Annotated in this window: 115 protein-coding genes, 1 tRNA gene and 1 other RNA gene (2 of these 117 cut by a window edge); 45 read left to right on the top strand and 72 right to left on the bottom strand. The window is 57.0% G+C overall.

Features of this window, described 5'->3' with window-relative positions; all coding sequences use genetic code 11:
• Positions 1 to 429, bottom strand: partial view of a GNAT family N-acetyltransferase gene (locus APT89_RS10065; RefSeq protein ID WP_041908378.1) — the 5' portion only. The gene continues 57 nt to the left of window position 1, outside the view; 429 of the gene's 486 nt are visible here — the first part of the coding sequence; the start codon lies at positions 427 to 429; its stop codon lies off the left edge, out of view.
• Positions 430 to 649: 220 nt separating this feature from the next.
• Between APT89_RS10065 and APT89_RS10060 the strand changes: the two genes are divergently transcribed.
• The gene (locus tag APT89_RS10060) at positions 650 to 1,687 is read left to right on the top strand and encodes a LacI family DNA-binding transcriptional regulator (protein WP_028014292.1); all 1,038 of its coding nucleotides are present in this window, start codon (positions 650 to 652) and stop codon (positions 1,685 to 1,687) included.
• Here APT89_RS10060 and lysA read toward each other — a convergent pair.
• Positions 1,657 to 2,919 (bottom strand): diaminopimelate decarboxylase, encoded by a 1,263-nt coding sequence (gene lysA, locus APT89_RS10055; protein ID WP_047364472.1) that lies wholly within the window; start codon positions 2,917 to 2,919, stop codon positions 1,657 to 1,659. The two genes, APT89_RS10060 and lysA, sit on opposite strands and share 31 nt — an antisense overlap.
• Before the next feature lie 122 nt (positions 2,920 to 3,041).
• Between lysA and APT89_RS10050 the strand changes: the two genes are divergently transcribed.
• On the top strand, positions 3,042 to 3,968 hold the full coding sequence (locus tag APT89_RS10050) for a LysR family transcriptional regulator (RefSeq protein WP_045260912.1): 927 nt from the start codon (positions 3,042 to 3,044) through the stop codon (positions 3,966 to 3,968).
• Here APT89_RS10050 and APT89_RS10045 read toward each other — a convergent pair.
• On the bottom strand, positions 3,963 to 4,655 hold the full coding sequence (locus tag APT89_RS10045) for an aspartate/glutamate racemase (protein WP_060572236.1): 693 nt from the start codon (positions 4,653 to 4,655) through the stop codon (positions 3,963 to 3,965). The two genes, APT89_RS10050 and APT89_RS10045, sit on opposite strands and share 6 nt — an antisense overlap.
• A gap of 133 nt (positions 4,656 to 4,788) precedes the next feature.
• Between APT89_RS10045 and APT89_RS10040 the strand changes: the two genes are divergently transcribed.
• Positions 4,789 to 5,112: a cupin domain-containing protein gene (locus APT89_RS10040; RefSeq protein ID WP_060572234.1), complete on the top strand. Its 324-nt coding sequence runs from the start codon at positions 4,789 to 4,791 to the stop codon at positions 5,110 to 5,112.
• Between the two features lie 37 nt (positions 5,113 to 5,149).
• On the opposite strand, the gene wzz(fepE) is transcribed toward APT89_RS10040, so the two are convergent.
• The 6 genes from wzz(fepE) to APT89_RS10010 form a co-directional block, all read right to left on the bottom strand.
• Complete coding sequence (gene wzz(fepE) / locus APT89_RS10035) at positions 5,150 to 6,274, bottom strand: LPS O-antigen length regulator Wzz(fepE) (RefSeq protein WP_041908373.1); 1,125 nt, start codon at positions 6,272 to 6,274, stop codon at positions 5,150 to 5,152.
• Positions 6,275 to 6,461: 187 nt separating this feature from the next.
• Positions 6,462 to 7,877 (bottom strand): arabinose-proton symporter AraE, encoded by a 1,416-nt coding sequence (gene araE, locus APT89_RS10030; RefSeq protein ID WP_028014298.1) that lies wholly within the window; start codon positions 7,875 to 7,877, stop codon positions 6,462 to 6,464.
• 313 nt (positions 7,878 to 8,190) lie between these two features.
• Positions 8,191 to 8,952, bottom strand: a complete 762-nt coding sequence (gene kduD / locus APT89_RS10025; RefSeq protein ID WP_003862835.1) for a 2-dehydro-3-deoxy-D-gluconate 5-dehydrogenase KduD — start codon at positions 8,950 to 8,952, stop codon at positions 8,191 to 8,193.
• 63 nt (positions 8,953 to 9,015) lie between these two features.
• On the bottom strand, positions 9,016 to 9,852 hold the full coding sequence (kduI, locus tag APT89_RS10020) for a 5-dehydro-4-deoxy-D-glucuronate isomerase (RefSeq protein WP_060572232.1): 837 nt from the start codon (positions 9,850 to 9,852) through the stop codon (positions 9,016 to 9,018).
• 235 nt (positions 9,853 to 10,087) lie between these two features.
• The gene (locus APT89_RS10015) at positions 10,088 to 11,266 is read right to left on the bottom strand and encodes an acetyl-CoA C-acetyltransferase (RefSeq protein ID WP_028014300.1); all 1,179 of its coding nucleotides are present in this window, start codon (positions 11,264 to 11,266) and stop codon (positions 10,088 to 10,090) included.
• A gap of 93 nt (positions 11,267 to 11,359) precedes the next feature.
• Positions 11,360 to 12,226, bottom strand: a complete 867-nt coding sequence (locus tag APT89_RS10010) for a LysR family transcriptional regulator (protein ID WP_045629969.1) — start codon at positions 12,224 to 12,226, stop codon at positions 11,360 to 11,362.
• A 104-nt stretch (positions 12,227 to 12,330) separates the two neighbouring features.
• On the opposite strand from APT89_RS10010, the gene APT89_RS10005 reads away from it, so the two are divergent.
• Positions 12,331 to 12,792 (top strand): multidrug/biocide efflux PACE transporter, encoded by a 462-nt coding sequence (locus tag APT89_RS10005; RefSeq protein ID WP_041908370.1) that lies wholly within the window; start codon positions 12,331 to 12,333, stop codon positions 12,790 to 12,792.
• 119 nt (positions 12,793 to 12,911) lie between these two features.
• Positions 12,912 to 14,141: an amino acid permease gene (locus APT89_RS10000; RefSeq protein WP_048957333.1), complete on the top strand. Its 1,230-nt coding sequence runs from the start codon at positions 12,912 to 12,914 to the stop codon at positions 14,139 to 14,141.
• A 36-nt stretch (positions 14,142 to 14,177) separates the two neighbouring features.
• Here the strand turns inward: APT89_RS10000 and APT89_RS09995 are convergent, their stop codons facing one another.
• Positions 14,178 to 14,450, bottom strand: a complete 273-nt coding sequence (locus APT89_RS09995; protein ID WP_048957332.1) for a GNAT family N-acetyltransferase — start codon at positions 14,448 to 14,450, stop codon at positions 14,178 to 14,180.
• 10 nt (positions 14,451 to 14,460) lie between these two features.
• Positions 14,461 to 14,691: a 4Fe-4S mono-cluster protein YjdI gene (gene yjdI / locus APT89_RS09990; protein WP_041908367.1), complete on the bottom strand. Its 231-nt coding sequence runs from the start codon at positions 14,689 to 14,691 to the stop codon at positions 14,461 to 14,463.
• 178 nt (positions 14,692 to 14,869) lie between these two features.
• Between yjdI and APT89_RS09985 the strand changes: the two genes are divergently transcribed.
• The 6 genes from APT89_RS09985 (at position 14,870) to APT89_RS09960 (ending at position 21,928) form a co-directional block, all read left to right on the top strand.
• Entirely contained in the window at positions 14,870 to 16,510 is a 1,641-nt protein-coding gene (locus APT89_RS09985) for an ATP-binding protein (protein WP_060572230.1), read from the top strand.
• Positions 16,494 to 17,189: a response regulator gene (locus tag APT89_RS09980; RefSeq protein WP_075206212.1), complete on the top strand. Its 696-nt coding sequence runs from the start codon at positions 16,494 to 16,496 to the stop codon at positions 17,187 to 17,189. Before APT89_RS09985 ends, APT89_RS09980 begins: the two co-directional genes overlap by 17 nt.
• Positions 17,190 to 17,357: 168 nt before the next feature.
• Positions 17,358 to 18,446: an ABC transporter substrate-binding protein gene (locus APT89_RS09975; RefSeq protein WP_047364484.1), complete on the top strand. Its 1,089-nt coding sequence runs from the start codon at positions 17,358 to 17,360 to the stop codon at positions 18,444 to 18,446.
• A 79-nt stretch (positions 18,447 to 18,525) separates the two neighbouring features.
• A complete protein-coding gene (locus tag APT89_RS09970; protein ID WP_045260923.1) occupies positions 18,526 to 20,295 on the top strand; it encodes an ABC transporter permease in 1,770 nt (589 codons plus the stop codon).
• Positions 20,288 to 21,358, top strand: a complete 1,071-nt coding sequence (locus APT89_RS09965; protein ID WP_060572227.1) for an ABC transporter ATP-binding protein — start codon at positions 20,288 to 20,290, stop codon at positions 21,356 to 21,358. Before APT89_RS09970 ends, APT89_RS09965 begins: the two co-directional genes overlap by 8 nt.
• 174 nt (positions 21,359 to 21,532) lie before the next feature.
• Positions 21,533 to 21,928, top strand: a complete 396-nt coding sequence (locus APT89_RS09960; RefSeq protein ID WP_047364489.1) for a hypothetical protein — start codon at positions 21,533 to 21,535, stop codon at positions 21,926 to 21,928.
• 59 nt (positions 21,929 to 21,987) lie between these two features.
• On the opposite strand, the gene APT89_RS09955 is transcribed toward APT89_RS09960, so the two are convergent.
• Both APT89_RS09955 and APT89_RS09950 read right to left on the bottom strand, forming a co-directional pair.
• Positions 21,988 to 22,602 carry an outer membrane beta-barrel protein gene (locus APT89_RS09955; protein WP_047364491.1) on the bottom strand — a complete coding sequence of 205 codons (615 nt, stop codon included), beginning with the start codon at positions 22,600 to 22,602 and terminating at the stop codon, positions 21,988 to 21,990.
• A gap of 94 nt (positions 22,603 to 22,696) precedes the next feature.
• Complete coding sequence (locus APT89_RS09950; RefSeq protein ID WP_060572226.1) at positions 22,697 to 23,326, bottom strand: helix-turn-helix domain-containing protein; 630 nt, start codon at positions 23,324 to 23,326, stop codon at positions 22,697 to 22,699.
• Between the two features lie 847 nt (positions 23,327 to 24,173).
• Here APT89_RS09950 and APT89_RS09945 point away from each other — a divergent pair.
• Positions 24,174 to 24,983, top strand: coding sequence for a DUF4225 domain-containing protein (locus APT89_RS09945; RefSeq protein WP_060572224.1), 810 nt, complete (start codon positions 24,174 to 24,176; stop codon positions 24,981 to 24,983).
• Here APT89_RS09945 and APT89_RS09940 read toward each other — a convergent pair.
• From APT89_RS09940 to actS, 3 genes are all read right to left on the bottom strand, one after another.
• The gene (locus tag APT89_RS09940; protein ID WP_003862882.1) at positions 24,980 to 25,294 is read right to left on the bottom strand and encodes a hypothetical protein; all 315 of its coding nucleotides are present in this window, start codon (positions 25,292 to 25,294) and stop codon (positions 24,980 to 24,982) included. The two genes, APT89_RS09945 and APT89_RS09940, sit on opposite strands and share 4 nt — an antisense overlap.
• A gap of 386 nt (positions 25,295 to 25,680) precedes the next feature.
• Positions 25,681 to 25,754, bottom strand: a tRNA-Gly gene (locus APT89_RS09935).
• 80 nt (positions 25,755 to 25,834) lie between these two features.
• Entirely contained in the window at positions 25,835 to 26,578 is a 744-nt protein-coding gene (gene actS / locus APT89_RS09930; RefSeq protein WP_041908359.1) for an amidase activator ActS, read from the bottom strand.
• Between the two features lie 163 nt (positions 26,579 to 26,741).
• Between actS and idi the strand changes: the two genes are divergently transcribed.
• Entirely contained in the window at positions 26,742 to 27,284 is a 543-nt protein-coding gene (gene idi, locus APT89_RS09925; protein ID WP_041908358.1) for an isopentenyl-diphosphate Delta-isomerase, read from the top strand.
• 38 nt (positions 27,285 to 27,322) lie between these two features.
• On the opposite strand, the gene lysS is transcribed toward idi, so the two are convergent.
• The 5 genes from lysS to xerD all read right to left on the bottom strand — a co-directional run bounded on the left by lysS (position 27,323) and on the right by xerD (position 33,416).
• Positions 27,323 to 28,840: a lysine--tRNA ligase gene (gene lysS / locus APT89_RS09920; protein ID WP_060572222.1), complete on the bottom strand. Its 1,518-nt coding sequence runs from the start codon at positions 28,838 to 28,840 to the stop codon at positions 27,323 to 27,325.
• A gap of 9 nt (positions 28,841 to 28,849) precedes the next feature.
• A protein-coding gene (gene prfB / locus APT89_RS09915; protein ID WP_100170824.1) for a peptide chain release factor 2 occupies positions 28,850 to 29,948 on the bottom strand; the annotation gives its coding sequence in 2 pieces (ribosomal slippage) (positions 28,850 to 29,872 and positions 29,874 to 29,948; 1,098 coding nt in all).
• A 90-nt stretch (positions 29,949 to 30,038) separates the two neighbouring features.
• Positions 30,039 to 31,772 (bottom strand): single-stranded-DNA-specific exonuclease RecJ, encoded by a 1,734-nt coding sequence (gene recJ / locus APT89_RS09910; RefSeq protein WP_060572220.1) that lies wholly within the window; start codon positions 31,770 to 31,772, stop codon positions 30,039 to 30,041.
• Positions 31,773 to 31,777: 5 nt separating this feature from the next.
• Positions 31,778 to 32,491, bottom strand: coding sequence for a bifunctional protein-disulfide isomerase/oxidoreductase DsbC (gene dsbC, locus APT89_RS09905; protein ID WP_028014319.1), 714 nt, complete (start codon positions 32,489 to 32,491; stop codon positions 31,778 to 31,780).
• Positions 32,492 to 32,519: 28 nt separating this feature from the next.
• On the bottom strand, positions 32,520 to 33,416 hold the full coding sequence (gene xerD, locus APT89_RS09900) for a site-specific tyrosine recombinase XerD (RefSeq protein WP_028014320.1): 897 nt from the start codon (positions 33,414 to 33,416) through the stop codon (positions 32,520 to 32,522).
• 101 nt (positions 33,417 to 33,517) lie between these two features.
• On the opposite strand from xerD, the gene fldB reads away from it, so the two are divergent.
• The gene (gene fldB, locus APT89_RS09895; protein WP_028014321.1) at positions 33,518 to 34,039 is read left to right on the top strand and encodes a flavodoxin FldB; all 522 of its coding nucleotides are present in this window, start codon (positions 33,518 to 33,520) and stop codon (positions 34,037 to 34,039) included.
• A gap of 6 nt (positions 34,040 to 34,045) precedes the next feature.
• On the opposite strand, the gene APT89_RS09890 is transcribed toward fldB, so the two are convergent.
• Both APT89_RS09890 and sdhE read right to left on the bottom strand, forming a co-directional pair.
• Positions 34,046 to 34,456 (bottom strand): protein YgfX, encoded by a 411-nt coding sequence (locus tag APT89_RS09890; protein ID WP_060572218.1) that lies wholly within the window; start codon positions 34,454 to 34,456, stop codon positions 34,046 to 34,048.
• Complete coding sequence (gene sdhE, locus APT89_RS09885) at positions 34,437 to 34,703, bottom strand: FAD assembly factor SdhE (protein WP_010435322.1); 267 nt, start codon at positions 34,701 to 34,703, stop codon at positions 34,437 to 34,439. Before sdhE ends, APT89_RS09890 begins: the two co-directional genes overlap by 20 nt.
• A 294-nt stretch (positions 34,704 to 34,997) precedes the next feature.
• Between sdhE and ygfZ the strand changes: the two genes are divergently transcribed.
• Positions 34,998 to 35,978 (top strand): tRNA-modifying protein YgfZ, encoded by a 981-nt coding sequence (gene ygfZ, locus APT89_RS09880; protein ID WP_028014323.1) that lies wholly within the window; start codon positions 34,998 to 35,000, stop codon positions 35,976 to 35,978.
• Between the two features lie 87 nt (positions 35,979 to 36,065).
• Here ygfZ and trhA read toward each other — a convergent pair whose 3' ends face one another.
• Positions 36,066 to 36,725, bottom strand: a complete 660-nt coding sequence (trhA, locus tag APT89_RS09875) for a PAQR family membrane homeostasis protein TrhA (RefSeq protein ID WP_060572216.1) — start codon at positions 36,723 to 36,725, stop codon at positions 36,066 to 36,068.
• Between the two features lie 265 nt (positions 36,726 to 36,990).
• On the opposite strand from trhA, the gene APT89_RS09870 reads away from it, so the two are divergent.
• Together APT89_RS09870 and bglA are read left to right on the top strand one after the other, a co-directional pair.
• Entirely contained in the window at positions 36,991 to 37,722 is a 732-nt protein-coding gene (locus APT89_RS09870) for a MurR/RpiR family transcriptional regulator (RefSeq protein ID WP_060572214.1), read from the top strand.
• Positions 37,723 to 37,838: 116 nt separating this feature from the next.
• Complete coding sequence (bglA, locus tag APT89_RS09865; RefSeq protein WP_028014326.1) at positions 37,839 to 39,272, top strand: 6-phospho-beta-glucosidase BglA; 1,434 nt, start codon at positions 37,839 to 37,841, stop codon at positions 39,270 to 39,272.
• Positions 39,273 to 39,322: 50 nt separating this feature from the next.
• On the opposite strand, the gene APT89_RS09860 is transcribed toward bglA, so the two are convergent.
• The 8 genes from APT89_RS09860 to APT89_RS09825 all read right to left on the bottom strand — a co-directional run bounded on the left by APT89_RS09860 (position 39,323) and on the right by APT89_RS09825 (position 49,353).
• A complete protein-coding gene (locus APT89_RS09860; protein WP_028014327.1) occupies positions 39,323 to 40,066 on the bottom strand; it encodes an SDR family oxidoreductase in 744 nt (247 codons plus the stop codon).
• 68 nt (positions 40,067 to 40,134) lie between these two features.
• Positions 40,135 to 43,008, bottom strand: coding sequence for an aminomethyl-transferring glycine dehydrogenase (gcvP, locus tag APT89_RS09855; RefSeq protein ID WP_060572212.1), 2,874 nt, complete (start codon positions 43,006 to 43,008; stop codon positions 40,135 to 40,137).
• 126 nt (positions 43,009 to 43,134) lie between these two features.
• On the bottom strand, positions 43,135 to 43,524 hold the full coding sequence (gene gcvH, locus APT89_RS09850) for a glycine cleavage system protein GcvH (protein WP_008499718.1): 390 nt from the start codon (positions 43,522 to 43,524) through the stop codon (positions 43,135 to 43,137).
• 23 nt (positions 43,525 to 43,547) lie between these two features.
• Positions 43,548 to 44,642 carry a glycine cleavage system aminomethyltransferase GcvT gene (gene gcvT, locus APT89_RS09845; RefSeq protein WP_049001427.1) on the bottom strand — a complete coding sequence of 365 codons (1,095 nt, stop codon included), beginning with the start codon at positions 44,640 to 44,642 and terminating at the stop codon, positions 43,548 to 43,550.
• A 397-nt stretch (positions 44,643 to 45,039) separates the two neighbouring features.
• Positions 45,040 to 46,242 (bottom strand): FAD-dependent 2-octaprenylphenol hydroxylase, encoded by a 1,203-nt coding sequence (gene ubiI, locus APT89_RS09840; protein WP_060572210.1) that lies wholly within the window; start codon positions 46,240 to 46,242, stop codon positions 45,040 to 45,042.
• 12 nt (positions 46,243 to 46,254) lie between these two features.
• Positions 46,255 to 47,433, bottom strand: a complete 1,179-nt coding sequence (ubiH, locus tag APT89_RS09835) for a 2-octaprenyl-6-methoxyphenyl hydroxylase (protein ID WP_045260937.1) — start codon at positions 47,431 to 47,433, stop codon at positions 46,255 to 46,257.
• Entirely contained in the window at positions 47,430 to 48,743 is a 1,314-nt protein-coding gene (gene pepP / locus APT89_RS09830) for a Xaa-Pro aminopeptidase (RefSeq protein ID WP_028014332.1), read from the bottom strand. The genes ubiH and pepP overlap by 4 nt, the downstream gene beginning before the upstream one ends.
• A gap of 31 nt (positions 48,744 to 48,774) precedes the next feature.
• Complete coding sequence (locus APT89_RS09825; protein ID WP_028014333.1) at positions 48,775 to 49,353, bottom strand: YecA/YgfB family protein; 579 nt, start codon at positions 49,351 to 49,353, stop codon at positions 48,775 to 48,777.
• A 167-nt stretch (positions 49,354 to 49,520) separates the two neighbouring features.
• Between APT89_RS09825 and zapA the strand changes: the two genes are divergently transcribed.
• The 3 genes from zapA (at position 49,521) to APT89_RS09810 (ending at position 50,696) form a co-directional block, all read left to right on the top strand.
• Positions 49,521 to 49,850 carry a cell division protein ZapA gene (gene zapA / locus APT89_RS09820; RefSeq protein ID WP_006811891.1) on the top strand — a complete coding sequence of 110 codons (330 nt, stop codon included), beginning with the start codon at positions 49,521 to 49,523 and terminating at the stop codon, positions 49,848 to 49,850.
• 41 nt (positions 49,851 to 49,891) lie between these two features.
• Positions 49,892 to 50,075: non-coding RNA, 6S RNA (gene ssrS, locus APT89_RS09815), on the top strand.
• Between the two features lie 24 nt (positions 50,076 to 50,099).
• Complete coding sequence (locus APT89_RS09810; protein ID WP_060572208.1) at positions 50,100 to 50,696, top strand: 5-formyltetrahydrofolate cyclo-ligase; 597 nt, start codon at positions 50,100 to 50,102, stop codon at positions 50,694 to 50,696.
• Between the two features lie 96 nt (positions 50,697 to 50,792).
• Here the strand turns inward: APT89_RS09810 and serA are convergent, their stop codons facing one another.
• Both serA and rpiA read right to left on the bottom strand, forming a co-directional pair.
• A complete protein-coding gene (gene serA, locus APT89_RS09805; protein WP_041908347.1) occupies positions 50,793 to 52,025 on the bottom strand; it encodes a phosphoglycerate dehydrogenase in 1,233 nt (410 codons plus the stop codon).
• Between the two features lie 266 nt (positions 52,026 to 52,291).
• Complete coding sequence (rpiA, locus tag APT89_RS09800; protein WP_003860091.1) at positions 52,292 to 52,951, bottom strand: ribose-5-phosphate isomerase RpiA; 660 nt, start codon at positions 52,949 to 52,951, stop codon at positions 52,292 to 52,294.
• Between the two features lie 127 nt (positions 52,952 to 53,078).
• Here rpiA and argP point away from each other — a divergent pair, with 127 nt between their 5' ends.
• The gene (argP, locus tag APT89_RS09795; RefSeq protein WP_003860089.1) at positions 53,079 to 53,972 is read left to right on the top strand and encodes a DNA-binding transcriptional regulator ArgP; all 894 of its coding nucleotides are present in this window, start codon (positions 53,079 to 53,081) and stop codon (positions 53,970 to 53,972) included.
• A gap of 43 nt (positions 53,973 to 54,015) precedes the next feature.
• On the opposite strand, the gene APT89_RS09790 is transcribed toward argP, so the two are convergent.
• The 7 genes from APT89_RS09790 to tkt all read right to left on the bottom strand — a co-directional run bounded on the left by APT89_RS09790 (position 54,016) and on the right by tkt (position 62,383).
• Positions 54,016 to 54,747 (bottom strand): oxidative stress defense protein, encoded by a 732-nt coding sequence (locus APT89_RS09790; RefSeq protein ID WP_028014336.1) that lies wholly within the window; start codon positions 54,745 to 54,747, stop codon positions 54,016 to 54,018.
• Positions 54,748 to 54,839: 92 nt separating this feature from the next.
• Complete coding sequence (argO, locus tag APT89_RS09785; protein ID WP_021242063.1) at positions 54,840 to 55,475, bottom strand: arginine exporter ArgO; 636 nt, start codon at positions 55,473 to 55,475, stop codon at positions 54,840 to 54,842.
• Between the two features lie 145 nt (positions 55,476 to 55,620).
• Positions 55,621 to 56,475 carry a small-conductance mechanosensitive channel MscS gene (gene mscS, locus APT89_RS09780; protein ID WP_003860082.1) on the bottom strand — a complete coding sequence of 285 codons (855 nt, stop codon included), beginning with the start codon at positions 56,473 to 56,475 and terminating at the stop codon, positions 55,621 to 55,623.
• Between the two features lie 186 nt (positions 56,476 to 56,661).
• Entirely contained in the window at positions 56,662 to 57,741 is a 1,080-nt protein-coding gene (gene fbaA, locus APT89_RS09775) for a class II fructose-bisphosphate aldolase (protein WP_008499731.1), read from the bottom strand.
• Positions 57,742 to 57,833: 92 nt separating this feature from the next.
• Positions 57,834 to 58,997: a phosphoglycerate kinase gene (pgk, locus tag APT89_RS09770; protein ID WP_028014337.1), complete on the bottom strand. Its 1,164-nt coding sequence runs from the start codon at positions 58,995 to 58,997 to the stop codon at positions 57,834 to 57,836.
• Positions 58,998 to 59,046: 49 nt separating this feature from the next.
• Positions 59,047 to 60,066, bottom strand: a complete 1,020-nt coding sequence (gene epd / locus APT89_RS09765) for an erythrose-4-phosphate dehydrogenase (protein ID WP_047367434.1) — start codon at positions 60,064 to 60,066, stop codon at positions 59,047 to 59,049.
• A gap of 325 nt (positions 60,067 to 60,391) precedes the next feature.
• Positions 60,392 to 62,383 carry a transketolase gene (gene tkt / locus APT89_RS09760; RefSeq protein WP_041908344.1) on the bottom strand — a complete coding sequence of 664 codons (1,992 nt, stop codon included), beginning with the start codon at positions 62,381 to 62,383 and terminating at the stop codon, positions 60,392 to 60,394.
• A 271-nt stretch (positions 62,384 to 62,654) separates the two neighbouring features.
• Here tkt and loiP point away from each other — a divergent pair, with 271 nt between their 5' ends.
• Both loiP and APT89_RS09750 read left to right on the top strand, forming a co-directional pair.
• On the top strand, positions 62,655 to 63,413 hold the full coding sequence (gene loiP / locus APT89_RS09755; protein ID WP_028014340.1) for a metalloprotease LoiP: 759 nt from the start codon (positions 62,655 to 62,657) through the stop codon (positions 63,411 to 63,413).
• A 210-nt stretch (positions 63,414 to 63,623) separates the two neighbouring features.
• Entirely contained in the window at positions 63,624 to 64,892 is a 1,269-nt protein-coding gene (locus APT89_RS09750; protein ID WP_045260753.1) for an OprD family outer membrane porin, read from the top strand.
• Between the two features lie 76 nt (positions 64,893 to 64,968).
• Here the strand turns inward: APT89_RS09750 and APT89_RS09745 are convergent, their stop codons facing one another.
• The 14 genes from APT89_RS09745 to APT89_RS09680 all read right to left on the bottom strand — a co-directional run bounded on the left by APT89_RS09745 (position 64,969) and on the right by APT89_RS09680 (position 77,663).
• Positions 64,969 to 66,609 (bottom strand): thiamine pyrophosphate-binding protein, encoded by a 1,641-nt coding sequence (locus tag APT89_RS09745; RefSeq protein WP_060572206.1) that lies wholly within the window; start codon positions 66,607 to 66,609, stop codon positions 64,969 to 64,971.
• Positions 66,610 to 66,622: 13 nt separating this feature from the next.
• Positions 66,623 to 68,092: an aldehyde dehydrogenase gene (locus tag APT89_RS09740; protein ID WP_045629989.1), complete on the bottom strand. Its 1,470-nt coding sequence runs from the start codon at positions 68,090 to 68,092 to the stop codon at positions 66,623 to 66,625.
• A gap of 9 nt (positions 68,093 to 68,101) precedes the next feature.
• Complete coding sequence (locus APT89_RS09735) at positions 68,102 to 68,872, bottom strand: aspartate dehydrogenase (protein WP_041908340.1); 771 nt, start codon at positions 68,870 to 68,872, stop codon at positions 68,102 to 68,104.
• A 9-nt stretch (positions 68,873 to 68,881) separates the two neighbouring features.
• The gene (locus APT89_RS09730; RefSeq protein WP_060572204.1) at positions 68,882 to 69,676 is read right to left on the bottom strand and encodes an SDR family oxidoreductase; all 795 of its coding nucleotides are present in this window, start codon (positions 69,674 to 69,676) and stop codon (positions 68,882 to 68,884) included.
• The gene (locus APT89_RS09725) at positions 69,660 to 70,430 is read right to left on the bottom strand and encodes an alpha/beta fold hydrolase (protein WP_041908338.1); all 771 of its coding nucleotides are present in this window, start codon (positions 70,428 to 70,430) and stop codon (positions 69,660 to 69,662) included. Before APT89_RS09725 ends, APT89_RS09730 begins: the two co-directional genes overlap by 17 nt.
• Before the next feature lie 9 nt (positions 70,431 to 70,439).
• Positions 70,440 to 70,970, bottom strand: coding sequence for a cupin domain-containing protein (locus APT89_RS09720; protein WP_017382915.1), 531 nt, complete (start codon positions 70,968 to 70,970; stop codon positions 70,440 to 70,442).
• Positions 70,971 to 70,980: 10 nt separating this feature from the next.
• Entirely contained in the window at positions 70,981 to 72,237 is a 1,257-nt protein-coding gene (locus APT89_RS09715; protein WP_059355445.1) for an MFS transporter, read from the bottom strand.
• Positions 72,238 to 72,262: 25 nt separating this feature from the next.
• Positions 72,263 to 73,450: an NAD(P)/FAD-dependent oxidoreductase gene (locus APT89_RS09710; RefSeq protein ID WP_045629993.1), complete on the bottom strand. Its 1,188-nt coding sequence runs from the start codon at positions 73,448 to 73,450 to the stop codon at positions 72,263 to 72,265.
• Positions 73,447 to 74,373 carry a VOC family protein gene (locus APT89_RS09705; RefSeq protein WP_060572201.1) on the bottom strand — a complete coding sequence of 309 codons (927 nt, stop codon included), beginning with the start codon at positions 74,371 to 74,373 and terminating at the stop codon, positions 73,447 to 73,449. The genes APT89_RS09710 and APT89_RS09705 overlap by 4 nt, the downstream gene beginning before the upstream one ends.
• 78 nt (positions 74,374 to 74,451) lie before the next feature.
• Positions 74,452 to 75,240: an IclR family transcriptional regulator gene (locus APT89_RS09700; protein WP_028014350.1), complete on the bottom strand. Its 789-nt coding sequence runs from the start codon at positions 75,238 to 75,240 to the stop codon at positions 74,452 to 74,454.
• Between the two features lie 12 nt (positions 75,241 to 75,252).
• Positions 75,253 to 76,002, bottom strand: a complete 750-nt coding sequence (locus APT89_RS09695; protein ID WP_047364534.1) for an SDR family oxidoreductase — start codon at positions 76,000 to 76,002, stop codon at positions 75,253 to 75,255.
• Positions 76,002 to 77,024, bottom strand: coding sequence for an aromatic ring-hydroxylating oxygenase subunit alpha (locus APT89_RS09690; protein WP_060572199.1), 1,023 nt, complete (start codon positions 77,022 to 77,024; stop codon positions 76,002 to 76,004). Before APT89_RS09690 ends, APT89_RS09695 begins: the two co-directional genes overlap by 1 nt.
• Positions 77,025 to 77,034: 10 nt before the next feature.
• Positions 77,035 to 77,343 (bottom strand): recombinase-like helix-turn-helix domain-containing protein, encoded by a 309-nt coding sequence (locus APT89_RS09685; RefSeq protein WP_028014353.1) that lies wholly within the window; start codon positions 77,341 to 77,343, stop codon positions 77,035 to 77,037.
• Positions 77,340 to 77,663: a Rieske (2Fe-2S) protein gene (locus APT89_RS09680; protein WP_041908332.1), complete on the bottom strand. Its 324-nt coding sequence runs from the start codon at positions 77,661 to 77,663 to the stop codon at positions 77,340 to 77,342. The genes APT89_RS09685 and APT89_RS09680 overlap by 4 nt, the downstream gene beginning before the upstream one ends.
• Positions 77,664 to 78,077: 414 nt before the next feature.
• Here APT89_RS09680 and APT89_RS09675 point away from each other — a divergent pair, with 414 nt between their 5' ends.
• Positions 78,078 to 79,289 (top strand): MFS transporter, encoded by a 1,212-nt coding sequence (locus APT89_RS09675; RefSeq protein WP_060572197.1) that lies wholly within the window; start codon positions 78,078 to 78,080, stop codon positions 79,287 to 79,289.
• A 3-nt stretch (positions 79,290 to 79,292) separates the two neighbouring features.
• Here the strand turns inward: APT89_RS09675 and speB are convergent, their stop codons facing one another.
• The 4 genes from speB to APT89_RS24790 all read right to left on the bottom strand — a co-directional run bounded on the left by speB (position 79,293) and on the right by APT89_RS24790 (position 82,778).
• Entirely contained in the window at positions 79,293 to 80,213 is a 921-nt protein-coding gene (gene speB / locus APT89_RS09670; protein ID WP_017382921.1) for an agmatinase, read from the bottom strand.
• Between the two features lie 210 nt (positions 80,214 to 80,423).
• Complete coding sequence (speA, locus tag APT89_RS09665) at positions 80,424 to 82,400, bottom strand: biosynthetic arginine decarboxylase (RefSeq protein ID WP_045629995.1); 1,977 nt, start codon at positions 82,398 to 82,400, stop codon at positions 80,424 to 80,426.
• Positions 82,401 to 82,408: 8 nt separating this feature from the next.
• A complete protein-coding gene (yqgB, locus tag APT89_RS23320) occupies positions 82,409 to 82,540 on the bottom strand; it encodes an acid stress response protein YqgB (RefSeq protein WP_127312443.1) in 132 nt (43 codons plus the stop codon).
• A gap of 94 nt (positions 82,541 to 82,634) precedes the next feature.
• On the bottom strand, positions 82,635 to 82,778 hold the full coding sequence (locus tag APT89_RS24790) for a hypothetical protein (RefSeq protein ID WP_418721940.1): 144 nt from the start codon (positions 82,776 to 82,778) through the stop codon (positions 82,635 to 82,637).
• Here APT89_RS24790 and APT89_RS24580 point away from each other — a divergent pair.
• From APT89_RS24580 to ruvX, 9 genes are all read left to right on the top strand, one after another.
• Positions 82,730 to 83,017: a hypothetical protein gene (locus APT89_RS24580; protein WP_041908330.1), complete on the top strand. Its 288-nt coding sequence runs from the start codon at positions 82,730 to 82,732 to the stop codon at positions 83,015 to 83,017. The two genes, APT89_RS24790 and APT89_RS24580, sit on opposite strands and share 49 nt — an antisense overlap.
• A gap of 186 nt (positions 83,018 to 83,203) precedes the next feature.
• On the top strand, positions 83,204 to 84,358 hold the full coding sequence (gene metK, locus APT89_RS09655) for a methionine adenosyltransferase (RefSeq protein WP_041908329.1): 1,155 nt from the start codon (positions 83,204 to 83,206) through the stop codon (positions 84,356 to 84,358).
• 359 nt (positions 84,359 to 84,717) lie between these two features.
• A complete protein-coding gene (galP, locus tag APT89_RS09650; RefSeq protein ID WP_045629996.1) occupies positions 84,718 to 86,115 on the top strand; it encodes a galactose/proton symporter in 1,398 nt (465 codons plus the stop codon).
• Positions 86,116 to 86,173: 58 nt separating this feature from the next.
• Entirely contained in the window at positions 86,174 to 86,671 is a 498-nt protein-coding gene (locus tag APT89_RS09645) for a SprT family zinc-dependent metalloprotease (RefSeq protein WP_028014364.1), read from the top strand.
• Positions 86,672 to 86,765: 94 nt separating this feature from the next.
• Positions 86,766 to 87,473 carry a deoxyribonuclease I gene (gene endA / locus APT89_RS09640; protein WP_028014365.1) on the top strand — a complete coding sequence of 236 codons (708 nt, stop codon included), beginning with the start codon at positions 86,766 to 86,768 and terminating at the stop codon, positions 87,471 to 87,473.
• A gap of 51 nt (positions 87,474 to 87,524) precedes the next feature.
• The gene (rsmE, locus tag APT89_RS09635) at positions 87,525 to 88,256 is read left to right on the top strand and encodes a 16S rRNA (uracil(1498)-N(3))-methyltransferase (protein ID WP_041908327.1); all 732 of its coding nucleotides are present in this window, start codon (positions 87,525 to 87,527) and stop codon (positions 88,254 to 88,256) included.
• Positions 88,257 to 88,275: 19 nt separating this feature from the next.
• The gene (gene gshB, locus APT89_RS09630) at positions 88,276 to 89,223 is read left to right on the top strand and encodes a glutathione synthase (RefSeq protein ID WP_033146605.1); all 948 of its coding nucleotides are present in this window, start codon (positions 88,276 to 88,278) and stop codon (positions 89,221 to 89,223) included.
• A gap of 82 nt (positions 89,224 to 89,305) precedes the next feature.
• Positions 89,306 to 89,866, top strand: a complete 561-nt coding sequence (locus tag APT89_RS09625; protein ID WP_028014368.1) for a YqgE/AlgH family protein — start codon at positions 89,306 to 89,308, stop codon at positions 89,864 to 89,866.
• Positions 89,866 to 90,282 carry a Holliday junction resolvase RuvX gene (gene ruvX, locus APT89_RS09620; protein ID WP_021242076.1) on the top strand — a complete coding sequence of 139 codons (417 nt, stop codon included), beginning with the start codon at positions 89,866 to 89,868 and terminating at the stop codon, positions 90,280 to 90,282. Before APT89_RS09625 ends, ruvX begins: the two co-directional genes overlap by 1 nt.
• Positions 90,283 to 90,291: 9 nt before the next feature.
• On the opposite strand, the gene APT89_RS09615 is transcribed toward ruvX, so the two are convergent.
• The gene (locus APT89_RS09615; protein ID WP_060572195.1) at positions 90,292 to 91,272 is read right to left on the bottom strand and encodes a type IV pilus twitching motility protein PilT; all 981 of its coding nucleotides are present in this window, start codon (positions 91,270 to 91,272) and stop codon (positions 90,292 to 90,294) included.
• 17 nt (positions 91,273 to 91,289) lie between these two features.
• Between APT89_RS09615 and APT89_RS09610 the strand changes: the two genes are divergently transcribed.
• The 6 genes from APT89_RS09610 (at position 91,290) to APT89_RS09585 (ending at position 95,006) form a co-directional block, all read left to right on the top strand.
• Positions 91,290 to 91,991, top strand: coding sequence for a YggS family pyridoxal phosphate-dependent enzyme (locus APT89_RS09610; RefSeq protein ID WP_047364543.1), 702 nt, complete (start codon positions 91,290 to 91,292; stop codon positions 91,989 to 91,991).
• 21 nt (positions 91,992 to 92,012) lie between these two features.
• Complete coding sequence (locus APT89_RS09605; RefSeq protein ID WP_045260768.1) at positions 92,013 to 92,579, top strand: YggT family protein; 567 nt, start codon at positions 92,013 to 92,015, stop codon at positions 92,577 to 92,579.
• Complete coding sequence (yggU, locus tag APT89_RS09600; RefSeq protein WP_014885193.1) at positions 92,576 to 92,872, top strand: DUF167 family protein YggU; 297 nt, start codon at positions 92,576 to 92,578, stop codon at positions 92,870 to 92,872. Before APT89_RS09605 ends, yggU begins: the two co-directional genes overlap by 4 nt.
• Positions 92,873 to 92,875: 3 nt before the next feature.
• Positions 92,876 to 93,469 (top strand): XTP/dITP diphosphatase, encoded by a 594-nt coding sequence (locus APT89_RS09595; protein WP_010435473.1) that lies wholly within the window; start codon positions 92,876 to 92,878, stop codon positions 93,467 to 93,469.
• Entirely contained in the window at positions 93,462 to 94,604 is a 1,143-nt protein-coding gene (gene hemW, locus APT89_RS09590; protein WP_047364547.1) for a radical SAM family heme chaperone HemW, read from the top strand. The genes APT89_RS09595 and hemW overlap by 8 nt, the downstream gene beginning before the upstream one ends.
• 63 nt (positions 94,605 to 94,667) lie before the next feature.
• Entirely contained in the window at positions 94,668 to 95,006 is a 339-nt protein-coding gene (locus APT89_RS09585; RefSeq protein WP_028014373.1) for an endonuclease domain-containing protein, read from the top strand.
• 70 nt (positions 95,007 to 95,076) lie between these two features.
• Here APT89_RS09585 and APT89_RS09580 read toward each other — a convergent pair whose 3' ends face one another.
• The 3 genes from APT89_RS09580 to trmB are packed head-to-tail and all read right to left on the bottom strand — an operon-like array spanning position 95,077 to position 96,896.
• A complete protein-coding gene (locus APT89_RS09580; protein WP_041908321.1) occupies positions 95,077 to 95,793 on the bottom strand; it encodes a DUF2884 domain-containing protein in 717 nt (238 codons plus the stop codon).
• A gap of 57 nt (positions 95,794 to 95,850) precedes the next feature.
• A complete protein-coding gene (locus tag APT89_RS09575; protein ID WP_028014375.1) occupies positions 95,851 to 96,177 on the bottom strand; it encodes a YggL family protein in 327 nt (108 codons plus the stop codon).
• Positions 96,177 to 96,896, bottom strand: coding sequence for a tRNA (guanosine(46)-N7)-methyltransferase TrmB (gene trmB, locus APT89_RS09570; RefSeq protein ID WP_028014376.1), 720 nt, complete (start codon positions 96,894 to 96,896; stop codon positions 96,177 to 96,179). The genes APT89_RS09575 and trmB overlap by 1 nt, the downstream gene beginning before the upstream one ends.
• Positions 96,897 to 97,040: 144 nt before the next feature.
• On the opposite strand from trmB, the gene mutY reads away from it, so the two are divergent.
• From mutY to APT89_RS09550, 4 genes are all read left to right on the top strand, one after another.
• The gene (gene mutY / locus APT89_RS09565; protein ID WP_188245988.1) at positions 97,041 to 98,093 is read left to right on the top strand and encodes an A/G-specific adenine glycosylase; all 1,053 of its coding nucleotides are present in this window, start codon (positions 97,041 to 97,043) and stop codon (positions 98,091 to 98,093) included.
• 26 nt (positions 98,094 to 98,119) lie between these two features.
• A complete protein-coding gene (locus tag APT89_RS09560; RefSeq protein ID WP_003862425.1) occupies positions 98,120 to 98,392 on the top strand; it encodes an oxidative damage protection protein in 273 nt (90 codons plus the stop codon).
• A gap of 56 nt (positions 98,393 to 98,448) precedes the next feature.
• Positions 98,449 to 99,525, top strand: a complete 1,077-nt coding sequence (gene mltC, locus APT89_RS09555; RefSeq protein WP_041908319.1) for a membrane-bound lytic murein transglycosylase MltC — start codon at positions 98,449 to 98,451, stop codon at positions 99,523 to 99,525.
• 268 nt (positions 99,526 to 99,793) lie between these two features.
• The gene (locus APT89_RS09550; protein WP_060572191.1) at positions 99,794 to 101,050 is read left to right on the top strand and encodes a nucleoside permease; all 1,257 of its coding nucleotides are present in this window, start codon (positions 99,794 to 99,796) and stop codon (positions 101,048 to 101,050) included.
• A 79-nt stretch (positions 101,051 to 101,129) separates the two neighbouring features.
• On the opposite strand, the gene citG is transcribed toward APT89_RS09550, so the two are convergent.
• Genes citG through APT89_RS09510 form a run of 8 tightly spaced genes read right to left on the bottom strand, consistent with a single transcriptional unit; the run spans position 101,130 to position 108,438 of the window.
• Positions 101,130 to 101,933 (bottom strand): triphosphoribosyl-dephospho-CoA synthase CitG, encoded by an 804-nt coding sequence (gene citG / locus APT89_RS09545; RefSeq protein WP_060572189.1) that lies wholly within the window; start codon positions 101,931 to 101,933, stop codon positions 101,130 to 101,132.
• Complete coding sequence (gene citX, locus APT89_RS09540) at positions 101,911 to 102,450, bottom strand: citrate lyase holo-[acyl-carrier protein] synthase (protein ID WP_060572186.1); 540 nt, start codon at positions 102,448 to 102,450, stop codon at positions 101,911 to 101,913. The genes citG and citX overlap by 23 nt, the downstream gene beginning before the upstream one ends.
• Entirely contained in the window at positions 102,447 to 103,970 is a 1,524-nt protein-coding gene (gene citF / locus APT89_RS09535; protein ID WP_060572183.1) for a citrate lyase subunit alpha, read from the bottom strand. The genes citX and citF overlap by 4 nt, the downstream gene beginning before the upstream one ends.
• 10 nt (positions 103,971 to 103,980) lie before the next feature.
• Positions 103,981 to 104,856, bottom strand: a complete 876-nt coding sequence (citE, locus tag APT89_RS09530; RefSeq protein ID WP_060572181.1) for a citrate (pro-3S)-lyase subunit beta — start codon at positions 104,854 to 104,856, stop codon at positions 103,981 to 103,983.
• On the bottom strand, positions 104,853 to 105,146 hold the full coding sequence (gene citD / locus APT89_RS09525) for a citrate lyase acyl carrier protein (RefSeq protein ID WP_028014384.1): 294 nt from the start codon (positions 105,144 to 105,146) through the stop codon (positions 104,853 to 104,855). Before citD ends, citE begins: the two co-directional genes overlap by 4 nt.
• A gap of 16 nt (positions 105,147 to 105,162) precedes the next feature.
• Entirely contained in the window at positions 105,163 to 106,185 is a 1,023-nt protein-coding gene (citC, locus tag APT89_RS09520; protein WP_060572179.1) for a [citrate (pro-3S)-lyase] ligase, read from the bottom strand.
• A 10-nt stretch (positions 106,186 to 106,195) separates the two neighbouring features.
• Complete coding sequence (locus APT89_RS09515; protein ID WP_045630636.1) at positions 106,196 to 107,059, bottom strand: fumarylacetoacetate hydrolase family protein; 864 nt, start codon at positions 107,057 to 107,059, stop codon at positions 106,196 to 106,198.
• 17 nt (positions 107,060 to 107,076) lie between these two features.
• Positions 107,077 to 108,438, bottom strand: a complete 1,362-nt coding sequence (locus APT89_RS09510) for a 2-hydroxycarboxylate transporter family protein (protein WP_060572177.1) — start codon at positions 108,436 to 108,438, stop codon at positions 107,077 to 107,079.
• Positions 108,439 to 108,783: 345 nt separating this feature from the next.
• Between APT89_RS09510 and APT89_RS09505 the strand changes: the two genes are divergently transcribed.
• Both APT89_RS09505 and APT89_RS09500 read left to right on the top strand, forming a co-directional pair.
• Positions 108,784 to 110,409 (top strand): ATP-binding protein, encoded by a 1,626-nt coding sequence (locus APT89_RS09505; RefSeq protein ID WP_060572174.1) that lies wholly within the window; start codon positions 108,784 to 108,786, stop codon positions 110,407 to 110,409.
• Complete coding sequence (locus APT89_RS09500) at positions 110,399 to 111,091, top strand: response regulator (protein WP_047364560.1); 693 nt, start codon at positions 110,399 to 110,401, stop codon at positions 111,089 to 111,091. The genes APT89_RS09505 and APT89_RS09500 overlap by 11 nt, the downstream gene beginning before the upstream one ends.
• A 44-nt stretch (positions 111,092 to 111,135) precedes the next feature.
• Here the strand turns inward: APT89_RS09500 and APT89_RS09495 are convergent, their stop codons facing one another.
• A protein-coding gene (locus APT89_RS09495) for an ornithine decarboxylase (RefSeq protein ID WP_060572366.1) crosses the window boundary here: on the bottom strand, positions 111,136 to 111,825 show its 3' end. 1,449 nt of this gene lie beyond the right edge of the window; 690 of the gene's 2,139 nt are visible here — the last part of the coding sequence; its start codon lies off the right edge, out of view; it ends in the stop codon at positions 111,136 to 111,138.

Here is a 111,825-nt window from a genome sequence, read left to right as displayed (position 1 = left end):
TTTATCCGGATACTCCAGCCCATCGCCAATATACTGCCAGCCGTAACGTTCATAGAAGTCGCGGCAGGCAGACCAGAGATGAAGTTCCTCGTACCCGGCCCGTGCGGCGAAGCGAATAACATGCTGCTGTAACTTTCCTGCCAGCCCCTTGCCTCGCGCCGCGTCATCAACGTAGAGCGCCGCCAGCCACGGACAGAGATCCTGACGGGTAATCAAATCACAGCGCCAGAGTCCCACCGTCCCGAGAAGCCGTTCATCCTCTACGGCGATAAAGGTCAGCGGCAGGGCACCCGGCGTCTGGCTGTGCTCGACGATGCTATGGAAAAAATCCCGCGCAAGCCCCTCGCCAAAGGCCTGCCAGAGCCAGTCGGTGACCTGCTCCGCATAGCGCGGTGCCTCGTAAAGCGGGAGAATGACGGTCTTTTTCACGTTTCACCTGCGTTTTTAATGAATATGCTGGCCTGACGCCTCCAGCCCGGTTTGGCGATTATTTTACCAGAGTCAGACTATTTAGTTTTACTTCCGGCAGGCCAGGCGAATCGTGACCAAAAAGCGTGATCGTGGCAGAAGTTTTGCGCTTCCCGCATCGCTTATACGCTGTCAGGTCTGTGTTAAACTGCAAACCATTACGTGGAAGCAGGAATGTAGAATGGCAACAATGCTGGATGTCTCACTGCGCGCGGGCGTGTCGAAGGCTACCGTCTCGCGCGTGCTGAACGGCACAGGTCAGGTTAAAGAGAGCACGCGTCAGCAGGTCTTTGCTGCGATGGAAGAGCTGGGCTACCGCCCAAACTTTCTCGCGCGTTCGCTGGCTAACCAGACCAGCAACAGCATTGGTCTGGTCGTCTCTACCTTCGACGGCTTTTACTTTGGTCGTCTTTTGCAGCAGGCGTCGCGGCAGACCGAAACCCACGGGAAACAGCTGATCGTCACCGACGGTCACGACGCGCCAGAGCAGGAAGAGCAGGCGGTGCAAATGCTGGCCGACCGCCAGTGCGATGCCATCGTGCTTTACACGCGCTATATGAGCGAAAAAGCGATCATCAAGCTGATTAATACCGTGCAAACGCCGCTGGTGGTCATCAACCGTGAAGTCAGCCAGGCACCGGAGCGCTGCGTGTTCTTCGAACAACAGGATGCCGCGTTTAAGGCGGTGGATTACCTGATCAATCAGGGCCACCGGGAGATCGCCTGCATTACCGTTCCGATCCACACCCCCACGGGTAAAGCACGGCTGATGGGCTACCGTAAGGCGCTGGAAAAGCACGGCATTCGTCTGGACGAGCGTCGAATAAAGTACGGTGATGCGGGAATGACGCGGGGCTATGAGCTGTGTAAGGAGCTGATTGCTGAAGGGGTGTCGTTCAGCGCGCTGTTTGCCTGTAACGATGATATGGCGCTGGGCGCGTCCAAAGCGCTGCATCAGGCAGGGCTTAAGATCCCGCAGGATATCTCCCTGTTCGGCTTTGACGATGCCCCAAGCGCAAAGTGGCTGGAGCCTGCGCTGTCGTCGGTTTATCTGCCGATAGATAACATGATCGTCACGGCTATCGATCAGGCGATCCGGCTGGCGAAGAACCAGCCGGTCGATGCGATCCCGCCGTTTACCGGCACGCTGGTATTACGCGATTCGGTCACAACGGGGCCGTACTTTAATCAAACGAGTTCCAGCGCCAGCAGTTCCTGAATGGTCTGGCGACGACGGATCAGCCGCGCCTTGCCGTTATCAAACAGCACTTCCGGCAGCAGCGGACGGCTGTTGTAGTTCGAGGACATAGACGCCCCGTACGCCCCGGTGTCGTGCAGCACCAGGTAATCGCCCGGCTTCACCTCGGGCAGCGCGCGGGTTTCAACTTTGCCACCTTCCTGCTGGGTAAACACATCACCGGATTCACACAGCGGGCCTGCGACCACCGTCTCGCGGCGCTGCGCGTGCGTTAAATCGCGGCCATCGGCAGCCAGGGCGGTAATGTGATGGTAGCTGCCGTACATGGACGGACGCATCAGGTCGTTAAAGCCCGCATCAATCAGCACGAAGTGGCGGGAGCCCATCTCTTTGACGCTGCGTACCTGAGCCACCAGCACGCCGGCTTCGGCTACCAGGAAACGACCCGGCTCAATTTCCAGCTTCACGGCATGGCCCAGATGTGCGGCAATTTGATCGCGCGCGGCGCTCCACAGGCCGTAATAGTGATCGGTGTCGATCGCCTCTTCCCCTTCACGATAAGGAATGGAAAGACCTCCACCGGCGGAGATCGCCTCCAGATCCTGACCGAAGTCAACAACCTGGCGCACCATCGCCCCGCACACCTGCTCCAGGTGCCCGTAATCGACGCCGGAGCCAATGTGCATATGAATACCGACCAGCTTCAGGCTGTAGCGCTGCAGTACCTCAAGCGCGGCAGGCATATCGGCATACCAGATCCCGTGCTTGCTGTTTTCGCCCCCGGTGTTGGTTTTTTGGCTATGGCCATGTCCAAAGCCCGGGTTGACGCGCAGCCAGACGCGATGGCCGGGTGAAACCTGCCCAAGCTGCTCCAGCATATCCACAGAACCGGCGTTCACCGGCACCTGCAGTTCATGCACGCGCGCAAGCGTGGCGTCGTCGATCACATCCGCGGTAAAGACGATCGCGTCAGGATCGGTTTTCGGATCAAAGCCTGCCGCCAGCGCACGCTCGATTTCACCCAGCGACACGGAGTCAACCTTCACGCCCTGCTCGCGCATCAGGCGCAGAATATGAATATTGGAGCAGGCCTTCTGGGCAAAACGCACCACGTCAAACTGATGCAGGGCGGCGATCTTCTCGCGAACGATCTGCGCGTCGTAGACCCATACCGGGCAGCCAAACTCGGCGGGCAGGCGCAGCAGGTTTTCAGCGTTCAAATCGGTATCCGTCTGGTTGAGCGGGCGTGGCATGGTCTTCTCCGGTTCAATTCATTTTTTATGATTACGCCACAGCGGAAGCAGAATAAAAAATATCGTTTTATCGCGAGTCTATGCAAAAATGATATGGACAGTTCCTTGCTTTCAGGTGCCCTATGCCCGCCGTCAATTTACGCCACATCGAGATTTTTCACGCCGTGATGACCGCCGGCAATCTCACCGAAGCCGCGCAGATGCTGCACACCTCGCAGCCGACGGTCAGCCGCGAGCTGGCGCGCTTCGAGAAAGTGCTGGGGCTGAAGCTGTTCGAACGCGCCCGGGGCAGGCTTCACCCGACGGTGCAGGGGTTGCGCCTGTTTGAGGAAGTGCAGCGCTCATGGTACGGGCTGGACAGAATCGTCAGCGCGGCGGAAAGCCTGCGCGAGTTTCGTCAGGGCGAGCTGTCGATTGTCTGCCTGCCCGTCTTCTCTCAGTCCTTTTTACCGACGCTGCTCCAGCCTTTTCTGGCCCGCTATCCTGAGGTCAATCTCACCATCGTCCCGCAGGAGTCGCCTCTGCTTGAAGAGTGGCTGTCGGCACAGCGGCACGATCTCGGGTTAACCGAAACCCTCTCGACACCCGCAGGAACGGCGCGCACGGAACTGCTCGCGCTGGATGAAGTGTGCGTTCTGCCCGCCGGGCATCGGCTTGCCCACAAAGCAGTGCTGACGCCCGCGGATTTTCATGGTGAAAACTACATTAGCCTGTCGCAAACGGACAGCTACCGGCAGCTGCTGGATACGCTTTTTTCTGAGCATCAGGTGAAGCGGCGGATGGTCGTTGAAACCCACAGCGCGGCGTCAATATGCGCGATGGTGCGCGCGGGCGTCGGCGTTGCGGTCGTCAATCCGCTTACGGCGCTGGACTATGCAGGAAGCGGGATCGTCATCCGCCGTTTTAGCGTTTCCGTCCCGTTCACCGTAAGCCTTATCCGCCCGCTGCACCGTCCGGCTTCCGCGCTGGTGGACGCATTCACCGAACACTTAGTTGAGCATGCGCGTCAGGTGGCGCTTCGCTTACCTGACCTGCAAAACCCGTTATGACAGCATAAATTCCACGGCATCTGCCGCGTGAATGGCCGCGGTATCAAACACCGGGATGGGGCTTCGTTCGGCCGGCACCAGCAAACCGATCTCCGTGCAGCCGAAAATCACCCCTTCAGCCCCCTGCTGCGCCAGTTTATCTATTACGCTGACGTAATATGCGCGGGAGGTTTCGCTGAAGGTTCCGAGGCAGAGCTCGTCGAAGATAATCTGATTGATGCGCGCCCGGTCCCCCTCATCCGGGATCAGGCTTTCAATCCCAAACTCGCTGTGCAAGCGCCCGCGATAGAAATCCTGCTCCATGGTGTAACGTGTGCCCAGCAAGGCCATGCGCGACATTCCCGAAGCGCGAATGGCGCGTCCGGTGGCGTCCGCGATGTGCAGGAACGGCAGCGAACAGCGCGCTTCAATGTGCGAGGCCACTTTGTGCATCGTGTTGGTACACAGCAGAATGCCCTGCGCCCCCGCACGCTCCAGCCCCAGCGCGGCATCAGCCAGGATTTCTCCGGCTTTATCCCATTCGCCGCTCGACTGGCAGGCTTCGATTTCATGAAAATCAACGCTGTGCAGCAGCAGGCTCGCGGAGTGCAGGCCGCCCAGACGCTGCTTTACGCCTTCGTTAATCAGGCGGTAATAAGGGATTGTCGATTCCCAGCTCATCCCACCTATCAGGCCAATCGTTTTCATCATCGCTCCTTATCTGTTTAAGCCAGTGAAGCAAACTTGTGATCCTGTTTCCAGTTCTTTATTACGTCGTTTTCTTTTTAAGCTGGCCAATGTAAATTAAATAAAACACTGTTTTATTATGAAGGGCAAAGCCATGTTTATGTTCCACAAAGAGACCGCGTCTGAAGATCTGGGGAACGGCGTTACGCGTCGCGTGCTGGCCCACGGCGGCAGGATGATGGCGGTTGAAGTACATTTTGAGCAGGGCGCGATTGGCCCACTGCATAACCACCCGCACGAACAGTTAACCTATGTTCTCTCTGGAGAATTTGAGTTTACCATTGGTGAAGAGAAGCATGTCGTGACGGCGGGAGATACCCTCTACAAACAACCACATGTGATGCACGGCTGCGTCTGCCTCAGGGCCGGCACGCTGCTGGACACCTTTACGCCTGTTCGCAAGGATTTCCTGAAATAAAAAAGGCGCTGTTGCAGCGCCTTCATGTGTGCAGAATTTATTCCGTTACCGGCTCTGGCAATGGGTTTCGGCTGAGCATGGCCTCACGGAGTAATACGCTGCCGCAGGCAAACAGAGCGCCAAGGATCGCCGCCAGAATGACAATCATGCCTTTGCCCGGGCCGTCTTTTTTCACCGGCATCGATGGCGAAAGCTGATACCTGAATGGCTCAAGCTTAACGTCTGCGAAGGAGAGTTTTTTCAGCTGCGCCAGGTAATATTCCCGGTTCTGGAAGTCCGCGTTCAGCTCCGTCACATCCTTAAGATTTTTTTCAATCCTTAGCTTTTCCGCGATACCGTCAGCCCCGAGCGCGACGGAGTAATCCGGATCGTCTTTTATCCCTTGTCCGTTGCTATAAACAGGCTTCTTAATGCCCGCCGCATTCGCCACTTCCAGCGAATAGTTCAGCCGCTGCAGGTTGGTGTTATGCACATTGGTCAGACGAACGCGGTCGAGCGCCAGCTGCTGTTCTACCTCGTTCGTTTTGAGGGCGATCTGGTTGCGGATATTCTGCACCGTTTCTTTCTCAACAATTGCCGAGATATAGTTGATATACCCCTCCAGAACGGATTGGGCATCGGCTGCGGTCGGCGCGGTGAAGCTCAATGTCCAGGAGACGAAAGGCGCTTTATCCGCATCTTTTCCCTGAACATCATTCACCGCTTTCATTTTGTCTGCAATATTGACAACCGCACGGTGCAGTTCAAGCGGGTCCACTTGCGCATTCTTGAGCTGCGCCATCACGTAAGGGGAAGAGGTCATATACTCTTCAAGCAATGACTGCGACTGGAATTTTTTAATAAACAGGTCAAAGACTTCCTGACGGGTAACCGGCACCTTCACATCAAGAACCTGCAGCGCAACCATCATCTGGCTCAGCGGATTCCACTGTGTCTGTTCCGCCGGAGTGATCACCGCTTTACTGGTCCATTTTTGCGGCAGTAGAAGCGCAATTGCCAGACCTGCCAGCGCGAAAACAAAGATAATGGTGGCAATACGTTTTTTCGCGGTAATCAGAATATCTAACAGGCCCAGAAGATCGATCTCTTTTGAACTGACTGCTGGAGGAGCATATGAGGGAAAATCGAGGTCCGTATTTTTTTTGAAATCCATTGCTGACATAGCCGTTCTTATGTTTCGGGTGCAGTAAATTCCTGCCGGGTGAGTTCAGTTGCCCAATAATACAAGAAACTAAGAATAATCTGAACACGAGAATGGACTATCTGAGGAACGGCTATCAAAGTTGGTAGTTATTCAGCATCACGGTTACAAAACGCCGGGTGGCGCTGCGCTTACCCGGCATTACCCCTTACACGCCGATATTTCGCAGTTTCTCCCCGCTCATCAGCTTGCGTTCAATATGTTCCAGCGTCACGCCTTTGGTTTCTGGAATTAGCCAGAATGTCACGCCAATAAACGCCACGTTCAGCACCGTATAGAGCCAGAAGGTTCCCGCCGCGCCAATCGCATCCAGCAGCGTCAGGAAGGTCGCGCCGATGATCATGTTCGACACCCAGTTGGTGGTGGTGGAACAGGTGATACCAAAATCGCGACATTTCAGCGGCTGAATTTCAGAGCACAGGATCCACACCACCGGCGCGGCGCTCATCGCGTAGCCAGCAATACACATCATGGTCATGCCCACGGAGAGCCAGGAGAGGCCGCTGGACGCCGTGCCGTTATCAAACTGCATCAGGCAGTAGCCGAGGATCAGGGTGCCAAGCGCCATCACGCTAAAGCCAATTTTCAGCGCAGGCTTACGACCGGCCTTATCGACGGTGAACACCGCGATAAAGGTGGCGAACATAAAGGTAAGCCCCACCACCAGCGTGGCGATCATCTGCTGTTCGGTGGTGGTAAAACCGGCCATTTTGAAGATGCGCGGGGCGTAATACATGATGATGTTCATCCCCGTGAACTGCTGCATCGCCTGCAGCAACATGCCGAGGAACACCGCGCGGCGCACGTTGCGGTTAGCCTTAAACAGCGACCAGCCGCCCTGCTTCAGCTTCAGGCTTTCGCGGATCTCGTTCAGCTCTTCACGCGCTTTCTCAGACGTGTCGCGCAGCATGCGCAGCACCTCTTCCGCTTCCACGTGACGCCCTTTTTGCGCCAGCCAGCGCGGGCTGTTGGGCAGGAAGATCACTAAAACAATCAGCACTACCGCAGGCAGCGCCAGCACGCCGAGCATCGCCCGCCAGTTACCGCTGTAGCTGAAGTACGTATCGGACAGGAACGCCAGCACGATGCCCAGCGTCACCATCAGCTGGTACATGCTAATCATCTTGCCGCGCACGTTCTCGCTCGCCATTTCGGAGAGATACAGCGGCGCGGTGTAGGAGGCAATCCCCACCGCCACGCCCAGCAGCACGCGGGAGAGCAGCAGCACTTCAACGTTAGTGGCAAACGCCGAACCTATGGACCCGGCAACAAACAGGACCGCCCCGACCATCAGGCTGTATTTACGCCCAAGGCGGAACGAAAGCCAGCCGTTAAACAGTGCGCCGATGGCCGCGCCGAGCATCATGCTGCTCACCACCCACTCCTGCAGGCGGTTACTCAGCGTAAAGTGATCGGTAATAAACGGCAGCGCCCCGGCGATAACGCCGATATCCAGGCCGAACAACAAACCGGCCACGGCTGCCGCAATGGAGACAAACTGGTTCATGCGGCGGGTATCGCGCAGCGCGGCAGGCATCAGGGTAGAGTCATTTATAGATGTCATATTTTTCCTGCCTCAACAGCAAAATTCGTTAAATGAAATTACGAGATAGCGGGGAAAAGTGTCAGGCCGGAATTCGTGAAGATATGGATTATTTCGCTATGGCATAGCGATCTGTGATGGACATTACAATTTCAACTAATGCTGGATAATCACCTGATTTTACTAACCACTTAATTTTTCAATAATAAAAGTGTGATGGCAGTCATCTATGATTTTTAAGTATGGATTTTTCGTGTTTATCAATATGGACTTTGACAAATTTTAAGCAAAAAAAACCTCCGCCGAAGAGCAGAGGTATTTGTCATAAATAGGGTTATCGCGCCAGCCAGCCGCCATCAACCGCGACGGTATAACCATTGATATAGTCCGATGCCGGGGAAGCCAGGAACACTACCGGCCCCATCAGATCGCTCGGTAGCCCCCAGCGGCCCGCCGGAATACGCTCCAGGATCGCCGCACTGCGTTCTTCGTCAGCACGAAGCTGCTGGGTGTTGTTGGTGGCCATGTAGCCCGGCGCAATCGCGTTGACGTTGATGTTGTGCTGCGCCCATTCGTTCGCCAGCAGGCGGGTCACGCCCATCACCGCGCTTTTCGACGCGGTGTAAGACGGCACGCGGATGCCGCCCTGGAAGGAGAGCATCGAGGCGATGTTAATGATCTTGCCGCCCTTGCCCTGCGCGATGAAGTGCTTCGCCGCCGCCTGGGACATAAAGAACACGCTCTTGATGTTCAGGTTCATGACATCGTCCCAGTCGGTCTCGCTGAAGTTAATCGCGTCTTCACGGCGGATCAGCCCCGCGTTGTTGACCAGAATGTCGATATGGCCAAATTCCGCCACCGCGCGATCCAGCAGCTCCGGAATAGCGTCGATTTTACGCAGGTCGGCGGTCAGGCTGAGAAAACGGCGGCCCAGCGCGGTTACGCGTTCGATGGTTTCCGTGGGCTCAACGATGTTAATCCCGACGATATCACAGCCCGCTTCCGCCAGGCCTAACGCCATCCCCTGGCCCAGTCCGGTGTCACACCCGGAAACAACGGCCACTTTACCCTGCAGAGAAAATGCATCCAGAATCATGTTTGTTCCTTACTCTTTCAGCGCCTGTCATCAACAGGCAGATGTATGCTTAACTGCCCGCGACTAGCGCAGATCCTTAACCGCGACGTGGTCCATGTCATCGAAGACCTGGTTTTCTCCAACCATCCCCCAGATGAAGGTATATGCTTTCGTCCCCACGCCGGAGTGAATAGACCAGCTGGGTGAAATCACCGCCTGCTCGTTATGCATGACGATATGGCGGGTTTCCTGAGGCTGTCCCATCATGTGGAACACGCAGGCGTCTTCATCCATGTTGAAGTAGAAGTAGACTTCCATGCGGCGTTCGTGGGTATGGCACGGCATGGTGTTCCACAGGTTACCCGGGGCCAGTTCGGTCAGACCCATGCTGAGCTGGCAGGTTTCCAGCACATCCGGCACGAAGTATTTATTGATGGTGCGGCGGTTGCTGGTGAGGTTGTCGCCCAGCATCACGGGCGCAACGTCAGCGGGCGTTACTTTTTTGGTTGGATAAGCGGTGTGCGCCGGGGCGCAGTTGTAGTAAAACTTCGCGGGTTTACCGCCGTCGATGCTGGCAAAGACCACCTCTTTCGCCCCTTTGCCGACGTACAGCCCGTCGCGGTGGCCAATCTCGTAGCACTGGCCGTCCACGGTAATCGTGCCCGGCCCGCCAATATTAATCACGCCCAGTTCACGACGCTCCAGGAAGTAGCTTACGCCCAGCTGCTTGCCTACTTCCCCGCCCACGGAGACGGTTTTCGCCACCGGCATAATGCCGCCCACGATAATGCGGTCGATGTGGCTATAGACCATGGTGTACTTATCGGCTTCGAACACCTGCTCAATTAAAAACTCGCTGCGCAGTCCCTGAGTATCCAGCGCTTTGGCGTGCGCGCTGTGGATGCTTTGTCTGACGTCCACGGTAACCTCCAGATGTGGTCATGCCCGAAGGCAGAAATTAAACGAAACGACGTTTCGTTTTATGATGAGCACATACTAGCGGCATAAAATAGGGTTTTCAATTGCAATTAAAACAACGTTTCATTTTTTATTTTTGTTTATAACAGAAATGACGCGCGGATCACGATTACTTCCCATGAAGAGAAGAGCACGATAAAAAAAACCTCCCGAAGGAGGTTTTTTAAGGGAGGAGAAATTAGCGTTCGATGGCGAGCGCCACGCCCTGTCCGCCGCCTATACAGAGGGTAGCGATCCCTTTGCGCGCGTTTCGCTTTTTCATTTCGTGGACCAGCGAAACCAGGATTCGGCAGCCGGACGCGCCGATGGGATGACCCAGCGCAATTGCACCGCCGTTCACGTTGACCCGCAGCGGATCCCATTCCAGCATTTTGCCGACCGAGATCGCCTGCGCGGCAAAAGCTTCGTTCACTTCGATCAGATCGACATCCGAAAGTTGCCACCCTGCGCGCTCCAGGCAGCGACGGGTAGCGTAGACCGGCGCAATCCCCATCAACGCAGGATCCACGCCCACGCTGGCAAACGCCTTAATGCGGGCCAGCACGGGGAGATCGAGCTCAAGGGCTTTGCTTTCGCTCATCATCATCACGGCGGCGGCACCGTCGTTAATGGACGAGGCATTGCCCGCGGTGACCGAGCCCTGTGTTTCAAACGCGGGATTCAGTCTCGCCAGGCCTTCCGCGCTGGCATCCGTGCGCGGCTGTTCATCGGTATCGACGACGATCGCCTCGCCGTTCTGACGCTGCGTGCTGACCGGGACAATCTCGTCGCGAAAGCGACCGGAATCAATCGCGGCACGCGCTTTTTGCTGCGAACTGAGCGCATAGGCGTCCTGCAATTCGCGACTAATGCCGTACTCGCGCGCCAGGTTTTCTGCCGTCACGCCCATATGATAGTCGTTGAACGCATCCCACAGCCCGTCATGCACGAGGCTGTCGAGCAGCTGGCTGTTACCCAGCTGCGCGCCGGTTCGGCTATCGGTGAGAACGTGCGGCGCGCGGCTCATGTTCTCTTGCCCGCCAGCTATAACCACATCCGCTTCACCGCACTGAATGGCCTGAGTGGCGAGATGCAGCGCTTTTAACCCTGAACCACAGACGTCGTTGATGGTAATGGCGGAGACGGTGTTGGGCAGCCCCCCCTTCAGCGCCGCCTGTCGCGCAGGGTTTTGCCCGGCACCGGCCGTGAGAACCTGCCCCAGGATCACCTCATCAACTTCATGGGCTGCGATCCCGCTACGTTCCACCAGCGCTTTAACGACCACGCTGCCCAGGTCAACCGCCGAGTGACGCGCAAGCGCTCCCTGAAAACAGCCGATAGCCGTACGCAACGCACCCACTATTACGACATCTTTCATCACGACCTCTGTGTTAAATGACATGACGATAGTAGAGGATTGTTACTGGCAATTATCTTAATTGTTTAAAAATAGTGAGTTTAATCACAAGGATTAGCGTGCATCCTGCAGATACTGCCGCAGCCAGCTTCCGGCCACGCCGGGAGGGGATCGTTTATTCCACAGCAGATCGATGCCGATCGCCCGTGGCCAGCCGGGAACATTGAGCTGTACCAGCGACTTCGCAGCGGCGAATTCATCTACCAGCGCGCACGGCAGCACGCACCAGCCGAACCCCTGGACGGCCATACTCAGCAGTAACAGGTAGTTCGGCGCTGACCAGACGGGCCCGCGCGCGATCTCAGCCTCGCGCTCAAGGTAGGTGCTGAGCCTCAGCTCCCGCCAGCCGTGCAGCTCGTCGCTCTGCACCTCGTGTTGTCCGGCGAGCGGATGCGTGGTCGCGGCATATATCGCCATTCGGGTCTGCACCGGCAGCCGGGTAGCGCCAATATCCGTAGGATAACCGTCTCGCGCTTCCGTCAGCCCCACCTGCGCGCGCTCCTTTTGCAGCAGATCGATCACGTCCTCTTCCTCGCCAATCAGGCATTCGAACTCCGTGTGGGGAAAGCGAGCGTCAAACTGCTTCATCAGATCTTCAAGCACGTCGGGGTTGAGGGTATCGGAGAGGACAAACGTCAGACGCGCCTCCGTTTGTGCCGTTAACGACACCGCCAGCTCATCCAGCCGCGTGCTGGCGGCGAGAATGGCCTGCACATAGCCCAGCACCTGTTCTCCCTGGACCGTTAACACCGGCTGGCGCGCCGAGCGGTCAAACAGTTCGAAACCCAGATCGGCTTCAAGGTTGGCAATGGAGGTGCTGATCGTCGACTGGCTTTTACGCAGCCTGCGCGCGGCAGCAGAGAAAGAGCCTGCCGCAACGGTCTCAACAAACGCGGTAAGAGCTTCAGGTGAATAGCGCATAAACTATCTACTTTATCGATGGATACTATCTTTAATATATCAGCTTTAGCGATAAAAATAGGCTGCATCAACGCCCATACCGGTGAATAAATGAGGTCTACACTATGCAACATCAGGATGCACTCCAACGTAAGCTGCCGGAGCGGATCTTTCATGCTGTCTGTTTCGAAGGGATTGCCACGGCAATTCTCGCCCCCACGGCGGCATGGCTGATGCAGCGCTCGGTGGTGGAGATGGGTGGGTTAACCATTATCCTGGCTACCACCGCCATGCTCTGGAACATTATCTATAACTTCGGCTTCGACCGTTTCTGGCCTGTCCAGCGCGTAAAACGTACGGCAAAAGTGCGCGCGCTGCACGCCCTGGGGTTCGAATGCGGGTTTATTGTAATCGGCGTGTCGATTGTCGCCGCCGTGCTGGGCGTGACCCTGCTTGAGGCATTCACGTTAGAAATTGGTTTCTTCCTGTTCTTCCTGCCATACACCATGTTCTATAACTGGGCATACGATAACCTGCGTGAGAAATTCCTTAAGCGTCGCCAGCAACGACGCGCTCTGGCAGGCTAAACCCTCGCTGGCCGGACGCCTGTTCCGGCCAAACTCCGTCGAAGCAACTGCGCTCTTCAGGCATAACTATGGTAAATTGCACGCCATTCTGATGGTTTGTTAGTTGAAACGTTGCTCTAATGTCGAAAATTTGGTCAAAAGATGAGACTCTCTGGAGTTTCGCTCTCTATGGCACGGCCGTGGGCGCAGGAACGCTGTTCTTGCCCATTCAGCTGGGCTCCGCAGGCGCTATTGTCCTGTTTATCACCGCCCTCGTGGCCTATCCGTTAACCTACTGGCCGCACCGGGCGCTGGCGCAATTTATTCTCTCGTCAAACACAAAAGGTAATGAAGGGATCACCGGCGCCGTCTCCCACTACTATGGTAAGAAGATTGGCAATCTGATCACCACGCTCTATTTCATCGCCTTTTTTGTGGTGGTGCAGATTTATGCGGTGGCCATTACCAACTCGTTAACCGAGCAGTTGGCAAAACACCTGACGGTGGACACCACCGTTCGCGTGCTGGTCAGCCTGGGGGTGGTGCTGGTATTGAATCTGATTTTCCTGATGGGACGGCATATCACGATAAAAGTGATGGGCTTCCTGGTGTTTCCGCTGATTGCCTATTTCCTGTTTGTCTCGATCTATCTCACCGGAAGCTGGCAGCCCTCGTTGCTTACCAGCCAGATGGCTTTCGATCGCCAAACGCTGCATCAGGTATGGATTTCAATTCCGGTGATGGTGTTTGCCTTTAGCCATACCCCGATTATCTCAACGTTTGCCGTTGACCGTCGCGAGAAGTTTGCCGACGGTGCCATGGATAAATGCAAGAAGATCATGAAGGTGGCGTACCTGATTATCTGCCTGAGCGTGCTGTTCTTTGTCTTCAGCTGCCTGCTTTCTATTCCACCGTCGTACATTGTGACGGCCAAAGAGGAAGGGGTGACGATCCTGTCTGCGCTGTCGATGATGCCCTCTTCCCCAGCCTGGCTCGGCATTTCCGGGATTATCGTGGCGATCGTAGCGATGTCGAAATCGTTCCTCGGCACCTATTTTGGGGTGATTGAAGGGGCGACGGAGATCGTGAAGTCGTCGCTAAATCAGGTGGGGATTAAAAAGAGCCGCGCCTTTAACCGCGCGATTTCCATTATGGGAGTGTCGTTAATCACCTTTGCGGTCTGCTGCATTAACCCGAACGCCATCTCGATGATTTACGCCATCAGCGGCCCGCTTATCGCCATGATCCTGTTTATCATGCCGACGCTGTCGACGTATCTGATCCCTTCCCTGAAACCGTACCGCTCAATTGGCAGCCTGCTGACGCTGATCGTCGGCGTGCTGTGCGTGTCGGTGATGTTTGTTGGCTAGACGTACTCGTGCCCGGCGTGCTGCCGGGCGCGTTATTTACGCCCGAATATCGTCATATTCCCGCGTCTTATCAAACTCATGCTTCGCAAACGGGCACAGCGGAATAATTTTGCGGTTCTCACCGCGCATCTTCTCCACCACTTTCGCCACCAGCTGTTTACCGACGCCCTGCCCTTTCAGGCTCTCATCCACATCAGTGTGCTCGATAATGCTCAGGTGCTCGCCGGTCGGCACGAAGACAATCTCTGCGACCTGATTGCCGTTCTCATCATTCACGTAAAACTTGTTATGGCCTTCCAGAATTTCCATGGTTCCTCGCTTATTTTTGGCGATACTTCAGCGCACCGCTCGGGCAGGTATCAATCACGCGTACAACCGTTTCAACGTCCACTTCATCGGGAATGATCCACGGCTTACGTTTCAGATTAAACAGCTTTGCGCTCCCACGCACGCAGTTACCTGAGTGTTTGCAGATCCCGGTATTAAAGTAAACGTCAATTTTCTCGCCGGTATAGGCCCGGTACCCCTCATCCAGTAGTTCTTTATCCATGACATTGCCTCTGTAATTATTATCGTGCTGAATGAAGCATAGCCTTACGGGATCCTGATGGCTATAACGCCGAAAACGAAAAGCCAGGTCACAACTCTTTTCTCGCCAGATTGCGTCCGCTATTGGCACATGTCAGGCTCCGCAAATCTCTCACTTTCATAGGGCTAGCACAGGTTGAATGAAACGCAGACTCTCTTTTCAGGTAAAGCTGTTTTTAGCGCTGGTGTGCTTCTCCTGCCTGCTGTTAGTTCTGCTGGGAACGATCCTGTTTCATTTTATTGACCGACAGCTACACCACGATTTGGGCCAGCGCGCCCGGGTACAGGCCAGTGAAATCGCCCTGATACCGGGTCTGGCGGAAGTGGTGGCAGCCAGAGATATCCCCGGTATCGCCCGCTTAATACAGCCGCTGCGTGCCGAAAGCGATGCCAGCTATATTGTGATTGGCGATACCCGGGAACAGCACCTTTATCATTCGGAATCACCGGAGCGCATTAATTTACCGATGATTGGAGGGGATAATGCGGAGGTGTTAAAAGGCAAAACCATTATTTCCGTGCGTCAGGGCGGGATTGGGGTGTCGCTGCGCAGCAAAGCGCCAATCTTTAATGCGCAGCATCAGGTCATTGGCATCGTCTCGGTCGGCTATCTGACCTCGTATATCGCCAATATTAACGCCCGCATTCTCTGGCAGGCTGGACTGTACGGTATTGCCCTTCTGCTGTTGCTGTTTATTTTCTCCTGGCTGTTTACCCGCAATCTTAAAAAGCAGATGTTCCGCCTTGAGCCGAAAGATATCGCCCAGTTGGTTTTGCAGCAACGCGCGCTATTAGAAGCGATGTACGAGGGGGTATTTGCCATCAATGAAGAGAAGCAGCTGATTTTAATTAACCGGGCAGCCAGGGAGATGCTGGATATTCATCAAAGTGAGAAAGAACTTATCGGCAAACCGCTGGAAGACGTTCTGCAGACGTCGCCGGGCTTTTTATCCCAGCGCTACGCCTCGGTAAGCGCTGGTCGCCACGATCAGATCGCAGTGCTTAACCAGCGAGAGGTGATCGTTAACCGCGTGGCGATTGAGGTCGAACCCGGCGTTGAAAGCGGCTGGGTGTACAGCTTTCGCGACAAAAACGACATTAACACCCTCAGCAGCCAACTGAGCCAGATCAAGCGCTATGCGGACAACCTGCGCATTATGCGCCACGAGCAGCTGAACTGGACCGCCACGCTGGTGGGGCTGCTGCAGATGAAACACTATGACGAGGCGATCCGTTACATCCAGGTGCAGTCAGAAGGCGCGCAGCGCGTGCTGGATTTTGTCTCCGCCCATTTTGTCTCTCCGGCCCTGTGCGGGCTGCTGTTAGGAAAATACGTCAGCGCGCGCGAAAAAGGCGTTGAACTGCAATTTGACCCGGCCTGCCAGCTCACCCGCATGCCCGGCACGCTCAACGAAACGGAGCTGATGTCCATTATTGGTAACCTGCTGGATAACGCGGTGGACGCGACCCTTAAGGCACCGGTCCCCGCGCCGGTGGAACTCTACATTTCTGACCGCAACCAGGAGTTGTTGATAGAGGTGGCAGACAGAGGCTGCGGTGTGGATGAGGCGGTGAAGCCACACATTTTCCGCCAGGGATTCAGCAGCAAACCGGAAAGTGAAAACGACATTGTGGGTACCGAGCACGGTATTGGCCTGTTTCTGGTGGCAGGCTATATCAGGAAAGCGGGCGGCAGCATAGAGATCGCCGACAACACGCCGCAGGGCACCATTTTTTCTGTGTTTATTCCCAATGGACAACCGCATGACCCAACCACTTGACGTTGTGATCGTTGAAGATGAACCGCACCTGGCGGAGCTGCATCGCGAGTATATCGAGCAGAATTTTCACTTGCGCGTGGTGGGCATCGCCGCGTCGATTGAGCAGGCATGCAGCCTGATTCGTCAGCATCAGCCGCGGCTTATCCTGCTGGACAACTATCTCCCGGACGGTAAAGGCGTGGAGCTCATCGATAACCCGCTGTTGAAAAGCTATGAATGCTCGGTGATCTTCATCACCGCCGCCAGCGATATGCAGACCTGCAGCCATGCCATGCGCAGCGGCGCGTTTGACTACCTGATCAAGCCCGTCTTTTTCCAGCGCCTGCACGCCTCGCTGGAGCGGTTTATGCGCTTCGTCCACACCGTGCAGCAGGTGAAGGTGGTCGACCAGCACGCGCTGGATCGTCTGTTTAATCTGCCTGCCGCGGAAGCCTCCATTACGCCGTCGACGAAGGGCATTGAACCCCAAACGCTGGAAAGGATTAAACGCCTGTTCGCCGAACATCCCGACAGCGCGATGTCGGTTGAAGAGGTGGTGGAAAACGTGGGGATCAGCAAAACCACGGGGCGTCGCTACCTGGAATACTGTGTGGAGAGCGGGTTAATCATCGTCGAAATGCTGTATGGCAATATTGGTCATCCACGGCGGCTATACCGCAAAGCCGACGATAAACCGTAATCCGAAACCGTTCGCAGGCAAACGTTCGCGGATTTTATGGTGTTAATTGCTGAAACGATGGTGACAGTCACACTTCGGAATCATTGCCCGCGCCTCCCTATTGTCGGAGGCGCGCTTTACGCTATGTTGACAATTAGTTCCTCAAATGTAACTAAAAGGTTAACTATAATGTCGAACACGTTCCGAATTTCTCTGCTTACCGCTACCGTCCTGTTCTCTGCTTCTGCACTCTCTGCCCTGCCGCAGGGCTATCCTGCTGAGTATCAAAAAGTTGTCGATGCCGCCACCAAAGAGGGCAAGGTGGTGATTTACTCCACCACCGACACCAAAGCCGCCGGGCCGCTGATTGCGGGCTTCGAAAAAACCTTCCCGGGCATCAAAGTTGAATACAACGACATGAACAGCACCGAGCTGTACAACCGTTTTATCAGCGAACAGGCCTCCGGTGGCGGTAGCGGCGACGTGGTCTGGAGCTCCTCAATGGACACCGGGCTGAAACTCGCCACCGACTACGCCATGGAGTACAAATCGCCGGAGCAAAGTCAGCTGCCGAAATGGGCAGTCTGGAAAGATAAGGCATACGGCACCACCTATGAGCCAGTGGTCTTTATCTACAACAAGCGCCTGATCCCGGCTGGCGACGTGCCGGATTCTCACGCCGCGCTGGCGAAGCTGATTGCCAGCCAGACGGACAAATTCAAGAGCAAAGTCACCACCTACGACATCGAAAAATCGGGTCTTGGCTTTATGCTTTCCGTGCAGGATCACAAGGCCGATCCAAACTACTTTAAAACCCTGGCCGACGTCGCCAAAGGCGGCTTAGCGGTGCAGTCATCAACGGGCACCATGATGGAGAGGGTTTCCTCCGGTGAAAACCTGATCGGCTTTAACATCCTCGGATCCTATGCTGAAGCCCGTGCGAAGAACGATCCTTCTCTCGGCATTTCGTACCCGAAAGATTACACGCTGGTGCTCTCGCGCGTGTCGTTCATCAGCCAGCAGGCGCAAAACAGCAATGCGGCAAAACTGTGGCTGGACTATGTACTGTCTGAAAAAGGGCAAAGCATTCTGGCCAGTCAGGCGGATATTCCCTCCATCCGTAACGATATCGAAGGCAAAAATGATATTGACGGCCTGACCAAAATCCTCGGTAACGCACTGAAGCCGATCCCGGTTGACGAAACGCTGCTGGAGTACCTGCAGCCGAAAAAACGCCTGGAGTACATCAAAGAGTGGCGTGCAGCCGCCGCCAAATAAGCGTTCGGGCGTGGCGCACGCCGTCGCGCTCCCTGTCGACTGAGTTCGTTTTATTGGGCTGCAACACCAGGGATACCCCATGAATACATTACGCAGAAAGTGGCAAAGCCTGCCGCGCGGCATCGTCGTGCTGATAACCGCTCTGGTTATCTACACGCCGCTGTCGTTTATCGTGATACAGAGCTTCCTGTCCGCTCCGTTCTTTTCTCCGGCAAAAGAGTGGAGCCTTGAATCATTTGGCTTTATCTTCACCGACCCTGATTTCTATAAGGCCCTAAGAAGCGGTTTTATTCTCGCCTTCGGGCTGGTCATCATCGCCATTCCGCTGGGTGGCGTGCTGGCGTTTCTGATGGTTCGCACCGACCTGCCCGGCCGCCGCCTGATTGAACCGCTGATCCTGGTCCCCATTTTCGTATCGCCGATGGTGCTCGGCTTTGGCTATGTGGTGGCTGCCGGTCCCGTGGGCTTTCTGTCCCTGTGGGCGCAGGCGCTGATCGGCTTTGTGCCGTGGAACATCTACGATATGTCGAGCATCGTGGTCATTGCTGGCCTGACGCACGTGCCGCATGCCTATCTCTATATTTCATCCGCGCTGCGCAGCGTCGGCTCTGATGTGGAAGAAGCCGCGCGCATTGCGGGTGCCTCTCCGCTGCAGGTGATGACCTCGGTCAGCCTGCCGATGGTGCGCCCGTCGATCCTGTACGCCATCGTGCTGCTGTTCTTCCTCGGGCTGGAAGTATTTGGCCTGATGCTGGTGCTCGGCGATCCGGAAGGCAATATGGTGCTGGCAACCTACCTGTACCAGTTGACGAACAAGCTCGGCACGCCTTCCTATCACCTGATGGCGGCGGTTGCCGTGGTGCTGATCTGCATCACCATCCCGCTGGTGATGCTCCAGCGCCGTCTGATGCGCACCGCCAACCGCTTCGTCACTATGAAAGGGAAAGCCTCACAGGCTCGCGCGTTACCGCTGGGCAAATGGCGCTGGGTTGCCGGGGCGGTGGTTGCCTTCTGGCTCACCGTCACCATCGGCGTGCCGCTGCTCGGCGTGGTGCTGCGCGCGTTTATCTCCAACTGGGGCGTCGGCGTTTCGCTGTGGGATGAGCTTTCGCTGAGCACTTTCCGCACCATCTGGGCACAGCCCAACCTGCTGCGCGCCATCGTCAACTCCATGGCAATTGGGGTTATTGGCGGCGCGCTGGCCGTGGCGTGCTACCTGTTCGTCGGGATTGCGATGCACCGTAAGCCGGATAACACCACGCGCTTCCTGGACTACAGCGTGCTGGTGCCGCGCGCCGTGCCTGGCCTGCTTGCCGGTCTGGCGTTCCTGTGGGTGTTCCTGTTCCTGCCGATGTGGCTGGACAACTCGCTGAAATCCGGCTGGCTTTCCGGGTTCGCCTGGACCGACTGGATGCGCGAGAACGTCATCGTCTGGCTGCGTTCGCTGCGCAGCACCATTTTCAGCGTCTGGCTGGCCTATACCGTGGTGTGGATGGCTTACGGGCTGAGGCTTATCTCTTCCACGCTGCTGCAGGTGGGGCCAGAGCTTGAAGAAGCCGCGCGCAGCACCGGGGCGACGCGCGGGCAGATCACCCGCCATGTGACCATTCCCCTCTCCCGCTACGGTCTTATTGGTTCGTGGCTGCTGATGTTTCTGATCTTTGAGCGCGAATACTCAACGGGTGTGTATCTGCTTTCCCCCGGCACGGAGACCATCGGTTCAATGCTGGTTTCCCTCTGGGCCGCGGGTGCCATTGATATCGTGGCGGCGCTCTCTTTCATTAACATCCTGCTGGTCGTGGTAGGTCTGGGCATTGCCCTTCGTTTCGGAGTGAAAATACATGATTGAATTAGCGGTTGACGATCTGCACTTAACCTACGGCGACAATCCTGTTTTAAAAGGTGTCTCCATGAACCTGAAGCGCGGCGAAGTGGTCTCACTGTTAGGCCCCTCCGGCAGTGGTAAAACCACCCTGCTGCGTGCCGTCGCGGGTCTGGAAAAACCGACGCAGGGGTCGATTGTCATTGGCAACAATAAAGTTTACGACGGCACGCCGCGCAGTGAGATCCCAGCAGAAGAGCGTAACCTGGGGCTGGTGTTCCAGTCCTATGCCCTATGGCCGCACAAAACCGTGTTTGAGAACGTGGCCTATCCGCTCAAGCTGCGTAAAGTTCCGGCCAAAGAGATCCAGCAGCGCGTACAGGACGTGCTGGACCAACTGGGTCTGGGCCATCTAGGCAAACGTCACCCGCACCAGCTCTCCGGCGGGCAACAGCAGCGCGTGGCGATTGGCCGGGCGCTGGTGTACAACCCACCGGTGATTTTGCTGGACGAGCCGCTTTCCAACCTCGACGCCAAGCTGCGCGAAGAGGCCCGCGTGTTCCTGCGCGAGCTGATTATCAAACTCGGGTTATCCGCGCTGATGGTGACGCACGACCAGAACGAAGCGATGTCCATATCCGACCGCATCCTGCTGCTTAACAACGGCAAAATTGAGCAACAGGGCACGCCGCAGGAGATGTACGGCTCGCCGAAAACGCTGTTTACCGCCGAGTTTATGGGCAGCAACAACCGCCTGCACGGTAAGGTCACCGAAGTGCGCGACGGCAGAGCGCGTATCGAAGGAAAAGGCTGGGTGCTGTGGGGCCAGGCGGGCGAAGGGGTGCAGAGCGGTGATGACGCTACGGCGGTGATCCGGGTCGAACGCGTGGCGGTGGTTGAGGGGCCAGGGGAAAATCAGCTTGAACTGCCGCTGCTCACCAGCATGTATCTTGGTGACCGCTGGGAGTACCTGTTCCGCACGCCGGGAGATGATTTTGTCATTCGCGCGTATGGGCATGAGGTTCGGGATCCGCAGCACTGCCATCTTTCGCTGCCGGAGAAGCATGTTTGGGTGTTCCCGAAAAACTGATAAAAAAGGCTGCGTACTGCAGCCTGTTTTACTTTAACAGCGTGAACAACCGTTTATGTCTACGCCGTTGTGAAACATACCCGCTAAGTTATTTAAAATTAAACAAGTTTACTCTGAAGATCTTCCTGTTGTTTACGATAATGTCCGTTCCGCTTATTAACCCTGAGTTGTCCAATGAAGACACGGTCATTATTACTGGCGCTGTTCAGCCTCAATTTAGTTACCGCCTGCAGCGCATCTCATCCGGATAAGGTTGAAGAGATACATCATCTGCAGGTTCCGCTAGTTCTACCGGGAGATAAACCGCCTTCCATTCCGGCCTCGCATATTGCAGCGCTTTATCAGGAGAATAAAGTACAGATAGACAGATTATCGGCACAACTGAAATCAGAGTATTTGCAGCACGCTACCGCGAAGGATATTTTTACCGAAGATAGCCCCGTTCAGCCGGTCTACGCCTCGCTGACAAAACTGGAACAGCTTGAAATGATTAATCAGCAATACCTGAAAGACAAAAACGTTACCGGCCTGCAAAAGATTAAACTTGCTCTTGATCCTTTAGTTACTTAAATACCAAAAAGCCCAACTGCTAAGCAGTCGGGCTTTTATCATTGAGAGGCTAACAACGATCAATCGTGCTGTCCAAATCGCCATGTCAGGCCTGCTGTTACGGAGCTTACGTCGCTGCTGACGCCAATCTGGTTGGCATTACCCACATTGCTTACCCATTGATATTCGAGGCGACCAGCCAAATTTTTGTTGAACGCATACTCCGTCCCCACCGCAGCAAGCGGGCGAACGCCTGTATCGAAACGATTGTGACCACTTACATCAGATTCTGCCCGATATGCCATCGCACCGGCGCGCCCATAGATATCCCAGCTGTCGGTCACGGCATAGCTGGCTTTTAAGGACATCTGCAGCCCCTGGCTTTTCATTTGTGCGCCCGCACTATGGTTGCCTTTCATCTGCATATTTCCTAAATAATCGTAACCACCTTCTACTGCCAGCCAGGGGGTCATCTGATAGCCAGCGTAAACCCCGCCACCGACGTTATCATGATCGATATTATACTGGCTGGAGCCACTGTTATTATCGCTCGCTTTTGAACCGGTGCTGGCGTCAAAATAGTGTGACCAGCCGAATTTAGCCCCGCTGTACCATGTACCTGTATCCGCAGCTGCAAATGCAGTTGTGGCTGTGAATGCGTTAGCAATAATTAATGCGAAAAGTGTCTTCTTCATACAAATCCCGTTTACTCCGTTGAATAGTTTCAGTGAGCAAACGATATCGACAAACGAGAACAACGTGAAATACTTTTCTGTTTAATTTTAAATTTTAGAACGACTCCGGTAAATCTCCCAATTCCATTAAATACCCGCCGCGCTTAAATGCGATATATTGACCTTGTTTAAGGGCTGATAATACGTTGAGAATACTGCTGCGTGAAAGAAGCGTACGGTCCTGAATATATTCAAGAATGCTGGTTCGCATACGCGCCTCTTCGGGCAATAATACCATTTCCTGCAAATAACTACGAATCACGGAATAGGTACGTTGCTGCACAACCTGCGCATCACGATAAATGAGATACGCCGTATGATACGACAGCAAGGCCGCAACATCTTCCCAGACGCCCTGTTGACGAAATAGCGTAGCTGCTTCAGCTGCATCAGCACGTAAAATGATAGACTCTCTTTCTGCACGTAAAATATGCCCCTGTGTCGGCTGAATCATCTCGGCAATGCCGAACAGATGAGGCTCAAAAACGGTCACCAGGAGCAGACCATCAGATGCCCGCAGCAAAGAAAGCTCACCCTCCTGAAAAAGATAGATTTGCTGGTGGCCTTTGTGTTTCCAGTTGATCCGCTTACGCGGCACGAGCTTCACTTTTTCCGCGATCGGCTCAAGGATGGCAGTAAGACGTTCAATAGATTGTTCAGGCCGAACGGGAGGTAAAATATTCATGACACCACCTTTTAGCGTTGGGTAATAGCCATTATAGACTACAGCGGTCATGGCTCAGACAAGTATGAGGGAGAAGTGATATCAGATGGAAAAGGATGAGTAAAAAGAAATTTTGTTTATTTTTGAATTTCCCCTCAGAACATTAGTGATATATAACTGATATTTATTGGTGCTTGCTTTAAAACCCATGAAAAATCACGGAGAAAAGACCATTAAAACCTGAATAATCTTGTCTTTTTACGCATCATTTCATTAATGATTATTCTTAATACAGCAATCAATACTTATTCTTTCTAAATAATTACGAAACTTAAAAAGGAAACAGGCCGTTCCGGATTTTACATAGTGTATAAATCCTGACCATTCTCATTCGAGCCCATACATTCCTGTAATTAATATGATTAAAGCATATTACACATAGATTAATTTATCAGGCTGTTACCCTGATGTAACCTATGTTCGCCATCTCATCCCCTTTCCATCATGTTATAAAATGCCATAACAGATTAAACTATAATACTGTATTCCCTTAAATTAAGGCTTTTTACTACCGGAAGACAGTGTTTCGCCTGTTGTAAAATTGCGAGGCATTTTGCAACGCAAGCAAAGTGGTGTGACGCAGTGACAACACCAAGATATTTCATGCAGATCCTAGCAAAATAGTTAGCGGCCTAATTAGTTACTTGGCAGTGCTCCAACAGAGCCGGGGATATTTTCAACAGGAGAATGTAAACCTGGAGGATAAAGAAACGGGACATCCACGTGGGCGGGTTGTGAAAGTATTTCCTGTTGCCTTCGACCTTATTGCACGTAAAATGACCAGACATATTTTGGGAAGGAGTCTTTAATGGATATTGCGCTGCTCAACAGGGGCTGGAACAGAACATGGTCAGATACCATGGTGAATCTTGAAGCCCGGAAACTCGTCGAAACAGCAAATCGGCTGTCAGCATTCTATTTGCAGGATGGTCTTACACGAATCAAGTTTGTCGAAGAAATAAAACAGGTTGTAGATAAAGAATTTGAAACTGCACGACGGGCCAAAACCGATGAAGAATGCATTGCTTGCATCAAAAATCTGCGTGCCGAAACGGATAATCTACACGAACAAGAACGCCTGTTAAGAACCAGAGCCGCACAGCTTTACGCGAAGGTCGAATTTGTTAAGGAAAATAATAAAATCGTCGGTTATGTTATATCCGCTGTAAATGTGGTGCTATCAGGCGTGGTTCTCTTTGGTGGCTTTATGATGTTATCCACTATGGGGCCGATTGGTATGCTGGCTGGGGCAGTCCTGATTGCCGATGGAATGAACGGATTAACGAAAGAAGTGCTCAACTTTGCTCAGCCAGCAGGACATAAACCCTCGCAAGGTATCATTGCTGACTCCGCGATGCATACGGCCCAGTTCATGGGATTTAATCCTAACACAGGCCTGGCTCTCTATAATGGTGTTACTCTTGGTGCCAGTGTGTACAGCATTGTAGGACTCGCTCGAAAAACTGGAGCCTGGAGATTATTTCGCTGGCTTCCACACGATTACTATCTCAAAGTCAGCACAATGAGCACTCCTAAGCTAACAATGAAGATTGTCGGTTATGGTGTTAAAGCAAAAGTGATTTTCGATCTATTGACAACCGAAAATGGAACCAATTAATCCTTGATAGTTTTTCGGTAACGCCAGGATTTATAGGAAATTACCGGCGGCTGCGCGAAGGACATAATGGCAACCCCAAAGATCATCGCCAGCCCCCATGCAACTGCTCTATCGGGTGAGCTGAAGACGATAAGTAGCAGTAGGATTAAGGCACACACAGCCACCACTCCCGCCAAGGTAACAAATCGCCTGGCAAGGTCATTTATGGCCTCTCCAAGCGTTCCTCCATATTTTTCAATGTTGCTTTTTATCTTCTGCAATTCGGGCTGCGTAAACCCTGAACGTAACAAAGCCTCATCAGTCACTTTCATATCGTCTCGTCCCTTATCTCCCAGAAGTGTTTTCTCAATCGCTGATTGTGCAAATAATCATACTGATGAACTTTACAGCAATCCACATGATGTTTGTGCAATGTATCAGATTTCAGACAATAGCAGCCAAAAGGCCGCACATCGGGCTTAAATGCGTATGATCAATCTGTTCGGGAGTTATGCCAGGTATGCGGCTTTTTGTTCGTTGTTGTGCTGTCGCGGTAAGAACCAGGAACCACCGCCAGCGTGATGATATGCTCTCTTGTACCACAGACCAATCACGCGACAGGTGCGGGCGTAGAGCAATGGGTAGTTTAAGTTGTACCTGCTAAAGCAGGGCTACGTAACTAACTGATAAGCTATAACTTATTGATTTATCAGGAGGCTGGAGCGGGCGAAGGGAATCGAACCCTCGTATAGAGCTTGGGAAGCTCTCGTTCTACCATTGAACTACGCCCGCTTTGAGGTGCGTAAGGCATTATAGACCTTACGCACCTTCATACAAGCCTCTTCACAACTAACCGGCGATTAAATAATCACTTAGCACTTCGGTTTGCTGCCGGGCGCAGGAAGATAGCGTTGCGGATCGATGGCCGTCGCCTTATAGCGGATCTGGAAGTGCAGCTTCACCGAATCGGTACCGGTGCTGCCCATGGTGGCAATCTTCTGCCCCGCCTTCACGTTCTGGCCGTTGTTAACCAGCATCGTGTCGTTATGCGCGTAGGCGGTGATGTAATCTTCGCCATGCTTAATCATGATCAGGTTACCGTAGCCGCGCAGCTGGTTACCCACATAAACCACCTTCCCTGCCCCAGAGGCATAAACCGGCGTACCGCGCGCAGCGGCGATATCAATCCCCTTGTTGCCACCTTCAGAGAGTGAGTAAGGGGCGACCACTTTACCGCTGGCAGGCCAAATCCAGCAGCGCTGTCCAACCGGCGGCCATGACGATTGCGGTACCTGATAGGACGGCGTCACTTTGGCGGTTTTGCCTTTCGATGAGGATTTTTTGCCCGAGGATGAACTGCCGTTCACCTTGAGCTTTTGCCCCACTTCGATGGTGTACGGCGGAGAGATGTTATTCAGGCGCGCCAGATCCTTCACGCTGGTCCCCGTTGCGCGCGAAATCCGGTACAGCGTATCCCCGCGCTTAACGGTATAGACCGAACCGGAATAGCTACCCATATCCGACGATTTGCTTCCTGAACAGCCTGCCAGGAATAGCGTCAGCGTCAGGCAAAAGATGGCGATGATGGGGTTTCTCGTCAGGCTTCCTGCAAACAAAACAGATCCTCGGTCAGCGTGAATGGCGCACTATGATACCAGCCCGGAGAGATATGGGTCAGCCCTTTTCCGCTCCTGGAAACAAACCGTTCGTATAAGATTGCCGTATAATGCTCCCTGTTGATGGTGCAGAACCATCCGCATCGTTGGCACTGGAGCATGAATGAGTATTCAAGAACACGTTATTTTGGTTAATGACCAGGGAATGGTGATTGGCACTCAGGAAAAATACGCCGCGCATACTGCCCAAACCCCGCTGCATCTGGCGTTCTCATCCTGGCTGTTTAACGCCGAAGGCGAGTGTCTGGTAACCCGACGCGCACTAAGTAAAAAAGCCTGGCCGGGCGTCTGGACGAATTCTGTCTGCGGTCACCCTCAATCTGGTGAACGGACGGAAGAGGCAATTATCCGTCGCTGCCGCGATGAGATTGGCGCAGAAATTACCGCGATTACGCCTGTCGCCTCAGAATTCCGCTACCGCGAAACGGATCCTTCCGGGATCGTGGAAAACGAGATTTGCCCGGTCTTCGCTGCCCGCGTCACCAGCGAACTGCGAATTAACCATGATGAAGTGATGGCATTTGAATGGGTGACGCTGGAATCGTTATTCCGCGCGCTGGACGCCGCCCCATGGAGCTTTAGCCCGTGGATGGTGCAGGAAGCAACGGTCGCGCGAGACGCGCTGAGAGCGTTCGCGGCGCAATAAAAAAGCCCCTTTCGGGGCTTTTTTAGCAACGTAACGCCTTATTTCACCGGGCGCATTGCCGGGAACAGGATCACGTCACGAATAGTGTGGCTGTTGGTGAACAGCATCACCATACGGTCGATACCAATACCCAGACCTGCGGTTGGCGGCAGGCCGTGCTCCAGCGCGGTCACATAGTCTTCGTCGAAGAACATCGCTTCGTCGTCGCCTGCCGCTTTCGCATCTACCTGGTCCTGGAAACGCTGCGCCTGGTCTTCCGCATCGTTCAGCTCGCTAAAGCCGTTGCCGATTTCACGGCCGCCGATGAAGAATTCGAAACGGTCGGTGATTTCCGGGTTCTCGTCATTACGACGCGCCAGCGGAGAGACTTCCGCCGGGTATTCGGTAATGAAGGTCGGCTGAATCAGGTGCGCTTCTGCCACTTCTTCGAAGATCTCGGTCACGATGCGGCCCAGACCCCAGCTCTTCTCAACCTTGATACCGATGCTTTCAGCGATGGCCTTCGCAGAATCGAAGTTATCCAGATCCGCCATGTTGGTTTCCGGACGGTACTTCTTGATCGCTTCGCGCATGGTCAGTTTTTCGAACGGCTTGCCGAAGTCGAAGACTTCTTCACCGTAAGGAACCTGCGTGGTGCCCAGAATGTCCTGCGCCAGGGTACGGAACAGGGATTCGGTCAGCTCGATCAGATCTTTGTAGTCCGCGTACGCCATATAGAGTTCCATCATGGTGAACTCTGGGTTATGGCGAACGGAGATACCTTCGTTACGGAAGTTACGGTTGATCTCGAACACGCGCTCAAAACCACCAACCACCAGACGCTTCAGGTACAGTTCCGGCGCGATACGCAGGTACATGTCCAGGTCCAGGGCGTTGTGATGGGTGATGAACGGACGCGCAGACGCGCCGCCAGGGATCACCTGCATCATCGGGGTTTCCACTTCCATAAAGTCGCGGTTGACCATGAACTGGCGGATACCGGCCATGATCTGGGAGCGAATTTTGAAGGTCTTGCGGGATTCATCGTTAGAGATGAGATCCAGGTAACGCTGACGATAGCGCGCTTCCTGATCCTGCAGGCCGTGGAACTTGTCCGGCAGCGGGCGGAGGGCTTTGGTCAGCAGGCGCAGCTCGGTGCAGTGGATAGACAGTTCACCGGTTTTGGTTTTAAACAGTTTACCTTTCGCGCCCAGGATATCGCCCAGGTCCCACTTCTTGAACTGCTCGTTGTAGATGCCTTCCGGCAGGTCGTCACGGGAGACGTACAGCTGAATGCGGCCGCCAACGTCCTGTAAGGTCACGAAGGACGCTTTACCCATAATACGACGGGTCATCATACGGCCAGCCACGGACACTTCAACGTTCAGCGCTTCCAGCTCTTCGTTCTCTTTACCGTCGAAGTCAGCGTGCAGTTGGTCTGAGGTGTGGTCACGACGAAAATCGTTCGGGAACGGCACGCCCTGCTCGCGCAGCGCTGCCAGCTTCTCGCGGCGGGTTTTCAGTTCGTTGTTAAGATCGACTACCGCGTCAGCGCCCTGTGCTTGTTGTTCAGACATGTTGGTTCCTCATAACCCTGCTTTCAAACTTGCTTCGATAAATTGGTCCAGGCTGCCGTCCAGCACCGCCTGCGTGTTGCGGGTTTCAACCCCGGTACGCAGGTCTTTGATGCGGGAGTCATCAAGGACGTAAGAACGGATCTGGCTGCCCCAACCGATGTCGGACTTGTTGTCTTCCATCGCCTGTTTCTCAGCATTTTTCTTCTGCATCTCCAGCTCATAAAGCTTCGCTTTCATCTGCTTCATGGCCTGGTCTTTGTTCTTATGCTGGGAACGGTCGTTCTGGCACTGTGTTACCAGCCCGGTTGGAATGTGGGTAATACGCACCGCAGATTCTGTACGGTTAACGTGCTGACCACCCGCACCGGACGCGCGGTAAACGTCAATACGCAGGTCCGCCGGGTTAATTTCGATATCGATATCTTCGTCAACTTCCGGGTAAACAAACGCGGAGCTGAAGGAGGTATGACGACGACCACCGGAGTCAAACGGGCTCTTACGCACCAGGCGGTGAACGCCGGTTTCGGTACGCAGCCAGCCGTAGGCGTAGTCGCCAATGATCTTGATAGTGACGGATTTAATACCGGCCACTTCACCTTCAGACTCTTCGATAATTTCGGTTTTGAAGCCGCGCGCTTCCGCCCAACGCAGATACATACGCGTCAGCATGCTGGCCCAGTCCTGCGCTTCGGTACCGCCAGAACCTGCCTGAATATCGAGATAGCAGTCAGCGCTGTCGTATTCGCCGGAGAACATGCGACGGAATTCCAGCTGTGCCAGCTTCTCTTCCAGCCCGTCGAGTTCTGCCACGGCTTCGTTAAAGGTTTCTTCGTCGTCGGCTTCGACGGCCAGCTCCAGCAAACCGGAAACATCTTCCAGCCCCTGAGCCATTTGATCCAACGTATCTACGATAGCTTCGAGAGAGGAACGCTCTTTACCCAGCGCCTGTGCGCGTTCAGGTTCGTTCCAGACGTCCGGCTGTTCCAGCTCGGCGTTTACTTCTTCAAGACGCTCTTTCTTGGCATCGTAGTCAAAGATACCCCCTAAGAACGTCAGAGCGCTCCGTGAGGTCCTGAATACGGTTTTTTACCGGATTAATTTCAAACATGGTCTGTTTTCTTTTATGGACTTGTCAAAATGCGGTGATAAGAGCGGGATTGTACCGAATCCACGCCCTTTTTTATAGAGATTACTGCCGCTAAATTGGCCAGATATTGTCGATGATGATCTGAAGGGTGCGGTTACCGCGAAACTCGTTGATATCCAGTTTGTACGCCAGCTCGACCTCGCGCACGCCGTTGTCCGGCCAGATGGAGGTGTCAACGTTGAAGGCGATGCCGTCCAGCAGCGGTCCGCCGCCCACCGGTTCAACCATCACTTTCAGGTGACGTTCGCCAACGATACGCTGCTGCAGCAGGCGGAATCGCCCGTCGAACAGCGGTTCCGGGAACATTTGCCCCCATGGACCGGCATCGCGCAGCATCTGCGCGACCTCCATCGTCATTTCGGAGACGGACAGCTCACCGTCAGAGACCACTTCGCCCTGCAGCAGCGCTGGATCAATCCAGTCAGTCACCAGCTCGCCGAACAGGCGCTGAAACTCGTCGAATTTCGCCTCTTCCAGCGACAGGCCAGCCGCCATCGCATGGCCGCCGAACTTGATCATCAGGCCCGGATACAGCGTATCGAGACGCTCCAGCGCGTCGCGCATGTGCAGCCCCTGAATTGAACGACCGGAGCCTTTCAGCGTGCCGTCGCCCGCGGGGGCAAACGCAATCACCGGACGGTGGAAGCGCTCTTTGATGCGCGACGCCAGGATGCCGACCACGCCCTGATGCCACTCGGGATGGTACATCGCCAGGCCGCCCGGCAGCGTATCGCCGCTGCGCTCCAGCTTTTCACACAGGGTCAGCGCTTCGGCCTGCATCCCCTGCTCGATCTCTTTACGGGTCTGGTTCAGGGCGTCCAGTTCGTTCGCCAGCACGCGCGCCTCGCCGATGTTGTCGCACAGCAGCAGCGCGACGCCAACGGACATATCGTCCAGTCTTCCGGCCGCGTTCAGGCGCGGCCCGAGCGCAAAGCCCAAATCGCTTGCCGCCAGCTTGAGCGGATCGCGGTTGGCAATCTCCAGCAGCGCCTTAATTCCGGGACGGCACTTGCCCGCGCGAATACGGCTTAAGCCCTGCCAGGTCAAAATGCGGTTATTGGCATCAAGAGGTACCACGTCCGCCACGGTGCCCAGCGCCACCAGGTCGAGGTATTCGGCCAGGTTTGGAACGGCAATGCCGCGGGATTCGAACCAGCCCTTATCGCGTAAGAGAGTACGCAACGCCAGCATCAGATAAAACGCCACGCCCACGCCGGCGAGGGATTTCGACGGGAAATCGCAGTCGCGCAGGTTGGGGTTAATAATCGCTTCTGCTGCGGGGAGCGTATCGCCGGGCAGGTGATGATCGGTGACCAGCACCGGGATCCCCAAAGCGTGAGCATGATCGACGCCCGCATGGGAGGAGATCCCGTTGTCGACGGTCATGATCATCTGCGCACCGCGGGCATGGGCCTGATCGACCACCTCCGGGCTGAGGCCATAGCCGTCTTCAAAGCGGTTCGGCACCAGATAGGTGACATTATCGCAGCCCAGCGCGCGCAGGCTGAGCACGCTCAGGGCGGTGCTGGTTGCGCCGTCGGCGTCGAAATCCCCTACCACCACAATGCGCGTTCCCTCACGCAGCGCGTTGTAGAGCATTTCAGTGGCTTTTTCGATACCGTTCAGCTGCTGCCAGGGCAGCATCCCTTTCACGCTGCGCTCAAGATCCTCTGCGCGGCGCACGCCGCGGCTGGCGTAGAGGCGCTTTAGCAGCGGCGGGAGATCGTCCGGTAAATCAACGTGTTCAACCGCCTCGCGGCGGCGCAATTTGATGGGGGCTTTCACGCGAATTATTTACCACCAAACTGTTTCTGGTGCGCGTCGAGAAACTCTTTCATCTCTTTCGGTCCCTGATAGCCCGGAACAACATAGCCGTTACTCAGGACAATCGCTGGCGTACCGCTCACGCCAAACTGCACGCCCAGCGCGTAGTGATTAGCAATGTCGATGTCGCAGGAGGCAGGCTTAACGTCTTTACCGTTCATCGCGTCATCAAACGCTTTGTTGCGGTCTTTGGCACACCAGATCGCTTTCATGTCCTGCTCTGGCTTGCTCTGGACGCCTGCGCGCGGGAAGGCCAGGTAACGCACGGTAATGCCCAGCGCGTTATAGTCTTTCATCTGTTCATGCAGCTTGTGGCAGTAGCCACAGGTGATGTCGGTGAAGACGGTAATCACATGTTTTTCCTGCGCCGCTTTATAGACGATCATCTCTTTTTCGAGCGCGTTCAGGTTTTTCATCAGCAGCTGGTTGGTGACGTTCACCGGCTGCGCGCCGCTCACGTCGTACAGCGGTCCCTGAATAAAGTGTTTGCCGTCTTCGGTGACGTACAGCACGCCGCTGTTGGTCAGTACGGTTTTCATACCGGCAACCGGCGCAGGCTGGATGTCGCTGCTGGTGACGCCAAGCTTAGCCAGAGACTGTTTGATGGCGGCGTCATCCGCATGGGCGAAGCCGGTAAATGAGGCTGCCAGCAGGGTGAACAGCACGAAAGACTTTTTCATAATTGATCCTGTTACAATTTGTCGGCACTCACGCACGAGGGTGGTGCTGTTGGTGTAGCTGCCGCAGGCGTTCCGTCGCGACATGGGTGTAAATTTGCGTCGTTGAAAGATCGCTGTGTCCCAGCAGCATCTGCACCACGCGTAAATCTGCGCCGTGGTTTAACAGATGCGTCGCGAAGGCGTGACGCAATACGTGCGGCGAAAGCTTTTCACTGTCGATACCCGCCAGTGTGGCGTAATGCTTGATGCGATGCCAGAACGTTTGTCGCGTCATCTGCTGCGCGCGCTGGCTCGGAAACAGGACGTCGATAGACGCACCATTGAGCAGCCAGGGGCGGCCATGCTCAAGATACGTCTCCAGCCAGTAAACCGCCTCTTCTCCCAGCGGAACCAGCCTTTCCTTGTTTCCTTTACCGATGACGCGCACCACGCCCTGACGCAGGCTGATGTCGCTCATTGTCAGGCCAACCAGTTCCGAAACGCGCAAGCCGGTAGCATACAATAGCTCAAGCATGGCTTTATCGCGTAACTCCAGCGGCAGGTCAACAGCCGGTGACTGTAATAATCTCTCAACTTGTGCTTCGCTGAGATCTTTCGGCAGCCGCTGCGGGAGTTTCGGGGACGCCAGCAGCGCGCTGGGATCGTCTTCGCGAATCTTCTCCCGATAAAGATGCTGGAAAAGCCGACGCATGGCGCTGAGCAAGCGTGCAGAGCTGGTGGCTTTGTACCCCCCTTCTACGCGTTCAGCGAGCAGCGCCTGCAGGTCGTCGCTTTGCGCGCTCGCAAGCGATAGCTCCCGACGCGCCAGCCACTCCACCAGCATGGTGAGATCGCGCCGGTAGGCACTGAGGGTATTCTCGGCCAGATTTTTCTCCAGCCACAGCGCGTCGAGAAACTGTTCAACGAGTGCGAGATCCTTTTCCACATCAGCCCCTTTGATTTTGCATTAAGGCCATTATGCCTGATTGCGACCGGTTTCTGGTACACTACGCGCAAAGTCATAGCAAGAATTGAGATAGTTACGCGATGAATATTGGTCTGTTCTATGGTTCCAGCACCTGCTACACCGAAATGGCGGCGGAGAAAATTCGCGACATCATTGGCCCGGAACTGGTGACGTTGCATAACCTGAAAGATGACGCGGTCGCCTTGATGGAGCAGTACGATGTGCTGATTCTGGGCATCCCAACCTGGGATTTTGGTGAGATACAGGAAGACTGGGAAGCCATCTGGGATCAGCTCGATTCAGTCAATTTCGACGGTAAAATTATTGCGATGTACGGCATGGGTGACCAGTTAGGCTACGGCGAATGGTTCCTGGACGCACTCGGCATGCTGCACGATAAGCTGGCACCAAAAGGGGCGGCGTTTATCGGCTACTGGCCAACCGAAGGGTATGAATTCACCAGTAAAAAGCCGATTATTGCCGACGGCGAGCTGTTTGTCGGGCTCGCGCTGGATGAAACCAATCAGTACGATCTCAGCGACGAGCGCCTGCAGGCCTGGTGCGAGCAGATCCTCGGCGAAATGGCAGAAAAATTCAGCTAACGCGCGTTAATCTTGCGTCGGCTGTTGCAGCAACATCCGGCGCAGATCCCGCCATTCTGATGCGTCCATACTGTCCGCCGCCAGCCACAGGTGCTGGCAACGTCCGCCCCCCACTTTGCGTAACCGTAACATCATCCCGGCGTTAAGCATCCAGGGCACACCGAGAATATCCCACTCTTTTCCCTGCCAGCGCAGGCGGGAATCCATCAGCAGCTTGATCTCGCCCTGACGCGCGTTAATGCGACGCTGGCTGCGTACGCTGTCAAAAACAACAAACGAAAGTAATAGCAGCCACAGCGGCGTATAGCTGAGCGGCCACGGCATGAGTAAAACGATGGCCGCAACCAGCCCGTGGAGCAATAAAGACATCCACTGCGAGCGCCACGAGACGCGAAGATCAGATTGCCACAGGACCACGTTCCCGATTCCGTGTTTGAATTAATTGCACCATCCGTTGCAACTCGGTGTCGGCGGGTTTGCCGTGGTTCATCAGCCAGTTGAATAAATCCGGATCGTCAGACTCAAGCAGGCGAACAAACAGACGCTTATCATCATCGCTTAAGCTGTCGTACTCATATTCGAAGAAAGGCATGATGGAAATATCAAGTTCACGCATTCCGCGTCGGCATGCCCAGTGAATACGGGCCTTGTTGTTAATATCCATGTTCAGGTTCCTGCATTACGTTTGGCACAGTCGGTACCCCGTTTTCTGTTCTTAATTTCTCTACGGGGACACCAGCTAGTGTAACGTGTTTTTGACCGTTTCATTACTGGAATATTGCGTTTGACGAGCAGGCTTCCAGAATAATCCCTACATAGACAGCGGATTACACTATTTTGCGTAGCGCTACGCATAACCCGTTTATGGCACAAATGGTCTGCTGAAAGCGCTTGCAATGCCTGCAGGCTCTTTTACCATTAGGCATTATCAAAGCGTTAAGCAATTCAGGATACCGTTATGGCCTTTACACCATTTTCTCCTCGCCAGCCCGCCGCCTCTGCGCGTCTGCCGCTGACGCTTATTTCTCTTGATGACTGGGCGCTGGCAACCCTCTCCGGCGCCGACGCCGAAAAATACTTGCAGGGTCAGGTGACTGCGGATGTTGCGCAGTTGACTGAACACCAGCATCTGCTGGCCGCGCACTGCGATCCTAAGGGCAAAATGTGGAGCAACCTGCGTCTCTTCCGCCGTCAGGACGGTTTTGCCTTTATTGAGCGCCGCAGCCTGCGCGATGCGCAGCTCAAAGAACTGAAAAAATACGCGGTCTTTTCCAAAGTCACCATCGCCCCGGACGATGAACATGTTCTGCTGGGCGTGGCGGGCTTCCAGGCGCGTGCGGCGCTGAAAAACCTGTTTGCTGAGCTGCCGGATGCAGAAAAACAGGTGGTCAGCGAGGGCGCAACTTCCATCCTGTGGTTTGAACACCCGGCAGAGCGCTTCCTGTTAGTCACGGATGCCGCAACAGCCGAACGCGTGACCGAGGCGCTGCGCGGCGAAGCGCAGCTCAACAACAGCCAGCAGTGGCTGGCGCTGAACATCGAAGCGGGTCTGCCTGTAATTGACGCAGCCAACAGCGCGCAGTTTATTCCTCAGGCAACTAACCTGCAGGCGCTGGGGGGCATCAGCTTTAAAAAAGGCTGCTACACCGGTCAGGAAATGGTCGCGCGTGCAAAATTCCGTGGGGCAAACAAACGCGCGTTGTGGACACTGGCAGGCCATGCCAGCCGCGTACCGGAAGCAGGTGAAGACTTAGAACTGAAGATGGGCGACAACTGGCGCCGCACCGGTACCGTGTTAGCCGCAGTCCAGTTGGACGATGGCCGTCTTTTGGTACAGGCTGTAATGAACAACGACATGGAAGCGGACAGCGTGTTCCGCGTGCGCGACGACGCGAATACGTTGAGTATTGAGCCGCTACCGTATTCACTGGAAGAGTGATGCTCTATCGCCCGGTGGCGCTGCGCTTACCGGGCCTACGGGTGCAAATCCAGGTCGGGTAAGGCGAAGCCGCCACCCGACAACAAACTAAACCTGCCCCACGTACAAATAAATCGCCAAAAAGTGGCACACGCTGCCGCCCAGCACAAAGCCGTGCCAGATGGCATGGTTGTATGGGATGCGCTTGCAGACGTAGAAAATAACGCCCAGCGAGTAGATCACACCGCCCACCGCCAGCAGCGTGACGCCGCCGACCGCCAGCTTAATCGCCAGCTGATACACCACAATCAGCGACAGCCAGCCCATCGTCAGATAGGTGACCAGCGACAACACTTTAAACCGGTGCGCAATGGTCAGCTTAAACAGGATCCCCAGCAGCGCCAGGCTCCAGATAACAATCATCAGGCCGCGCGACAGCGGTGAGTTTAGCCCCACCAGCAAGAAAGGCGTATAGGTACCCGCAATCAGCAGATAGATAGCGCAGTGGTCAAATTTCTTAAGCCATATTTTGGCCCGCTGATGCGGAATCGCGTGATAGAGCGTCGAGGCCAGGAACAGCAGGATCATACTTCCGCCATACAGGCTATAGCTGGTAATGGCCATCGCGCTGGCATTGGTATCCACCGCCTGTACCAGCAATAACACTAAACCGACAATCCCAAACACCAGGCCAATGCCGTGGCTGATGCTGTTGGCTACTTCCTCAGCCAGCGAATATCCCTGTGCGATTAATGGTCTGCTCGCCATACTAAACTCCGGGAAAACTAAAGATGATTATTCATCGCATGACTATGCTAACTGAGAATGATTCCAGTGAACACCTGTTAGCTAAAATAATTTTAAAGTAAATTTTTATAATTAAAATCAAAAACATAAACGAACAATTCACCTGACATTTGTTCACATAAAAATTTAAGCGTTACTAATCAATGGCATAAAATTGGCTCCTGCCGTCTGGCTGCATGATATGATGGATAAATGAGGTCTGAATGAGAGTTTTGCCACTGTGAGTATGTTCACCCACTCCGCCATTGCCAGTCTCAATAACCTGGAAATGATGGTCTACAACTATGTCATCAAAAACCGGGACAAAGTGATGTACATGACCATCCGCGAGCTGGCGGATGCGGCTGGCGTCTCAACCACCACTATCCTGCGCTTTTGCCGCAAGCTTAGCTGTGAAGGGTATTCTGAATTTCGCGTGCGCTTTAAGCTCTATCTTGAGCAGAACGAGCCCCAGCAGGCGAATTTCGGCGCCAGCGAAATTATCAGCTTCTTTAAAAGCGTGAATAATGAAGAGTTCGACGCGCTATTAAATGAGGCGGTAAATATCATTTTGTCTTCCGAGCGAATTATATTTGTCGGGGCGGGCACGTCAGGCTCTTTGGCCAAATATGGCGCACGCTTCTTTTCAAATATTGGTAAATTCAGTAATCATATTGATGACCCTTATTTCCCGGTCACCAATGATATGGCGAAAAATGCGCTGGCGATTGTGCTCTCCGTCTCGGGCGAAACCGAGGAGATCCTGCGCTTCGCCAGCCAGTTCAGCCTGCATCACTGCAAGGTGCTCTCTATCACCAGCCACGAGCACTCGCGCCTGACAAAACTGGCGGACTTTAATCTCTCCTGGCACGTTCCCCAGACGCGAATTGGCGGCGTCTACGATATCACCACGCAAATTCCCGTCATTTATATTCTGGAATCTCTCGGACGCAAGCTGGCGAAAAAACTGACGGAATAAAACACCCTGTTTTTTCGATGTGACAAATCACAATTTTCGCAAATTGTTATATCGTGACATTCAATTTCGCTTTGCTAGACTCAATGCCAATAAGCCATTTATTGAGAATAGCAGCGATGAAAAAAATAACCTTACCGAAAGATTTTTTATGGGGCGGCGCGGTTGCCGCTCATCAGGTTGAAGGCGGCTGGAACAAAGGCGGCAAAGGGCCAAGCATTTGCGACGTGCTGACCGGCGGCGCACACGGCGTGCCGCGCGAAATCACGCAGGAGGTGGTGCCGGGTAAATACTACCCAAACCACGAAGCCATCGACTTCCACGGCCACTATAAAGAAGACATCAAGCTATTTGCCGAGATGGGCTTCAAGTGTTTCCGTACCTCTATCGCCTGGACGCGCATCTTCCCGAAAGGTGACGAAACGCAGCCAAACGAAGAAGGGCTGAAGTTTTACGACGACATGTTCGATGAGCTGCTGAAGTACAACATCGAACCGGTGATCACCCTCTCCCACTTCGAAATGCCGCTGCACCTGGTGCAGGAGTATGGTAGCTGGACCAACCGCAAAGTGGTCGATTTCTTTGTGCGCTTCGCGGAAGTGGTGTTTGAGCGCTACAAGCACAAGGTCAAATACTGGATGACCTTCAACGAAATCAACAACCAGCGCAACTGGCGCGCCCCGCTGTTCGGCTACTGCTGCTCGGGCGTGGTCTACACCGAACATGACAACCCGGAAGAGACCATGTACCAGGTGCTGCACCACCAGTTTGTGGCCAGCGCCCTGGCGGTGAAAGCCGCGCGCCGCATCAACCCGGAGATGAAAGTCGGCTGCATGCTGGCGATGGTGGCGCTCTATCCGTTCTCCTGCAAGCCTGAAGACGTGATGTTCGCCCAGGAATCCATGCGCGAGCGCTATGTCTTTACCGACGTCCAGCTGCGTGGTTACTACCCGTCCTACGTGCTGAACGAGTGGGAGCGCCGCGGCTTTTCCATCAAAATGGAGGCGGGCGACGAGCAGATCCTGCGTGAAGGTACCTGCGACTACTTAGGCTTCAGCTACTACATGACCAACGCGGTGAAGGCGGAAGGCGGCACTGGTGACGCCATTTCCGGCTTTGAAGGCAGCGTGCCGAACCCGCACGTGAAGGCGTCCGACTGGGGCTGGCAGATTGACCCGGTGGGCCTGCGTTATTCCCTGTGCGAACTGTACGAGCGTTATCAGAAGCCGCTGTTTATCGTTGAGAACGGTTTCGGTGCCTACGACAAGGTGGAAGAAGACGGCAGCATCAACGATGACTATCGCATCGACTACCTGCGTGCCCACGTGGAAGAGATGATCAAAGCCGTCACGCACGATGGCGTGGATCTGATGGGCTATACGCCGTGGGGCTGCATCGACTGCGTGTCGTTCACCACCGGTCAGTACAGCAAGCGCTACGGCTTTATCTACGTCAACAAGCACGACGACGGCACGGGCGACATGTCGCGCTCCCGTAAGAAGAGCTTCGAGTGGTATAAAGGCGTGATTGCCAGCAACGGCGAGAAACTTTAACGCCGGGCGCCTAACCCTCTCCCTTTGGGGAGAGGGTTAGGGTGAGGGGTTTACTTCCCGCCAGCCAGCTCGATAAAACTGCCCGTCACGTAAGACGCCTTCTCGCTCAGCAGCCAGACAATTGCCTGCGCCACCTCTTCCGGCTGGCCGCCGCGCTGCATCGGCAGTAACGATTTCACGCGATCCACTCGCCCCGGCTCTCCGCCGGAAGCATGGATATCGGTATAAATCAGCCCAGGCCGCACGCAGTTCACGCGAATGCCCTGCGCCGCCACCTCCAGCGATAGCCCGGTTGTCAGCGAATCTACCGCGCCTTTAGAAGCAGCGTAATCGACATATTCACCCGGCGCGCCCAGACGAGACGCGGCGGAAGAGACATTCACAATCGCCCCGCCCTTGCCGCCATGCTTGATGGACATGCGTTTCACCGCTTCACGACAGCAGAGAAAGTAGCCCGTGACGTTGGTCGCCAGCACGCGGTTAATGCGCTCTGCGGACAGATTCTCGATGGTGGATTGCTCAAACAGAATGCCTGCATTATTGACCAGCGCGCGAAGCGGCTCACCTTCACGATCGATGCTGTCAAACATCGCCAGCACCTGAGCTTCGTCGCTGATGTCCGCACGCACGGCAAACGCTTTACCGCCGGCCTCAACGATCTGATTGATAACGTCCGTCGCGGCTTTAATGTTGTGGTGATAGTTCACCGCCACGGTGTAGCCTTCACGTGCCAGCTGCAGCGCGGTGGCTTTCCCAATGCCCCGGCTCGCGCCGGTGACCAGTGCAATTGCCATTCACAACCTCCAGATAAAAAAAAGCCGGGTGGCGCTTACGCTTACCCGGCCTACAGTATGGCAAATAATTACTGGTATTCGCTCATCGGCACGCAGGAGCAGAACAGATTACGGTCGCCGTAAACGTCATCAAGACGCTTCACGGTCGGCCAGTATTTGTTTGCCACGCCTGCCGGGAAGACGGCCAGTTCGCGGGAGTAACCGTGGTTCCACTCTGCCACCATCTCGTGCTGGGTATGCGGGGCGTTGACCAGCGGGTTATCTTCCAGCGTCCATTCGCCGTCCTGCACGCGGTCGATCTCCATGCGGATGGCCAGCATCGCGTCGATAAAGCGGTCCAGCTCGGCTTTGCTTTCAGACTCGGTCGGCTCCACCATCAGCGTCCCCGCAACCGGGAACGACATGGTTGGCGCGTGGAAGCCGTAGTCGATCAGACGCTTGGCGATATCCAGCTCGCTGATGCCGGTCTGCTCTTTCAGCGGACGAATATCCAGAATGCACTCGTGCGCCACGCGACCGTCGCGGCCGGTATAGAGCACCGGGAAGGCGGACTTCAGGCGAGTCGCAATGTAGTTGGCGTTCAGAATAGCCACCTGGCTCGCCTGCTTCAGCCCTTCCGCGCCCATCATGCGGATGTACATCCAGCTGATTGGCAGGATTGACGCGCTACCGAACGGGGCCGCAGAGACCGCGCCCTGACGGGTCAGCATGCCTTCAATCTGCACCACGCTGTGGCCCGGCACAAACGGCGCCAGGTGCGCTTTCACGCCGATTGGTCCCATGCCCGGGCCGCCACCGCCGTGCGGAATGCAGAAGGTTTTATGCAGGTTCAGGTGCGACACGTCCGCGCCGATAAAGCCCGGAGAGGTGATGCCCACCTGAGCGTTCATGTTCGCGCCGTCGAGGTATACCTGACCGCCAAACTGGTGCACCACTTCGCACACTTCACGGATGGTCTCTTCGTACACGCCGTGGGTGGACGGGTAGGTCACCATAATGCAGGAGAGCTTGTCGCCCGCCTGCTCGGCTTTCGCACGCAGGTCGGCCAAATCGATGTTGCCGTTCTTATCGCACGCGACCACCACCACTTCCATGCCCGCCATCTGGGCTGAGGCCGGGTTGGTGCCGTGGGCGGAGCTTGGGATCAGGCAGATATCGCGGTGGCCTTCGTTACGGCTTTCGTGATAGTGACGGATCGCCAGCAGGCCCGCGTATTCACCCTGCGCGCCGGAGTTCGGCTGCATGCAGAGCGCGTCGTAACCGGTCAGCTTCACCAGCCAGTCTGAAAGCTGGTTGATCATCATGTGATAGCCTTCCGCCTGTTCTGGCGGGCAGAACGGGTGCAGTTCGGAGAATTCAGGCCAGGTAATCGGGATCATCTCTGCCGCGGCGTTCAGCTTCATGGTGCAGGAGCCCAGCGGGATCATCGCCTGGTTCAGCGCCAGATCCTTGCGCTCCAGAGAGTGCATATAGCGCATCATCTCGGTTTCGCTGTGGTAGCGATTGAACACCGGGTGAGTCAGGATCGCGTCATTGCGCAGCATGCTTTCCTGAATGGAGCGGCTGTCGAGCGCGACCTCTTTGTCGAGCGTATCAACGTTCAGACCGTGTGCGTCGCCCAGCAACACGCTGAACAGGCTCAGGATATCGTCACGAGTGGTGCTTTCATCCAGCGTAATGCCGACCGCGTTGTGGATGTCGCTGCGCAGGTTGATTTCTGCTGCATTCGCGCGCGCCAGCACGGCGGCTTTGTCTGCCACTTCCACGCACAGGGTGTCGAAATAGTGCGCGTGGCGCAGCTTGAGGCCCTTCTGCTGCAGGCCGCAGGCCAGAATATCGGCCAGGCGGTGAATGCGGCTGGCAATGCGTTTCAGGCCAGCCGGGCCGTGGAATACCGCATACAGGCTGGCGATGTTTGCCAGCAGTACCTGGGAAGTACAGATGTTGGAGTTCGCTTTCTCGCGGCGGATATGCTGCTCGCGGGTCTGCATCGCCATGCGCAACGCGGTATTACCGGCAGCATCTTTTGACACGCCAATGATACGGCCTGGCATGGAGCGTTTGAATTCATCTTTCGCGCCGAAGAACGCCGCGTGCGGGCCGCCGTAGCCCATCGGCACGCCGAAGCGCTGCGCGGAGCCGAATACAATATCCGCGCCCTGTTTGCCCGGCGCCGTCAGCAGCACCAGCGCCATAAAATCGGCGGCAACGCTGACAACCACTTTGCGGGATTTCAGCTCGGCAATCAGCGCGCCGTAGTCGTGAACTTCGCCGGTGGTACCCACCTGCTGCAGCAGCACGCCGAAGACGTCCTGGTGATCCAGCACTTTGTCGGCGTCGTCGACGATCACCTCAAAGCCGAAGGTTTCTGCACGGGTGCGCACCACGTCCAGCGTCTGCGGATGCACGTCCGCCGCCACGAAGAAGCGGTTAGCATTTTTCAGCTTGCTCACGCGTTTTGCCATCGCCATCGCTTCGGCAGCGGCGGTCGCTTCATCCAGCAGTGAGGCGGAAGCGATATCCATACCGGTCAGATCCAGCGTCACCTGCTGGAAGTTCAGCAGCGCTTCCAGACGCCCCTGGGAGACTTCTGGCTGATAAGGGGTGTAAGCGGTGTACCAGCCCGGGTTTTCCAGCATGTTGCGCAGGATAACCGGCGGTAACTGCACGTTGGTGTAGCCCATGCCAATGTAAGACTTATAGCGCTTGTTGAGGCCTGCAATAGCCTTCAGCTCCGCCAGCGCGGCGAACTCCGTGGTGGCTTCCCCTACCTGAGGCGGCGTGGCAAGCTGGATGTCTTTTGGCACAATCTGGCCGATCAGTGCGTCTAATGAATCCGCGCCAACCGTCTTCAGCATCTCCTGCTGTTGCTGAGCATCCGGCCCAATGTGACGTTCAATGAAGGCGCCACGGTTTTCAAGCTGGCTTAAAGTCTGTGTCATGAGCGATGGTTCCTGATACGTGCAGTGAATGTGTTTTCTCCCTCTCCCTTAGGGAGAGGGCTGGGGTGAGGGTGTCGTCTGTTCCCCTCGCCCTACCCTCTCCCCAAAGGGGAGAGGGATAATGGCTTACTCGTCTTCTAACAGTGCTTCGTACGCGGTTGCATCCAGCAGCGCGGCAACTTGCGATTCGTCGCTGGCTTTGATCTTGAAGATCCAGCCGCCTTCATAAGGCTCGCTGTTGACCAGCTCTGGCGAATCGCTCAGCGCATCGTTGACCGCAACAATCTCGCCGCTTACCGGTGCGTAGATGTCAGACGCCGCTTTTACGGACTCCGCCACGGCGCAGTCGTCGCCCGCGCTAACAGTCGTGCCCACGTCAGGCAGGTCAACAAACACCATGTCGCCCAGCAGCTCCTGCGCGTGCTCGGTGATCCCGACGGTGTAAGTGCCGTCCGCCTCTTTGCGCAGCCACTCGTGTTCTTTGCTGTATTTCAGTTCTGCTGGCACATTGCTCATTGAAGTTCTCCTGATAAAAATGATTAGGCGACCGGCTTACCGGCGCGAACAAAAATCGGTTTGGTCACGTGGACCGGCATTTCGCGGTTGCGGATTTGCACTACCGCCGTGTCGCCAATGCCTGCCGGCACGCGTGCCAGTGCAATACTGTAGCCCAGCGTCGGGGAGAAGGTTCCGCTGGTGATCACGCCTTCGCGATGATTGCCGTCAGCATCGGTAAAGCGCACCGGCAGCTCACCGCGCAGCACGCCTTTTTCCTTCATCACCAGTCCCACCAGCTGTTCGGTGCCCTTCTCGCGCTGCATCTCCAGCGCTTCACGGCCAATAAAGTCACGGTCAGCCGGTTCCCACGCGATGGTCCAGCCCATGTTGGCCGCCAGCGGAGAGACGCCTTCATCCATTTCCTGACCGTAGAGGTTCATGCCCGCTTCCAGACGCAGCGTATCGCGCGCGCCCAGACCCGCAGGCTTCACGCCCGCCTCTACCAGGGCACGCCAGAAATCGGCAGCTTTCTCGTTCGGCATCGCAATTTCGTAGCCCGCTTCACCGGTGTAGCCGGTGGTGGCGATAAACAGATCCCCCGCCTGCACGCCGAAGAACGGCTTCATGCCTTCGGTGGCGGTGCGCTGCTCGTCGTTAAAGAGAGAGGCGGCTTTTGCCTGCGCGTTCGGCCCCTGCACGGCGATCAGCGACAGATCGTCGCGGACGGTGATGTCGACGGCATAAGGTTCGGCGTGTTGGGTGATCCAGGAGAGGTCTTTTTCGCGGGTGGCGGAGTTTACAACGAGGCGGAAGAAATCTTCGGTGAAGTAGTAGACGATAAGGTCATCAATCACGCCGCCCGAGGCATTGAGCATGCCGGTATAGAGCGCTTTACCCGGCGTCTTCAGTTTGGCGACGTCGTTTGCCAGCAGATAACGCAAAAACTCCCGGGTGCGGCTACCGCGCAGATCGACAATCGTCATGTGGGACACGTCGAACATACCGGCATCGGTGCGCACCGCGTGGTGCTCATCTATCTGCGAGCCGTAGTGCAGTGGCATCATCCAGCCATGGAAGTCCACCATGCGGGCGCCGCATAACACGTGCTGTTCGTACAAAGGAGTCTGTTGAGCCATCTTGTCCTCGTTGAAAAATTCACCGTGAAACCCGGTATCGGCCTCGTTCCCGAATGCCGACGCAAACGTTCTCTTTTACCTGAACTTACCACCGAAACCGGCGGTTAACCATAAGGTAAAACGGGTCATCACATTAGCTTATGACCAAAAAACGCTGGAAAGCCTACAGAGTTATTCACTGGAAAAATGCGATTAACCCCGCACAAAATTAACAATGATCTAACAGGATTTAGCACATGGTGATATTTCGTGCGGAAAAACGGGCCGAATTTCCGTCACGTGAAAATCACGACATGAGAATAACTAATGCGAAAAATGGCGTGGAATTAGAATATTTCAAACGAGGGGATTTCCCCGACGCAGAGGCCGGGAAAATAAAGTGTGACGGGGATCGAGGTTAGCGTAACCAGTCGGGAAGATCGTTAAGACCCATTGCCTGACGAAGAAGTTGAGGTTTGACGCCGGGAAGGGTGTCGGCCAGCTTGAGGCCGATATCGCGCAGCAGTTTTTTCGCCGGATTTGCCCCGGCAAACAGCTCGCGGAAGCCCTGCATTCCTGCCAGCATCATCGCCGCACTGTGCTTGCGGCTGCGCTCGTAGCGACGCAGATACAGATGCTGGCCGATATCTTTACCTTCACGGTGCAGGCGACGCAGTTCTTCCACCAGTTCCGCCGCGTCCATAAAGCCGAGGTTAACGCCCTGCCCGGCCAGCGGATGAATGGTATGGGCCGCATCCCCCACCAGTGCCAGACGGTGCGCGGCAAATTGACGCGCGTAGCGGCCGGTTAACGGGAAAACCAGCCGCTCGCTTTCAAGCGCGCACAGGCCAAGGCGGTTATCAAACGCCACGCACAGCGCCTGGTTAAAGGCCTCCGGCGTCGCATCCTGCATCTGCTGCGCTTTATCCGGTACCAGGGACCAGACAATCGAGCACAGGTGCGGATCGGCAAGCGGCAGGAACGCCAGTATGCCGTCGTTGTGGAAAATCTGCCGCGCAACGCCGCCGTGCGGCTCTTCAGTACGGATCGTTGCCACCATCGCATGATGGCGGTAATCCCAGTACGTTAGCGGGATATCAGCCTTGTTGCGCAGCCAGGAGTTAGCGCCGTCGGCACCGACCACCAGACGCGCGGTCAGCATGTCGCCGCTTTGCAGGGTGATAAACGCCTCGTTTTCGCCCCATGCCACCTGCTGGATCTGCGCAGGCGCAACCAGCGTCACGTCGCTGCACTGCTCTGCTTTCTGCCACAGCGCGTGGTGGATCACCGCATTCTCTATGATATGCCCCAGATGGCTATAGCCCATGCTTTCATCATCAAAGGCAATATGGCCAAAGCTGTCTTTGTCCCACACTTCCATGCCGTGATAGCAGCTGGCGCGCTGGGCGACGATATCTGACCAGACGCCGAGACGCGTCAAAAGCTTTTCGCTGGCCGCATTAATCGCCGACACGCGGAGTTCCGGCGGAGCATCTGATGCGACAGGCTGGGGCTGCTTTTGCTCCAGCACGGCCACGCGCAGGCCGCTGCCCTGTAATCCACAGGCCAGCGCCAGCCCAACCATTCCGCCGCCAACGATGGCAACATCAACATTTTGCACAGTGATAACTCCTTAACGCGCGACCCAACCCAGGGTCCGCTGCGCCAGCACGTCACGTGCCGGAATGAACAGTTCCATCGCCATCAGCCCGAGGTTGCGACCAACAACCAGCGGCGCCCAGCGATTGGCAAAGAGATGGACTAAGCCGTCGGTGACGCCAATTGTCGCCTCTTTATCGGCCTGACGTCGCGTCTGGTAATGGCTTAGCACCGGGTAAGCGCCACAGTCTTTTTGTTCGCTCCACGCCTGCGAAAGCGTTTCGGCCAGGCTCATCACATCCCGCAGGCCAAGGTTAAAGCCCTGACCGGCGATGGGGTGGAGGGTTTGCGCCGCGTTGCCGACCAGCGCCACGCGGTGAGAAACAGACTGTGACGCCGTGGTTAACGAAAGCGGATAGACCGCACGTTTCCCGGCATGGGTAATACGCCCCAGCCGCCAGCCAAAGGCTTTCTGCAGCTCGGTACAAAAACGTTCGTCGGACCAGGATTTAACCTCTTCGGCCTTTTCCTGCGGGTGGCACCAGACCAGCGAGCAGCGCCCGCCCGTCATCGGCAGCATCGCCAGCGGGCCGTGCTGGGTGAAGCGCTCAAACGCCCGGCCGTTGTGTTCTGCTGCGGTCGAGACGTTCGCGATGACCGCGACCTGCCCGTAAGGCTGCTGCCGCCACGCTACGCCGCACTGGGTGCCGAGCGCCGAGCGCGACCCGTCAGCCGCCACCAGAAGCTGTCCGTCAAGCACGGTGCCATTGTCCAGCGTTACGCTGACCGCGTCTTCACTGCGGGTGAAGCTGGCAACGCGTGCCGGGCAGTGCAACGTAACGCCCGGCGCGTCCTGCAACAGGCGGAACAGGCGCAGGCCAATATCGTGCAGTTCAACGACCTGACCCAGCGCGTCAATACGGTAATCATGGGCATCCAGCGTCACAAACCCGGCATGACCGCGATCGCTCACGTGCACGGTATTAATGGCGGTAGCGCAGTCGGCGATGGCCTGCCAGATGCCAATGCGGGATAGCTGCTGGCAGGTGCCCTGCGCCAGAGCAATGGCGCGGGAATCAAACCCAGGGTGATTCTTCGCCTGCGGCGCGACGGCTTCAACCAGATGCACCGGAAGCTGCCCCTTCGTCAAATGCGAGATGGCTAACGCCAGCGTGGCGCCAGTCATGCCGCCGCCAACGATAATCACGCTCATACGCGCGCCGCTGCCATCAGCGCCTCGATATCGTCCGCTTTTTTCACCACGCTCGCGGTCAGGTTTTCGTTGCCGGTTTCGGTGATGACGATGTCGTCTTCAATACGAATGCCAATTCCGCGGTATTCCTCTGGCACGTCGGCATCCGGCGCGATGTACAGGCCCGGCTCGACGGTCAGCACCATGCCCGGTTCAAGCACGCGCGAACGTTCAGGGCCGTACGCGCCCACGTCGTGCACGTCCAGCCCCAGCCAGTGGCTCAGGCCGTGCATAAAGTACGGGCGGTGAGCATTCTCGGTAATCAGGGTGTCGACATCCCCTTTGAGGATCCCAAGCTTAACCAGCCCGGTAATCATGATACGCACCACCTCACCGGTCACCTCCTGAATGGAGGTGCCCGGGCGATACAGCGTCAGCGCCGTCTCGAGAGATTCGAGAACGATGTCATAAATCGCCCGCTGCGCTGGCGAAAACTTGCCGTTCACCGGGAAGGTACGCGTGATGTCGCCCGCGTAGCCCTGATATTCGCAACCGGCGTCAATCAGCACCAGATCGCCGTCGCGCAGCGCGCTTTCGTTTTCGGTATAGTGCAGAATGCAGCCGTTTTCCCCGCCGCCAACGATGGTGTTGTAGGAGGGATAACGCGCGCCGTGGCGGTTAAATTCGTGGTGAATTTCGCCTTCCAGCTGGTATTCGAACATTCCGGGGCGGCATTTTTCCATCGCGCGGGTGTGCGCCAGGGCGCTGATTTCGCCCGCACGGCGCAGCACGTTCAGCTCTTCTTCAGATTTGAACAGACGCATCTCGTGCACCACCGGACGCCAGTCCGTGAGGGTGGCGGGCGCGGACAGGTTCTGCCGCGAGCCTTTACGCAGTTTTTCCAGCGCGTTGAAAACAATCTCATCGGCGTAGGCGTATTCGCCCTGCGCGTGGTAGAGCACGTCGAGGCCATTAAGCAGCTGATAGAGCTGCTGGTTGATTTCGCTAAACGCCAGCGCGCGGTCAACGCCCAGCTTTTCCGGGGCGGCCTCTTGCCCTAAGCGGCGGCCAAACCAGATCTCAGCGGTTAAGTCTCGTACGCGGTTGAAAATCACGCTGTGGTTGTGGGTGTCATTGCTCTTAATCAGCACCAGCACCGCTTCCGGCTCGTTGAAGCCGGTGAAGTACCAGAAATCGCTGCTCTGGCGATAGGGGTATTCGCTGTCGGCGCTGCGCGTCACTTCCGGCGCGGCAAAAATCAGCGCCGCGCTTCCCGGCTGCATGTTTGCCAGCAGCGCCTGACGACGGCGCAAATACTCTTGTTGCGAGATAACCATGACACCCTCCTGTGCGTTATTTTTCTTAATGTAAGGTTGGCTTGCGAACTTCCGGCGCGGTCGGCTGCGAGCGCGTAAAGTTGTCGTGGCACAGCAGCGCCGCCACGCGCACGTACTCGATGATCTCTTCGAGAGACATTTCCAGCTCTTCCTGATCTTCCTCTTCATCGTAGCCAAGCTGGGCGATGTTGCGCAGATCGTCAATCGCTTCACCCGCTTCGCCGGTGACTTTATCAAGCTTAGGCTGGGTGACGCCCAGGCCAAGCAGATAGTGGTTTACCCACCCCGCGAGCGCATCGGCGCGATCGAAGACGCTGACATCGTCGCCTTCAGGCAGATAAAGCTGAAAAAGGAAGCCATCGTCTTCCAGCGAATCGCTGGTTGCCGCGTGCATTTTTCGCAGCGCTTCCGCCAGTTCGTGGCCAAACGCCAGCCCTTCGTTGGTGAGGTCGTGGATCAGCGGCTGCCATGAGCTGTCGCTGTTTCCGCCGCACAGTATGCCGCTGATCAGACCGTGCATTTCGGCAGGGGTAAGACCGACGCCCTGCTGGTTCAGTAACTGGTTTAAATCCTTGTAACCAGGCATTTCGTTCTGTATAGACATACGCATTCGTCATCAAAGGGAGGATATTCATGATATGCTACCACTTTGGACCCTGGTGATACCAGAAAAGGGCTTGTATCTTCACATCAGGGTAGCTATAGTGTCGCCCCTTCGCAGCCCCCGGGGCAGTAAGCGAAGGCAGCGCAGTCAATCAGCAGGAAGGTGGCATGTCTGCACAACCCGTCGATCTCCAGATTTTTGGCCGTTCACTGCGAGTGAATTGTCCACCTGAACAAAGGGATGCTTTGAATCAGGCTGCGGACGATTTGAATCAGCGGTTGCAAGATCTAAAAGAACGCACTAGAGTCACAAATACTGAGCAGCTGGTTTTCATCGCCGCGTTGAACATCAGCTATGAACTGACTCAGGAAAAAGCGAAGACCCGCGATTACGCGGCTAGCATGGAGCAGCGCATTAAAATGCTCCAGCAGACCATTGAACAGGCGTTGCTTGATCAAGGTCGCAATCCCGAAAGACCGGGACCAAAGTTTGAATAACACTTCGCAGTTGACTATGGTAGAGTAACTGTGAAGACAAAATTTCTCTGAGATGTTTGCAAGCGGGCCAGTCCCCTGAGCCGATATTTCATACCACAAGAATGTGGCGCTCCATGGTTGGTGAGCATGCTCGGTTCGTCCGAGAAGCCTTAAAACTATGACGACACATTCACCTTGAACCAAGGGTTCAAGGGTTACAGCCTGCGGCGGCATCTCGGAGATTCCCTCTCTCTTCTTCTACCGACTACCATGACTCAATTCCCTGAAGTTTCTGCTTTACGCCAGGACATTCGTCAGCTCATTCGCCAGCGTCGTCGCGCCTTAAGCGTCGAACAACAGGCACACTTTGCGCAGCAGGCCGCCGCCCGCATGATGGCCTATCCGCCCGTGGTGATGGCAAATACCGTCGCGCTCTTTCTCTCGTTTGACGGCGAGCTGGACACCCAGCCGCTTATCGACCAGCTCTGGCGCGCCGGGAAAAAAGTTTACCTGCCGGTACTGCATCCGTTCAGCCGGGGCAATCTGCTGTTTCTGCACTACCATCCGCACAGCGAGCTGGTGGTGAATCGTCTGAAAATCACCGAGCCGAAACTCGACGTGCGCGACGTACTCCCGCTGTCCGAGCTGGACGTGCTGATTACGCCGCTGGTGGCGTTTGATGAGCAGGGACAGCGCTTAGGCATGGGCGGGGGGTTCTATGACCGAACGCTGCAAAACTGGCAGCAGTACAGGCTGCAGCCGGTAGGCTACGCGCATGATTGTCAGTGCGTGGAGGCGTTGCCGGTGGAGAAATGGGATGTGCCGCTGCCGGCGGTGGTAACGCCAGGTAAAACGTGGCTTTGGTAGCATAAAGCCGGGTGGCGCTTACGCTTACCCGGCCTACAAAAGCTCAACGTAGGTCGGGTAAGGCGTAGCCGCCACCCGACACCACAGACCGCACTATCAGTACAACAGGCGCGCGCGAATCGTTCCCGGTATGGCCTTCATGCTCTGCAGCGCTTTCTCAGCAACATCTTCATCGGCTTCAATATCGATAACCACATAACCCATCTGCGAGTTGGTTTGCAGATACTGGGCGGCAATGTTAACGCTCTGCTCGGCAAAAATCTGGTTGATGGCGGTCAGCACGCCAGGACGGTTTTCGTGGATGTGCAGCAGACGACGACCGCCGTGCAGCGGCAGAGACACTTCCGGGAAGTTCACCGCAGAAAGCGTTGAACCGTTGTCGGAATATTTGCTCAGCTTACCCGCCACTTCCAGACCAATATTCTCCTGCGCTTCCTGAGTAGAACCGCCGATGTGCGGCGTCAGGATCACGTTGTCGAATTCGCACAGCGGAGAGTTAAACGGATCGCTGTTGGTGGCCGGTTCCGTCGGGAACACGTCGATGGCCGCCCCCGCCAGATGCTTACGCTTCAGCGCATCGCACAGTGCAGGGATATCGACCACCGTACCACGCGCGGCGTTGATCAGCAGAGATCCTGGCTTCATCAGCGCCAGCTCTTCCGCGCCCATCATGTTTTTGGTGGAGGCGTTTTCCGGCACGTGCAGGCTGACCACGTCGCTCATGTTCAGCAGGTCAGACAGATGCTGTACCTGCGTCGCGTTACCCAGCGGCAGCTTGCTTTCGATATCGTAGAAGTAGACGTGCATCCCCAGCGATTCCGCCAGGATCCCCAGTTGGGTACCGATGTGGCCGTAGCCGATGATACCCAGCTTTTTACCACGGGCTTCGTATGAGCCCGCGGCCAGTTTGTTCCACACGCCACGGTGCGCTTTGGCGTTAGCTTCCGGGATACCGCGCAGCAGCAGCAGCAGCTCGCCAATCACCAGCTCCGCCACGGAACGGGTGTTAGAGAACGGGGCGTTAAAGACCGGGATACCGCGTTTTGCGGCAGCGTTCAGGTCGACCTGGTTGGTGCCGATGCAGAAACAGCCAATAGCAACCAGCTTTTCTGCCGCGGCAATCACGTCTTCAGTCAGGTGGGTACGGGATCGCAGGCCAATGAAGTGGGCATCACGGATGGCGGCTTTCAGCTCTTCCGTGTCCAGCGCGCCTTTGTGAAATTCGATGTTGGTGTAACCCGCCGCACGAAGGCTATCAAGCGCTTTCTGATGCACGCCCTCGACCAGCAGGAATTTAATCTTGTCTTTCTCCAGTGATACCTTTGCCATTTCCCCGACCCTGTTTTTATCTGAACTGATGTTGTGCTGGATTGAAATCCGCTGTAGCCAACATATCAAAAAAAACTATTGCAGCAATATGAACGTTTGCGTCGGCACTCTGAAGAAAAGTCATACAGGGCAAAATGACAGAGTAAAATGCTGAGGAAATTTACAAACGTGGCAGGATCGGCAAAAGAGGCGGAAAAGCGTGACACAAGTCACCAAATTTAGCTTTTCAAAAATTTTTTAGCGGGGGGAGCACTCCCCCCGTCAGATCATTTTACGATGGTTTTCACACCGTCAGCCGTACCGATCAGCGCTACATCCGCGCCGCGGTTGGCAAATAATCCTACGGTGACGACGCCTGGAATGCCGTTGATGGCGTTTTCCAGCGCAATCGCGTCGAGAATCTCCAGACCGTGAACATCGAGGATGACGTTACCGTTGTCGGTGACCACGCCCTGACGGTATTCCGGACGGCCGCCCAGCTTCACCAGCTGACGGGCAACCGCACTGCGCGCCATCGGGATCACTTCAACCGGCAGCGGGAAATTACCCAGAATGTCGACCTGCTTGGAGGCATCCGCGATGCAGATGAACTTGTCCGCCACGGAGGCGATGATCTTTTCACGGGTCAGCGCCGCGCCGCCGCCTTTGATCATCTGCATATGGCCGTTGATTTCATCCGCGCCATCAACGTAAATGCCCAGACGATCCACTTCGTTGAGATCGAAAACGGTAATGCCGAGGCTTTTCAGCTTTTCCGTGGACGCATCGGAGCTGGAAACCGCGCCCTCGATCTGCCCCTTCATCGTGCCCAGTGCATCGATAAAGTGCGCCGCCGTTGACCCCGTACCAACACCGACAATGGTCCCTGGCTGTACGTACTGGAGAGCGGCCCATCCTACTGCTTTTTTCAGTTCATCCTGCGTCATGATCGTTTTGCCTGTGGTGTGAAAACTCAGGGCGCATTATAGAACACGTCGAATGGATTTCGTCTGCCAGGAAGGGAAAATTGTGTCATAGTGCAGATTAAGCAAAATTTAGGAGCCAGCCAGAGCAATGAAACGTCCGGACTACAGAACACTACAGGCACTTGATGCAGTTATTCGTGAACGCGGCTTTGAGCGCGCAGCGCAAAAGCTGTGCATCACCCAGTCCGCCGTATCACAGCGTATCAAACAGCTTGAAAACATGTTCGGGCAGCCGCTGCTGGTGCGTACCGTGCCGCCGCGCCCAACGGAGCAAGGGCAAAAGCTTCTCGCCCTGCTGCGTCAGGTTGAACTGCTGGAAGACGAGTGGCTGGGTGACGAACAAACGGGTTCCACGCCGCTGCTGCTCTCGCTGGCGGTGAACGCCGACAGTCTGGCGACCTGGCTGCTGCCGGCCCTTGCGCCGGTGCTGGCCGACTCCCCTATCCGCCTGAATCTTCAGGTCGAAGATGAAACCCGCACCCAGGAGCGCCTGCGTCGCGGCGAAGTGGTTGGGGCGGTCAGTATCCAGCCTCAGGCCCTGCCAAGCTGTCTTGTCGATCAGCTGGGCGCGCTCGACTACCTGTTTGTCGGTTCAAAAGCCTTTGCGGAGCGCTACTTCCCGAATGGCGTCACCCGCGCCGCGCTGCTGAAGGCGCCTGCCGTGGCGTTCGACCATCTGGACGATATGCACCAGGCGTTTTTGCAGCAAAACTTCGACCTGCCGCCGGGCAGCGTGCCGTGTCATATCGTTAACTCGTCCGAAGCCTTTGTGCAGCTGGCGCGTCAGGGCACCACCTGCTGCATGATCCCGCATTTACAGATTGAGAAAGAGTTGAAAAGCGGTGAGCTGATTGACCTGACGCCGGGGCTGTATCAGCGCCGGATGCTGTACTGGCACCGTTTTGCGCCAGAAAGCCGCATGATGCGCAACGTGACTGATGCGCTGCTGGCGTTTGGACATAAGGTGTTGAGACAGGATTAAAATGAAAAGCCGGGTGGCGGCTACGCCTTACCCGGCCTATTGATTATTGTGCAGGTTTCGGCTGTGCTGCAACGGGTTCCAGCTGGAACACCACATCAACCTGATCGTCGAACTGAATCGTTGGCTGCTCGTAGGTTTCCTGAGCAGAAACCGGCGCGGCGTCCGCCTTCATCATGCGAACCATCGGGCTTGGCTGGTAGTTAGAGACGTGGTAACGCACGCTGTATACCGGGCCAAGCTTGCTCTTGAAGCCAGACGCCAGCTGTTCCGCCTGATGAATGGCATCATCAATCGCCGCTTTACGCGCTTCGTCTTTGTATTTCTCCGGTTGCGCAACGCCCAGTGAGACAGAACGAATTTCATTCAGCCCCGCTTTTAACGCGCCATCAAGCAACGAGTTAAGCTTATCAAGCTGACGCACGGTCACTTCCACGGTGCGCACGGCACGGTAGCCTTTCAGGATACTTTTGCCGTTCTGGTAGTCGTAATCGGGCTGGGTACGCAGGTTCGCAGAGCTGATGTCTTTTTTAGCAACACCGTTCTGTTCCAGGAAAGAGAGATATTGCGCAACACGATCGTCTGCCTGTTTTTTGGCGGAAGCGGCATCTTTCGCCGCCACATTCACTTCAATTGCCAGGGTTGCAACATCCGGTACCGCGTCCACGCTTGCGGTGCCTGACGTGACGATGTGCGGGCCATCCGGCAGTTCACTTGCCTGCGCCGACACCGCACCGAAACTTACTAATGCCGCGAGGGCCATCACTTTAAACTTCACTGTCATTCCTCCATGTTGCGAAGAGTGCCCTAACAACAGGGCTCATGCCAGCAAGCTTAGCGGGTCTTGCTCAGTTGTCCATAAGACAAGGATTAGTTGAACAATTCCTGGACGTGGTGAATGCCCTCTTTTGCCAGCTGAAAAGCAATGAACCACATCACCAGCCCCACCAGGGTATTAATAATGCGCTGGGCTTTGGCAGTCCGCAGACGAGGCGCCAGCCATGCCGCCAGAATGGCGAGACCGAAGAACCAGAGGAAAGAGGCGCTGACCGTGCCGAGCGCAAACCAGCGTTTCGGCTCAACGTCCAGCTGTCCGCCCAGGCTACCCAGCACTACGAAGGTGTCGAGGTAGACGTGCGGATTTAGCCAGGTGACCGCCAGCATGGTGACGATAATCTTCCAGCGGCCCTGCTTCATGACTTCCGCGCTCGCCAGTTCGAGGTTGCTGCTCATCGCCGTTTTCAGGGCACCAAATCCGTACCACAGCAGAAACGCCACGCCGCCCCAGGTCACCAGCGCCAGCAGCCAGGGTGACTGCATCAGCAGCGCGCTGCCGCCAAAAATGCCGGCGCAAATCAGCAGCAGATCGCTCACCGCGCACAGCAGGGCAATCATCAGATGATACTGGCGGCGAATGCCCTGATTCATCACGAAGGCGTTTTGCGGGCCGAGGGGTAAAATCATGGCCGCACCTAAGGCAAGTCCTTGAAAATAATAAGATAGCATGACGATTTTCTCGCAGTGTTGTTCTGGAGGCTGACTATACTGCGCGAATCACATTAGAGGAAATGGATAATATTAATTGGGTATTAGCGGAGCTTATGAAAGTAAAGCCCGGTGGCGCGAGCGCTTACCGGGCCTTCGGGTGACGTTATTCTGCTTCTTTGACTTTTTTGACGTTTACGTCCATCTGCGGGTAAGGGAAGCTGATGCCGTTGGCGTCGAAATCGCGCTTGATGCGCTCCAGCACATCCCAGTAAACGTTTTGCAGATCGCTGCTTTTGCTCCAGATACGCACCACGAAGTTAATAGAGGAAGCACCCAGTTCGTTCAGGCGAACCGTCTGCTCGCGGTCCTTCAGAATGCGGTCGTCAGAGGCGATGATATTCGCGATCAGCGACTTCACCTGATCGATATCGGAATCATACGCCACGCTGATGATGAGCTCGTTACGACGCACCGGCTCGCGGGAGAAGTTAATGATATTGCCCGCAATGATTTTCCCGTTCGGTACCACAACAATACGACCATCGACGGTACGCAGGGTGGTAGAGAAAATCTGTACCTGCAACACGGTACCGGCGATGCCGCCAAGGTCAACATATTCACCGGAACGGAACGGACGGAAAGTCACCAGCAGTACGCCCGCCGCCAGGTTTGAAAGCGAGCCCTGCAGTGCCAGACCAATGGCCAGACCGGCGGCACCGAGAACGGCAATCACGGAGGCGGTTTGCACCCCAACACGGCCCAGCGCGGCAATCAGCGTGAAGGCGATAATGCCGTAGCGCACCAGTGCGGAGAGGAAGTCAGCCACCGTGGCGTCAATGTGTCGTGCGACCATCACACGGTTGACGGCGTTCGACACGATACGCGCCACGATCATCCCGACGATGATGATGGCAATCGCCGCGACAATGTTCACGGCATAGCTCAGCAGCAGGGCCTGGTTGCGCACCAGCCAGTTACCGGCGTTATTGATGCTGTCTACAACATCGAGTTGTTCCATTTATTCTTCCTTTTGTTAAACCAAAACACAAAATCCATCCCCCATGGAGACAGGCAGGTCAGTAAAGGGTAAACAAAAAGCACCGGCTTTGCCAAACAGATCACAAAAACAGGTCTGACAGGGTATTGAAAAAGCATAAAAAAAGGCCCGCATTTGCGGGCCTTCTGATGCTGTCAGCAGCTCAAATTACAGAACGTCGATTGCGTTCAGTTCTTTGAAAGCCTGCTCCAGACGGGTCACCATGGACGTCTGAGCAGCGCGCAGCCATACGCGTGGATCGTAGTATTTCTTGTTCGGCTGGTCTTCGCCTTTCGGGTTGCCCAGCTGGCCCTGCAGGTAAGCTTCGTTCGCTTTGTAGTACTGCAGAATACCGTCCCAGGTTGCCCACTGGGTGTCGGTATCGATGTTCATTTTCACTACGCCGTAGCTTACGGAGTCTTTGATTTCCTGAGCAGAAGAACCGGAACCGCCGTGGAAGACGAAGTTCAGGCTGTTGTGCGGCAGGTTGTGTTTCTTAGACACGTATTCCTGAGAATCACGCAGGATGGTCGGGGTCAGAACCACGTTACCTGGCTTATAAACGCCGTGTACGTTACCGAAGGACGCTGCAATGGTGAAGCGTGGGCTGATTTTGCTCAGCTCGGTGTAAGCGTAATCAACGTCTTCTGGCTGGGTGTACAGGGCAGAAGCGTCCATGTGGCTGTTGTCCACGCCGTCTTCTTCACCACCGGTGCAACCCAGTTCGATTTCCAGGGTCATGTCCATTTTGGCCATGCGCGCCAGGTACTTAGAGCAGATTTCGATGTTTTCGTGCAGTGACTCTTCAGACAGGTCGATCATGTGAGAAGAGAACAGTGGCTTACCGGTTGCCGCGAAGTGTTTTTCACCCGCGTCCAGCAGACCGTCGATCCACGGCAGCAGTTTCTTCGCGCAGTGGTCAGTGTGCAGGATAACTGGAACACCGTAGTGTTCAGCCATCTGGTGAACGTGGTGCGCACCAGAGATAGCACCCAGGATAGCAGCACCCTGAGGAATGTCAGTTTTCACGCCTTTACCTGCGATGAACGCAGCGCCGCCGTTAGAGAACTGAACGATAACCGGTGCTTTAACTTTTGCAGCGGTTTCCAGTACGGCGTTGATGGAGTCGGTACCTACGCAGTTAACTGCTGGCAGAGCGAAGTTGTTTTCTTTAGCTACCTGGAACACTTTCTGTACGTCATCACCAGTGATAACGCCAGGTTTTACGAAATCAAAAATTTTAGACATGTTGCTTAGTCCTGTATCTTCGGCCGTTAGAAAAGGTGCGAGCTCTTAAAAGCGCGCTGAAAATTGGGCAGGTTTCCCTGCCCTTGAATGGCTTACTTCTTAGCGCGCTCTTCGAGCATTGCTACTGCTGGCAGTACTTTGCCTTCCACGAATTCGAGGAATGCGCCGCCACCAGTGGAGATGTAGGAGATCTTGTCAGCGATACCGAACAGGTCGATTGCTGCCAGGGTGTCACCACCGCCTGCGATAGAGAACGCTTCGCTGTCTGCGATTGCGTTAGCCACGATTTCAGTCCCTTTGCGGAAGTTCGGGAATTCGAACACGCCAACAGGACCGTTCCACAGGATAGTTTTTGCGTTTTTGAGGATTTCAGCCAGTTTCTGTGCAGAAACGTCGCCCAGGTCCAGAATCTGCTCTTCGTCTTTGATGTCGTTTACTGATTTCAGGGTCGCGGTTGCGGTTTCGGAGAACTCAGTCGCCACGCGAACGTCAGTTGGAACCGGGATATCACAGGTACCCAGCAGGCGTTTGGCTTCGTCAACCAGGTCTGCTTCGTACAGGGATTTACCCACGTTGTGGCCCTGAGCGGCAACGAAGGTGTTCGCAATACCACCGCCAACGATCAGCTGGTCAGCGATTTTAGACAGGGAATCCAGAACGGTCAGTTTGGTAGACACTTTAGAACCACCAACGATAGCGACCATTGGGCGAGCAGGTTCTTTCAGTGCTTTACCCAGTGCTTCCAGTTCGTCAGCCAGCAGAGGACCCGCACACGCGACGTCTGCGAATTTACCGATACCGTGGGTAGATGCCTGCGCACGGTGCGCAGTACCGAATGCATCCATCACGAATACGTCGCACAGTGCAGCGTATTTTTTGGACAGGGTTTCGTCGTCTTTCTTTTCGCCTTTGTTGAAGCGAACGTTTTCCAGAACAACCAGCTCACCTTCGGCAACGTCTACGCCGTCCAGGTAATCTTTCACCAGGCGAACCGGGTTGGACAGTTTGTCTTTCAGGTAATTAACAACCGGCAGCAGAGAGAACTCTTCGTTGTACTCGCCTTCAGTTGGACGGCCCAGGTGGGAGGTGACCATCACTTTAGCGCCCTGCTTCAGAGCCAGTTCAATGGTTGGCAGAGATGCACGGATACGCGCGTCGCTGGTCACTTTGCCATCTTTAACCGGTACGTTCAGATCGGCACGGATGAAAACGCGTTTACCTGCCAGATCCAGATCGGTCATCTTAATTACAGACATGGTGAATCCTCTCGTTGATTCTTAAAGTTTTGCAAGCGCAAGGTGCGCTCTACCTGAAACCTTTTGCGGCCATGGCTAACGTGGTGTCGAGCATTCGGTTAGCAAAGCCCCATTCGTTATCACACCAGACCAGCGTCTTGATAAGGTGCGCACCACTGACTCGCGTCTGCGTGCCATCCACGATGGCGCTGTGCGGGTCGTGGTTAAAATCTACTGAGACCAACGGTAATTCCGTATAGTCAACTATACCATGAAATGCTCCCTGTGCCGCTTTTTGCAGCAACAGGTTGACTTCACAGGCTTTTACCGGTTTTTTCACCGTCACGCTGAGGTCGATTGCGGTGACGTTTATCGTCGGAACACGCACGGCAATCGCTTCGAAACGGTCATTAAACTGCGGGAAAATTCGGGTGATCCCTGCAGCCAGTTTCGTGTCCACCGGGATGATTGACTGGCTCGCCGCGCGAGTGCGTCGTAAATCCGGGTGATAGGCGTCGATAACCTGCTGATCGTGCATGGCGGAATGAATCGTAGTTACGGTGCCGGATTCAATGCCATACGCATCGTCTAACAGTTTGATGACCGGAATAATGCAGTTGGTGGTGCAGGAGGCGTTGGAAACAATGCGGTGTTCGGCTTGCAGCTCATGCTGGTTGACGCCAAACACGACGGTCGCGTCGAGGTCGTTACTTCCGGGATGAGAAAACAGGACTTTTTTCGCGCCTGCTGTCAGATGCGCTTCGCCGTGTTCGCGGTTGCCATACACACCGGTACAGTCAAGCACGACATCCACACCCAGTTCACGCCAGGGTAGCCCGGAAATGCTGTTCTCATGCAGCACACGAATAGCGTCATCACCCACAAAAAGCTGATCTCTTTCCTGGCGCACATCCCAGGCAAAGCGGCCGTGGCTGGTGTCATACTTCAATAAATGCGCCATGCCAGCAGCATCCGCCAGTTCATTGATTGCCACCACGGTGATTTCCGCCCGACGTCCGGATTCATACAAAGCACGAACCACATTACGCCCGATGCGACCGAAGCCATTAATCGCTACGCGTACGGTCATAGATCTCCTGCAAAGCAATCCCTGAGTTTGAGGTGGCTGAAAGAGTAATCCAGCGACGCCCGAAGGGGAATCTTTGCTATCACAAACTGCGATTGATTGGTCAATTGTCGAACATTTAATCGACTGAAACGCTTCAGCAAGAATAAGCGAATCGGGGAATAAAAGGAATGTCTGTCCAGATGAATAAGCGAGCTATATGACTTGCGTCACATTTTCGTTGGAATAATGACGCAAAAAAAGCCGGGTAAGCGCTAGCGCTGACCCGGCCTACTTTTGAGCCATTTGTAGGCCCGGTCAGCGTAAGCGCCACCGGGCAAAACGGCGATTACAGCAGTTCTTTCGCCTTAGCGACCACGTTCTCAACGGTGAAGCCGAACTCTTCGAACAGCTGTTCTGCCGGAGCAGACTCACCGAAGGTGGTCATACCGACGATAGCGCCGTTCAGACCCACGTATTTGAACCAGTAGTCAGCAATACCCGCTTCCACTGCCACGCGAGCGGAAACCGCTTTAGGCAGTACGGATTCACGGTAAGCCGCATCCTGCTTGTCGAACGCATCGGTAGACGGCATGGAGACCACGCGCGCCTTCACGCCTTCGGCAGTCAGTTTTTCCCATGCTGCTACAGCCAGTTCAACTTCAGAACCGGTCGCGATGAAGATCAGCTCAGGCTGGCCCGCGCAATCTTTCAGCACGTAGCCACCGCGGGCGATGTTCGCCAGTTGCTCAGGGGTACGCTCCTGCTGCGCCAGGTTCTGACGGGAGAGGATCAGAGCGGTCGGGCCGTCCTGACGCTCAACGCCGTATTTCCACGCCACCGCAGATTCAACCTGGTCACATGGACGCCATGTGCTCATGTTCGGGGTTACGCGCAGGGAAGCTACCTGCTCTACCGGCTGGTGAGTTGGACCATCTTCGCCCAGACCGATGGAGTCATGGGTGTAGACCATCACCTGACGCTGTTTCATCAGTGCAGCCATACGCACAGCATTACGTGCATATTCCACGAACATCAGGAAGGTAGAGGTGTATGGCAGGAAACCACCGTGCAGAGCGATACCGTTCGCGATAGCGGTCATACCGAACTCACGTACACCGTAATGGATGTAGTTACCGGCAGTGTCTTCGTTGATTGGCTTAGAACCAGACCACAGGGTCAGGTTAGAAGGCGCCAGGTCAGCGGAGCCGCCCAGGAATTCTGGAAGCAGCGGACCGAACGCTTCAATCGCATTCTGAGATGCTTTACGGCTGGCGATTTTAGACGGGTTCGCCTGCAGCTTCGCGATGAATTCGTTGGCTTTCGCGTCGAAGTCAGACGGCATATCGCCTTTCATACGACGGGTGAATTCAGCCGCTTCCTGTGGGAACGCCTTCGCATAGGCAGCGAATTTCTCGTTCCAGGCCGCTTCTTTCGCCTGGCCCACTTCTTTAGCATCCCACTGAGCATAGATCTCAGACGGGATTTCGAAGGCAGGGTGTTTCCAGCCCAGTGCTTCACGGGTCAGTGCGATTTCCGCGTCGCCCAGCGGTGCGCCGTGGGAGTCATGGGTGCCCGCTTTGTTCGGAGAACCGAAGCCGATGATGGTTTTGCACATCAGCAGGGACGGTTTGTCGGTGACTGCGCGAGCTTCTTCTACTGCACGTTTAATCGAGTCAGCATCGTGGCCATCAACACCACGCACAACGTGCCAGCCGTAGGCTTCGAAACGTGCGGCGGTGTCGTCGGTGAACCAGCCTTCAACGTGACCGTCGATGGAGATACCGTTGTCGTCGTAGAACGCCACCAGTTTACCCAGCTTCAGGGTACCAGCCAGGGAGCACACTTCGTGAGAAATGCCTTCCATCATGCAGCCGTCGCCCAGGAAAGCGTAGGTGAAGTGGTCAACGATGTCATGGCCAGGACGGTTGAACTGCGCCGCCAGGGTCTTCTCGGCAATCGCCATACCCACAGCGTTAGCAATGCCCTGACCCAGCGGGCCGGTGGTGGTTTCTACGCCAGCGGTGTAGCCCACTTCCGGGTGACCTGGAGTTTTGGAGTGCAGCTGACGGAAGTTTTTCAGCTCTTCGATTGGCAGATCGTAGCCGGTGAGGTGCAGCAGGCTGTAGATCAGCATAGAGCCGTGGCCGTTAGACAGCACGAAACGGTCGCGGTCAGCCCATGCCGGGTTCTGCGGGTTGTGGTTAAGGAAATCACGCCACAGGACTTCGGCGATATCAGCCATACCCATAGGGGCACCCGGGTGGCCGGATTTGGCTTTCTGTACTGCGTCCATGCTCAGCGCACGAATAGCATTAGCAAGCTCTTTACGTGAGGACATTTTAACTCCAGATCGGACTGTTAAAGGCCATGCCCTTGACGACAGCGCGTTTTGGGCTACGCCGGAAAAAAGTGCCAACAATGTAACCCAAGCCGCAGGGCATGTACATGGACCATTCTTTTGCAGCTTAAGAAATCTCTGGATCATGCTCGCATGTTGCGCAATCTGCTCGCCCGCGCCTGTAGATATTCCTTATACTTATCCCGCCCCGGCTTCGTTGCGGGTGCACTTTTCGGATTTTATTCAGTTTAACGAGTACGGAAGCAACCTCATGAAAATGCGTGCAATAGTGCTGGCCCTGGGTACAACGCTCGTGCTGAGCGGCTGTCAGAATATGGACTCTAACGGTCTGATGACCTCAGGTGCAGAAGCCTTTCAGGCCTACTCCCTGAGCGACGCGCAGGTTAAAGCGCTGAGCGATCAGGCCTGTAAAGATATGGACGGAAAAGCCACGCTTGCGCCGGCTGACAGTACCTACACGCAGCGTCTGAATAAGATTGCTTCCGCGCTCGGCGATAACATCAACGGCCAACCGGTGAACTACAAGGTTTACATGGCGAAAGACGTCAACGCCTTCGCGATGGCTAACGGCTGTATCCGCGTCTACAGCGGGCTGATGGATATGATGACCGACAACGAAGTGGAAGCGGTTATCGGCCATGAAATGGGTCACGTTGCGCTCGGCCACGTGAAGAAAGGGATGCAGGTTGCCTTAGGCACCAACGCCATTCGCGCGGCGGCGGCCTCTGCGGGCGGCATCGTTGGCAGCCTGTCCCAGTCGCAGCTTGGAGACGTAGGTGAAAAACTGGTTAACTCCCAGTTCTCGCAGCGTCAGGAGTCCGAAGCGGACGACTACTCCTACGATCTGTTGCGCAAACGCGGTATTAATCCATCCGGTTTAGCCACCAGCTTCGAAAAGCTGGCAAAACTGGAAGCGGGTCGCCAGAGCTCCATGTTTGATGATCACCCGGCCTCAGAAGCGCGCGCACAGCATATTCGCGACCGAATGGCCGCTGACGGAATTAAATAATTTTGGAAGGAGGCAATTTTGCCTCCTTTTTATTTCGCATGAATTGCTAACTAAATCGCACGTATCGGTAACACCTCTGAAAGCCCCGTCAAATCAACCCTTTCCGACTGAAACGTCTGGTCACATATTTATTGCAATCGTTAATCTTTCCGGTAATTATCAAACACGCAGTAATTCAATTTAATATATTAAGACAGAGACGTTCCCTCCGTGAAAAAAGAATTATCGTTAATTGCTTTAAGTTTATTCGCCGCATTACCCGCCGCTGCAAGCCAGCAATCTGACAGCAAGGGTTTTATCGACGACAGTCATTTAGACCTGTTTTTACGCAATGCGTATATCAGCCGTGACTACCATCAGGGCCAGCAGGATAAAGCCGAATGGGGTCAGGGAATCATCGCCACCTTTGAATCCGGCTATACCGAAGGGCTGGTGGGCTTTGGCGTGGACGGCATCGCGCAGTACGGCGTGCGCCTGGACGGCGGTCGCGGCAAGAGCGGCGCGGGCGGTATCGACTTCTTTAAACAGGAAGACGATGGCCGGGCCAAATCCGATTTAGCGAAATTTGGCGCTACCGCCAAAATGCGGATCTCGAATACCGTGCTGAGCTACGGTAACCAGCGTCCTGAACTGCCTATCGTTAACGCCGACAGCTCCCGCCTGCTGTTTGAAAGCTACACCGGTGCCATGCTGACCTCGAAAGAGATCGACGGGCTGGAAGTGAACGCCGGTTATTTCACCGACGAGCAGCGTAAAAGCGACGACCGCCACGACAGCGGCCTGAAAAGCCTGACTTTCGGTGGCGCAAGCTACCAGTTCAACGACCAGTTCAGCGGCGCGCTATACGCCTCTCATAACGAAGAGGTGATGAACAAACAGTACCTGGGGCTGAATTTCAAACAGCCGTTCAGCACCGGGCAGCAGCTGGTGCTCGACTTTAACGGCTATAACTCGCGTCTGGATCAGGGCTACGCTGACAGCCTCGACACGGGCCGCAGCAACACCATCTGGAGCCTGGCGGCGAGCTACATCTGGGATATTCACACGTTCAAAGTGGCGTACCAGCAGAGCAGCGGCAGCACCGGCTATAACTACGGCGGCTATCGCGACAAGGGCGGCGTGGGCGACGGCGGCAACACCATCTGGCTGGCGAACTCCTACTGGTCTGACTTTAACGGTGAAGACGAGCGCTCATGGCAGGCATCCTACGGTCTGGACTTCGCGGGTCTCGGCCTGCCGGGCCTGAGCTGGACCACCGCCTACGTGCGCGGCGACAACATTAAGACGTCTGAAACCAGCAACGGCAAAGAGCACGAGTGGTTTAACCAGATCCAGTACCAGGTGCAGGACGGCCCGGCGAAAGATCTGAAGCTGAAACTGCGCTACTCCGTGCTGCGCGTCTCCAGCAACGCCAGCGACTATAACGTGGGCGGGGACGAGATCCGCGCTTACGTGGAATACCCGTTTAACGTGTTCTGATAAAACAAGCCGGGTGGCGGTTTCGCCTTACCCGGACTACTGTTTTCTCCCTCTCCCCGTGGGAGAGGGGAAACAGCTAGTAAAGCGTTTTCTGCGGCGGCCCGGCAAACTTCAGCGCGCCAATCTGACCCATCCGCACTTCCACTACCGACGGCCCCGGCATCGCCAGCGCTTCCGTCATCACGGCTTCAAAATCCTCTGCCCGCTCAACGCTCCACGCCTGCAGGCCAATTGCCTGTGCCAGCAGGGTAAAGTCCGGCGTATGCAGTTCGTTATAATACTGTCGCCCGCCGAAGTACTTATCCTGAATGCCGCGCATCACGCCGTAGCCCCCGTCGTTCATGATCAGCAGCGTCACGTTAGCTTTCTCCTGCGCAAGCGTCGCCAGCTCGCCTAAATTCAGGCTCAGGCCACCGTCGCCCACCAGCCCCACCACCTTACGCTGTGGGTTGGCAATCGCGGTACCAATCGCCATTGGCAGCCCCATGCCAATCGCCCCGGCAAGAGAGTGAATGTTCATCAGCGGACCGTTAGCGCGGAACAGACGACTGCCCCACAGGCTGCCGGAAACGGTGATATCGCGCACCAGCAGGCCGTCCTGCGGCAGGGCTTTTTCAATGGCGTCGTTGAGCTTCGCATAGGCGCCGCACTGCTCGCGCAGGCCCTGTTCAGCCTGCAATACCGCCTGCTGCACCTGCGCGTCCCACTGGGCGTTGCCCCACTCGCGGCCCTGCGCTTTTTCAGCCAGCGCGCCAAGCAGCGCTGAACAGTCGGCTATCAGCGTATTATCCATCAGGTAGTTACGGCTCGCCGCCGCCGGGTCGATATCTATCTGCACCCGCGGAGACGGCAACTCCAGCGTCCAGGAGCGGGTTTCGTTACTGCGCAGGCGAGAACCGGCCACCAGCGTAAAATCACACTGCTCAATCAGCGCCTCAACCGACGGCGAGTTGTGGAACGCGCGCAGGCTGGCACGATGGCCGTCCGGCAGCACGCCGCGTGCGTGGGTGCTGGAGATCACCGTCACGCCCGCATCCGCCAGCTTTTTCACCGCGTCAGCGCTTCCCAGCGCCCCGCCGCCCAGCCACAGCAGCGGCTGTTTAGCCTGCCTGAGCTGCGCCCATAAAGCATCCACCATCGCGGGATCCACGGCTGCAACCGAAGCCGGTTTCACCGGTGCGGTCACCAGAGACAGAGGAATTTTAGCCCCCTGAATATCAATCGGAATTTCCACAGAGACCGGCCCGCACGGCGGCGTCTGCGCCTCCTGAATGGCTTTATGCAGGATGGCTATCGCCTGGCTGGCATTGCTGATGCGGTACGCCCGTTTTGAACTGGCCTTCAGGAAGGTCAGCTGGTCGCGGGTCTCGTGGATAAACCCGGTGTCGGCGTCCAGCCAGGCCTTCTCAACCTGTCCGGTTAAATGCAGCAGCGGCGTGCAGGCGTTCATCGCCTCCACCAGCGCGCCTACCGCGTTCCCCGCCCCCGCGCCGGTGCTGGTCAGCGCCACGCCGAGGCCGGAAAACCGCCCGTGGGCGTCGGCCATGGTGACGGAACCCGCCTCGCCGCGCGCGGGCACGAAGCGGATTTTGCCCCGCTGCCCTACCGCGTCCGCGATCGGCAGGTTGTGAATGGAGATGACGCCGTAGATGGCCTCAACCTGATACTGCTCCAGCGTTCTGGCGATGGCGTCGCCGACGGTTATCATTTCGCTCATTGCTCACCCTTTCTCAGTCGCACCAGTGGTTGACGCTGTTACCCGTCGCCAGATAAATGCTCTTTTGCTGCATCCAGGCTTTCAGCCCCTGAATGCCCTTTTCGCGGCCCAGACCGCTCTCTTTAAAGCCCCCGAACGGGGTCGAAATCGCAAAAACTTTGTAGGTGTTGATCCACACCGTACCGGCCTCCAGCTGCTCGCTCAGGCGCAGCGCCCGCCCGGTATCGCGGGTCCAGATCCCTGCCGCCAGGCCGTAAACCGAGTCGTTCGCCTCGCGGATCAACGCCGCTTCATCGCGAAACGGCATCGCCACCAGCACCGGGCCGAAGATCTCCTCCTGGCAGGCGCGGGCGCCGTTCGTCAGCCCTTCGATAATGGTCGGCTGGAAGAAGCTGCCGTTTGCGAGCGCCGGATCTGCCGGGATCTCCCCGCCGCACAGCACCCGGCCCCCCTCGCGCTTCGCCAGCTCGACGTATTCCTGCACGCTCTGGCGATGTTTCTCATTGATCAGCGGCCCAACGTGAACGCCGTCGGTGAAGGGGTGCCCAACGCGCAGCCCGCGAGTTAATTCCAGCAGCCGCGCCATCAGCGGCGCGTACAGGCTTTCGTGGATAAACAGCCGGGACCCGGCGATGCACGCCTGCCCTGCTGAGCTGAAAATGCCGTAGCAGATCCCGCGCGCGGCCTGCTCAACGTCGGCATCCTCCAGCACAATGGTCGGGGATTTACCACCCAGCTCCAGCGACGCCGGAATAAGCTTTTCCGCGGCCACGTGCGCCAGATGGCGGCCCGTGGCGGTGCCGCCGGTAAAGGAAATTTTTCGCACGCGGGGATGGCGCGCCAGCGCGTCGCCAATCACCGAGCCTTTGCCCGGCAGGACGCTCAGCAGCCCGGCTGGCAGCCCGGCCTGTTCAAAAATGCGCGCCAGCTCAAGCGCCATCAGCGGCGTGGCTTCGGCAGGCTTGAGGATCACCGCGTTCCCGGCGGCGATGGCCGGGGCGACCTTCTGCATCTCGCTGGCAATGGGCGAGTTCCACGGCGTGATGGCCGCCACCACGCCGAGCGGCTCATAGCGGCTTAGCGTCAGCAGATCCGGCTGGCGCGGCGTGGGCAGCTCCCCTTCCAGCAGCTCGCAGGCGGCGGCGAAGTAGCGGGCCGTTCCCGCCGCGCTCATCACCAGCCCGCGCGCCTCCGCCAGCGGCTTGCCGTTATCCCGGCTCTGCATCTGCGCCAGCTCGTCAGCGCGGGACTCAATCAGATCCGCCACCTTGTGCAGGATCTTCGCCCGCATGTGCGGCAGGCTGTTGCGCCAGGCGGGATCGCGCCACGCGCGCTCGCCGGCCTCGATCGCGTCGTGCAGATCGTCAAGGTTTGCCGCGTTCAGCGTCGCATTGATCGACCCGTCAGCCGGGAAGTGGCTCTGCATCGGGTTGCCACCGCCGCGTCGCCACTGGCCGCCGATAAAAATATTCAGATCGTCCATCGTCACTCCTTAGCTCAGGGCCAGCTCGCGGCAGGCGCGCACCGCGCTGAGTGCCGCCAGGGTGGAGGTTTTAGGGTTAGACGCCAGCGGCAGCCCGCTCAGCTCCAGATGGAATTCGCCAAACAGCCCTTCTACGTGCAGCGTGTGGGTGTTACGTTTCGTTGCCGGGTCAACCATCAGCTGCACGCGGGTTTCATCCATCCCGACGCCGCCGAGCGCCACGGTCGCCGCCACGTTGGCGTTCGCCGGGAACAGGCGCGCCGCCTCGCGGGCGCTGCCTTCGAAGAAGACTTTCGCTTCTGACACTGCGTTAAGGTCGATAAGCTGCTCGGCGTAGCTGCCGCGCCAGCTGGCCGGGCTTTTGCGTGACTGATAGGTGACGCGCTCAAGCCCGCCCTCCTTCGCCGCCGCCAGCCCGTCGATGCCGGCGACCGCCCCGGAAAGCAGCGTCAGCTTTCCGCCCGCCGCGAGCAGGCGCTGCTCCAGCGCGCTGTCCGCCAGCGCGCCGGTGGAAATAACCGCCAGATGCCAGCCGCGGCGCAGAATCGCTTCGCCGTACTGCGCAACCGCCTGCTGGCTGGCGCACTCCAGCACCAGATCGGGCGTTTGTGCGCACGCCATCGGCGAGGTCAGCGCCTCGACCGCATCGCCAAACTGGTCGCGAATGGCGGCATGGTGAGACGCGCGCGCCACGATCCAGCCGATAGCCACGCCGGCGGGCAGACGCTCAATCACCGCCTGCGCCATGGCGCCATAACCAATTAACATTACCTTTTTCATGATGCGTCCTTACAGATGGCGGCAAAAGCCGCCGGAAACGTCCAGCGCCGCGCCGGTGGTAAACGAGGACAGCGGCGAGGCGAGGAACAGCAGCGCCTGCGCGGGCTCCTGCGGCTTGCCGAGACGCGCCATCGGGATGCCGCGCTTGCGCGCGATCTCCGCCGTCCACTCCGGCCAGCTCTGGCTTTTGTCCGCCCGGCTTTCGAAGCGGCGCTGCCACTGGCCGGACTCGACCATGCCAAGCAGTATGGAATTGACGCGAATCCCTTTGCCTACCAGCTCTTTCGAGAGCGTCAGCGTCATGTTCAGCAGCGCGGCGCGGGCTGCCGACGTGGCGATCATGTGCTCTTCCGGCTGAAGCGCCAGCAGGGAGTTCACGCAGGTGATGGAGGCGATGTCGGACCGTTCCAGCAGGGGCTGAAACGCCTGCACCGGGTTAATGACGCCAAACAGTTTGAGTTCGGCTTCGTGCAGCCACGCCTCGCGCGGCGTGTCATGGAAGTGCGCCACGTAGCCCTGACCGGCGTTGTTGATCAGCATATCCGCCGCGCCAAAGCGCGCCTGCACCGCATCCGCGAAGGCCTGTACTTCGTCGGCGTTCAGCACGTCGCAGCGATATGAGAAAATCTCCCCGTCGGGATAGTCGTTTTGCAGCGTCGCATGGGCGCTGGCGAGCCGGTCCGGGTCGCGCCCACAGAAGGCGACTTTCGCCCCTTCGCCCAGCAGCAGGCGCAGCGTTTCAAAGCCAATGCCGGACGAACCGCCGGTAACGACCGCTACGCGGCCGTCAATGTGTGCATTCATCGCGCACCTCTTCGTTAATGCGTAAAAGCTGTTGATTAAAAAACGCGTCGTTATCGAGATAGCTCGCGTGTCCGGCCTGCGGAATCGCGGTAAACGGCATGCCGTAGCGCAGCGCCAGCCCCTGTACCAGCTCGGGCTGCGTGATCGCGTCCTGCTCGCCGCACCAGACTTCAAATTGACCGGCGTAACGCTTAAGCCAGCCGTGAATGTCGTCATGCGCCAGCATCCACGCGGCAGCGAGGTAGCCTTCGGGGCGCAGCCTGCGCATGCCCGCCGCGACGGTGGCGATATCGTCCGGGCGCGCGCCGGGGCGCAGCAGCTTCGCGGCGCGGGTCTGCGCGAGAATGTCGCCACCGAGCGCCATCTGCTGCTCGCGATTACGCCAGACCTGCTCTCGCTGCGCCGGCGCGGCATTACCGTAGCCCTGCGCGGCGTCCGCCAGCACCAGATGAATAACGCGTTCAGGGAACTTCGCCGCAAACGCGCTGGCCACCAGCGCCCCCAGGGAATGGCCCACCAGTACCGCCTGCCAGACGCCTGCGCGGTCGAGCATCGCCGCCAGCGCGTCGGCGTAATCTCCGGCGTTCGCCCGCTCAACCGCCAGCATTGGGCTTTCGCCGTAACCGGGCATGTCCCACGCCAGCACGCGAAAACCGTTCAGCGTCATCTGCTTATGCCAGGACGCAGCGCCAGAGCTGATCCCGTGCAGCAGCATCAGCGGGATGCCGCTTCCCTGTTCACGAAAACCCGTCATGTCGCCCCCTTAGTTCCGCTTCACTTTTGAGAGCGGATGATCGGAGGGATAGGTCGGGATTTCCGGCTTATTGGTTCCCAGCATGACGCACATCAGCGCCTCTTCTTCCCCGTGGTTAAACAGGCCGCGATAGATGCCCGGCGGGACGGAGATCAGGTCTCGCTCTCGCAGCACGGTTTCGGTGTAGTTGTCGCCGTCCTGGATCATCAGCGTGATCTGCCCTTTGAGCATGAAGAACACCTCCTCCACGTCGTCGTGCAGGTGCAGCGGCCCTTCGCACTTCGACGGCAGCACCATGGTGGAGAAGGTAAAATGGTCCGCCTGCACGGTATTGGTGTCGTTCGCCACGCCGGTTGCCCCGGTGCCGATGTAGCGCATCTGCGCCCGGCGGTATTTCGGGTCAAAATCGGCCTGGAACTTCAGCGCGTTCCAGTCGTACTTGCGGCCTTCGAAGCGCGCGATGCGCGACTCGACCCACTCTTCCATCGTCAGGTGGTCAGGTTTGATGCCTGTTTTGTTGGTTACGGTTGAATCAGTCATGACACTCTCCTCAGTAACGTCTCAGCAGCGGCAGTAACAGGACGCAGCCCACCGCCGCCATCACCGCCAGAAAAATCAGCCCGGAATCCATGCTGTGGGTGAAGGCAATAAGCGCGCCCATCACCGCCGGCGACAGCGCGCCCGCAAAGTTTCCCAGCCCGTTGAAGATGCCGCCCGCCGTGGCGCTCACCCGGGGATGGGTGGCCTTCGCCAGCAGGGCGAAAATGTTGGGGGCGCCGGTGCCCCACATAAAGGTGCTGAAGCTCATCGCCGCGATGATGGCAAGCGGGGTATCAAGGTGCATCACCGCCGCCAGCCCGACGGCTGCCCCTGCCATCGAGATAAAGCAGGCCGCCGCGCGCTTATCGACCCGGTCAGAGAGCCACGCGCCAATCACCTCTCCCGCCAGCATGGCGATGAACGGCATCGACGACAGCCAGCCCGCGTGCTCCAGGTGGATGCCTTTGCCCTTAATTAAGTAGCCAGGCAGCCAGCCGTTGATGCCCCACAGGTAGGTCAGGAACGCGATGTTAAAGATGCAGATGATCCAGAAGTGCGGACTGACAAACAGCTCGCGCCGCGCCGCGCGCCGCTCGTCCTGAGACGCCTGCGAGGTGCCGGGTTTTGCTTCCAGACGGATCCCGCGCAGGCCGATGCGCACAAAGATAAGCACCGGCACGGTCAGCATTGCCATGACAAAGAAGGTGCTCTGCCAGCCGAAGGTGTTCAGGAGCCAGAGGGAGAGCGGGAAGCCAATCGCCGCCCCTACCGGCGTGCCCAGCAGCCACAGCATGGTGGCGCGCGCCTGTAAATGCTGCGGGAAGTTGTGGCGCACGATGGCGAAAGCCAGCGGGAACAGCGGCCCTTCCGCCACGCCCAGCAGGATGCGCAGGACGATCATCAGCGTGTAGTTATGGGTAAAACCCATCGCCACCATCAGCACGCACCAGATCGCCATCATCCCGGTGAGCAGGCGCAGCGGCGCGATTTTGTCGCCTAAACCGCTCAAAAATACCGACGAAAAGCCGTAGCTCAGCAGGAAGGCGCTCATCAGAATGCCGAGGCGCGTGGTGTCAAAATCGATGCCCATGGCCTGCTGGAAATGGGTGTCGGAAAAGAGCGCCGCGATGCTGATTTTGTCGAAAAAGGCCAGCAGCACGCAGGCCAGCAGCGACAGCGGGATGGCCCAGCGCACCGCTTTTTCAGGCGTGCGGGTTCCCTCACCGCTCGCCTCAACGGGCGCGGTGTTGGTCTCTAATGTGGTCATATCTCCCCCTACGGGTGCGGGTTAGCTATCGCAATGACATCAGTGAAAAAGCCGGGTCGGCGAGCGGTACGTCCGACAGGTCCCGCCCCGCCGCCATCCAGCGTTTCGCCAGCTTGACGGTGCGCGCATCGTTGAACGCCACCAGCTGCGTTAGCCGACCGTTGTCGTCCAGCGAGAAGTACAGCGCCTCTTCACGCACTATCGTTCGGCTGCCCGGCTGCGGAATGCCGAGGATCTGGATGTTGTGCTGGTATTGATCCGACCACAGCCACGGTGCGTCGTCGTAGCCTGGCGCATCGGTGTTAAGCATGGCTTTCGCCGTCGCCACCGCCTGGTTCTGGGCGAAGGCCCAGGACTGAATGCACAGGCCGTAGTGATGGTGCTGCGCCACGTCGCCGGCGGCGAAGATGAACGGATCCGACGTCCGCCCCTGGGCATCCACCACGATCCCCCGCTCGGTGCGAAGTCCCGCATCGCGCGCCAGTTCCAGATTGAGATCGACGCCGATCCCCACCACCACCGCATCAAAGGTTTCACGCTGACCGTCGCAGTGGATGACCGGCAGGCCGTTATCGTCCTCCAGCTCCAGCGCGCCGCAGCCGGTACGGATTTCCACCCCCTGCTCGCAGTGGATGGCCTCTAAGCGCTGCGACACCTCGCCGCTCACCGAGCGCATGCACAGCGCGGGCTGCTGCTCGAACAGCGTGACCGCTACGCCGCTTTTGCGCGCGGAAGCGGCAATCTCAAGACCGATCCAGCCGCCGCCGACAATCGCCAGTTTTTTACTTTCCGCCAGACGCGCCTTCAGGCGCTGCGCATCCTGCCAGTGGCGCAGAGTGTAGACCTGCGGATGCGCCGCCCACGCCGGTGAAGGCAGGCGCGCCCTCCCGCCGGTGGCCATTAGAAGAATGTTGTAACTAAGGCGTTCGCCGTTGCTTAAACGCACGGTTTTCGCTTCACGATCGACTGATTCAGCACGCAGCGGGCGGTACCAGGTCAGGTTCAGCGCCTGCTGTGCTTCTTCGCTAAACAGCCGCGGGAGCGCCGCGTCCGGCTCCAGCAGAGACGCTTTCGACAGCGGCGGACGTTCGTAGAAATCCCACTCCTCTTCCGCCACCACGCAGATCTCGCCGTCGAAGCCCTCGTCGCGCAGGGTTTTCGCCGCCCAGCCGCCCGCCTGACCGCCGCCGATAATGACAATGCGCGACGTCATACCGCCTCCGGCTTTTTCTGCTGACGGCGGGTGTCGTGGTCAATCCCCCCCTCCACCGCCCATTCGGTAAAGGAGACCAGGGAGTGCTCCAGCTCGCGCGGCTGCCAGTTTTCCGTCAGATAGTCGTCGTTGGTGTAATACTCAAACGCGCCGCCGGTCGGGCTATTGACGTACCAGAAATAGGCCGACGATACCGGATGGCGGCCCGGCCCGATAAAGGTGCTCCATTCATTTTTATTCATCGCGATACCGCCGCCGATCACCTCGTGGATGTCGCGCACGGTGAAGGCCACGTGGTTGAGGCCGCGCTTGCGGTTCGGCAGTTGCAGCAGGAACAGGTTGTGATGTCCGCCGCGCGCCCCGCAGCGCAGGAACACGGCGCGGTTGATGTAGCGGTCCGAAACCTGGAAGCCGAGCACCTCGCGGTAGAATTTCTCCACCGCCGCCAGCTCTTCTACAAAGAACACCACGTGCCCGACGTTGATCGGCTGGGCACGCTCATAAACCGGGCTCGGCGTGTCGATACGGCGGGCATCGCCCCACTGGTTGATCGGCTCAACGTTCAGCTCCACGTCGGTCTGCTGGCTGACCTGCACGCGCAGGGTCATGCCGTTCGGATCGAGGCATTCCAGCGCGTCGCCCACTTCGCGAAAACCGGGCTGCTGCGCCAGCTTCGGGCGCAGCGCGTCGAGATCGGACTGTGCGGCAACCGCCCAGGTCATGCGGCGCAGGGTGTTGCCCGCTTCAAACGCCGGCGGCAGGTCGGGACTGTCGATGGGGTTCAGCTCCACGCGCGCGCCGCTCAGGGTGGTAAAACGCTGGCCGCTGGCATCGCCCGTCAGGCCAAAATCACGCATAAATTTGGCGCAGTGCGTCAGGTCTTCCACGCCAAATTCCAGCTTTTCAATTCCGGTTACACTCATCGTTCGTTGCCTCATCTGGCCCAAATTGGGCGTAAAACATGCCCGACGCAGTCAAGCGCCTGACGTTAACTCACTGATTTAGCTGGCCTGTGACAAATAGCCTAAGAAGCCAGAAATTTTATCCGCCGCGAGGCGAACCTCGTTTTGCAGCCGCTCGCGGTCGGTCTGCGGGATCTCTTCCGACGGCACCAGAATGCTGACCACCGCCGCCACGCGTCCGCTTCGGTCATACACCGGATAGACGATGGAGGAGATGCCGTGGCGGAAGAAGGATTCGCCGATGACAAACCCGCGGGCTTTGTCCTGCTGCACCATCTGCCACAGGGCTTCGCGGTCGTGAAGCTGCCCCGGCGTGTTGCCCGGCAGGCGCTCGTGCGGGAACAACTGTTCAAAATCGGCGCGGGAAATATCGGTCAGCAACATGCGGCCCAGCGAGGTGCAGTGCACCGGCAGGCGGGTGCCAATGCTGACCTGATTGATGCGCGACCCGGCGGCGCTGACGCGGGCGATGTAGATAATGTCGCGCCCGTCGCGGATCGCCAGATGGCTGCTGCACTGGCTCACGTCGCGCAGCTGCTCGATCACCGGCTGGCCGACCTGCGCCACGTCCAGCGAGGCGATGTACTCAAAGCCGAGACGCAGCACGTTCATGCCCAGCGAAAAAGTATTGGTACGCGCGTTGCGCTCCAGAAAGCCCATGTACTCCAGCGTCTGCACCACGCGATAGGCGGTCGCCTTCGGCATATCCACCAGCCGGTGCAGCTCGGCAAAGGTCAGATCGCGATGCTGCTCGCCAAAGGCCAACAGCAGCTGTAAACCGCGCTCCAGCCCCGGCACCAGATACTTCACTTCCTGATCGTTTGCCATAATCGCTACACCTTAGTTAAAGACAAAACCGCCGTTGACCGGGATCAGCTGCCCGGTGATAAACCGCGACAGATCGCTTAACAGCCAGACCACGCTGCCGGTGACGTCTTCCGGCTGCTGCGCGCCGGTTAACGCGCGGCCATTCTCGTAGAGCTGATGGCGCTCGGCCGGAACATATTCGGTCGCCTCGACGCGGGTTAACCCCGGCGCGATGGCATTAATGCGTATACGCTTTTCACCCAGTTCGCGCGCCATTGAGCGGGTCATGGCAATCACGGCGCCCTTACTGGCGACGTAGGCCATCAGGCGCGGCGCGCCCCACAGAGCGGTGTCGGACGCAACGTTCACGATACCCGCGCCCTCGCGCAGCAGCGGCACCGCAGCGCGCGTCACCAGCCAGGTGCCTTTGACGTTAACGCTCATCACCCGATCCCAGAGATCAGGATCGTAATCGAGCATATTTTTGCCGCCGACGCCCGTCGCCATCGCCGCGTTGTTCACCAGGCCATCAATCTGACCCTGCTCGCCAATCGCGCTGAACACCTGCTCAATGGACTGTGGATCGGCCAGATCGATAACGTGCGGTTCGATCGCATAGCCCCGCTCGCTCAGGGCGTGGGCGCTCTCGGCCAGCTCGCCCTTGAGGATGTCGCACATCACCACCGCTGCGCCCTGCTCCGCGCAGGCTTTGGCAAAGTGAAAGCCCAGCCCGCGCGCGGCGCCGGTTATGACGATGCGTTTGCCGCTCAGCAGCTCGTTCATCAGGCGGCTCCCTGCTGTTCTTCGCGCATCGCCAGCTGCTCTTTGGCGGCCTTTTGCATCATGCGGCGCAGGCGCGAGAGGCCGACGTCGTGCTGATACAGGTATTCATGGTCGCGGGCGTTTGGCGCCAGGCTTTCCAGCACCACGCGGTCCTGCTCCAGCACTTCCCAGTGCAGTTTTTCCAGACGGTTGCGGTACATGAAGCGCCACATGTCGCGCTGCCAGCCCTGCACCCGGCGAATGCGCCAGAAGAAGACGCGGCAGTTGTTGTTATCTTCCGGCACCACCATGCCGACGATAAAGAAGTGGCCGCCCGGCCCGAAGCGCTTCTTGTACGGAATGGAGAGGCGCATCCAGCAGGTGCCGCTGTTGCCCAGCTCCACCCAGTCAAAGTTGACGCCGCTCTGCCCTTTCTTCTCGAAGATAAAGCCGGTTTTTGTCGGCTGGAGCACCATGTCGGCCTTGCGATCCCCTTCCGCCATTGAGTGCGACGAGGAGTGCAGATAGGTGCCGTGCATCGGATCCATCACGTTTTCCAGCGCGTACTGGTAATTGCATTTCCACGCGGCGGTGCAGAGGAAGTTGCTGAAGCTGTCCGTATCGGCGAGCTCGTCCGGGAAGGTCAGCTCGTCCGGCTGCTGGTCCGCGGTGACGCCAAACCACAGGAAGATTGCGCCGTGCGCCTCCTGCACGTTGTAGCTGCGCACGCACTGCTGGCCGACCAGCGGACATTTGTCCACGGCGGGCACGTCTTTCACCTCGCCGTTGCCCGCGACCTCCACGCCGTGATACCAGCAGGCAATGCGGTCGCCAAGGTTCCAGCCCATCGACAGGCGTGCGCCGCGGTGCGGACAGCGGTCCTCCAGCGCCTGCACCTGGCCGTCTTTGTTGCGCCAGACCACAATCTGTTCGCCCAGGCGGGTAATGCCCACCGGTGCAGACTGCACCTCCCAGCTAGCCAGCACCGGATACCAGAGGCCGCGCAGACCTTTATCGAGGTAGTGTTGTACGGTCGTCGTCATCGCGTTGCCCTCAGTAGCCGTTAACCTGTAAGAATGCCTGGAAGCTGGCCTCGCTCCACGGCTCGCCCTGCTGATCGTGCATGCGCACCGCGTTCAGCCCGTTCACCAGCTCCGGTAAGGTTTCAACCCCCTGCTCGAAGAGATCTTCCAGCGTGGCGATGAGGTTCACTTCCCAGCTTTCCGGCTCTCGGCTGCGGGTCTGCCAGATAAGGTTCTGGTAATCACCCGGCTTATGGATCGCACCGTTACCGCCCTCAGCCGGGGGGGCAAACTGACGGCTTTCCGGCAGCGCCGGGTTGTAGTTCAGGGTGTCGCTCATGCCACGGTCTCCTCGACGAAGGTAATCTGAATCTGGTTTTCAAAAATCCGAACCGGGTAGCGGTTAAGGTTGCGTCCGCCGGGGCCGTGCAGGCACTGGCCGGTTTTGACGTCGAAGACCGCCTCGTGCAGCGGGCATTCCACCTTGCCGTCCTCAACGAAGCCCTGGCTCAGCAGGGCATAGGCGTGGGGGCATACGTCTTCCAGCGCGTAATATTCACCGTCAATCAAATACACGCCGATCTCTTTACCGTCGACGTTGCCGCTAAAAGGGAAATCTTCCTGTACTTGTTCTGCGTCACATACGCCTATCCAGCTCATCACGATCCTCCAGGCTTTTGTTTCATATATGAAACTCTGTTTCTTATTTAATACGGTCAATATAAAAGCGATGAATGTTTCGTCAAGCCGCAATGTGACGAATTTGTTAATCAAACGGTAATTAATTAACTAAGTGTGCAAAGGATCACGAAAAAATGCAGCGATATGAAATTTTCATTATTTCGGTGTGAAAGAATACGATTTATCGATGGCCTTAAATTTTAATAAACAGTGATTGACTTCTTTTCTTTTTGTTCCTTAAAAATAAAATAAGTGAAAAACAGGGTGTTTCACCTGTGAAACTTAATTTTATTTTTACCTTAATAAACAATGAGTTTCACAGGTGAACCATTTTACCCACGTGATAATCACGCGCATAAAAATAGAAATAAGCAAAAACATAAGGCAGGCGTTATGACGGCAAGATGGCAAGGCACAGTGGCATTGTTATTACTGATTATTATTTCCTACGTTGACCGGGTGAATATTTCTGTCATGATTTTAAACCCGGAATTTGCTCAGCATTTTCAGTTAAATGAAAACAGAATGTTACAGGGAATGCTTATGACCTGTTTTCTGCTGGGTTATGGATTTTCAGCTTTATTATTAACTCCGGTTATTGAAAGCAAACTCCATTATCGACATGGATTATTGAGCAGCATAGCGATGTGGGCAGCGGTATGCGCCATTTCACCGCTGCTCGGATCGCTGATGGGCATGCTCGTCGCGCGCACGATCCTGGGGATCGCTGAGGGGCCGCTCTTTTCGCTGAAAACGCGCTTCATCAGCGATCATTTTAGCGCGCAGGAGATCGGCAAACCCAACGCCGTGACCGCGCTGGGCGTCTCGCTCGGGCTGGCCGTGGGCTTTCCGCTGGTAACGTGGCTGATGGCGCATCTCGGCTGGGCCGGATCGTTTTATGCCCTGGCGGCACTGAATCTGGTGCTGGGCGGCGGCCTTGTCTGGCGCTTCCTGCCCGCGCCGCGGAGTACGGTGAAGATGAAAAAACCGGGCTTTACAGAGACGTTTTCGCTGGCCTGGCAAACGCCGCTGCTCGGGTGGATCCTGCTGGTGGAGATTGCCACCCTGAGCTATCTCTGGGGGAGCAGCGCCTGGCTGCCCGCGTGGCTGCGCGACGAGCATCATTTCTCGCTGCACGCCACGGGCATGCTTGCGGCCATTCCCTTCCTGCTGAGTCTGGGCTCGAAGTTCCTCGGTGGGGTGCTGCTCGACAAAATGCGTCCGGAACAGGCGCCAATGCTGTTTGTGGTGGGCGGCGCGCTGACGGCGCTGTCCGTGATCGCGCTGATGCTCAGCCATCAGCCTGCCTGGCTGGCGCTGTTTATGCTCTCGGCGAATATCTTCTGGGGGCTACAGGGGGCGGCTATTCCGGCGGTGATCCAGCATCACGCCGCGCGGGAAGCGGTGGGCAGCGCTTACGGCATTATCAACGGGATCGGCAATATCTGCGCGGCGTTTATTCCGCTGCTGATGGGGATGGTAATGAGGTCGGTGGGGTCGGTTAGCTCAGGCTTTTCGGTGCTGGTCGTCTCGCAGGCAATCACCCTGCTTGCCGGGGGAATGTTGCTGCTGCACATGCGTCGCGCAGCAGCAATCAGCGCGTAAGGCTTATTCGCCTTTTTTCGCGGCCTGGATGTAGAGCATTTCCAGCGCCAGGGTCGCCGCGGCAAGCGCGGTGATCTCGGACTGGTCATAGGCTGGCGCCACTTCTACCACGTCCATACCAACGATGTTCAGATCCTTCAGGCCACGCACCAGCTTGATGGCGCGGTCAGAGGTCAGGCCGCCGATGACCGGCGTACCGGTACCCGGTGCAAATGCAGGATCCAGACAGTCGATATCGAAAGTCAGGTACACAGGCATATCGCCGACGATCTGCTTAACCTGCGCCAGAATATCGTCCACGCCGCGATCGTTGACCTGGCCCGCGTCCAGCACGGTGAAGCCGTTATCTTTGTCGAACTCGGTACGGATGCCGATCTGCACGGAGTGGTTTGGATCGATCAGGCCTTCTTTCGGCGCGGTGTAGAACATGGTGCCGTGGTCGAACTCGCAGCCGTTCGCGTAGGTGTCGGTATGCGCATCGAAGTGCACCAGCGCCATTTTACCGAAGTGCTTCGCGTGGGCGCGCAGCAGCGGCAGAGTGACAAAGTGGTCACCGCCGAAGGAGAGCATGCGTTTGCCGGCCGCCAGCAGTTTCTCTGCGTGCGCCTGCAATTTTTCGCTCATTTCGCGCGCGTCGCCGAAGGCGTACACCAGGTCACCGCAGTCCACCACGTTCAGGCGCTCGCGCATGTCGAAGTTCCACGGGAAGCGGTTGTGCTCCCAGGCCAGGTTGGTGGAAACCTGACGGATTGCCGCCGGGCCGTGACGTCCACCCGCGCGACCGGAGGTTGCCATGTCGAACGGCACGCCGGTGATCACCCAGTCCGCATCGCTGTCGTACGGCTGGAAGTTCATTGGAAGGCGTAAAAAACCAAACGCGTTAGATACCAGAGAGTTATCGTACTGATGACCTAAAGTGCTCATGTCCTGACCTCTTTTAACGTCGATACATTAAAAACAGATGAAAAAAAATCCCCTCCGCGTCGTTAAACCCGACGAGGAAGGGATTGATTCGTAAATCGCATATTGGGGCGAATTATCGCCGGTAATTCATACGGGTTCAAGTGAGTATAGGGCATTGTGCGGTCTGATGCCCTCACCCCAACCCTCTCCCACCGGGAGAGGGAGGTTTTACTACTCGTCTTCCAGGTAGGTGTACCCGTACAGACCCGCTTCAAACTCTTCCAGGAACTGCTGCTGCAGCGCGTCGTCCAGACCGGTGTTTTTCACCTGGTCGCGGAACTGGGTGAGCAGTTTTTTCGGATCCAGCTGCACATATTCCAGCATATCCGCCACGGTGTCCCCTTCGTCGGACAGCTCAACCTCGACGCTGCCGTCAGGGAAGACAAACACGTCAACCGCTTCGGTATCACCGAACAGGTTGTGCATGTTGCCGAGGATCTCCTGATACGCACCCACCATAAAGAAGCCCAGCATGGGCGGGTTCTCCGGATCGTACTCCGGCATTGGCATCGTCGTTGCGATACCGTCACCGTCAACGTAATGGTCAATCGCGCCGTCAGAGTCACAGGTGATGTCCAGCAGCACCGCGCGACGTTCCGGGGCGTGGTTCAGCCCTTCCAGCGGCAGAACCGGGAACAACTGGTCGATACCCCAGGCATCCGGCATCGACTGGAACAGGGAGAAGTTGACGTACATTTTGTCCGCCATACGCTCCTGCAACTCGTCGATAATCGGACGATGCGCGCGGTTGCTCGGGTCGAGCTGTTTCTGCACTTCATGGCACATGTTCAGATAGAGCTGCTCCGCCCACGCGCGCTCCTGCAGGCTGAAGGTGCCTGACGAGTAGCCGACGTGAATATCGTGCAAGTCCATCTGGCTGTCGTGCAGCCATTCGCGCAGGGAGCGACGCGTGCCCGGCTCGTGCATTTCCTGCCAGGTTTCCCACATGCTTTGCAGGGAACGTGGGGCATCGTCTGCCGGAGGCGTCGCTTCGGTGATTTCGCTACGCTCGACGCCGATGATGTTAGACACCAGCACCGTATGGTGCGCGGTAACCGCGCGGCCAGATTCGGTGATCACTGTCGGGTGCGGCAGGCCGTGCTCTTCGCAGGCATCGCCAATCGCCCAGATGATGTTGTTGGCGTATTCGTTCAGGCCGTAGTTCACCGAGCAGTCGGACTGGGAGCGGGTCCCTTCGTAGTCCACGCCCAGGCCGCCGCCCACGTCGAAGCACTGAATATTCACGCCAAGCTTGTGCAGCTCAACGTAGAAACGCGCGGACTCACGCACGCCGGTGGCGATGTCGCGGATATTGGCCATCTGCGAGCCGAGGTGGAAGTGCAGCAGCTGAATGCTGTCCAGACGACCGCGCTCGCGCAGGATCTCCACCAGCTGCAGCACCTGGTTCGCCGCGAGGCCGAACTTGGATTTTTCACCGCCGGAGGACTGCCATTTACCGGACCCCTGCGACGCCAGACGCGCACGTACGCCAAGGCGCGGAATGACGTTCAGACGCTCGGCCTCTTCCAGCACGATGGCAATTTCGGTCATCTTCTCGATAACCAGATAGACCTTGTGGCCCATCTTCTCGCCAATCAGCGCCAGACGAATGTACTCGCGGTCTTTATAGCCGTTACAGACGATCACCGACCGGGTCATGCCCGCGTGCGCCAGAACCGCCATCAGCTCCGCTTTGGAGCCTGCTTCCAGTCCCAGCGGTTCGCCGGAGTGGATCAGGGATTCGATTACGCGGCGGTGCTGGTTCACCTTGATCGGGTAAACCAGGAAGTAGTCGCCGTTATAGCCGTAGGATTCACGCGCGCGCTTGAACGCGGCGTTAATGGAACGCAGGCGATGTTGCAGGATCTGCGGGAAGCAGAACAGTGCAGGCAAACGCTGGCCCTGCGCTTCACGGGCTTTCACCAGCTTAGCGAGATCCACGCGCGCTTCAGGGACGTCCGGATCCGGGCAGACGCTGATGTGGCCCAGTTCGTTGACGTCGTAGTAGTTATTGCCCCACCAGGCAATATTGTAAGTGCGCAGCATCTTGCTGGCTTCCTGGGAGCTCATCGCAACCTCCTGCATAGAACGTAGTACACCCTGTTCGCCCGCTGACGAAGGCGAAAAAGAAGACATGTCGTCAGACATAGCGAACCTCAACTCTTTGTATTAAGTGTAAAACAGTTGACTACTATCGCAGCGTTATACGGCGATAACAACCCATAAACGGCTCCGTTTCCCAGCAGAGTATGCTGAAATCCAGACCGTGCGACCGGTTTCTTATTCATATCATTGTAAAACACGTATCCGAACTCTGTATGACAAGGTTCGGCGAAACCACGAGAAAACTCTTGTATTAACAAGAGCGCCCTTGTTCAGTTTTCACAGAGCGTAACCGGCCCTTGAATCCTGAGAAGCGCCGAGATGGGTATAACATCGGCAGGTTTGCAGACTAGAAATGCGGGTTGCGGGAATCAATGGCGCGCCAGAACGGCAGCGCTGAATTAGCGGAAAACGATGGTTCATTATCTCGTATCACCTCCACGGCCGCCTCTGATGAAACGGACCCCAAGCCAAAGCTAAAAGTTCACTGCTCAACCCGGCTGGAAGTGGCGACACGATGTATTCATCGAGCGCTGATTTTATATGAGCCGCGCGCCGCGTTTTATACCGAGAAGGGGGCTAAAAAGCAAAACAAAAATACGCGTGTTGCCAGCAGCGTCAGGAAAAATTTCCAGCAGCCATTTCAACGCAGTGAGAGATGAATCAAAAAAAACTGGAAATCGGGCGAAGAAGTGACCTAAAATAGCCATCCAGATGTTAATCCATCTATACTGATTAACACTCATACTGCCAGTGTCAAAAACCTGCAGGCCTTGGTAGAATTATCTCCTTTGGCTATTCCACACAGCAGCTTGAGCTAACCAAATTCCTCTTAGGTGAAATAAAACATGGCAAAACACCTGTTTACGTCCGAGTCCGTATCAGAAGGACATCCTGATAAAATTGCTGACCAAATCTCCGATGCGGTGCTGGATGCGATCCTGGCGCAGGATCCTAAAGCGCGCGTAGCGTGTGAAACCTATGTCAAAACCGGCATGGTTCTGGTTGGCGGTGAGATCACCACCAGCGCATGGGTTGATATCGAAGAGATCACCCGTAACACGGTGCGTGAGATCGGCTATGTGCATTCTGATATGGGCTTTGATGCCAACTCCTGCGCGGTACTGAGCGCGATTGGCAAACAGTCTCCGGACATCAACCAGGGCGTTGACCGTGCCGATCCGCTGGAACAGGGCGCGGGCGACCAGGGCCTGATGTTCGGTTATGCAACCAACGAAACCGATGTGCTGATGCCAGCACCTGTGACCTACGCACACCGTCTGGTGCAGCGTCAGGCTGAAGTGCGTAAAAACGGCACCCTGCCGTGGCTGCGCCCGGATGCGAAAAGCCAGGTCACCTTCCAGTACGACGACGGCAAAATCGTCGGTATTGACGCGGTTGTGCTGTCTACCCAGCATGCCGAAGAGATCGATCAGAAATCCCTGCAGGAAGCAGTGATGGAAGAGATCATCAAGCCGGTTCTGCCAACCGAATGGCTGAGCTCAGCAACCAAATTCTTCATCAACCCAACCGGACGCTTTGTTATCGGCGGCCCAATGGGCGACTGCGGCCTGACCGGTCGTAAAATCATCGTTGATACCTACGGCGGCATGGCGCGTCACGGTGGCGGCGCGTTCTCCGGTAAAGATCCGTCTAAAGTTGACCGTTCTGCCGCGTACGCTGCACGTTATGTGGCGAAAAACATCGTTGCTGCCGGCCTGGCCGACCGCTGTGAGATTCAGGTTTCCTACGCAATCGGCGTGGCTGAGCCAACCTCCATCATGGTGGAAACCTTCGGTACGGAGAAAGTGCCTTCAGAACAGCTGACCCTGCTGGTGCGCGAGTTCTTCGACCTGCGTCCATACGGCCTGATTCAGATGCTGGATCTGCTGCACCCAATCTACCAGGAAACCGCTGCATACGGTCACTTTGGTCGTGAACATTTCCCATGGGAAAAAACCGACAAAGCCGCTCTGCTGCGTGAGGCTGCCGGTCTGAAGTAATCGACAGCCGAGAGTATTAAACAGGCCAGCCTTTGTGCTGGCTTTTTTTATGTCGGGGGGCGGCTAAAGCCGCACAACTGAAAGCGATTACACCGCACCGGATATATCCCTCTTTCAGAAGATTCTCTTTGCATGATCGCCTTTCTTCTGCTGTTACATTTCCTTTCAGTTAAGTCTGAAATTCAAACAAACGCGATGCGCATCTCCTCGTTTACCTCTATATTTTCAAAGCTTTAATAATTTTTACGGTTGCACGTTAGTGTAACCGATTACACCATTGTGATTAATCTCACATATTTTTACGGGTCGCTCACCTACCCTTATCATCAATAAAACTGATAACCCAACTGGAGGGCATAATGCCTGACAATAAAAAACAGGGGCGTACGTCCAACAAGGCGATGACTTTCTTCGTCTGCTTCCTCGCCGCCCTGGCAGGATTACTCTTTGGCCTGGATATCGGCGTCATTGCCGGCGCTCTTCCCTTCATCGCAGACGAATTCCAGATTAACGCGCATACCCAGGAATGGGTGGTTAGCTCCATGATGTTCGGCGCCGCCGTTGGGGCCGTCGGCAGCGGCTGGCTCTCCTTCAAGCTCGGACGCAAAAAGAGCCTGATGATCGGTGCGATCCTCTTCGTCGCCGGTTCGCTCTTCTCCGCTGCCGCCCCTAACGTTGAAGTGCTTATTCTTTCCCGCGTGCTGCTGGGCCTTGCGGTGGGCGTGGCGTCTTACACCGCCCCGCTCTACCTCTCCGAAATTGCGCCGGAGAAAATCCGCGGCAGCATGATTTCCATGTACCAGCTGATGATCACCATCGGTATTCTCGGCGCTTACCTGTCCGATACCGCGTTCAGCTACAGCGGCGCATGGCGCTGGATGCTCGGCGTGATCATCATCCCGGCCATTCTCCTGCTGATTGGCGTCTTCTTCCTGCCGGACAGCCCGCGCTGGTTTGCCGCCAAACGTCGCTTCGTTGATGCCGAACGCGTGCTGCTCCGCCTGCGTGATACCAGCGCGGAAGCGAAAAACGAGCTGGAAGAGATCCGCGAAAGCCTGAAGGTAAAACAGTCCGGCTGGGCGCTGTTTAAAGAGAACAGCAACTTCCGTCGGGCGGTGTTCCTCGGCGTGCTGCTGCAGGTGATGCAGCAGTTCACCGGGATGAACGTCATCATGTACTACGCGCCAAAAATCTTTGAACTGGCTGGCTACACCAACACCACCGAGCAGATGTGGGGCACCGTCATCGTGGGCCTGACCAACGTGCTGGCGACCTTTATCGCCATCGGCCTGGTGGACCGCTGGGGACGTAAGCCAACCCTGACCCTGGGCTTCCTGGTGATGGCGACGGGTATGGGCGTTCTCGGTACGATGATGCATGTGGGCATCCACTCCCCAACCGCCCAGTACTTCGCGGTGGGCATGCTGCTGATGTTTATCGTCGGGTTTGCGATGAGCGCCGGTCCGCTGATTTGGGTACTGTGCTCTGAAATCCAGCCGCTGAAAGGGCGTGATTTTGGTATCACCTGCTCTACCGCAACCAACTGGATTGCCAACATGATCGTCGGCGCAACGTTCCTGACCATGCTCAACACCCTGGGCAATGCCAACACCTTCTGGGTCTACGCCGGTCTGAATATCTTCTTTATTGTGCTGACCATCTGGCTGGTTCCAGAAACCAAACATGTTTCTCTGGAACACATTGAACGTAACCTGATGAAAGGTCGTCCGCTGCGCGAAATCGGCGCCCACGACTAATCCTCTTGCGGGAGGCGCCTCTTGCGCCTCCCCGCTTCCCGCTTTATGCTCTGCCCCTATGAAAGCTCCCCGTCTCCCCATCGCCATTCAGCAAGCCGTTATGCGCAGCCTGCGGGAAAAACTTGCCCAGGCGAATCTGAAACTCGGCCGCAATTACCCTGAACCGAAGCTGGTCTATCAGCAGCGCGGCACCGCAGCCGGCACCGCCTGGCTGGAATCGTACGAGATCCGCCTGAACCCGGTGCTGATGATGGAAAACCAGCAGGCGTTTATTGAAGAAGTGGTGCCGCACGAGCTGGCGCACCTTCTGGTATGGAAGCATTTTGGCCGCGTCGCGCCGCACGGCAAAGAGTGGAAGTGGATGATGGAGGCGGTGCTCGGCGTTCCGGCGCGCCGTACCCATCAGTTCGAGCTGGAATCGGTACGCCGCAATACCTTCCCCTATCGCTGCCAGTGTCAGCAGCACCAGCTTACCGTCCGCCGCCATAACCGCGTGGTGCGCGGTGAGGCGACCTACCGCTGCGTCAAATGCGGCGAACCGCTGATTGCAGAGTAATCACCTGAACTTTCAGGAACTTTCCTGATCTGACTGATTGCATACAGGAACAACATTCGTTACGTTGCGGGCTCGTTTTGACACGGAGTGTAAGATGTCCCGTAATGTTTCTCTCGCGGTCGCTTTTCTGGCGACGGCGCTTTCCGGTCAGGCCCTGGCCGACGGTATCAACAGTTTTTCCCAGGCCAAGGCAGCAGGCGTGAAGGTGAACGCCGATGTGCCGGGCGATTTCTACTGCGGCTGCAAAATTAACTGGCAGGGCAAAAAAGGGGTCGTTGACCTCGAATCCTGCGGCTATAAGGTGCGTAAAAACGAAAACCGCGCCAGCCGCATCGAGTGGGAGCATGTCGTTCCGGCCTGGCAGTTTGGTCACCAGCGCCAGTGCTGGCAGGACGGCGGACGTAAAAATTGCGCCAAAGATCCGGTTTATCGCCAGATGGAAAGCGACATGCATAACCTGCAGCCTGCGGTAGGTGAAGTGAACGGCGACCGCGGCAATTTCATGTACAGCCAGTGGAACGGTGGCGAAGGCCAGTACGGCCAGTGCGGTATGAAGGTAGATTTCAAAGAGAAAGTCGCCGAGCCCCCTGCCCGCGCGCGCGGCAGCATCGCCCGCACCTACTTCTACATGCGTGACCGTTATGACCTCAACCTTTCACGCCAGCAGACGCAGTTGTTCAATGCCTGGGATAAGCAGTATCCGGTGACGGAATGGGAATGCCAGCGCGACGAACGTATCGCCAGAGTCCAGGGGAATCATAACCCGTACGTCCAGCGGGCTTGCCAGGCGCAAAAGAGCTAACCTACACTACGGCAATTCGCTTATACCGCATGACATATGGAATTTTTGACTATGCGCATTCCCCGCATTTACCACCCTGAACTGATTACCGCAGGCCGCGAAATCGCCCTGTCTGACGACGCCGCTAACCACGTTGGCCGCGTGCTGCGCATGGGGGCTGGCCAGGCAATACAGCTGTTCGACGGCTCTAATCAGGTTTTCGACGCGGAAATCACGCGGGCGGATAAAAAAAGCGTGCATGTAAATGTCTTGCGCGGCGAAGTGGACGACCGTGAATCGCCGCTGCACATCCACCTTGGGCAGGTGATGTCGCGCGGAGAAAAGATGGAGTTCACCATTCAAAAATCCATTGAGCTGGGTGTAAGCCTCATTACGCCACTTTTTTCCGAGCGCTGTGGCGTTAAACTGGATGCGGAACGTCTGAACAAAAAGATCCAGCAGTGGCAGAAAATCGCCATTGCGGCCTGCGAACAGAGCGGCCGCAACCGTATTCCGGAGATCCGCCCGGCGATGGATCTGGAGGACTGGTGTGCAGAAGAGGATAGCGGGCTGAAGCTCAATCTTCATCCGCGCGCCAGCGCCAGCATCAATACGCTGCCGCTGCCCGTTGAGCGCGTACGCCTGCTGATTGGCCCCGAAGGCGGCCTGTCGGCGGACGAAATTGCGATGACGGCGCGCTACCAGTTTACTGATATTCTGTTGGGACCTCGCGTTCTGCGCACTGAGACAACGGCACTCACGGCCATAACCGCGCTACAGGTACGGTTTGGCGATCTGGGTTGAAGTATTAACGGAGAAGAACATGATAAAGCTCGGCATCGTGATGGATCCCATCGCAAACATTAACATCAAGAAAGACTCCAGCTTCGCCATGCTGCTGGAAGCGCAGCGTCGTGGCTATGAGCTCCACTATATGGAGATGAACGATCTTTATCTGATCAACGGTGAAGCCCGCGCACGCACCCGCATCGTTAACGTCGAGCAGAACTACGACAAATGGTACGAATTCGGCACCGAGCAGGACATTGCCCTGGCCGACCTCAACGTCATCCTGATGCGTAAAGATCCGCCGTTTGACACCGAATACATCTATAGCACCTACATCCTTGAGCGTGCCGAAGAGAAAGGGACGCTGATCGTCAACAAGCCGCAGAGCCTGCGCGACTGCAACGAGAAGCTTTACACCGCCTGGTTCTCTGACCTGACGCCGGAAACGCTGGTCACCCGCAGCAAAGCGCAGCTGAAAGAATTCTGGCAGAAGCACGGCGACATCATCATGAAGCCGCTGGACGGCATGGGCGGCGCGTCTATTTTCCGCGTGAAGGAAGGCGACCCGAACATTGGCGTGATTGCCGAAACGCTGACCGAGCTGGGCACGCGTTACTGCATGGCGCAAAACTATATTCCAGCGATCAAAGATGGCGATAAGCGCGTGCTGGTCGTGGACGGTGAGCCGGTGCCTTACTGCCTTGCGCGTATCCCACAGGGTGGCGAAACCCGCGGTAACCTGGCGGCAGGTGGCCGCGGCGAGCCGCGTCCGCTAACCGAAAGCGACTGGGAAATTGCCCGCCGCGTTGGCCCAACGCTGAAAGCCAAAGGCCTGATCTTCGTTGGCCTGGATATCATCGGCGATCGCCTGACTGAAGTTAACGTCACCAGCCCAACCTGCATTCGCGAAATCGAAGCGGAGTTCCCGATCTCGATCACCGGAATGCTGATGGACGCTATCGAAAAACGCCTGCAGAAATAACCCACCAATGAGTGACAGCGCCCGGGTTTCTCCGCATACTGGGCGCTGTCGCTTTTTAAACCAGGAAACAGTACCTCTGACAATGAATTTACAGCATCACTTTCTTATTGCCATGCCTGCTCTCCAGGATCCGATTTTTCGCCGCGCCGTGGTTTATATTTGTGAATACAATGAAGACGGCGCGATGGGTATTATCATCAACAAACCGCTGGAAAACCTGCAGGTTGAAGGGATTCTGGACAAGCTGAAAATCTCGGCTGAAGCGCGCCTGCCGGAAATCCGGCTTGATAAACCGGTGATGCTGGGTGGACCTCTTGCCGAAGATCGCGGCTTTATCCTGCATACCCCGCCGGTATTCTCTTCCAGCATTCGCATCTCCGATAACACCGTGATCACTACCTCGCGCGACGTGCTTGAAACGCTGGGCACCGCTGAGCAGCCTTCCGAAGTGCTGGTGGCGCTGGGCTATTCGTCGTGGGAGAAAGGCCAGCTTGAGCAAGAGATCCTCGATAACGCCTGGCTTACCGCACCTGCGGACATGAATATTCTGTTTAAAACCCCTATTGCCGATCGCTGGCGTGACGCGGCAAAACTGATTGGCATTGATATTCTGACCATGCCTGGCGTAGCGGGGCACGCGTAATGAGCGGCACCCTTCTCGCCTTCGACTTCGGCACCAAAAGCATCGGCGTCGCCGTGGGTCAACGGATCACCGGCACCGCCCGCCCGCTCACGGCGCTGAAAGCTAACGACGGCACGCCGGACTGGAACCTTATTGAGCGCCTGCTCAAAGAGTGGCAGCCGGACGACGTGATTGTCGGCCTGCCGCTGAACATGGACGGCACCGAGCAACCGCTTACCGCCCGCGCGCGTAAATTCGCCAATAAAATCCATGGCCGCTTTGGCGTCTCCGTGAAGCTTCACGACGAGCGTCTCAGCACCGTCGAAGCGCGTGCAGGCCTGTTTGAACACGGTGGCTTCCGGGCGCTCAACAAAGGCAGCGTAGACTCCGCTTCAGCCGTTATCATCCTCGAAAGCTACTTCGAACAGGGCTTTTAACGCAGGGGTCTACAGCCGCCCCTGTGCCCGTCTCTCCGCCAGGCTCTGGTCAAAGTTCTGCATTCCCGCCTGCTGGCCGGTTTGAATGATGCCGGGCAGCTGCCACGTCTTCCCCTCACGAATCAGATTCGCCGCCGCCGCGGTGTTTACCAGCAGCTCGTACAGCGCGACGCGCCCGCCCTGAAGATCGGGAAGCAGCTTTTGCGCCAGCACTGCCCGCATGCTGCCGGCCAGCTGGTTACGCACCGGATCTTTCTCCTGCGCCGGGAACGTATCGACCAGCCGTTCAATCGCCTGTGCTGCCCCGCGCGTGTGCAGCGTCGCCAGCACCAGATGCCCGGTCTCCGCCGCCGTCAGCGCCAGGCGGATCGTTTCGCTGTCGCGCAGCTCCCCCAGCAAAATAACGTCCGGGTCCTCGCGTAACGCACTGCGCAGCGCCTCTGCAAATGACGGGCTGTGCTGGCCTATCTCCCGCTGCTGAATCAGGCAACGTTCACTCTGGTACATAAACTCCACCGGATCTTCAAGCGTGAGGATATGGCCGTCAGTATGGCGGTTGAGGAAGTCGACCATTGCGGCCAGCGTGGTGGATTTACCGCTGCCGGTCGCTCCCGTTACCAGAATCAACCCGTTGTCGCTGGACAACAGTTCGGGAATAGCGCGCGGCACCCCAAGCGAAGGGAGCTGCGGACAGGAACGCGGCAACAGCCGCAGGGTAACGGAGATGCCCTTCATCTGCTTAAACGCACTGCCGCGCAGACGCTGGTCTCCTGCGACCGTCACGGCAAAATCGACCTGCCCGTTTGCCCACCATGCGCCCTGCTGTTCGTCGTTGAGCCACGCCTTTAGCAACGCCCCGACGTCCGGCGGCGGAAACGGGGCCGGCTCAAGGCGGCCCAATCTGCGCCAGCGCGGTGGTGAATCACTGCACAGGTGTAGATCGGAGACGTTATGCTTTACACTAAGGGCCACAATTTCTTCCACATCCATAGACTACTCCTCGGAAAATGAACGACATTGCGCATAACCTGGCACAGGTCCGGGACAAAATCTCAGCCGCTGCAACGCGTTGCGGCCGTGCTTCAGAAGAAATTACGCTACTTGCAGTCAGCAAAACCAAGCCTGCGAGCGCCATCGCAGAAGCGATTGCTGCAGGTCACCGGGCGTTTGGCGAAAACTACGTGCAGGAAGGTGTGGATAAAATTCGCTACTTCCAGGAGCAGGAGACGTCCGATCTGCAATGGCACTTTATTGGTCCCCTGCAGTCGAACAAAAGCCGTCTGGTGGCAGAGCACTTTGACTGGTGCCATACCATCGACCGTCTGCGTATTGCTTCCCGTCTGAGCGACCAGCGCCCGGCGGAGATGCCTGCGCTTAACGTGCTGATTCAAATCAACATCAGTGATGAAAACAGCAAGTCCGGCATTGCGCTGAACGAGCTGGATGCGCTGGCCGCAGAGGTGGCCGCCCTGCCGCGCTTAACCCTGCGCGGACTGATGGCCATTCCGGCACCTGAGTCAAGTTATGAAAGGCAGTTTGCCGTGGCACAGCAAATGGCTGTAGCATTTGAGGCGCTTAAAGCGCGCTATGAAACGGTAGACACGCTTTCACTGGGCATGTCGGATGATATGGAAGCCGCCATCGCGGCAGGCAGCACTATGGTGCGCATCGGCACAGCCATTTTCGGTGCGCGCGACTACACCAAATAATAAGGAAACCTGAGGAACGCCATGAAGACGTTGACTTTCCTGCTCTCAACGGTCATTGAGCTGTACACGATGGCGCTTTTGCTGCGCGTCTGGATGCAGTGGGCCCGCTGTGACTTTTACAATCCGTTCTCCCAGTTTGTCGTGAAAATCACGCAACCTGTTGTCGGACCGCTGCGCCGTATTATCCCGGCCATGGGCCCCATCGACAGCGCTTCGCTGCTGGTGGCGTTTATTCTGAGCGTGCTCAAAGCCATCGTGCTGTTTATGGTCATCACCTTCCAGCCGATTATCTGGATTGCCGCCGTCCTGATTCTGATCAAAACCGTCGGTTTGTTGATCTTCTGGGTACTGCTGGTGATGGCGATCATGAGCTGGGTAAGCCAGGGACGTAGCCCGGTAGAGTACGCCTTGATTCAGCTGGCCGAGCCGCTGCTGCGTCCGATCCGTAACCTGCTTCCGTCCATGGGCGGCATCGACTTCTCCCCGATGATCCTGGTGCTGCTGCTCTATGTGATCAACATGGGGATCGCCGAACTGCTCCAGTCTACGGGCGATATGCTGCTGCCGGGGCTGTGGATGGCGCTATGAGTGCAGTAAGCACCTGCGCCGACGGGCTGGTTTTACGGCTGTATATTCAGCCGAAAGCCAGCCGTGACAGTATTGTTGGGCTGCATGGCGACGAGCTAAAGGTCGCCATCACCGCCCCACCGGTCGATGGTCAGGCGAACGCGCATCTGACCAAATATCTGGCAAAACAGTTTCGCGTCGCCAAAAGCCAGGTCATCATTGAAAAAGGTGAACTTGGGCGGCATAAACAGGTAAAAATCCTTAATCCGCAATCTATCCCGACGGAAGTCGCGGCTCTGACAGAACAGGACTAAACCATGCAGAAAGTTGTTCTCGCGACCGGTAACGCCGGTAAAGTGCGCGAGCTGGCCTCGCTATTAAATGATTTTGGGCTGGATGTGGTGGCTCAGACCGAGCTGGGCGTGGAGTCCGCCGAAGAGACGGGCCTGACGTTTATCGAAAACGCCATTCTGAAAGCGCGCCATGCGGCGCAGGTAACCGGCCTGCCCGCGATTGCCGACGACTCCGGTCTGGCCGTGGATTTTCTCGGCGGTGCGCCGGGGATTTACTCCGCCCGCTATTCCGGGGTGGACGCCACCGACCAGCAGAATCTGGAAAAGCTGCTCGTGGCCCTGAAGGACGTTCCCGACGAACAGCGTACCGCGCAGTTCCACTGCGTGCTGGTCTACATGCGTCATGCGGAAGACCCGACGCCGATTGTCTGTCACGGCAGCTGGCCGGGCGTGATTACCCGTGAAGCGGCTGGCAACGGCGGCTTTGGCTACGACCCGATTTTCTTTGTCCCGACCGAGGGCAAAACCGCTGCGGAACTGACCCGCGAAGAGAAAAGTGCGATTTCCCACCGTGGACGCGCGCTGAAACTGTTACTGGAAGCACTGCGTAATGGCTAATTTGCCGCCTCTGAGTCTTTATATTCATATCCCGTGGTGCGTGCAGAAATGCCCGTACTGTGATTTCAATTCGCACGCGCTGAAGGGCGAAGTGCCGCACGATGACTACGTCGCGCATCTGCTGGCCGACCTGGACGCCGATGTGCCGTACGCACAGGGACGTGAAGTTAAGACCATTTTCATTGGTGGCGGTACGCCGAGCCTGCTGTCAGGCCCGGCAATGCAGACGCTGCTGGACGGCGTGCGTGCGCGCCTGAACCTGGCGGCGGATGCAGAAATTACGATGGAAGCCAACCCCGGCACCGTTGAGGCCGACCGTTTTGTCGAGTATCAGCGCGCGGGCGTGAACCGCATCTCCATCGGCGTGCAGAGCTTTAGCGAGCCGAAGCTGAAGCGTCTGGGGCGCATTCACGGCCCGGAAGAGGCGAAGCGCGCGGCGAACCTGGCAACGGGGCTTGGGCTGCGCAGCTTTAACCTCGATTTGATGCATGGCCTGCCGGATCAGTCGCTGGAAGAGGCGCTGGACGATCTGCGCCAGGCCATTGCGCTGAATCCACCGCACCTGTCGTGGTATCAGCTCACCATTGAGCCGAACACGCTGTTTGGCTCGCGCCCGCCGGTGCTGCCGGATGACGACGCGCTGTGGGATATCTTCGAGCAGGGCCACAAGCTTTTGACCGCTGCCGGGTATCAGCAGTATGAAACGTCCGCCTACGCGAAGCCGGGCTTCCAGTGTCAGCACAACCTGAACTACTGGCGTTTTGGTGATTATCTGGGGATTGGCTGCGGCGCCCACGGCAAGGTGACCTTCCCGGATGGTCGCATCCTTCGCACCGCCAAAACCCGCCACCCGCGCGGATTTATGGAAGGACGCTACCTTGAGCGTCAGCACGACGTTGAGGCGGCGGATAAGCCGTTTGAGTTCTTTATGAACCGTTTCCGCCTGCTGGAAGCCGCGCCGCGCGCGGAGTTTTCGCTGTACACTGGCCTGGCGGAATCGGTGATTCGTCCGCAGATTGACGAAGCGCTGGCAAAGGGGTATCTCACCGAGAGTGAGGAATGCTGGCAGATCACCGAGCACGGCAAGCTGTTCTTAAACTCCCTTCTTGAGCTGTTCCTCGCCGAAGATTCCTGAAGGCTGATTCAAAATTTCGCATCCCGTTCTGCCGGCTAAGGGAAAGGCTGGCAGTGTATGGGGATGGAAAAATCAAAACAACTCCGTAAACAAATGACGCCCGAAGAGTTACGCCTCTGGTATTTACTCAGGGGACGCCGCTTCTTTGGCTATAAGTTTCGCCGCCAGATGCCGATTGGTGCATATATCGTGGATTTTGCCTGTTTTAAGGCAAAGCTGATTATCGAGCTGGACGGTGGGCAGCATCAGAATAACGAAACCTATGATTCACGTCGTACTGAATTTTTGAATGCGAACGGCTGGGAAATACTACGGTTCTGGAATAACGAATTCAGGACAAACGAGGAGGAGGTGTTAATGGCTATCAGGCAACGACTGCGCTGCCTGATGCCCTCACCCTAACCCTCTCCCACAGGGAGAGGGAACAATTACACCCTCTCCCCTGGGGAGAGGGACCCAGCGCGCAGAGAACTTACTTCAGCGTCCCCACCAGCGCCTTCCGGCTATCTTCCAGCGACACCACGCGTTTACACACGTCTTTGCCGAACTGCTGGAAATCATCTTCCTGGTTCTTCCACTCGTTCTGAATGGAAGTCTGCAAGCCGCCCAGGCTGCCCAGCACGCCCTGCAGCGGGTTACCGCCGCCTTTCAGCACGGCTTTCGCCCCCATCTCGTTGATGCTGTCCTGCAGGATGCCGCCCATCGCCTGGTTCACCAGCTGCTGGCCGTCAGCGCGGACCTGATCGATCGCCTTATAGTGGAACGTCAGGCCATCAGAGCGCGTCTCGATAATGCGGTTCATCTGCTCTTTGAGCTGCTTGTCGAGCTTCGTAAGGCGGGAGCGCATATTACTGCTCTCCCCCACCTCTTTAGTGATGATTTTGTCCAGCGCGACGCGGCTCTTTTCGACGCGCGTCAGGGCACCTTCATTAATCCATGGCAGCGCGGTACGCAAATCGGCCTGATAATCTTTCGCCTGCTCACGCTGTGCGGCAGTCAGGTTGTACTGTTTGCCGTTAAAGGTGACGTTTCCTTCCGGCGTAATCACCAGATTGCCGTTCTCGCCTTTGACCTGCACGGTTTGCGGGCTTAACACCACGTCATCACGCGGGGTGACGCTACATTGATAATCCGCATGGGCGGTGAATCCGGTTGCCATCAAAGCAACAGCCAGCAACGTTTTGCGCATCTTAAACACTCCCTCAGACAAAATGGGCCAGCTAATGCTGGCCCGCTTACTGCTTTATTAGTCCCACCAAACGTCGAAAAGTTCGCTCACGCGGACATCTTCCAGCTTGTGCTCTTCGAGCCATTTGCGAACCAGGGCCTGATGTTCTTCGGTGCATTTGCCCACTTCCTGGGTGCAGATCAGACCTTCCCATGCCAGGTAGCCGCTACCGTCGAAGGCCAGCTTGTTTGGCTCGATTACCTCGTTGATGAACGCATCAACGTCCTGGTCGATCTGCTCAACGCTGGTGCCTTCCGGGAAACGCCAGGCAACGGAGAAGCCCACTTCCTGGAATTCTTCGATGTGCATCTTTTTACGCAGACGACGGCTACGATTCTTTGCCATTATTTCACCCTCTCGAACATTAAGTCCCATACGCCGTGACCAAGACGATGGCCACGCTGTTCAAATTTTGTCACCGGACGCGATTCCGGACGCGGTACGTAGTCGTTGCTCTCGGACTGATTTTTGTACCCGTCCAGAGACGACATCACTTCCAGCATGTGTTCCGCATAAGGTTCCCAGTCGGTCGCCATGTGGAAAACGCCGCCCAGCTTGAGCTTGCTTTTCACCAGCTCGGCAAACGGTGCCTGAACGATACGGCGTTTATTATGACGCGCTTTGTGCCATGGGTCAGGGAAAAAGAGCTGAACCATGTTCAAAGAATTGTCAGGAATCATTTTGTGCAGCACTTCCACCGCGTCGTGACACATCACGCGCAGGTTCTCAACGCCCTCTTCGTGGGCCGTTGCCAGGCACGCGCCGACGCCCGGCGAGTGTACTTCAATGCCGAGGAAGTTCTGCTCCGGGCGCGCTTTCGCCATAGTGACCAGCGAGGTGCCCATACCAAACCCGATCTCCAGCGTGACGGGCGCGTCGCGGCCAAACAGCTCGGTAAAGTCGAGCGGCTGCTCGCTGAACTCAACGCCCATCACCGGCCAGTAGTTGTCCAGCGCGTGTTGCTGCCCTTTGGTCAGGCGGCCCTGACGGCGGACAAAGCTGCGAATACGGCGCAGCGGGCGACCGTTTTCATCAAATTCCGGTGAAATGACGTCGTTTTTCATAAAAGAGTTGTCTGCTTGTGAGAATGTTCGGGAAACGGGCATTATCCAAAGTTAAGGCTTCTATGCAAGCATGGGAAAGATCCGGTTTACAGCAGATGGACGCTGTGCTGCAATCTGCGTCCCTGATTATGCGAATCGATGACCATGCAAGCCTCTCAATTTTCAGCCCAGGTGCTGGACTGGTACGACAAATACGGGCGTAAAACCCTGCCCTGGCAAATTGAAAAAACGCCCTACAAAGTATGGCTCTCCGAGGTGATGTTGCAACAAACGCAGGTCGCCACCGTGATCCCTTACTTCGAGCGTTTTATGGCACGCTTCCCGACGGTCACCGACCTGGCAAACGCGCCGCTGGACGAAGTGCTGCACCTGTGGACCGGGCTGGGCTATTACGCCCGCGCGCGCAACCTGCACAAGGCCGCGCAGCAGGTCGCCACCCGCCACAACGGTAAATTCCCGGAAACCTTCGACGAGGTGGCCGATTTACCCGGCGTCGGACGTTCAACCGCAGGCGCGATCCTCTCCCTTTCATTAGGCAAGCATTTCCCGATCCTCGACGGCAACGTGAAGCGCGTGCTCGCACGCTGCTACGCCGTTGACGGCTGGCCGGGTAAGAAAGACGTTGAAAAACGCCTGTGGGAGATCGCTGAAGCGGTCACCCCGGCGAAGGGCGTAGAGCGTTTTAACCAGGCGATGATGGATCTTGGCGCGATGGTCTGCACGCGCTCAAAACCAAAGTGCGAACTCTGCCCGGTGAACAACCTCTGCGTGGCGTATGCCAACCAGTCATGGGCGCAGTATCCGGGTAAGAAACCTAAACAGACGCTGCCGGAGCGCACCGGCTATATGCTGCTGATGCAGCACGGTGACGAGGTCTTCCTCGCCCAGCGTCCGCCGAGCGGTCTGTGGGGTGGTCTATACTGCTTCCCACAGTTTGAAGATGAAGACTTGCTGCGTGAATGGCTTGAACAGCGCGGCATTGCGGCAGATACCCTGACGCAGCTGACCGCGTTTCGCCACACCTTCAGCCATTTCCATCTGGATATAGTACCGATGTGGCTTCCCGTGTCCTCATTCACCTCCTGCATGGATGAAGGCACCGCTCTCTGGTATAACTTAGCGCAACCGCCATCAGTCGGGCTGGCGGCTCCCGTGGAGCGCCTGTTACAGCAATTACGTGCCGGTGCAATGGTTTAGCATCGGCAACACAAAGAGGAATACGTATGGCCAGAACCATTTTTTGTACTTTCCTGCAGCGCGACGCTGAAGGCCAGGATTTCCAGCTCTACCCGGGCGACCTGGGCAAGCGCATCTATAACGAGATCTCCAAAGAAGCCTGGGGACAGTGGCAGAAAAAACAGACCATGCTGATCAACGAGAAAAAGCTCAGCATGATGAACCCGGAGCACCGCAAGCTGCTGGAGCAGGAGATGGTGAACTTCCTGTTCGAGGGCAAAGACGTCCACATCGAAGGCTATACGCCGCCGGAAAAATAACAGCGTGCGGGTGAAACCCCGCCGTTAAAGCAAACACAACACGCACTCCCGGAATGATGAAAAAACTTTTAGCGCTAGCCCTTGTTGCGCCGTTGCTGGTCTCGTGCTCGTCCAAAAAAGGCGATGATTACAATGAAGCCTGGGTCAAGGACACCAACGGTTTTGACATTTTGATGGGGCAGTTTGCCCATAACATCGAGAACATATGGGGATTTAACGAAGTTCTTATTGCCGGACCGAAGGACTACGTTAAGTACACCGACGCCTATCTGACCCGTAGCCACATCAACTTTGATGAGGGTACGATCACCATTGAGACCATCGCAGGCACCGACCCTGCGGCACGGCTGCGTCAGGCGATCGTCAAAACCCTGCTGATGGGTGACGATCCGGGATCTATCGATCTCTACTCCGATGCGGACGACATCACCATTTCGAAAGAGCCGTTCCTGTACGGTCAGGTTGTCGACCAGACCGGACAGCCGATCCGCTGGGAAGGTCGCGCCACGAAATTTGCCGACTACCTGCTGCAGACGCGCCTGAAGAGCCGCTCTAACGGCCTGAAGATTATCTACAGCGTCACCATTAACCTTGTCCCGAACCACCTCGACAAGCGTGCGCATAAGTATCTGGGCATGGTGCGTCAGGCGTCGCGTAAGTATGGCGTGGACGAGTCGCTGATCTTGGCGATTATGCAGACCGAATCCTCGTTCAACCCGTACGCGGTGAGCCGTTCCGACGCGCTGGGGCTGATGCAGGTTGTCCAGCACAGCGCCGGTAAAGACGTCTTCCGCTCACAGGGGAAATCCGGCACGCCGAGCCGCAGCTATCTGTTCGATCCGCAAAGCAACATTGATACCGGCACGGCCTATCTGGCGATGCTGAACAATGTCTATCTCGGCGGAATTGATAACCCGACGTCGCGTCGCTACGCGGTGATCACCGCCTATAACGGCGGCGCGGGCAGCGTGCTGCGCGTCTTCTCGAATGACAAAGTGCAGGCTGCGAACATCATCAACAGCATGACGCCGGGGGATGTTTACTCCACCCTCACCACCCGCCACCCGTCTGCGGAATCCCGCCGGTACCTGTATAAGGTGAATACGGCGCAGAAAAACTATCGTCGTCGATAATCAACACACCTTCTCCAGCAAGGAGAAGGTGTTCTGCTTCCCCTCTCCCTGTGGGAGAGGGTCAGGGTGAGGGCATCAGGCCGCACCTATCCTCCACCCATACGAAAATGTTATTTGCATCACAATCCAAACTGCAAATTAATGTGGATTGCATTTTTTTGCGGGAGGTAACAAAACATATCGTTGCCAACTGATAGAATTGCATCAAATAACAACCCTGAATGTTCCTATAACAACATATCTCCCGCTCACTTGTGAGGAAAGTAACATGAACCTTAAGCTGCAGCTTAAAATCTTGTCGTTTCTGCAGTTCTGCCTGTGGGGTAGCTGGCTGACTACACTCGGCTCCTATATGTTTGTGACGCTCAAGTTTGATGGTGCGTCAATCGGTGCCGTCTACAGCTCGCTGGGTATTGCGGCTGTTTTCATGCCAACGCTGCTCGGTATCGTGGCGGATAAATGGTTAAGTGCGAAATGGCTGTATATGCTTTGCCATCTGGTGGGTGCGGGGACGCTGTTTATGGCGGCCGAAGTGACCACGCCGGGGGCGATGTTTATGGTGATCCTGCTTAACTCGCTGGCGTATATGCCAACGCTTGGGCTGATCAACTCCATCTCCTACTACCGCCTGAAATCTGCCGGCCTGGATATCGTCACCGACTTCCCGCCAATCCGTATCTGGGGCACCATCGGCTTTATCATGGCGATGTGGGGCGTGAGCTTCGCGGGCTTCGAGCTGAGCCACATGCAGCTGTATATTGGTGCTGCGCTCTCCGTACTGCTGGCGCTGTTCACCCTGACGCTGCCAACCATTCCGGTATCTAACCAGCAGAAAAACCAGAGCTGGAGCACCATGCTTGGCCTGGACGCCTTCGCGCTGTTCAAAAACAAGCGCATGGCGATCTTCTTTATCTTCTCCATGCTGCTGGGCGCGGAGCTGCAAATCACCAACATGTTCGGCAACACCTTCCTGCACAGCTTCGATAACGATCCGCTGTTTGCCGGGAGCTTTATCGTTGAGCACGCGTCGGTGATGATGTCCATCTCGCAGATCTCCGAGACGCTGTTCATCCTGACCATCCCGTTCTTCCTGAGCCGCTACGGCATCAAAAACGTCATGCTGATCAGTATCGCCGCGTGGATGCTGCGCTTCGGCCTGTTCGCCTACGGCGACCCGAGCGCGTTCGGCACCGTGCTGCTGGTGCTGTCGATGATTGTTTACGGCTGCGCCTTCGACTTCTTCAACATTTCCGGTTCGGTGTTTGTGGAAAAAGAGGTGAAGCCTGAAATCCGCGCCAGCGCGCAGGGCATGTTCCTGATGATGACTAACGGCTTCGGCTGTATTCTGGGCGGTGTGGTGAGCGGTAAAGTGGTTGAGATGTACACCACCAACGGTATCACCGACTGGCAGCCCGTGTGGCTGATCTTCGCGGCGTATTCGCTGGTGCTGTTCTTCGCGTTCCTCGCGCTGTTCAAGTACAAGCACGTTCGCACAGCGCACAGTACACAGCCGATTGCGCATTAATTGTTGTGCCCGGTGGCGCGTCGCTTACCGGGCCTACAAAACCAGACCGTAGGCCGGGTAAGGCGTAGCCGCCACCCGGCTATTTTATTGCAGAGAGCACCCACCCCACCGACAGCAAATCCGCGCTGCCGCCCGGACTCAGGTTTCGTTCAATCAGTGCCTTATCCATCTTAAGCAACGCCTCGCGATCCCAGCCGTTAGCCAGCAGTTCCCGCGCATAGCCCTGAACGTAGCGCAGCCCCTGAATGCCGCCGCGCGACACGAGATTACTGTCCTGATTGACCGCCATCAGGCGCAACAGCAGGTCGTGAAGCGACTGTCCGTTCCACTGCCCCAGCGCCTTACGCACCGTCGCAAAGCCGCTCTCCGCCTCGCCTCGCGCCCCGGTTAAGCCGTACTGCTGAAACTGCCGCTCGCCCGCCGTCGCCTGCCCGCTGCGCGCTGCCAGCTCCCGCGACACCAGCCCGCTACAGATGTTACTCACCTCACAACAGAGGCTGCTGGCGGAGATATTTTTCACACGCCCGGCAGCGAAGCACAGCAGGCCGAGAGCAAAAATCCCACCCTTATGCGTGTTCACGCCGTTCGTCGCGGCGTACATCGCCTGCTCGCAGGCCATCCCCATCGGGCGGATAATCCGCAGCTGCTGAGCGGCTGGCTTGTCCGCATGTGCCTCGCCCAGCTCCGCAAAACGGGCAAACCACGGCGTAATCGCCGCAATGCTACGGACAAACAGCGCGTGGTCCATATCGCGATGGGAACCGTTGTTAAGCTTGTCCACCAGCCCAGGCTTGGGCGTCAGCTCCAGCTCCTGCCACAGCGCCGCTTCGGCAAGCCCGGGCACGTCAACCGGGCGCGGTTTAGTCGCGAGCAAACCAGTCATCGATCGTCTTCTCCACGCGGGAAACAACCTGCTCAACGGGATGGCGCCGCGAACGGGAGCAGGCATGCGCGGGCTCGTCGCAGATCAGGCAGCGCCTGAGGTTTGCCCCCAGCGACTGACGCCCCACGTGGCCATGCTGAGGACAAATCACGTCCAGATCCCACAGCCTGCCGAGCGGGTGCGTCTGCTCCAGTTCCGCGCAGTGCGCTTTGATTTCCGCCGCCGGATGGGCGACGCACCACAAGGCTTCCGGTCCGGTGGGCAGCCACAGCACCTGGCGGTCCAGCACCTGCCAGCGGTTCTCCCACAGCAGCTGGTCGCACATCTGGAGCGCCACGCCCATGGTGTTGCGATAGCGCAGGCTGTCCTTGATTTCCCCTGGCGTGACCAGCGTGAGGGAGATCACCGGCTGTTTATAGTGCTCAAGCATGTCAGCCTGACGGGCTGCGCGACGCTCTTTCGCCGCCAGCAGTTCTTCCAGGCTGACACCCGCCCGCACGGGTGTCGCTAAAATCATACTGACTCCTTCACCTGTCGTACGGTGTCGATCACGCTGCCGTCGCGGTAGCGGATCACCCCGACGATTTTGTCGGTAAATTCAATCGGTTTCGGTACGCCGGTCAGGGAAATCGCCCGCTCATAGAGCGCGCTGATGTCCACTACCTTCAACCCGGCCTCCAGCAGCCGCTCGCGGATCTCCGGGCGCGCCGGGTTGACCGCGATGCCGTGATCGGTAACCAGCACGTCGATGCTTTCGCCCGGCGTGAGGCGCGTGGTCACCCGCTTCACGACGGTGGGGATGCGGCTGCGCAGCAGCGGCGCGACCACGATGGTCAGGTTGGCTGCCGCCGCCACGTCGCAGTGCCCGCCGGATGCGCCACGCATCACGCCGTCGGAGCCGGTGATGACGTTGACGTTGAAATCAACGTCAATTTCCAGGGCGCTGAGGATCACCACGTCGAGCTGGTCGCAGCTTGCCGCCTTGCTGCCGGGGTTGGCGTAGACATTGGTGGAGATCTCCACGTGGTTCGGGTTGCGCGCCAGCGAAGCCGCCGCCTGGCCGTCAAAGCACTGGGTGTCGAGCAGCTTTTCGATGAGCCCCTTCTCGTGCAGATCCACCAGGCTGCCGTTGATGCCGCCGAGCGCAAAGCGCGCCTTTACGCCGCTGCGCTCCATCTTCTCTTCCATAAAGCGGGTGCAGGCGGTGGCCGCCGCGCCGGAGCCGGTCTGCATCGAGAAGCCCGGCTTGAAGTAGCCGGAATGCTCGATCACGTCCGCCGCATAGCGGGCGATCATCAGCTCGCGCGGGTTGCTGGTGACGCGCGCCGCGCCGACGCTGATTTTCGCCGGGTCGCCCACGCTCTCGACCTGCACGATGTAGTCCACCTGGTCCTGTACCAGGCTGGCGGGCATATTCGGGAACGGCACCAGCTCTTCGGTCAGCAGCACCACCTTGCGAGCAAAGTGCGCGTCCACCATCGCGTAGCCGAGCGAGCCGCAGCACGATTTACCGTGCGTGCCGTTAGCGTTGCCAAACGCATCGCTGCACGGCACGCCGAGAAACGCCACGTCGATATTCAGCTCGCCGTCCTGGAGCAGCTTCACTCGCCCACCGTGGGAGTGAATGTGTACCGGCTCGTCCATCAGCCCGTGGGAAATGGCGTCCGCCAGCCTGCCGCGCATGCCCGAGGTGTAAATCCGGGTGATGACGCCGCTTTCAATATGCTCGATCAGAGCGTCGTTGCAGGTCATCAGCGAGCTGGAGGCCAGCGTCAGGTTTTTAAATCCCATCCGCGCCAGCAGCGCCACAACGGTGTTGATCACCCGGTCGCCTTCGCGAAAGGCATGGTGGAAGGAGATAGTCATCCCGTCCTGCAGGCCGCTGCGCGCTACGGCTTCTTCAAGGGAGGCACAGAGCTTGCGGTTGTGCTTCGCGTCACTATCCGCCAGCCAGGGCGTCGCGCTGTGGGCAGTATCAAAGGGTATCAGGTCCCGCAGATGGGGGAAGTTTACGTGGAGAAGTTCAGTCTGATTCATTGTCTTATCCTTACCGACGCACGCCGGAAGCCACCGCGCGCTCCAGCACCACCTGCGCGTGGTTAATAATTGGTGCATCCACCATTTTGCCGTTGAGCGACACCACGCCCAGGCCGTTACGCTCGCCCTCTTCTGCCGCCTCAATCACCCTTTTGGCGTGATCCACCTCTTCCTGCGTCGGGGCGTAGGCGTTGTGCAGCAGGTCAATCTGGCGCGGGTTAATCAGCGATTTGCCGTTAAAGCCCATCTTGCGGATCAGATCGACCTCGCGAAGGAACCCAGCCTCGTCGTTAACGTCTGACCACACCACATCGAAGGCGTCGATGCCCGCGGCGCGAGCGGCGTGCAGCACGGCGCAGCGGGCATAGAACAGCTCGGTGCCGTCGCCGCGCTCGGTCTGCATGTCCATCACGTAGTCAAAGGCGGCCAGCGCGATGCCGATGAGGCGCGGGGAGCTGCGGGCAATCGCCACGGCATTGATGACGCCAATGGCCGATTCAATCGCCGCCATCACGCGGGTGGAGCCGACCTCGCGGCCGCACTCGCGTTCAATGCGTTCAAGATGGCCTTCCAGCTCGTAGACGTCGTCCGGGGTGTCGGTTTTTGGCAGGCGGATCACGTCCACACCCGCGCGCACGGCGGCTTCCAGATCCAGCAGGCCAAACGGCGTGCTGAGCGGGTTAATGCGCACCACGGTTTCGATATCCTGATACATCGGGTGCTGTAGCGCGTGGAATACCAGCAGGCGGGCGGTGTCCTTCTCACGCAGGGCGACGGCGTCCTCAAGGTCAAACATGATGGAGTCGGGGCGGTAGATAAACGCGGTGGAAAGCATGGCGGCGTTGGCGCCCGGCAGGAACAGCATACTGCGGCGGAGTTTGCTCATTTCAGCGCCTCCCAGTTGATGGCCTGTTCATCGGCGGCACGCATCAGCGCGCTTTGCAGGCGGGCGCGAATAACACAGTCCAGCGCCCCTTTGTCTTCAATAATGATTAATCCCTGGCGCACGTTCATGGCGCGCAGCGTGTCGTTGACCACCTGGCGAATTTGCTCGCCAAACTGCTTAATCACTTCACTGTGGATGACAATCTCCAGCTCGCCGTGAGCGGGGGCGATTTTCACCATCAGGTCGCTGGACTCCTGCGTTCCGGCCAGCGCCTCCCTTACAATATTCATGATAAATTCCTGATAGTTATGCGACTTCCGCACTCGCACGATAGTGTGTTTCGAGATGCGCGAAGGTGGAGTCCGGGACAATCTCCCGGATCCGGGAAAACTGCTGTGTCTTGAGTAAACGGCGAACTTCGGACGCCGAAATGGCGTTGCCGGTGGCCTTGATGCGCGGCATCTCCACCACTTCGATATGCGAGGCCAGCATGTCATGCAGCGTCTGGTTGTACTGGCGGGTGATGTCGCAAAAAGGCTCCGAGCCGATGAAGCGGTGCGTGATGCCGAGCGCCGGGGCGATGAAGTCCCGGAAGATCAGCACGTCGATCTCGCTCCACGCCTGCTGCACTTTGCCGGTCTCCTTCAGGAAGTAGGCCGGGAAGGTGGCGCGGGAGATGATGTACTGCGAGCCTTCATGCACCACCACGTTCGGCAGATGGGCTACGCCCGCGCGCACCATCTCGAGACGCGCGCTGAACGGGAAGAACGAGGCGTCTTCACGCACCACGAACAGATGCAGGGCATCGCACCGCTGCGCCGCCTGCTCCACCAGATGGCGGTGGCCGAGGGTGAACGGATTGGCGTTCATCACTATCGCGCCAGTTTTCTCCCCGCCCTTTCGCATCCGGCTTAAGGTACGGCAGTAGCGCGCGATCCCCTGCGGGGTGTTCTCCATCAGCACCGCGTTGTTCCCGCTCTGGGCAATTGGCCAGAAGCCGCTGCGGGCAAAGCGCTCCCGGTTGCACGGACGGGTGCAGAGGAAGAGGTGAAAATGGCCGCGCTCCAGCGCCGCATTTTCCACCTCTGCCAGCAGCCGCGCGCTGAGGTTTTCCCCACGAAGCTGCTCGTTGACCGCCACGCATTTGATGACGTTGCCGGCAAGTCCTGCGCAACCCACCAGCTGCGCGCCGGACCAGGCTTCGACAAACAGCGTGATGTCGTTGTCCAGGCCAAGGCCGCTGTCTGCCAGCAGGTAGCGGATCTGGCTTAAGCGTTCCGGGTGTTTCGCCACCAGCGTCTGGCGAAAATCGATGGGTTGACTGTTCATGCCGCCTTTCTCAGTGTGCCGCCGCAAGCCCGACGGCTGGCGCTTCAACAATCACGTTGCTCAAATGACCGATATGCTCGATCTCCACTTCAATGCGATCCCCCTCTTTCATAAACAGCGGCGGGTTACGCTTTTTACCCACACCGCCCGGGGAGCCGGTGATGATCACGTCGCCCGGGCTTAAGCGGGTAAAGGTGCTGATGTACTCGATGAGCTCCGCGACCTTGTGGATCATGCTGCTGGTGTTGTCCTCCTGCACCATGCGGCCGTTAAGCCAGGTGCGGATCGCCAGGCTGTGCGGGTCCGGGATCTCATCCGCCGTCGCCATCCAGGGGCCAAACGCCCCGGTCTGACGCCAGTTTTTACCGGCGGTGAACCAGGTGTGCTGCCAGTCGCGGGCGGAGCCGTCCATGTAGCAGCTGTAGCCCGCCACGTGGCGCAGGGCGTCATCGCGGCTGATGTTCTCCCCACCCTTACCGATGATCACCGCCAGCTCGCCTTCGTAGTCGAATTCGCTGGAGTGGCGCGGCTTCAGCACCGGCTCGTTGTGGCCGGTCTGTGAGTCCGGGAAGCGGACAAACAGCGTTGGGGCCGGGTTGTGCTGGTCAAACTCCTTGCGCTTGTCGGCGTAGTTCATGCCCACGCAGAGGATTTTTTCCGGCTGCACGATCACAGGTAAGAAGGTGATGGCGCTCAGCGGTACATCCACCGCGTCGTTCAGGTAACGGGTGGCCAACGCCAGCCCGTTGCCCTGCAGCAGCGCTTTAAGGTCGCCATAGCGGTCGCCCAGGCGGCGGCCTAAATCAATCACGCCCTCGGCCTGGACGATGCCGTAGCTGCGTTTTCCCTGGTATAAAAAGCTTGCGAGTTTCATTGTTTTTTCCTGAATACTTAGACGAGGAAGTTGCCCAGAATCAGCAGTGAGACAGAGACGTTAATCGCCCCGCCGATACGGGTAGCAATCTGGGCGAAGGGCATCAGGCTCATGCGGTTGCCTGCGGTCAGGATCGCCACGTCGCCGGTACCGCCCTGGCCGCTCTGGCAGCAGGAGACGATGGCGACATCAATCGGGTGCATACCGATCTTTTTGCCGACGAAGAACCCGGTCGCCACCAGCGCGGAGACGGTGCTGATAATCACCAGCAGGTTGGTCAGCGTGAAGGCGGCCACCAGTTCATGCCACGGGGTAATGGCCACGCCAACGGCGAAGAGGATCGGGTAGGTCACGGAGGTCTGGAAGAATTTGTACACCACCTGCGAGCCCTCCAGCAGGCGCGGAGAGGCGCCGTTGCAGAGCTTCACCAGCACCGCCATAAACAGCATGCCAACGGGCGCAGGCAGGCCAATCAGCTTGTGGCCGAGCATGCCCAGCATGTACAGCAGCACCGCCAGCAGCGCGCCGGAGGCGATAGTCGTCACGTCCGCTTTACCGGAAAACGCAGGCTGAGAGACGGTGGCATCGGCATTCGCGCGGTTAGGCATCAGCTGGCCTTCACCGGTCAGGTGCGGGTAGCGTTTACCGAACTGGTTCAGGCAGCCGGAGATGATGATTGCCGTCAGCCCGCCGAGCATGACCATCGGCAGCACGCGGCCGAGCGCTACACCCTGGTCCATATGCAGCAGGGTGGCATAGCCGATGGAAAGCGGAATCGCCCCTTCCCCGACGCCGCCCGCCATGATCGGCAGAATGATAAAGAAGAAGATCTGGAACGGCTCCAGGCCCAGCGCCAGCCCCACGCCCATGCCAACAATCATGCCGACGATTTCACCGCACAGCATCGGGAAGAAAATGCGCAGGAAGCCCTGAATCAGCACCGTGCGGTTCATGCTCATGATGCTGCCGACGATAATGCAGCAGATATAGAGGTAGAGAATGTTGGTGGATTTGTAGAATTTGGTCGTGGATTCCACCACCACGTCCGGCAGCAAACCGTAGTAGACCAGCGCGGAAGGGATAAAGGTGGCGCAAATCGCCGCCGCACCAAGCTTGCCGACAATCGGCAGGCGTTTGCCGAACTCACCGCAGGCAAAGCCGAAGAAGGCCAGCGTCGCCACCATCACCACGATATCGCTCGGCAGCTTTCCGCCCAGGCAATCAATCGCAATCAGCGCGCCCGCCAGAACGAACAGCGGCAGAGGAATAATCCCGATTTTCCAGGTATCCATAATATGCCACCACCGCTCCTTGAGGGATGGCCGCTGAATTTCAATCGGGTCGTGGGTAACAGAGAAAGAATCGTCAGTTGTGCTCATAATAAGCCCCTTAGTTATTTTGTGCGTTCAGCTTAGAGTCACAAAGGCCTACTTTATGTGAGGAATGGCATATTAAAAGCGAAGTTTTAATGGCAGCTATGGTTTTTATGGTTTCTTTTATTTAATGTGATTTATGCCTTATTTATTATCGTGGTTTTTATGGTTTCTTTTCTGAATTGAACGCCCAAATAACATTTAACGTAGCAGCATGAAGATCATAAGCCTTCTGGATAAATCATTTACAGGCCTTGCTGTGCAAGGGATCACAAGTTTCCCGCAAAGCGGACATCCGCATGAAAAAAGATGATATATTGACGATCTTTGCCGCTACTTTGCGTGATAGTTATGAAAGTCTCTTTCCAGATTAAGCTGTTTATTTCGCTGGTTGCCTTTTTCTCAGTACTTTTTGTGCTGCTGGGCGGATATTATTATGCCGATGTCGGAAAACAGCTTTATCAGGAAATGAGTGCGCGCGCTAAAATACAGGCAGAAGAGATTGCGCTTATTCCGTCATTGCGTACTGAAGTTGAACAAAAAGATATCAACGCCATTCATGATTTCATGCAGAAAATGGCCGCGCACAGCGACGCCAGCTTTATTGTCATTGGCGATAATACGGGACGGCATCTTTTTCACTCCGTCTTTGCCGACAGGGTGGGCACGACGCTGGTCGGCGGCGACAATGAAGCCGTATTGCAGGGGAAAAGCACGACAACCATACGTAAAGGCGGGTTGGGCATTTCACTGCGCAGTAAAGCGCCCATTTTCAACGACGCCGGGCAGGTGGTCGGCATTGTTTCAGTTGGCTATCTCACCAGCTACCTGGACACCATTACCGTCAGTAAAGTGGTCAATATCCTGATTGCCGCCGTGCTGCTGCTGATCGCCCTCTTTGTCTTCTCCTGGTTCTTTACCCGTAGTATTAAGAAGCAGATCTTCTCCCTGGAGCCACGAGAGATCGGTCTGCTGGTGCGCCAGCAAAAGGCGATGATGGAGTCCATCTACGAAGGCGTGATTGCCATTGATAACGAACGGCGCATAGAGGTGATCAACCAGGCGGCGCGCAAGCTGCTGGGCCTGAGCCAGCCGGCCCGGGAACTGCGCGGGCAGCTGATAAGCCAGGTGATCGATCCGGTCCCGTTCTTCGACACGCAGACGATGCTGGCGAAAGATACCCATGACGAGATTTGCCGCTTTAACGATCTCACGGTGATTGCCAGCCGGGTGCACATCATGCTTGAGGGGTCGCTGCAGGGCTGGGTGATCACCTTCCGCGATCGCAACGAGATCGATTCTCTCAGCAGCCAGCTCAGCCAGGTAAAACGCTACGTCGATAACCTGCGCATTATGCGTCATGAGCAGCTGAACCGGATGACCACCCTCTCCGGCCTGCTGCATATGGGCCGCTATGAAGAGGCCATTCGCTACATTCAGGCGCAGTCGGAGCATGCTCAGGAGCTGCTGGACTTTATCTCCTCCCGCTTTAGTTCCCCGACACTTTGCGGGCTGCTGCTGGGAAAAGCCGCCCGCGCGCGTGAGAAAGGCGTCGAGCTGAGTTTCGACCCGGCCTGTCGGCTGGACAAACCGTTCCTGCCGCTGGGAGAGCAAGAGCTGATTTCGATTATTGGCAACCTGCTGGATAACGCCATCGAAGCGACGCAGCGATCGCCGCTCCCGCATGCGCCGGTGGAAGTGCTGATAAAACTCAGCGAGCAGGAGCTGATTATTGAAGTGGCCGACCAGGGCGTTGGCATTACCCCGGCGATCCGTGACCGGATATTTGAACGCGGCATCACCACCAAAAAGCGGGGCGATCACGGGATTGGCCTGTATCTGATCGAAAGCTACGTCACGCAGGCTGCCGGCACAATAGAAGTTGCCGATAACATGCCGCACGGGACCATTTTCTCACTGTTTATCCCGGCCTCGGGAACCGTCCGGCAACTGGAATATACCGACTATGCAACATGAACTTATCGACGTACTGATTGTTGAAGACGAGAACGAACTGGCACAGCTGCACGCGGAGCTTATCGGTAAACATCCGCGCCTGAGGCTGGTGGGGATTGCCGCGTCGTTGGCCGACGCGCAGGTTCAGCTTGAGAGTAAACAGCCGCAGTTGATGCTGCTGGATAACTACCTGCCGGACGGCAAAGGCATCACCCTTATCAGCAACCCGATGCTGGCCCGCGCCAACTGCTCGGTGATTTTCATCACCGCCGCCAGCGATATGGACACCTGCAGCCAGGCGATTCGCAACGGAGCGTTTGACTATATCCTTAAGCCGGTCTCCTGGAAGCGGCTCAGCCAGTCGCTGGAGCGTTTTGTGCAGTTTGCCGAACAGCAGCGGGTCTGGAAGATTGTTGACCAGCAGAACGTGGATTCACTCTATCAGTTACAGGCGAAAAACTATCGTCTGGACAACGGCAGCAAGGGAATAGAGGAGAACACGCTGGCGCGGGTGCAAACGCTGTTTAACAGCAAGGCGGCGCACTGCTTTACGGTGGATGAGGTGGTGAGCGAGACGGGGCTGAGTAAAACCACCACCCGACGCTATCTGGAACACTGCGTGGAGGTGGGTTTTCTGACGGTGGAGATGCTGTACGGGAAAATTGGGCATCCGAGGAGGATGTACCGCCGCGCAGAAGCCTGACGAAGTATTGTAGGCCCGGTAAGCTTGCGCCACCGGGCCTACGTTCAGACATTCAATACGTACCCATACAGCCGCTTAATCCCGTCCGCATCCTTCTCGCTGTAAACGCCCTGCAACTCCGGCGAGAAGCCCGGCAGCATATTAATGCCCTCTTCCAGCGCCAGGAAGTAACGCTGTACCGCCCCGCCCCAGACTTCTCCCGGCACCACGCAAAGCACGCCTGGCGGGTACGGCAGCGCACCTTCGGCGGCAATGCGCCCTTCAGCGTCACGAATACGCACCAGCTCCACCTTCCCGCGAATGTACTCCTGGTTGGCATCCTGCGGGTTCATCACTACGGCGGGCAGGCTTTCCCGGCGGAACATCGCCTTCTGTAGATCCTTCACGTTAAAGCTGACGTAGAGATCGTGCATCTCCTGGCACAGTTGACGGATCGTGTAGTCGCGGTAACGCACCGGGTATTTTTGGTAGATGGTCGGCAGCACGTCGGCGAGCGGCGTGTCGTCTTCAATATGCTGCTCAAACTGCCCCAGCATCGCCACCAGCTGCGCCAGCTTCTCGCTGCTTTCGGCAGGCGTCAGCAGGAACAGGATCGAGTTGAGGTCGCACTTCTCCGGCACGATGCCGTTTTCGCGCAGGTAGTGGGCGAGAATGGTCGCCGGAATGCCGAAATCGGTATAGTGACCTGTTTCTGCATCAATGCCCGGCGTGGTCAGCAGCAGCTTGCACGGGTC

Origin of the sequence: Enterobacter sp. 50588862, from assembly GCF_001462935.1 — a bacterium.
Classification (GTDB): Bacteria; Pseudomonadota; Gammaproteobacteria; order Enterobacterales; family Enterobacteriaceae; genus Enterobacter; species Enterobacter bugandensis.
This window is presented reverse-complemented; position numbering and strand designations above follow the sequence as displayed.

What these genes read in the sequence shown, in the direction of transcription:
- APT89_RS09605 (WP_045260768.1), top strand. Translation starts at nt 92,013, where the DNA reads ATGAAGACGTTGACTTTCCTGCTCTCAACGGTCATTGAGCTGTACACG.
- gshB (WP_033146605.1), top strand. Translation starts at nt 88,276, where the DNA reads ATGATAAAGCTCGGCATCGTGATGGATCCCATCGCAAACATTAACATC.
- trhA (WP_060572216.1), bottom strand. Translation starts at nt 36,725, where the DNA reads ATGGCGAGCAGACCATTAATCGCACAGGGATATTCGCTGGCTGAGGAA.
- APT89_RS09810 (WP_060572208.1), top strand. Translation starts at nt 50,100, where the DNA reads ATGACTCAATTCCCTGAAGTTTCTGCTTTACGCCAGGACATTCGTCAG.
- fbaA (WP_008499731.1), bottom strand. Translation starts at nt 57,741, where the DNA reads ATGTCTAAAATTTTTGATTTCGTAAAACCTGGCGTTATCACTGGTGAT.
- APT89_RS24580 (WP_041908330.1), top strand. Translation starts at nt 82,730, where the DNA reads ATGGCGCGCCAGAACGGCAGCGCTGAATTAGCGGAAAACGATGGTTCA.
- APT89_RS09690 (WP_060572199.1), bottom strand. Translation starts at nt 77,024, where the DNA reads ATGACGACGACCGTACAACACTACCTCGATAAAGGTCTGCGCGGCCTC.
- APT89_RS09510 (WP_060572177.1), bottom strand. Translation starts at nt 108,438, where the DNA reads ATGAGCACAACTGACGATTCTTTCTCTGTTACCCACGACCCGATTGAA.
- endA (WP_028014365.1), top strand. Translation starts at nt 86,766, where the DNA reads ATGTCCCGTAATGTTTCTCTCGCGGTCGCTTTTCTGGCGACGGCGCTT.
- argP (WP_003860089.1), top strand. Translation starts at nt 53,079, where the DNA reads ATGAAACGTCCGGACTACAGAACACTACAGGCACTTGATGCAGTTATT.
- APT89_RS09580 (WP_041908321.1), bottom strand. Translation starts at nt 95,793, where the DNA reads ATGCGCAAAACGTTGCTGGCTGTTGCTTTGATGGCAACCGGATTCACC.
- APT89_RS09825 (WP_028014333.1), bottom strand. Translation starts at nt 49,353, where the DNA reads ATGTCTATACAGAACGAAATGCCTGGTTACAAGGATTTAAACCAGTTA.
- gcvT (WP_049001427.1), bottom strand. Translation starts at nt 44,642, where the DNA reads ATGGCTCAACAGACTCCTTTGTACGAACAGCACGTGTTATGCGGCGCC.
- hemW (WP_047364547.1), top strand. Translation starts at nt 93,462, where the DNA reads ATGGCTAATTTGCCGCCTCTGAGTCTTTATATTCATATCCCGTGGTGC.
- APT89_RS09575 (WP_028014375.1), bottom strand. Translation starts at nt 96,177, where the DNA reads ATGGCAAAGAATCGTAGCCGTCGTCTGCGTAAAAAGATGCACATCGAA.
- speB (WP_017382921.1), bottom strand. Translation starts at nt 80,213, where the DNA reads ATGAGCACTTTAGGTCATCAGTACGATAACTCTCTGGTATCTAACGCG.
- APT89_RS09695 (WP_047364534.1), bottom strand. Translation starts at nt 76,002, where the DNA reads ATGAACGAGCTGCTGAGCGGCAAACGCATCGTCATAACCGGCGCCGCG.
- APT89_RS09585 (WP_028014373.1), top strand. Translation starts at nt 94,668, where the DNA reads ATGGAAAAATCAAAACAACTCCGTAAACAAATGACGCCCGAAGAGTTA.
- loiP (WP_028014340.1), top strand. Translation starts at nt 62,655, where the DNA reads ATGAAAATGCGTGCAATAGTGCTGGCCCTGGGTACAACGCTCGTGCTG.
- APT89_RS09700 (WP_028014350.1), bottom strand. Translation starts at nt 75,240, where the DNA reads ATGGCAAACGATCAGGAAGTGAAGTATCTGGTGCCGGGGCTGGAGCGC.
- lysS (WP_060572222.1), bottom strand. Translation starts at nt 28,840, where the DNA reads ATGTCTGAACAACAAGCACAGGGCGCTGACGCGGTAGTCGATCTTAAC.
- APT89_RS09945 (WP_060572224.1), top strand. Translation starts at nt 24,174, where the DNA reads ATGGATATTGCGCTGCTCAACAGGGGCTGGAACAGAACATGGTCAGAT.
- fldB (WP_028014321.1), top strand. Translation starts at nt 33,518, where the DNA reads ATGAATATTGGTCTGTTCTATGGTTCCAGCACCTGCTACACCGAAATG.
- APT89_RS09680 (WP_041908332.1), bottom strand. Translation starts at nt 77,663, where the DNA reads ATGAGCTGGATAGGCGTATGTGACGCAGAACAAGTACAGGAAGATTTC.
- APT89_RS09715 (WP_059355445.1), bottom strand. Translation starts at nt 72,237, where the DNA reads ATGACCACATTAGAGACCAACACCGCGCCCGTTGAGGCGAGCGGTGAG.
- APT89_RS09940 (WP_003862882.1), bottom strand. Translation starts at nt 25,294, where the DNA reads ATGAAAGTGACTGATGAGGCTTTGTTACGTTCAGGGTTTACGCAGCCC.
- zapA (WP_006811891.1), top strand. Translation starts at nt 49,521, where the DNA reads ATGTCTGCACAACCCGTCGATCTCCAGATTTTTGGCCGTTCACTGCGA.
- APT89_RS24790 (WP_418721940.1), bottom strand. Translation starts at nt 82,778, where the DNA reads ATGAACCATCGTTTTCCGCTAATTCAGCGCTGCCGTTCTGGCGCGCCA.
- APT89_RS09985 (WP_060572230.1), top strand. Translation starts at nt 14,870, where the DNA reads ATGAAACGCAGACTCTCTTTTCAGGTAAAGCTGTTTTTAGCGCTGGTG.
- idi (WP_041908358.1), top strand. Translation starts at nt 26,742, where the DNA reads ATGAGTATTCAAGAACACGTTATTTTGGTTAATGACCAGGGAATGGTG.
- APT89_RS09675 (WP_060572197.1), top strand. Translation starts at nt 78,078, where the DNA reads ATGACGGCAAGATGGCAAGGCACAGTGGCATTGTTATTACTGATTATT.
- APT89_RS09515 (WP_045630636.1), bottom strand. Translation starts at nt 107,059, where the DNA reads ATGAAACTCGCAAGCTTTTTATACCAGGGAAAACGCAGCTACGGCATC.
- trmB (WP_028014376.1), bottom strand. Translation starts at nt 96,896, where the DNA reads ATGAAAAACGACGTCATTTCACCGGAATTTGATGAAAACGGTCGCCCG.
- APT89_RS09960 (WP_047364489.1), top strand. Translation starts at nt 21,533, where the DNA reads ATGAAGACACGGTCATTATTACTGGCGCTGTTCAGCCTCAATTTAGTT.
- serA (WP_041908347.1), bottom strand. Translation starts at nt 52,025, where the DNA reads ATGGCAAAGGTATCACTGGAGAAAGACAAGATTAAATTCCTGCTGGTC.
- lysA (WP_047364472.1), bottom strand. Translation starts at nt 2,919, where the DNA reads ATGCCACGCCCGCTCAACCAGACGGATACCGATTTGAACGCTGAAAAC.
- APT89_RS09685 (WP_028014353.1), bottom strand. Translation starts at nt 77,343, where the DNA reads ATGAGCGACACCCTGAACTACAACCCGGCGCTGCCGGAAAGCCGTCAG.
- APT89_RS09730 (WP_060572204.1), bottom strand. Translation starts at nt 69,676, where the DNA reads ATGAATGCACACATTGACGGCCGCGTAGCGGTCGTTACCGGCGGTTCG.
- APT89_RS09955 (WP_047364491.1), bottom strand. Translation starts at nt 22,602, where the DNA reads ATGAAGAAGACACTTTTCGCATTAATTATTGCTAACGCATTCACAGCC.
- APT89_RS09645 (WP_028014364.1), top strand. Translation starts at nt 86,174, where the DNA reads ATGAAAGCTCCCCGTCTCCCCATCGCCATTCAGCAAGCCGTTATGCGC.
- APT89_RS10040 (WP_060572234.1), top strand. Translation starts at nt 4,789, where the DNA reads ATGTTTATGTTCCACAAAGAGACCGCGTCTGAAGATCTGGGGAACGGC.
- speA (WP_045629995.1), bottom strand. Translation starts at nt 82,400, where the DNA reads ATGTCTGACGACATGTCTTCTTTTTCGCCTTCGTCAGCGGGCGAACAG.
- citD (WP_028014384.1), bottom strand. Translation starts at nt 105,146, where the DNA reads ATGAATATTGTAAGGGAGGCGCTGGCCGGAACGCAGGAGTCCAGCGAC.
- mscS (WP_003860082.1), bottom strand. Translation starts at nt 56,475, where the DNA reads ATGGAACAACTCGATGTTGTAGACAGCATCAATAACGCCGGTAACTGG.
- APT89_RS09705 (WP_060572201.1), bottom strand. Translation starts at nt 74,373, where the DNA reads ATGAGTGTAACCGGAATTGAAAAGCTGGAATTTGGCGTGGAAGACCTG.
- APT89_RS09560 (WP_003862425.1), top strand. Translation starts at nt 98,120, where the DNA reads ATGGCCAGAACCATTTTTTGTACTTTCCTGCAGCGCGACGCTGAAGGC.
- citG (WP_060572189.1), bottom strand. Translation starts at nt 101,933, where the DNA reads ATGACTGGTTTGCTCGCGACTAAACCGCGCCCGGTTGACGTGCCCGGG.
- citE (WP_060572181.1), bottom strand. Translation starts at nt 104,856, where the DNA reads ATGAGCAAACTCCGCCGCAGTATGCTGTTCCTGCCGGGCGCCAACGCC.
- dsbC (WP_028014319.1), bottom strand. Translation starts at nt 32,491, where the DNA reads ATGAAAAAGTCTTTCGTGCTGTTCACCCTGCTGGCAGCCTCATTTACC.
- citX (WP_060572186.1), bottom strand. Translation starts at nt 102,450, where the DNA reads ATGATTTTAGCGACACCCGTGCGGGCGGGTGTCAGCCTGGAAGAACTG.
- rsmE (WP_041908327.1), top strand. Translation starts at nt 87,525, where the DNA reads ATGCGCATTCCCCGCATTTACCACCCTGAACTGATTACCGCAGGCCGC.
- ubiH (WP_045260937.1), bottom strand. Translation starts at nt 47,433, where the DNA reads ATGAGCGTGATTATCGTTGGCGGCGGCATGACTGGCGCCACGCTGGCG.
- APT89_RS09615 (WP_060572195.1), bottom strand. Translation starts at nt 91,272, where the DNA reads ATGGATGTGGAAGAAATTGTGGCCCTTAGTGTAAAGCATAACGTCTCC.
- ygfZ (WP_028014323.1), top strand. Translation starts at nt 34,998, where the DNA reads ATGGCCTTTACACCATTTTCTCCTCGCCAGCCCGCCGCCTCTGCGCGT.
- APT89_RS09500 (WP_047364560.1), top strand. Translation starts at nt 110,399, where the DNA reads ATGCAACATGAACTTATCGACGTACTGATTGTTGAAGACGAGAACGAA.
- kduD (WP_003862835.1), bottom strand. Translation starts at nt 8,952, where the DNA reads ATGATTCTGGATGCATTTTCTCTGCAGGGTAAAGTGGCCGTTGTTTCC.
- APT89_RS09710 (WP_045629993.1), bottom strand. Translation starts at nt 73,450, where the DNA reads ATGACGTCGCGCATTGTCATTATCGGCGGCGGTCAGGCGGGCGGCTGG.
- rpiA (WP_003860091.1), bottom strand. Translation starts at nt 52,951, where the DNA reads ATGACGCAGGATGAACTGAAAAAAGCAGTAGGATGGGCCGCTCTCCAG.
- APT89_RS09870 (WP_060572214.1), top strand. Translation starts at nt 36,991, where the DNA reads ATGTTCACCCACTCCGCCATTGCCAGTCTCAATAACCTGGAAATGATG.
- APT89_RS09860 (WP_028014327.1), bottom strand. Translation starts at nt 40,066, where the DNA reads ATGGCAATTGCACTGGTCACCGGCGCGAGCCGGGGCATTGGGAAAGCC.
- araE (WP_028014298.1), bottom strand. Translation starts at nt 7,877, where the DNA reads ATGACATCTATAAATGACTCTACCCTGATGCCTGCCGCGCTGCGCGAT.
- APT89_RS09745 (WP_060572206.1), bottom strand. Translation starts at nt 66,609, where the DNA reads ATGAGCGAAATGATAACCGTCGGCGACGCCATCGCCAGAACGCTGGAG.
- argO (WP_021242063.1), bottom strand. Translation starts at nt 55,475, where the DNA reads ATGCTATCTTATTATTTTCAAGGACTTGCCTTAGGTGCGGCCATGATT.
- ruvX (WP_021242076.1), top strand. Translation starts at nt 89,866, where the DNA reads ATGAGCGGCACCCTTCTCGCCTTCGACTTCGGCACCAAAAGCATCGGC.
- APT89_RS09995 (WP_048957332.1), bottom strand. Translation starts at nt 14,450, where the DNA reads ATGGAAATTCTGGAAGGCCATAACAAGTTTTACGTGAATGATGAGAAC.
- APT89_RS10060 (WP_028014292.1), top strand. Translation starts at nt 650, where the DNA reads ATGGCAACAATGCTGGATGTCTCACTGCGCGCGGGCGTGTCGAAGGCT.
- APT89_RS10010 (WP_045629969.1), bottom strand. Translation starts at nt 12,226, where the DNA reads ATGCGCTATTCACCTGAAGCTCTTACCGCGTTTGTTGAGACCGTTGCG.
- citF (WP_060572183.1), bottom strand. Translation starts at nt 103,970, where the DNA reads ATGAATCAGACTGAACTTCTCCACGTAAACTTCCCCCATCTGCGGGAC.
- APT89_RS09505 (WP_060572174.1), top strand. Translation starts at nt 108,784, where the DNA reads ATGAAAGTCTCTTTCCAGATTAAGCTGTTTATTTCGCTGGTTGCCTTT.
- citC (WP_060572179.1), bottom strand. Translation starts at nt 106,185, where the DNA reads ATGAACAGTCAACCCATCGATTTTCGCCAGACGCTGGTGGCGAAACAC.
- epd (WP_047367434.1), bottom strand. Translation starts at nt 60,066, where the DNA reads ATGACCGTACGCGTAGCGATTAATGGCTTCGGTCGCATCGGGCGTAAT.
- APT89_RS09975 (WP_047364484.1), top strand. Translation starts at nt 17,358, where the DNA reads ATGTCGAACACGTTCCGAATTTCTCTGCTTACCGCTACCGTCCTGTTC.
- APT89_RS10050 (WP_045260912.1), top strand. Translation starts at nt 3,042, where the DNA reads ATGCCCGCCGTCAATTTACGCCACATCGAGATTTTTCACGCCGTGATG.
- APT89_RS09725 (WP_041908338.1), bottom strand. Translation starts at nt 70,430, where the DNA reads ATGACGGGTTTTCGTGAACAGGGAAGCGGCATCCCGCTGATGCTGCTG.
- APT89_RS09740 (WP_045629989.1), bottom strand. Translation starts at nt 68,092, where the DNA reads ATGGACGATCTGAATATTTTTATCGGCGGCCAGTGGCGACGCGGCGGT.
- APT89_RS10015 (WP_028014300.1), bottom strand. Translation starts at nt 11,266, where the DNA reads ATGAAAGATGTCGTAATAGTGGGTGCGTTGCGTACGGCTATCGGCTGT.
- mltC (WP_041908319.1), top strand. Translation starts at nt 98,449, where the DNA reads ATGAAAAAACTTTTAGCGCTAGCCCTTGTTGCGCCGTTGCTGGTCTCG.
- tkt (WP_041908344.1), bottom strand. Translation starts at nt 62,383, where the DNA reads ATGTCCTCACGTAAAGAGCTTGCTAATGCTATTCGTGCGCTGAGCATG.
- APT89_RS09595 (WP_010435473.1), top strand. Translation starts at nt 92,876, where the DNA reads ATGCAGAAAGTTGTTCTCGCGACCGGTAACGCCGGTAAAGTGCGCGAG.
- gcvH (WP_008499718.1), bottom strand. Translation starts at nt 43,524, where the DNA reads ATGAGCAATGTGCCAGCAGAACTGAAATACAGCAAAGAACACGAGTGG.
- APT89_RS09965 (WP_060572227.1), top strand. Translation starts at nt 20,288, where the DNA reads ATGATTGAATTAGCGGTTGACGATCTGCACTTAACCTACGGCGACAAT.
- APT89_RS10045 (WP_060572236.1), bottom strand. Translation starts at nt 4,655, where the DNA reads ATGAAAACGATTGGCCTGATAGGTGGGATGAGCTGGGAATCGACAATC.
- pgk (WP_028014337.1), bottom strand. Translation starts at nt 58,997, where the DNA reads ATGTCTGTAATTAAGATGACCGATCTGGATCTGGCAGGTAAACGCGTT.
- bglA (WP_028014326.1), top strand. Translation starts at nt 37,839, where the DNA reads ATGAAAAAAATAACCTTACCGAAAGATTTTTTATGGGGCGGCGCGGTT.
- mutY (WP_188245988.1), top strand. Translation starts at nt 97,041, where the DNA reads ATGCAAGCCTCTCAATTTTCAGCCCAGGTGCTGGACTGGTACGACAAA.
- sdhE (WP_010435322.1), bottom strand. Translation starts at nt 34,703, where the DNA reads ATGGATATTAACAACAAGGCCCGTATTCACTGGGCATGCCGACGCGGA.
- APT89_RS09970 (WP_045260923.1), top strand. Translation starts at nt 18,526, where the DNA reads ATGAATACATTACGCAGAAAGTGGCAAAGCCTGCCGCGCGGCATCGTC.
- gcvP (WP_060572212.1), bottom strand. Translation starts at nt 43,008, where the DNA reads ATGACACAGACTTTAAGCCAGCTTGAAAACCGTGGCGCCTTCATTGAA.
- galP (WP_045629996.1), top strand. Translation starts at nt 84,718, where the DNA reads ATGCCTGACAATAAAAAACAGGGGCGTACGTCCAACAAGGCGATGACT.
- APT89_RS09625 (WP_028014368.1), top strand. Translation starts at nt 89,306, where the DNA reads ATGAATTTACAGCATCACTTTCTTATTGCCATGCCTGCTCTCCAGGAT.
- yjdI (WP_041908367.1), bottom strand. Translation starts at nt 14,691, where the DNA reads ATGGATAAAGAACTACTGGATGAGGGGTACCGGGCCTATACCGGCGAG.
- metK (WP_041908329.1), top strand. Translation starts at nt 83,204, where the DNA reads ATGGCAAAACACCTGTTTACGTCCGAGTCCGTATCAGAAGGACATCCT.
- APT89_RS09735 (WP_041908340.1), bottom strand. Translation starts at nt 68,872, where the DNA reads ATGAAAAAGGTAATGTTAATTGGTTATGGCGCCATGGCGCAGGCGGTG.
- APT89_RS09950 (WP_060572226.1), bottom strand. Translation starts at nt 23,326, where the DNA reads ATGAATATTTTACCTCCCGTTCGGCCTGAACAATCTATTGAACGTCTT.
- APT89_RS10005 (WP_041908370.1), top strand. Translation starts at nt 12,331, where the DNA reads ATGCAACATCAGGATGCACTCCAACGTAAGCTGCCGGAGCGGATCTTT.
- APT89_RS09610 (WP_047364543.1), top strand. Translation starts at nt 91,290, where the DNA reads ATGAACGACATTGCGCATAACCTGGCACAGGTCCGGGACAAAATCTCA.
- APT89_RS09720 (WP_017382915.1), bottom strand. Translation starts at nt 70,970, where the DNA reads ATGACTGATTCAACCGTAACCAACAAAACAGGCATCAAACCTGACCAC.
- yggU (WP_014885193.1), top strand. Translation starts at nt 92,576, where the DNA reads ATGAGTGCAGTAAGCACCTGCGCCGACGGGCTGGTTTTACGGCTGTAT.
- APT89_RS09980 (WP_075206212.1), top strand. Translation starts at nt 16,494, where the DNA reads ATGACCCAACCACTTGACGTTGTGATCGTTGAAGATGAACCGCACCTG.
- APT89_RS10000 (WP_048957333.1), top strand. Translation starts at nt 12,912, where the DNA reads ATGTCGAAAATTTGGTCAAAAGATGAGACTCTCTGGAGTTTCGCTCTC.
- yqgB (WP_127312443.1), bottom strand. Translation starts at nt 82,540, where the DNA reads ATGAATAAGAAACCGGTCGCACGGTCTGGATTTCAGCATACTCTGCTG.
- APT89_RS09550 (WP_060572191.1), top strand. Translation starts at nt 99,794, where the DNA reads ATGAACCTTAAGCTGCAGCTTAAAATCTTGTCGTTTCTGCAGTTCTGC.